This window comes from Rhodococcus sp. P3_B8 (genome assembly GCF_056402775.1).
Genome location: NZ_JBFUGT010000002.1, coordinates 1 through 112,149 on the forward strand (window position 1 = coordinate 1; position 112,149 = coordinate 112,149).

Below are 112,149 nucleotides of genomic sequence, written 5' to 3' on the forward strand. Positions count from 1 at the left end.
AACGCTGCGGCGCCCTCGGTGCGGAACCTGCCCACCAGGACGTAGAAGGTATTGCGGGAGATGCCCTGCTCTCGGCACAGGCGGGACACGTTCACCCGTGCCCCGCCTGCGACCGCCGAGACCGCGGCCACGATGTCCGGATTCATCGAAAACCCTTTTCCACCCATGCCCGATTGTCACGGGCACGGGTCGTCAGTGTCCTCGATGTCCTGAGACATCAACTGTCCTGCATGTCCTGAACTCAGACAGCGCCCCCGGGCGCACATCGGCACTCACGTGCGGAGCGCAACCGAAGGGTTGCAGAACGTCGAAAAGAGTGCAACCATGGAGTTGCACATCAACCGTTGTCGAAAAAGGTGACCCACCATGGACGCATCGAGCAGCATCACCCGGACCGTCGTCGTGAACGCCCCGAGATCGGCGGTGTGGGCGGCGATCACGGATCCCGACAAGATCAGCCAGTGGTTCGGGCAGCGCACGTCGCTCGACCTCAGCGTCGGCGGTAAGGCCGCCTTCACCTGGGACGAGCACGGCACCGCCCGCGCCGTCGTCACGGAGGTCGACGAACCGAACGCGTTCGGCTTCCGCTGGGCCGCCGACATGGACGCCGACCCGGTGATCGGCAACTCCACCCTGGTGCGGTTCACGCTGTCCGAGCACGCGTCCGGCACCGAACTGACCGTCGTCGAGACCGGATTCGACACCCTCGACCGCGACGTGGCCGACCAGAAGAGGGCCCGCGAGGGCAACGTCCAGGGCTGGCACGCCGAACTCGACGAACTGGTCGCGTACCTGCACGGGGTGAAGGCATGACAGTGGGCACGTACGCCGAACTGGCCTCGGTGTTCGCGGCGCTGTCCGACGAAACCCGCTGGGAGATCCTCACCGAACTCGGGCGGGCCGACCAGTCGGCGTCGTCGCTCGCCACCCGGCTTCCGGTGTCGCGGCAGGCCATCGCGAAGCATTTGAATGCGCTGCAGGCCTGCGGACTGGTGGAGTCGGTGAAGGTGGGCCGCGAGATCCGCTACCGCGCGCTGGGCGCGGAGCTCAACAAGACGGCGCGGACGCTGGAACGGATCGGCGCCGAGTGGGATCGCCGGCTGGCCGCCATCAAGCAGATCGCGGAATCGATGGAGGAGTAAAGACCCCAGACAGGGGTTCGGCCGGGAATGCTTCTGCATTCTCGGCCGGATCTCTGCTTCTCGAGTTTTCTCTGCTCACAGGTACATTTCCTCGATCCGCATCACTGACGATACACGCGAGTGATCTACGTCACAAGAGGCTCTACCGGACTTTTCTTCACCCGATCGTGCCCGGGCAGGGCCAGGGAGACCGCGAACACCAGGACCGCCAGCACGGCGCACACCCCGTAGGCGATCGAGAAACCGGCGGCCGAGGCGACACCGCCCACCATGCTCGCCGCCAGGACCGTCGCGACCACCGCACTGCACATGGTGGTACCCATCGTCCGCAGCAGGACGTTGACGCCGTTGGCCGCGGCCATCTGCGTGGACGGCACGGCCCGGACGATCAGCATCGGCAGCGTGCTGTACACCAGCGCGGTGCCGACGGCCGCGACCCCGAGCGCGGCGATCACCATCCACAACTCCTTGTGCGGCACCGTGTGCAGCGCGTAGCCGAGGACGAGACAGATCGCGCCCGACAGGATCGTCACCTTCGACCCGTAGCGTTCGGACACCCGGGCGCCGACCTGCGCGAAGACGATCATCGACAGACTCGTCGGCAGCTGGCACACCGCGGCCTGGAGAATCGTCAGGCCGTAGCCGGCGTCTCCGCGGGGTGCCTGCAGCAGCTGGGTGGTGATGAGGGCGTTTCCGTAGAACGCGAACCCGACGAGCAGCGCCGTGACATGCGGCAGCAGCACCGACCGTCGCGCCGACACCCGCAGGTCCACCAGTGGGTTCCGGTTTCGCAGCTGCTGATGTCCCCACAGCGCGAACAGGAACACCGCGGACGCGAACATGCCCAGCACCGCGGGGCTACCCCAGCCCCACGAGCTGCCCTGGGTGATCGGGACGAGCAGGCAGACGAGGGCCGCGGTGAGACCGACGGCGCCGACGCCGTCGAACCGCCCACCGGACCGCACCTCGGACTCGCGGATGAACAGCACCGCGGCCGTGGTGACCGCGAGCCCGATTCCCGCGATGACCCAGAAGAGGACGTGCCAGTTGGAGTACTCGGCGACGGACGCCGCGAACGGCAATCCGAGCGCGGTGCCGATCCCGAGGGTCGAGCTCATCATGGCGATGGCGCCGTTGACCTTCTCCCGCGGCAATTCGTCGCGGAGGATCGAGATTCCGACCGGGATGACGGCGGCGCCTGCCCCCTGCAGTCCCCGCGCGAAGATCAGGAACGCGATGTCGGACGTCACGGCGCAGATCAACGCTCCGAGCGTCATGAAGACGAAGGCGACGAGAAGCATCCGCTTCTTGCCGAACATGTCGGCGAGCCTGCCGAAGATGGGGGTGACGACCGCGCCGACCAGGAGGGTGGTGGTGATCAGCCAGGACACCGACGTCTGACTCGCGCCGGTGAACGCCGGCATGCTGGGCAGGAGGGGCACCATGACGGTCTGCAGGACGGCCTGGAACACGCCCGCGAACGCGAGAATCGGGAAGAGGTAACGCGATCCGCCGGCAGAGTCCGGCGGTGCGACCGGCTGATCCGCAAGCGCCGACAGTGGGCGCGGCAACGAGATCGTCAAGCGTCACCCCTTGCACAGCTGGTAAATGGTTGTTCACCAGATTAGGTGAACAACCATTTACCCCGCAAGCCGGACAATCCGCCCTCAGCCGTCGAGCAACTCCTGCACCAGCGGGGCGTAGTGCGCCACCACCTCTTCCGGAGTGCCCGTCGCATGCTCCTGCATCATCTTGCGACGCATGACGGCGAGACCCGTCAGCATCGACATCACCAGTTCGGCGCGCAACCGGGCATCCCGCCCGGGCAGTCGTTCGGCCAGCGCGTCGATCATCTGCGCCGAATAGTTGGCGCGAAGCTTGCGGCTGCTCTCCTCGCTCGGCCCGCTCATGAACAGGATGTTCAGCGACAGCGGCTTGTACGGTTCGAGCGGCCGCGCGAACATCGACACCATCCGCTCACCGAGACCGTCCAGCGGACCGCTGAACACGATCTCCGCGGCGGCACGGAAATCGACGAGCGCGTCGAACAGCTGCTCCTTCGACCCGAAGTACTTGATGATCAGCGGTGCGCTGACCCCGGCGTCCTCGGCGATGTCCTTGAGCGTGATCTCCCGGTACGGACGCGTCGCGAACGCCCGCCCCGCCGCGTCGACGATCAGCGACCGTGACTGCTCGGCCGTCCGCTTCACCGGCGCGGCAGTGCCCGGATCCGACGTCACAGCGTGCGTCTCCCCGACAACGCCCTGCCCAGCGTGAGCTCGTCGGCGAACTCGAGGTCGCCGCCCATCGGCAGACCCGACGCGAGCCGGCTGACCGTCAGCCCGGGGAAGTCCCGCAGCATCCGCACCAGATACGTCGCGGTGGCCTCCCCCTCGGTGTTGGGGTCGGTCGCGATGATCACCTCGGAGACGTCGACGCCGTCCTCCTGATTGCCGATGCGCGCGAGCAACTCCCGGATACGGAGCTGATCGGGGCCCACCCCGGACAGCGGATCCAGCGCACCGCCCAGAACGTGATAGCGGCCCTTGAACTCGCGGGTGCGCTCGACGGCCTGGACGTCCTTCGGCTCCTCGACCACACAGATCACCGTGCGGTCACGGCGCGGATCGGCGCAGATGCGGCAGTGCTCCTTGTCGGAGACCGTGCCGCACACCACGCAGAACTGGACGCCGTCGCGCACCCGCTGCAGCGCATTCTTGAGCCGGTCGATTTCCGGCGGCTCGACGCTGAGCAGGTGGAACGCGATGCGCTGAGCGCTCTTCGGCCCGACGCCGGGCAGCTTGCCGAGCTCGTCGATCAGATCCTGAACCGGACCTTCGTACACGCCGCGCCTCTAGAAACCGGGGAGACCGGGCAGGCCTCCCCCACCGAATCCGCCCGCGAGCGGACCGAGCTTCTGCGCCGCGATCTCCTGCGCCTTGTTCGACGCGTCCTCGATCGCACCGATCACGAGGTCCTGCAGAGTTTCCACGTCGTCGGGATCGACGACCTTCGGATCGATCTTCAGACCGACCACTTCACCTGTCCCCTTGACCGTCGCGGTCACGAGTCCGCCACCGGCCTGCCCGGTGACCTCGGCCTCGGCCATCTCCTGCTGGGCGGCCATCAGCTGCTGCTGCATCTGCTGTGCCTGCGCGAGGAGCGCCGACATGTCGGGTTGTCCACCTGGTTGCACTGACGTGGTCCTTTCTGCTGTTTCCCCTGCCAGAGTAGACCGTGACCGTCAGTGCGGTCCGGCACCGACGCCGTCGTGGGACTCACGCCGACGGCGCCGGAGCGAACCGGCGTCGCGTCAGGCGAGTTCGCGCTCCAGGTTCGCCAGCACCTGCCCCTGAATCTTCTTCAGACCCAGCGGGGCGAACGTCTTCTCGAAGAAGCCCCCGATGCCGCCGGCGCCCTTCCACTCGGTGGTGGTGGTGACCGTGGAACCGCTGCCGCTCGGGGCGACGACCCAGGTGGTGACGAGCGACGAGTTCGCGTCCGTCTCGGTGATCGTGTTGCCCGCCACGGTGACCGTGGCCTTGATGTCGCGGGACCGCTTCTCGGTGGCCTTCAACGTCCACTGCGCGACGGTGCCGCCGCCCTGCCCACCCTCGAGGACGCGGTAGTCCAGGTACTGCTCCGAGAGGATGCGCGGACGCACCGTCTCGTAGTCCGTCAAAGCCGCGAGCGCCTTCTCCGGTGTGGCTGCGACGGTGATCGAACTGCTCGCGCTGACCTGGCCCACTGTTCTGACTCCTCTTGTACGATTTGTACGAAACTGCTTCCTCCTCTCATCCTGCCTTCCGTCGGCGAGTCCGGGCGATGACGTGGCAATCTATTGTGAGGTAGCTCACTTCGACGTGGTCACGACCCGCACATTGATGAGACATTTGTGTGAATCTTCGCTCGACCGCGCCGATATGCGTGGCCTGAACCCGCGGAGAGGGATAGCGTCAAGGTGTGGCTGCCTCTTCGGTTGAACTACTGAAAAGCATGCGGGAGGGTGGACGCCCCTTCCGTGCGCATCGCACTCTGCCCGTCACCGGGATCGACGCTCACCGCGCCGGCGTCGAACGGCTTCTCGCGTCCTACCGCGCGATTCCCACGGACGCCACCGTGCGTCTCGCGAAGAAGACGTCCAACCTGTTCCGGGCACGGGCCCAGACCAGCGCACCCGGCCTCGACGTCTCCGGTCTCGGCGGAGTCATCTCGGTGGACGAGCAGGCCCGCACCGCGGATGTCGCCGGAATGTGCACGTACGAAGACCTGGTGGACGCCACCCTGCCGTACGGGCTGGTGCCGCTGGTGGTTCCACAACTGAAGACCATCACACTCGGCGGCGCGGTCACCGGCCTCGGCATCGAGTCCACGTCGTTCCGCAACGGGCTCCCCCACGAATCGGTCCTCGAGATCGACGTCCTGACCGGCAGCGGCGACATCGTCACCGCGACACCGGAAGGCGAGAACTCCGACCTGTTCTGGGGGTTCCCCAACTCCTACGGAACCCTCGGCTACTCCACACGACTGCGCATTCAGCTCGAGCCCGTCAAACGGTATGTGGCACTGCGACATCTGCGTTTCGACTCCCTGGACGAACTGCAGTCGGCGATGGATCGCATCGTCACCGAGCGCATCCACGACGACATCCCCGTCGACTACCTGGACGGCGTCGTGTTCACCGCATCCGAGAGTTACCTGACGCTGGGCCATCAGACCGACGAGGGCGGCCCCGTCAGCGACTACACCGGGCAGAACATCTTCTACCGGTCCATCCAGCACAGTTCCGTGAACCACCCCAAAACGGACAAACTCACCATTCGAGACTACCTGTGGCGCTGGGACACCGACTGGTTCTGGTGCTCGCGCGCCTTCGGCGCCCAGAACCCCACCATCCGCCGGCTGTGGCCGAAGAACCTCCTGCGCAGCAGCTTCTACTGGAAGCTCATCGCCCTCGACCACAAGTACGACATCGGCGACCGCCTCGAGAAGCGCAAGGGCAACCCGCCGCGCGAACGCGTCGTGCAGGACGTCGAAGTACCCATCGACCGCACCGCGGACTTCGTCCGCTGGTTCCTCGACGAGATCCCGATCGAACCGCTGTGGCTGTGCCCGTTGCGGTTGCGGGAACCCGCCCCCGCCGGCGCGTCCTCGCAACGCCCCTGGCCCCTGTACCCCCTCGAACCGAAACGCACATACGTGAACATCGGATTCTGGTCGTCGGTGCCCATCGTTCCGGGCCGACCCGAGGGGGCGGCGAATCGGCTGATCGAAGACAAGGTCAGCGACTTCGACGGACACAAGTCCCTCTACTCCGATTCGTACTATTCACGGGAAGACTTCGAACGCCTCTACTACGGCGGCGATCGATACACGGAACTGAAAAAACGCTACGACCCGAAATCACGATTACTGGACCTTTTCTCCAAGGCGGTGCAACGTCGATGACAACTCTGAAAGCTTCACGCTCCCAAGATCACAAGCTGACCATCGCAGAGATTCTCGAAACTCTGTCCGACGGCATGCTCCCGCTGCGGTTCTCCGCCTACGACGGCAGCGCCGCCGGCCCGGAGGACGCCCCCTACGGTCTCCACCTCAAGACGACCCGGGGCACCACCTACCTGGCGACCGCCCCCGGCGACCTCGGCATGGCGCGGGCCTACGTGTCCGGCGACCTCGAGGCCCGCGGCGTCCACCCCGGTGACCCCTACGAGATCCTCCGCGTCATGGGCGACGAACTGCACTTCCGTCGTCCGTCCGCGCTCACGCTCGCCGCGATCACGCGCTCGCTCGGCTGGGATCTGCTGCGCCCCATCGCCCCTCCCCCGCAGGAGCATCTCCCGCGCTGGCGTCGAGTCGCGGAAGGGTTGCGGCACTCCAAGTCCCGCGACGCCGAGGTCATCCACCACCACTACGACGTCTCGAACACCTTCTACGAGTACGTCCTCGGCCCGTCCATGACCTACACCTGCGCCTGCTACGAGAACACCGAGCAGACCCTCGAAGAAGCACAGGACAACAAGTACCGCCTCGTCTTCGAGAAGCTCGGCCTCCAGCCCGGCGACCGACTGCTCGACATCGGTTGCGGCTGGGGATCGATGGTCCGGTACGCCGCCCGCCGCGGCGTCAAGGTCATCGGCGCCACCCTGTCCCGCGAACAGGCCGAATGGGCGCAGAAGGCCATCGCCGAAGAAGGACTGTCCGACCTCGCCGAGGTCCGGTTCTCCGACTACCGCGACGTCCCCGAGACCGGATTCGACGCCATCTCCTCGATCGGCCTGACCGAGCACATCGGTGTCGGCAACTACCCCGCCTACTTCGGGCTGCTGCAGAGCAAACTCCGCGAGGGCGGCCGGCTGCTGAACCACTGCATCACCCGGCCCGACAACCAGAGTCAGGCGCGCGCAGGCGGATTCATCGACCGGTACGTCTTCCCCGACGGCGAACTCACCGGCTCCGGACGCATCATCACCGAGATCCAGAACGTCGGACTCGAGGTGCGGCACGAGGAGAACCTGCGCGAACACTACGCACTCACCCTCGCCGGATGGTGCCAGAACCTCGTCGACAACTGGGACGCCTGCGTCGCCGAGGTCGGCGAAGGCACCGCACGCGTGTGGGGCCTCTACATGGCAGGGTCGCGGCTGGGCTTCGAGCGCAACGTCGTTCAGCTGCACCAGGTTCTCGCCGTCAAGCTCGGCCCCAAGGGCGAGGCGCACGTCCCGCTGCGTCCGTGGTGGAAGTAGGCGGCTCCGCCGCCCGTGAGTGGTTAAGGAGTCTCTGCACTCCTTGACCACTCACAGGCCCGGCAGGGGTTTTCGCCGGGCCTCACCCACCCCTCCCGCGCCAGGACGGTCTCCACTTCGCGGGCCACCACACACGGGTTCTTCGTCACCTCGTCGAACCCGTAGACGAGTCGAGGCCGCCTCTGCAGTTCCGCGGCATTGTCGCGTCGGCGGGCCCGGAACGCGACCTCCGCCATGGCATGCGCGCGGCGACCGTCGAGTCGCACGATGAGCGGCACACCGTGGTCGGAGTAGTCGCAGTCCTCGAAGAGGGTCCGCCCGTCCACAACAACGGGTGACTGGCGCCGCGCCCGCGGAAGCCCGTGCGCATCCTCGACGTCGGTGGCGTAGCGGTACTCGAGCACCGACTGGACGCCGTCGGCGAGCAGTCGTACCGCATCCACGAGCGCCTTGCCATACCGACGTGGTCGTCGCTCCTCCATGCGTCGCCGGATGTCGCGCAGGGGGATCCGGGCATTGGTCACGAGGGCGATGAGCCTGGTGTATGCGTCACGGGCCGTGGGCTCGGCAATCGCGAGGTCGAGTGCAGTGTCGGCTCGCGCCGTACGAGGCGGATCCGTGTCGACGGCGATGTAATCGTGGGCCCTCGACCTGTGCACGACAACTCCCGGATGCAACGGCGAGGACGGAGCGATCGGATTGCCCGGCTTACGCGACGGACGCATGCCCGTCGAGCTCTGGCACCGCGACGATTTCCCGTACGGCACGGTGATGTGGATCGGTTCGCCGTCGCGGCGAGGGACCATCCCCCATTCCTCCGCCGCGGTGATGTGGCTGAGCATCGAATGGCCGCCGCCGTAGAGGAGAGCGGCGGACAGGATCATGTTTCGGGTCAACGGGCCGTTGGTGACGGCATAGACGCCTTGGAGGACACGGCGCCACTGCCCCGAGTCGAGGAGATGGCGAACCCTCCCTCTGGAGAAGCCGAACGGCTCGAGTTGGGATTGCGTGACGATCCCGAACTGGGTGTCGACGAGGCGCTGAAAGTCGTGGAGGTCGATGTCGGTCATACGGCGCATCGTGCGATGCGCGTCCGACTCCGATGCCGACAAAAACGCGGTTATCCACGCTGCCTGTGGATAACCGCGAAGTTGTGGATAACCCGCCCCGTGCGCCTTTTTGGTTGTTGCAGCTACCAAAAAGCCGCACGGGCGGCGGAGCCGCCTGCTACTTCAGCGAGGCCGGCGGGGTGAAGCGCTCACCGTACTTGGCGGCGAGTTCTTCGGCACGCTTGACAAAGCCGGCCTGGCCGCCTTCGTAGCCCTGGATGTACTGCGACACACCGCCGGTCCAGGCGGGGAAGCCGATACCCATGATGGAGCCGATGTTGGCGTCGGCGGTGGTGAGGAGCACACCTTCGTCGAAGCACTTCTGCGTCTCGATGGCCTCGATGAACAGCATGCGCTCGATGAGGTCCTGGAACGGCACCTCGAGTTCCTTGGAACCGAAGTTCTCCCGCAGCCCGGACCACAGGCCGGTGCGCTTGCCGTCGGCGTAGTCGTAGAAGCCGGCGCCGCCGAGTTTGCCCTTGCGGTCGAACTTGTCGACCATCGTGTTGATGACGTCGCCTGCCGGATCGGCGGGCAGTTCCTTGCCTTCGGCCTTCGCAGCTTCCGCGGTTTCCTTGCGGATCTTCTGCATCAGCGTGAGGTTCAGCTCGTCGGACAGCTGCAGCGGTGCCGCCGGGTAGCCGGCCTGCATACCTGCCTGCTCGATGGTGGCGGGCTCGATGCCCTCCGCCAGCATGGCGATGGCCTCGTTGATGAACGTGCCGATGACGCGCGAGGTGAAGAAGCCACGCGAGTCGTTGACGACGATCGGCGTCTTGCGGATGGCCTGRACGTAGTCGAAGACGCGCGCGAGGGCCTCGTCGGACGTCTTCTCGCCGCGGATGATCTCGACGAGCGGCATCTTGTCGACGGGGGAGAAGAAGTGGATTCCGATGAAGTCCTCTTGACGCTTCACACCCGTCGCCAGGCCGGTGATCGGCAGGGTCGACGTGTTCGAGCCGAGCAGTGCCGTCGGCTCGACGATGTCCTCGATCTCCTGGAACACCTTGTGCTTCAGGTCCTGCGACTCGAACACGGCCTCGATGACGAAGTCGACACCGGCGAAGTCGGCGGGGTCGGCGGTCGGCGTGATGCGGTCGAGCAGCGTCTTCGACTTCTCCTCGGTGGTCTTGCCACGCGAGAGGGCCTTGGCCTCGATGCCCTCGGAGTACGCCTTGCCCTTGTTGGCGGCCTCGATGGTGACGTCCTTGAGGACGACGTCGAAGCCGGCCTTCGCGGACACGTAGGCGATGCCCGCGCCCATCATTCCGGCACCGAGCACACCGACCTTGGTGATCGGGGTCTTCTCGATGCCCTCGGGGCGGGAGGCGCCGGAGTTGATGGCCTGCAGGTCGAAGAAGAACGCCTGGATCATATTCTTCGCGACCTGGCCGGTGACCAGCGACGTGAAGTAGCGGGCCTCGATGAGGAGCGCGTTGTCGATGTCGACCTGCGAACCCTCGACGGCGGCGGCCATGATGGCGCGCGGTGCCGGCATGGGAGCACCCTTGAGCTGCTTGCGCAGGTTCGCGGGGAACGCGGGCAGGTTGGCTGCGAACGCCGGGGTGGACGGGGTGCCGCCGGGGATCCGGTAGCCCTTCTTGTCCCACGGCTGGACGCCGCCCTCGGGGTTGGCCTTGATCCACGCCTTCGCGGCGGGGACCAGCTCCTCGACCGAGGACACGACCTCGTCGACGAGTCCGACCTCCTTGGCCTGCACCGGTCCACGCTGCTGACCCTGGAGCAGCACCTGCATGAGCGCGTTCTGCAGGCCGAGCATGCGGACGGTGCGCACGACGCCACCGCCGCCGGGCAGCAGGCCGAGGGTGACCTCGGGCAGGCCGATCTTGACGCCCTTCACGTCCGCGGCGACGCGGTGATGCGTGGCCAGGGCGATCTCGAGTCCGCCACCGAGCGCGGCACCGTTGATGGCGGCGACGACAGGCTTGCCGAGCGTCTCGAGGCGGCGCAGGTCCGACTTGATCGCGACGCTGTGGCTGTAGATCTCGTCGGCGTTCTCCGGGCCGACCTTGATCATGTTCTTCAGGTCACCGCCGGCGAAGAACGTCTTCTTGCCGGACGTGATGACGACACCGGTGATGGAGTCCTTCTCGTCGACGAGGCGGTCGACGGTCGCCTTCATCGAGGAGATGTAGGCGTCGTTCATGGTGTTCGCGCCCTGGTTGGGATCGTCGATGGTGAGCACGACGATGCCGTCGGCGTCCTGCTCCCAGTTGATGATGTTCTGCTCGCTCACTGCTTCAAGTCTCCTGATGGTCCGGGCGGTCAGACGCGCTCGATGATGGTGGCGACGCCCATACCGCCGCCGATGCACAGGGTGATGAGGGCGTACCGGGCGTTACGGCGCTCGAGCTCGTCGATCATGGTGCCGGTGATCATGGCGCCGGTGGCTCCGAGCGGGTGTCCCATCGCGATGGCACCGCCGTTGACGTTGAGCTTCTCGTCGGGGATGTTCAGGTCCTTCTGGAACTTGAGCACCACGGACGCGAACGCCTCGTTGATCTCGAACAGGTCGATGTCGTCGACGGTCAGACCGGCGGCGGCGAGGACCTTCTTCGAGGCCGGGGTCGGGCCGGTGAGCATGATCGTGGAGTCGGCACCGCTGGTGGCCGTCGCGACGACGCGGGCGCGCGGGGTCAGGCTCATGTCCTTGCCCGCCTGCTCGGATCCGACGAGGACCAGTGCGGCGCCGTCGACGATGCCGGAGCTGTTGCCGCCGTGGTGGACGTGGTTGATCTTCTCGACCCAGTGGTACTTCTGCAGCGACACGGCGTCGAAGCCGCCCATCTCACCGACGCCGGCGAACGACGGGTTGAGGCCCGCGAGGTTCTCGAGTGTGGTGCCGGGACGCATGTGCTCGTCCTGATCGAGGACGGTGAGGCCGTTGATGTCCTTGACCGGGACGACGGACTTGGCGAAGTAGCCGCCGGTCCACGCCTTCGCGGCGAGGTCCTGCGAGCGGACGGCGTACGCGTCGACGTCCTCGCGGGAGAAGCCCTCGATCGTGGCGATCAGGTCGGCGCCCACACCCTGGGGAACGAAGTAGTTGTCGTAGTTGGTGGCCGGGTCGAGCGCCCACGGTCCACCGTCGGAGCCCATCGGCACGCGGGACATCGACTCGACGCCGCCGGCGATGACCAGTTCGTCCCAGCCGGAGCGCACCTTCTGCGCGGCGGTGTTGACGGCCTCGAGGCCGGACGCGCAGAACCGGTTCAGCTGGACGCCGCCGACGGTGTCGGGCAGCCCGGCGTCGTTGACCGCGACGCGCGCGATGTCCATGCCCTGGTCGCCGACCGGGGTGACGACGCCGAGGATCAGGTCCGAGATGCGATCCTCGTCGAGGTCCGGGAAGCGGGCGCGGAGCTCGTCGATCAGGCCGGTGACCAGCGAGATCGGCTTGACCGAGTGCAGCGAACCGGTCTTCTTTCCGCGGCCACGCGGGGTGCGGATGGCTTCATAAATGAATGCCTCTGTGGTCACTGTGGAGTGTTCCTTCCTTATCTGCGTCGACGCCGACCGTGCACACGGCGCTCTGCACGGGGCATACCCCGGCACGTCCACCTTAGAACGTGTTGCAAAACGGAAGGAAGGACCGAAGCGATCCTGGATCGTGACCCAGGCGATCACGATCGGCCGGTCTGCGCCCTGCCCGGCCCGCCTTTCGTGCTGTAATGACGCGGCGCTCGACCCGACCCGAGCGGAGGAGAACACGCTGTGACCACCCGACTGTCCCGCCGGCAACTGTTCGGCGCCGCGACCGCGGGTGCGGTGACCGTCGTCGGGCTGGGGCGTGCCGCGGCGTCCGCGAATCCGGCTCGTCGGCTGCCGTCGCCTGCCGCGATCACGGCGTCCGATCCGGCTCTCCTCAGCGCGGTCGAGGCCGCGTCGCTGTTGCAGTCCCGGGCGCTGCATCCGCGCGAACTTCTGGACGCATGCCTGTCGCGCAGCGCCGCGCACGACGGCGGCATCGGGGCGTGGATCCGTATCTACCCCGAGCAGGCGTACGAGGCCGCGGAGTCCGCCGCCCGGCGACTCGCGGAAGGGTCCGCGCCGCTGGTGTGCGGATTGCCGATCGCGTTGAAGGACCTGTACGCGGTGGCCGGGCTGCCCGTCACGGCGTCGAGCGGCGTCCTCGAGGGCAACATCGCCGCCGGCGATTCCGGGGTGTGGCGGCAGCTGCGCGACGCGGGCATGGTGCTGATGGGCCACGCGCACACTCACGAGTTCGCCATCGGAACGGCGACACCGCAGGTGGGGAACCCGTGGAACGTCGAGTACTCGCCGGGCGGCTCGTCCGGTGGCAGCGCGGCCGCCCTCGCCGCACGATTCGCGCCCTGTGCGGCGGGTACCGACACCGGCGGGTCGCTGCGCATTCCCGCGAGCGCGTGCGGAATCACGTCGATCAAACCGACGTTCGGCCGGTGCAGCACCAGCGGGGTGATTCCGCTGACCTGGACGCGCGATCACACCGGTCCGATGGGACGCAGTGTCGCCGACGCGTCGCTGCTCCTGAGCCACATGGCGGGCGTCGACGTCGACGATCCCAGCACGTCGGTGGGTCCGGACGTTCCCGCGGAGGGTTACCCGCTGACCGCCGCGGGCGGGTCACGCCCACTGTCCGGCACGCGTTTCGGGTTGCCTCGCAGTGTCGCCGACGACCTGCCCGGCCCGATCGGGACCCTGTTCGCCGGCTTCCTCGACCTCGTCCGCGCACTGGGCGGCGAGATCGTCGACGTGACCGAGCCCGACGTCCCGAAGGGGTTGCTGAGCGGCGACTATGCCGAGTTCGGCTCGTATCACCAGCAGTTCGCGGACCGGCTCCCGGCATACGGCCCGGAGTCGGCGCTCGCCGCGACCGTGGCGATGGCGAGCCTCGCCCTGCCCGTAGCCGACTACTTCGCACTCGAACGCGCACGGCTGCGCTTCCAGCACGACTACAACCGGATGTTCGCCGAGCACCGGCTGGATGCGATTCTGCGTCCCGGCGCACTCACCGACGGCGTGCGGCGCGACGCACTCGCCGATTCGAGCGTGTTCGCCGGTGCGCGGGAGAACTACTTCTGGGCCAACTACACGGGGGCACCGGTCGTCTGCACCCCGGTGGGCCGGTCCGCGGCCACCGGCATTCCGTTCGGCGTGCAACTGGGCGGTCTTCCGTGGTCCGAGGCGTCGCTGATCTGCATCGTCCTGGAACTGCAGGAGGCGCAGCCGGTGTGGCGGGACACGCCGCCGCTCGGCCCGGCGCCGCGGCGGATCCCCGAGGTGCGGGTGGCGGCCCCCGGCGCCGGACCGACGGCGACCAACACGGACGACACGGGCCCGGGCATCCGGTTCGTGCCGACGACGTCGACCGCGGCAGTGTGACCTCGCGAGGTCAGGCGTCGAGGCCGAGACCCGCGTCCCGTGCCCGGACGATCGCGGCGGGACGGTCGGGCACACCGAGTTTGGCCAGCACGTTCGACACGTGGTTGCGCACGGTCTTCGGGCTCAGCACGAGCCGCCGCGAGATGCTCGCGTTGTCGTAGCCGCGGGCAACGAGGTCGAGGACTTCACGCTCCCGGTCGGTCAGCTCGGGAAACACCGTGGGGCCCACCCTGCGTGAGGCGGCCATGAAGCTCATCGCGCGGGCCGCGACCGCGGCGCCGAGGATCACCTCACCGTTGGCGACCGCCCGGACCGCCCGTTCGACCTCCCCCGGGTCGGCCCCCTTCACCAGGTAGCCGCGAGCCCCGGCACGCACCGACGCGACCAGCGATTCGTCATCCTCGTGCATGGTCACCACGAGCACCCGCAGTGCGGGGTGCCGCTCGACGAGCCGCCGGGTGGCATCCACCCCCGAACCGTCCCCGAGTTCGAGGTCCATCAGCACCACGTCGATGTCGCCGTCGACGACGTCGAGCGCCTCCGCGACGGAGCTGGCCTGCGCGGCCACCTCCATGCCGTCCAGGGTCGACAGCAACGCGACCATGCCCAGCCGGAACACGGGGTGGTCGTCGACGACGGCGACCCGGATGGACGAGGTGGTGGAATTCGCGGCGGCGCTCATGATGCGGTCAACGGTAACCGGGCCGTGACCACCGTGCCTGTCGGACGGGCGGATTCGATGTGGAGCGTGCCACCAAGTTCGTGGGCCCGCTCGCGCATCGACCGGGTTCCGACGCCGCCGCCCCCGGCCGGATCGAACCCGCACCCGTCGTCGTGGATGACGACGGTGAGCATCTCCCGAGCGAACGTGGCGTCGACCCGGCAGCCGTCGGCGCCGCTGTGCCTGCGCGCGTTGGTGACGGCCTCGACGACGATCCCGTACGCCGCGGCGCTGATCTCCGCGCCCAGCCTCGGCGGCGGTTCGGCCTGCACTCGCAGCTGGAATCCGCTGCGCGACTGGTTGGCCGCCAGTTCGTGCAGCGCCGGGACCAATCCGAGCTCGTCGAGCACCGGCGGGAACATGCTGCGGGACAGCTGCCGGACGCCCTCCACCTGATGGTCGAGTTGCTCCTGCAGCGCGTCGATGAGTTCCGCGGCGGCGGCGGGATCCGAGCCGAGCAGGTTCCGGGCGCCCTGCAGGCCGAGTCGGATACCCGCCAGCGACGGACCCAGCCCGTCGTGCAGTTCGCGGCGAATCATCTGCCGCTCCTCCAGTCGCACGGACGCGAGCCGCCGCCGCGCCTCCTGCAGATTCTCCGCCGACTGCAGCACGACGAGACCGGCCGTCACCACCGCCGACAGTTCGGTGAGCGACCGGCGGGTGCGCGCCCCCAGCGACTCCCCCGGTGGCGCCGTCACGACCATCGTCCCCAGCACCGCACCGCGGTGGGCCAACTCCACCGACTCGGCGTGCCCCGTCGCCGAACCCCACACCGCGGCAACCCCGTTGGCGCGACGCACGGACACGGATTCGAGCCGCAACGCGACGCCCACCCCGGCAGCGAGACCCTCCAGGAGTTGTTCCGGGGTCTCGGCACTGCCGAACTGCCGGCCCAGGGTCCGGACGGCCCGCGCCGGATCCGCGCCCTCGCCGTAGACGAGGCGGTGCACCCGCCGCTGCAGCCACAACCGGACCGGCTGCACCGCGACGGCGACGACACCCGCCGCGACCACCTGCGCCCCCACCGAATCGCCTTCGGGCAGCAGCGCCGTCACGGCCGTGGCCACCACCACGTAGAGCACCAGCAGCAGCACGGTGAGGGTGCCGGCCACCGTCGCGCGGCTGACGGCGAGGTTCAGCCCCCACATGCGCTGGCGCAGGATGCACACCAGGATCGCGACCGGATAGAACGCCTGAACGGCCAAGTGCGCCAACGGGTTGAGCACCCACAGACCCGGCAGTGACGCGGGCAGCGCCAACGGAACGTACGCGGCGGTCATCAGCGCCGTGCCGAGGCACATCCATCCGAGCCCGACACGCTCGTCGGGTGGGCCGTGACGCCACCGCCACCCGCAGTCCGCGGCCGCCGCAGAGCCGACGACGAGAACGGGCGCGATCACCCAGACCGCGGGGATGTCCGTGAACGTGCGGGACCAGAAGTACCAGGCCGTCGCGGCGATACCCGCGAGGACGCCGAGTTTCGCGCCGACGCCCAGCGGGTGGTCGCGGATCAGCCACGGCACGATCAGGAACAGGCTGAGCGTCCCCGGAATCCACGCGGTGTTCTGCAGCGGCGACAGCACGTCGACCCACGGCAACCCGGGACGCACGAGCGCGAGTTGCGAATAGCTGTAGCTCAGCGCGGCGACACCCACGCCGATCGCGGTGAGCCCCATGATGATCGGCACCGGGTGCACCCGCCGCGCGAGGACGACGCCCGCCACGGTCCCGTAGACCGCCGCCCCGACGACGTCCACCAGGAAGAACAGTTGGTTCGAATCGATGCCCGGATCGGCCCGGACGAACGCCACCACCGAGAGGACGACCAGAATCCACGCGGACACCGCCATGACAGCAGCAGGTACGGGCGCACCGCCCGTACCCGCCGACCCCTCGGTCATTCGAGTGTCCTTCTGCTTCACCATGATGCGAACGAGTATCGCCCCTACTCGCGCACGGTGTCGGCGAAAGCGAATCCGATCGCGCTCACCAGCACCCACAGCGGTCCGGTGAACCCGGCGAGGTACTGCAGCGGCGAGACGCCGATGACGGCCGTCACCAGGCCCAGGACCAGGCTGACCCAGCCGATCCACCGCGGGCCCGCCTGTCCGCGCAGCAGTGCGACGGCCACCGCCAGCGCGCTGACGCCCGCCCCCGCCCACAGCCACGGGATGGTGCCCATCCAGTGACCGCCGACCACCGCGAACGCCGGCACCAACTGGTCCGTGTCACCGAGACCGAACACCAACTCGGTGGTCAGGCCGGTTCCCAACAGGCACGCCGCCGACGTCAGGACCAGACCGAACGCCGCGACCGACGGCAGGATGCTCTCGGCCGGCAACGCTGCCCGCAGCCGCTGGGACAGCCCGGCGGCGAAGACGAGGATCAGCAGCGCCGTGGTCATGATCGACACGTGCATGACGAGGATCCCGGTGCGCTGTCCGGCGAGGCCGTTCATGATGGCGACCGCGTCGCCGGCCGACGCCTCCGCGTAGACGGCGTCGATCGACATGCTCGCCTGGATGCCGACGATTCCGGCCACGCCGGCGAGGACCCCGACGTAGGCCCACCACCGGCTGCCACTTCGCGGTCGTGCCGTCGCCGGGACCTCGTTCTGCACGCCGTCTGGAACGTTCACTGTGCTCATGGGACGAGAATCGGCCACCCGGCGTCCCGGGCACCAGGGGCGGATGTCCCGATGTGGCGGGACCGCCGACGGCCCTTCGGGTCAGCCCTCGAGCTTCTTTGCCCCGAGCATGTCCTTGAGCAGTTCGAACGCCACGTCTTCCGGGTCGCGGCGCGTCGTGGGGTCGGCGGGTTCCGCCGCCTCCGCGAACATCTCTTCCTCGTCCTCGGGTGTGGAGACGGGCGGCGTCGTCGCCGAAGCCTCGTAGTCGATCGGCCCGGGATCGTCCGGGTAATCGGGTGCCTCCGGCGGCGGGATGTCGTCGTCCGGTTCGGACGACGGACGTGCCTGTCCCGCACCCGGGCCCGAGTCGGAGCGCTGCGTGTCGGACTGCTGCTGCGGCGGACGCTGTGCGGTCCGCTCCTGGCTGGGCCGGGAGAACCGCGGTGCGCCTGCCGGTTTCGTCGGCGCTGCGGCGGCCTTCGCGACCGGTGGCGGCGGCGCCGTCGGAGCGCCGGCCTGGTACTCCACTTCCCAGGTGCCGCCGAACATCTCGGCGAGCACCTCGGTGATCACCTGGGCGTTGTGCGGTGACGCGATGCGAGCGCCCAGGTTGGGGACGGGGTGCGCCAGGATCAGGCGGTTGCCCTGAACGTCGTGCACCGTCGCGGCCGACAACATGGCAGGCAGGATCTTGTTCCGCTGACTCACCTTTTCGCGCAGCGAATTCCAGGCTTCCCGCAGCGCGGCAGCATCCGGGCCGGCGGATGCGGCGGGCGCCGCCTCCACCTCGGGGGCGATCGGCGGCTCCGGCTCGGGTTCGGGAGTCGGCTCCGGCGCAGGATTCGGTTCCGGCGCAGGATTCGGTTCCGGCGCAGGGGTCGGCTCGGGTTCCGGGACCGGAGCGGGCGCCGGTGCGGGAGTCGGCTCGGGCTCGGGTGCGGGAACAGGGGCCGGCTCGGGCTGCGGCTCCGGTTCGGGGACAGGGGTCGGTTCGGGCTGCGGCTCCGGAACGGGCGTCGGCGCGGGCTCCGGAACCGGCCGCGGCATCGGTTCGGGTTCCGGCTCGGGCGGCGGGGGCACGGTGGCCGCCGCGGCCTGGCGCATCGACGGTCGCTGGAACTTCGGTTCCGGTTCCGGCTCGGCGGGTTGTTGCGGCGCACGCGCAGGAGCCGCCGCGGGCCGCTCGGCCGCGTCGACGGCCGGCGCCGACCCGGCGGGCGGAAGTCCGCGTTCGACCCGTTCGAGTCGCTGCAGCACGGCGGACTCCGCATCGGACGCCGAGGGCAGCAGCATCCGGGCGCACATCACCTCGAGCAGCAGGCGGGGGGCGGTGGCGCCGCGCATCTCACCGAGGCCCGCGTGCATCACCTCGGCGTAGCGGGTGAGCGTGGCGGGACCGATCCGCTGGACCTGGGCGCGCATGTGCTCGAGCACGTCGCCGGGCGCGTCGACCAGGCCACGTTCGGCGGCGTCGGGCACCGCCTGCATCAGGATGAGGTCGCGCAGACGCTCGAGCAGGTCGACGGCGAACCGGCGCGGATCGTGCCCGGCGTCCATCACGCGGTCGACCGTCCCGAACAGCGCTGCACCGTCGCCGGTGGCGAGCGCGTCCACGGCGTCGTCGATGAGCGCGACGTCGGTGACGCCGAGCAGCGCGAGAGCGCGCGGATAGGTGACACCCTCGTCGCCCGCGCCGGCGAGCAGCTGATCGAGGATGCTCAGCGAGTCACGCGGCGAACCGCCACCCGCGCGGATGACCAGCGGATACACCGGGTCCGCGACCGGCACACTCTCCTGGTGGCAGATCTTCTCCAGCAACCCGCGCATCGTCGCCGGTGCGAGCAACCGGAACGGGTAGTGATGGGTGCGCGAGCGGATGGTCGGCAGCACCTTTTCGGGTTCGGTGGTGGCGAAGATGAAGATGAGGTGCTCCGGCGGCTCCTCGACGATCTTGAGGAGCGCGTTGAAACCGGCCGTGGTGACCATGTGGGCCTCGTCCACGATGAACACCCGGTACCGGGATTCGGCGGGCGCGTAGAACGCGCGGTCGCGCAGCTCACGGGTGTCGTCGACACCACCGTGGCTGGCCGCGTCGAGTTCGGTGACGTCGAGGTTGCCCGATCCGCCGGGGCCGAGGGCCACGCACGAGGGGCACTGGCCGCACGGCGTCGAGGTGGGACCCTCGACGCAGTTCAGCGATCGGGCCAGGATGCGGGCAGACGACGTCTTGCCACAGCCGCGGGGACCGGAGAACAGATACGCGTGGTTGATCCGTCCGGCGTCGAGAGCGGTGCTCAGTGGTTCGGTGACGTGCTCCTGCCCCACCACCTCGGCGAAGGATGCGGGTCGGTACTTCCGGTACAGGGCCACGCGGAAAGACTACCGGCGGTCCCCGACAGTCCGGGCCGGGTGGTCGAAGCACCCGCTCAGCAACCGCTCGGGGCGCTACTCACAGGCGGGAGTCCGAACCTGACCGCATTGCGTAACACGTTCGCAACGCAGCGGCAGCACAGTCGAAACCGCTCACGGTCATCGTGACTTTCCGCGCCGGGTTTCGTCCCGGGGTGTGAGGAGAATGTCGTGCCTGCAATCGACGCCGGAGCAACCGCCTGGCTTCTGATCAGTACCGCGCTGGTCCTTCTGATGACGCCGGGGCTCGCCCTGTTCTACGGCGGCATGGTCCGTTCCACCGGCGTACTGAACATGATCATGATGAGCTTCGTGTCGATCGCGCTGGTCACGGTCGCGTGGCTGGTGGCCGGATACTCCCTCATCTTCGGCGACGACATCGGCGGCGGACTGATCGGCGGGCTGGAGCACCTGGGGATGGTGGGCATCGACCCGACCACCGTCCACGGGCAGGTGCCCGAGATCCTGTTCGCCACGTTCCAGCTGACGTTCGCGATCATCACCGCCGCGCTGATCAGCGGTGCGATCGCCGATCGGGCCAAGTTCTCGGCCTGGATGATCTTCGTGCCCGTCTGGGCCCTCGTCGTCTACGCACCCGTCGCGCACTGGGTGTGGAACCCGCAGGGCTGGATCGCGCAGTTCGGCGCCCTCGACTATGCGGGCGGACTGGTCGTCGAGATCGTGTCCGGAGCGTCGGGCCTGGCGTTGGCGCTGGTGCTGGGCCCGCGTCTCGGTTTCCGGTCCGAGTCGATGCGCCCCCACAACCTTCCGCTGGTGTTGCTGGGCGTCGGCCTGCTGTGGTTCGGCTGGTTCGGTTTCAACGCCGGCTCCGCGCTCGCCGCCGACGGCACCGCCGCCGCGATCTTCCTGAATACCCTCGTCGCCGGGTGCACGGGCCTGCTCGGCTGGCTCCTCGTCGAGCAGAAGCGGGACGGTCACCCCACCACGTTCGGTGCGGCGTCCGGCGTCGTCGCGGGTCTGGTCGCGATCACCCCGTCCTGCGGCACCGTCAGCATGGTCGGGGCGCTCGTCGTCGGCGCCGTCGCCGGTGTGGTCTGCTCGTTCGCCGTCGGCTGGAAGTTCCGCCTCGGGTACGACGACTCGCTCGACGTCGTGGGAGTCCACCTGATGGGCGGCATCGTCGGCACCCTCCTGATCGGACTGCTGGCCACCGAGGTCATGACCGACGGACCGGAAGGCCTCTTCTACGGGGGCGGTTTCGCGCAACTCGGCAAGCAGTTGCTGGCCGTGGTGGTCGTCGCCCTGTACGCGTTCGGAGTGACGTACGCGCTGGGCAAACTGATCGACCGGATCTTCGGGTTCCGGGTGAGCGCGGAGGACGAGTCGTCCGGCATCGACCTTGCGTTGCACGCCGAATCGGCGTACGAACACGGTGTGCTCGGGCACGGTCCGGGCGGCGGCGGTCAGGGCAACAGTGTCTTCCCGTGGATGCACGAGGCCGAACGCCGGCGGCACCTGGACGCCGAGCGGAAGCAGAAGCCGTCGGATCCCGAGTAGCGGCGGCTACTTCTTCTTCGCTGCCGCAGCCTTCTTCGCCTCGGCCTTCGCGGCTTTCTTGAACTCGCGGACCTCGTGGAGGCTCTTGTCGTCCACGACGTCCGCGATCGACCGCCGGGATCCCTCGGTGCCGTAGTCGCCTGCGGCCTCCCGCCAGCCCTTCGGCTCCACACCGATCTGCTTGCCGAGCAGTGCCAGGAAGATGCGCGCCTTCTGATCGCCGTAACCCGGCAGCGCCTTCAGCCGTTTCAGGACCTCTTTGCCGTCGGGGTCGCCGCTGGTCCACAACGCCTCGACGCTGCCGTCGTAGTTCTCGACGAGGAACGCGCACAGCGACTGGATGCGGGTGGCCATCGATCCGGGAAACCGGTGGACCGCCGGTGTCTGTGAGCAGACGGCCGCGAACTCTTCCGGATCCATCTCCGCGATGCGATGCACCTCGAGGCCGCCGATCCGGTCGTCCAGCTTCTTCGGACCCGCGAACGCCGTCTCCATCGGAACCTGCTGATCGAGCAACATCCCGATGAGCAACGCCAGCGGATCACTCGCCAGAAGCGCGTCGGCGTCCGGATCCCCTACCAGATTCAGCGTGCGTGCCATGCTCTGATCCTGCCATCCCACCATCGGGCGGGTGCGCCCTTCACCTCGACGCGCGGTTTATTCACAGAGTTATCCACATCACTGCATTACCGGTCGGTACGCTCCACCATCGAGGCCACGCCGGCGATCAGACCGTCGCGCCAGTGCAGGACGTCGTGGCCCCCGCAGAACTCGCGGTACCGCACGGTGAAGGCCAACAGTTCGCGTACCTCGCGGTTGGGTTCGACGAGCATCCATTCGAGGGTCCCGACCTCCACGCTGAACCGGCTGTTCGACGGGGCAGCGGCGCGGACGCGGTCCTGGAACGGGACTCCCGGCCCCGAGCCGGGCCACCAGAACGATCCGGACAGGCTGACGGCGCAGCCGAACACGTGCGGGGCCGTCAGCGCGAGGTGGCACGCCGTCAGTCCGCCCAGGCTGCAGCCGGCCACGATCGTCGACGCGGGATCGTCGGTGGCACCCCATTCCCGCCGCAGCCACGGAAGCAGTTCGCCGACGAGACCGGACGCGAACGCGGCACTGCAGCCCAGCTCCTCGGATCGCAGTTCGGGTCCGACGCTGTCGACCATCACGACGAGCGGAACCCGGTGCCCGGCACGTCCGAGTGCGTCGACGGCGCCCGCGATCGGCAGGTCGACCGCCCACGTCCGGCCGTCCAGCAACACCACAACCGGACGATTCCGAACAGTGAGTCCGGGCGGTTCGTAGACCCACACCGACCGACGCGTGCCCGACAGCGTGAACGCCGTCTCGTGAAGCGCGCCGCGGCCGGGCCGGTCGGTCCACCAGTGCTGTGCGGGCGCCGCCGGCATCACCGCCTCGGAGCTGTCACCGGTCTGCACCACCCGCGTCGGCAGTGGGTTGAACGGGTCGGGTTGCGCGTCGGCGAGCACCCTCCGCCACCACTGCCAGCCCGGGGTGCCGCCGGGAACTGTCAATGGTTCCGCCCGGGGAATGAAACGGTAAGCACCCCGCCACTTCTCGGGGACCTCGATCGAGAGGGACCACAGGTCGGTGCCGGGTAGCCGGGACAGCGCGGCCTGTCCCAGGCGGGAGCGATCGGTGATTCCGTTGGCGTCGAGGTAGACGTGCCGCGTGCGTGACGTGCGCTCGTCACCGTCCGGATCGCGCCAGCAGAACGTCGCGATCACGCAGCCGGGGCCTGCCCCGTCCGGCTCGATGAGGGGACTGCCCGCGGCGGTGAGACGGTCCCAGAACGCGGGGACGCCGTCACGCGTCAGGTCGTCGATCGACCGTGCGCGCACGACGCGACGCTCGGGTCCCGGCACTCGTTGCAGCATCCACTTCCCCATTCGAATGTAGGTAACGCTAGCCTAAATCAGCTTCCTTACCCGTGCGAAAGAGAGTCTTACCGTGAAACTTCGTCGCTCACTGGCAGCCGTCGCTGTCCTCGCCGTCGGGATCGGCGCTGCCGCGTGCTCATCCGATCCCGATTCCGACGCCGCGACCACCGGCACCACCGCCGCGTCCGACCAGAACTGGCCGCGCACCGTCACCGACGAGACCGGCAGCATCACGATCGAACAGAAGCCCGAGCGGATCGTGTCCACCAGCGTCACCCTCACGGGCTCACTGCTCGCCCTCGACGCCCCACTGATCGGTACCGGCGCGCAGCGAGCCAGCGACGTGACCGACGAGAACGGTCTGTTCACGCAGTGGGCGGACATCGCCGCCGAGCGCGGCGTCGACACGCTGTACCAGGGCGAACCCAACGTCGAGAAGATCACCGCCGCCGATCCGGACCTCATCTTCATGTCCGCCACCGGCGGCGACTCGGCGCTCGATCAGGTGGACACGTTGAAGCAGATCGCGCCCGTCGTGGTGCTGCGATACGACGACAAGTCGTGGCAGGACCTCAGCGGACAGATCGCCGCGGCCATCGGGGCCGAGGCACAGGCCGACGCCCTCGTCGCGAAATTCGACCAGCAACTCGACGACGCCAAAGCGGCGCTGGGCGACACGGTCGCTGCGGCGAACCCGGTGAATGTGCTCGCATACAACTCGCCGGAGGAGTCGCGGATCTTCACTGCCGAATCGGCGCAGGGCATCCTGCTGGAACGCCTCGGATTCTCGCTCGCCGAGCTGCCGTCCGACCTCACCGCCGCCGACAAGGGCATCATGGCCGGCCGCAAGGACGTCGTGCCGGCCGGGCAGGAGAACCTGCCGCGAGCCGTGCCCGGCAACACCACGTTCATCGTGATCGGTGAAGCAGCGGACGCCGACAGGTTCCTTACCGATCCGACGCTGCGGGAGACGCCGTCCGTGGAGAAGGAGCAGGTGATCGGGCTCGGGAAGGACAGCTTCCGCCTCGACTACTACAGCGCGTCCAACCTGATCGACCGGGTCACGAACGCAGTGCGATAGCGCTCACCCCGTGTCGGCGCGGCCCATATCGGGTACCTCTACGTCACAGGGACTCCGGTCCGTTCACACAACCCGAAGGACACCCGATGGCCCAGAACGAAACGAATCGAGCCAACGGGATGAGCCGCGCCGTCGACAGGGCAACCGACAGCAACACTTTCGAGCGGGTCGCGCGCGCCGGCCACGTGATGAGCGGTTTCGTCCACCTGCTGATCGCGTACATCATCGTTCAGCTGGCGTTCGGCACCGGCGGCAACGCCGATCAGTCCGGGGCCCTCGGCGCCCTGGCCGCCAAACCCGGTGGCCGGTTCGTGCTGTGGGTGGCGATGGTCGCGTTCATCGCGATGGCGCTGTGGCGGCTCGCCGAGACCGTTCTCGGCCCCCACGTCACCGAGAATTCCGGGGGCGACGGCGACGACACGTCCCTGCTGGACCGCGCGAAGGCGTTCGGCCTGGCCGTCGTCTACTTCGCGTTCGCCTTCTCGGCGTACCAGTTCGCGAGCGGCGGTGGTAAATCGAGCGGTCAGCAGAACGCCGGAATGAGTGCACGCCTCATGGAATCCGGGGGAGGCAAGATCCTTCTCGTGGTGGTGGGTCTCGTCGCCATCGCGATCGGCGGCTACCACATCTACAAGGGGGCGTCGAAGAACTTCCTGGACGACCTGAAGGGCACCCCGTCGAAGCTCGTCGAGCCCCTCGGAGTGGTCGGCTACGTCGCCAAGGGGCTCGTCATCGCGGGCGCGGGCGTGCTGGTGATCGTGGCGGTCGTCAACGCCGACCCGTCCAAGGCCACCGGCCTCGACGGCGCGGTCAAGACACTGGGCTCGGCGCCGTTCGGGCAGTTCCTCCTGGTCCTCGCGGGACTGGGCATCGCCGCGTACGGGCTGTACAGCTTCGTGATGGCGCGCTACGCCAGGATGTAGAGACACGTCCGGCCGCTCACCCGCCAAGGGGTGAGCGGCCGGACGTCTTCTACTAGGACTTCGGCAGGTCCAGGCGTGACTCGGTGGCCGCGAGCAGCACGCACGTCGCGACACCGTTCATCGACTTGTCCAGATCCTCCATCGAGGGGAAGCTCGGCGCGAGCCGGATGTTCTTGTCCTCGGGGTCGATGCCGTACGGGAAGGCCGATCCGGCGGCGGTGAGCGCGATCCCCGCGTCCTTCGCCAGAGCGATGACGCGCTTCGCGGTGCCCTCGACGACGTCCAGGCTGATGAAATATCCGCCCTTCGGCTCCGTCCACGACGCCACCTTCGACGCCCCGAGACGATCCTCGAGGATCTTCAGGACGAGCGCGAACTTCGGCGCCAGGATCTCGCGGTGCTTCTCCATGTGGGCGCGCACGCCCTCGGCGTCACCGAAGAACCGCAGGTGCCGCAGCTGGTTCAGCTTGTCGGGACCGATGCTCTTCTTGCCGAGGTACTTCTGGTACCAGGCCAGGTTCGCGGTCGAGGAACCGAAGAAGCTGACGCCGGCACCGGCGAACGTGATCTTCGACGTCGACGCGAACACGAGCGGCCGGTTCGGGTTGCCCGCCTCCGCGGCCATCCCGAGGATGTCCAGCGACGGCGCCGTCTCGCCGACGAGCGGGTGGACGGCGTAGGCGTTGTCCCAGAACAGCCGGAAGTCGGGGGCTGCGGCCGGCATCGACGCCAGCGTCCGCGTCACCTCTTCCGAGTACACCGCGCCCGTCGGGTTGGAGTAGTTGGGGACGGCCCACAGACCCTTGATCTGCGGATCGTTCGCCACCAGCTCGGAGATGACGCCCACGTCGGGGCCGTCCGGGCGCATCGGCACCGGGATCATCTCGATGCCGTACGTCTCGGTGATCCCGAAGTGCCGGTCGTAACCGGGTGCCGGGCACAGGAACTTGACCTTCTCCTCCTGCGACCACGGGCGCGGGGAGTCGGGGGTGCCGTGCAGCAGGGCGAACACGACGTTGTCGTGCATGATCTCGAGGCTGGCGTTGTTGCCGGCGAGCAGGTTCTCGACGGGGATGCCGAGCAGTTCACCGAAGATGGCGCGCAGCTCCGGCAGCCCGGTCAGCCCGCCGTAGTTGCGGGTGTCGGTGCCGTTGCCGTCGCGGAAGTCGCCGTCACCGGGCAGTGTCAGCAGCGCCGCCGACAGATCCAGCTGTTCGGGCGAGGGCTTGCCGCGAGTGAGGTCGAGCGTGAGCTTCTCCGTCTTCAGCTGCGCGTAACTCGCAGTCTGGCGCTCGTGCTCCGAAAGTAGTTCCTCATGGCTCATCAACCCGATCTGGGTCTGGTTGGTCATCAGGAGCGGCCTCTCACCGACGTCGTGGGTCGGGTATGCGAAAGATAGGGGACCCCGCGCACCCGGCAGAGCCCGTTGACCCTTGCTGCCTTCCGGCCCTGGGGGAGTTCACAGGATGCGCGCCGCGCGGGATCCACCACAGAGTGTAGACGGCCCCGAGACGTGGTCGGGATCCACCCCGGCCCGGGCCCGACGCCGCACCTCTGACCACGGCCAGTGCTACCGTCGCCCCCGCATTCGGCCACCTTCGGCAAAGGATCGGGATGAAACTCAGAAGGACAGCACACACGGTGACACTCGCCGCCGTCGTGGCAGCACTGTCGGCGTGCGGCGGAGGCAGCGACGACGCAGCCACGTCGGACGCGGTGAGCTGGGACGCGGCCGAGCCGTGCACGCTCGCGGACGATGCGACGCTCGCACCGCTCCTCACGGCAGGCGCCGGCGAGGGCACCGCCACCGACAGTCCCGAACGTCGCGCCTGCACGTGGGGCAAGCCCGAGGCGCTGAACACCGTGACGATCACCACTACGAGCGCGCCGGAACCGGTCGACCCGCTGCGCACGATCGACGTCGGCGGGCTCGAGGGGCGCGCGCTCGCCGAGAGCAAGTACCAGTGCATCCTCGAGGTCACCACCGATGCGGGCACCCTGTCGATCGAGACGAAATTCGGTCTCGACGCCACCGCGAACGCGGACACGTCCTGCGACCGGTCCGTCCCTCTCGCCGAGCATGCCCTCAGCCAGCTGAAGTGGGCCTAGAACGGGCGGCTACCTGGTCGTTTAACGGTGAGCCGCCGTCGTTGGGTATGCTCCTCCACGGAGGATTCGCCTAGTGGCCTATGGCGCTCGCCTGGAACGCGGGTTGGGTTAACGCCCTCAGGGGTTCAAATCCCCTATCCTCCGCCACAGGAACCCCTGTGAACTGCTGAGAAGCGGTTCGCAGGGGTTTCTTTTTTCTGTCTTCGAGCGACGACCGATCGCCTGTCGGAGCCGAAAGTCCTGGCCACAGCGGGCACAACCCGTTATCTTCCTGTTATCGTCTGCGGTGCAGCGTTCGCTGTGCTGTGTGTCGATTCGAGATAAAAGGACATTCGTATGGCGATTCGTCGCACCCGCGCACTGATCGTGGGCCTGGTCGCAGTGTTGGCATCGGGCCTCGTGTCCGTATTGGCCGGAACCGGCGTCGCCCACGCCGACTCGGCCCTGATCTCGGTGTATTCACCGTCGATGGACAAGGACATTCCCGTCAAGGTGCTCAAGGCCGCGGGCGGTGGTCCCGCGCCGACCCTGTACCTGCTCGACGGTCTGCGGGCACCGGACGACAACAACGGCTGGCTGATCGAGACCGACGTGGAGAGTTTCTTCGCCGGCAAGCACGTCAACGTGGTCATCCCGTTCGGCGGCGGCGGCACCTTCTACTCCGACTGGCAGCGCGACGACCCGAAGCTCGGCCGCGTCAAGTGGGAGACGTTCCTGACCAATGAGCTGCCCCCGGTGATGGCTTCCCAGTTCGGCAGCGACGGGGTGAACAACGCGGTCGCGGGTCTGTCGATGAGCGGCACCTCCGCGTTGAACCTCGCCACTCACCGTCCCGACTTCTACAAGGCGGTCGCGTCGTACAGCGGTTACCCGACGGCCAGCTCGCCCGGCTTCGCGCAGGGCATCCAGGTTTCCGTCGCTCAGATGGGCGGCAACGCGCTGAACATGTGGGGCTTCTGGCCGTCGGGTGCGTGGCTTCGCAACGACCCGCTGCTCAACGTCGGCGCGCTGCGCGGCAAGTCCGTCTACATCTCGTCCGGCGCAGGCTCGGCGGCGGGCGATCCGACGGTCGACCCGGACAGCGCCTCGTTCGACCCGGTGAAGTTCTCGCAGACGGTCCCCCTCGAGACCGCCTCCGGTCTGAGCAGCAAGGTGTTCGTGCCCGCGGCGCAGCGCGCAGGCGCCAAGCTGCAGACCCACATCACCGACGACGGCCTCCACACGTGGAACTACTGGCAGGACCGCTTGCACGAGTCCTGGGCCAACACGCTGGCACCCGCCCTCGGGACCTCCTGAGCCAGGCGTCGTGATCGCCTGACCTACGCCTCAGTGGCCCCCGATCTCCGGATCGGGGGCCACTGTCGTCGGCTGCGGTGTTTGATGTGGGGTGTGCCGATCGACGACAGCAGGCGGATACTCGCGCTGGCGGTGGTGTTGTCCACGCTGGCCGGTTACGTCGACGCGCTGGGATTCATCACGCTCGGCGGGTTCTTCGTCGCGTTCATGAGCGGCAACCTCACCCGGTTCAGTGTCGGGTTCGCAGACGCCGCGTGGGCGCACGCGGCGACGGCTGCCGCGGTGATCGGCATGTTCGTTCTCGGCTGCGCCCTCGGCGCCGTGGTCGTGCACCTGTCCGATCGTCGGCGCCTGCCCGTCCGGACGACGGTGCTCGCTGTCGTGTCGGGACTGCTGATCGTCGGCGCGGTGGCCGCGACTGTCGGGGCGAGCACGGTGGCCGTCGGCGCGATGCTGCTCGCGATGGGCGCCGAGAACTCCTTCTTCCAGCGCGACGGCGAGGTGACCATCGGTCTCACCTACATGACGGGCGCGCTCGTGAAGATGGGACATCGGCTGGCCGGGGCACTGTTCGGCGGGCCGCGGTGGGCGTGGCTACGGCACTTCGCGCTGTGGGCCGGTCTGGTGGTGGGAGCGGTGACGGGCGCCCTCGCGCACCACTGGATCGGGCTCGACGCCCTCTGGTTCGCTGCCGTCCTGTCGGCAGCGCTGACCGTCACCGTCCACCTGAGGATCGACCGCGCTACTCGCCGCCCGCAGTTGTCGTGACCGGGTTGCCTGCGGAGTCGAGGGTCCACCACACGCTGCCGACCGCCTGCCCGAATGCGTCGCCGGGTTCGTTGTCGTCCTTGTAGCGGTACACGGGGCGTCCGTTGACGGTGAGCTGATGGGTGCCGTCCGGCGCCGGGATGGTGTCGATGACGACTTCCTGCAACCCCTGGACCGTCGGGTTCTCGGTGACGGAGGTGACCGGCGGCCACGACTGCAGGCACGTGTCCCGGCACGAACTGGCGCCGGAGCCGACCTCGTCGTTGTCGTACACGTAGACCGTCATGCCACCGTCGTCGACCATCACCTCGCCGAGCGTCGTCGGTCCCATCTTCAGTACGGGTGTGCCGGGCGCGGCTGGCGGGGACGTCGGCGTCGGCGACACCGGGGCGTTGCCGCCCGTGTCGCCGGAATCGGTGCTGTCGTAGGCGCAACTCGAGAAGGTCAGGCTGACGGCGGCGATCGCTGCCAGCGCCCATGTTCGTCTCATGGAGTCCTCGTTCTCTGTGACGGCGAAGTGGCGGGCCTCCGGGGAACCTCTGCGGACCCGTGCATACAGTTCACCTCGAGTTGCGTGCCGGTGCGGGCACTTCGGGCGATGTGACGGGCCCGCACGTGTCGGTATCCGTGATTAGGCTCCTGTGCATGGGCTGGTACACGCCGACCGCACCGTCGCCCGATCTCACCGGCACCCTGGTGTGCGGGTGGTCCGCGCGCACGCAGGGCGAGCATCTGCTGGTGCCGGATGCGTGCATGGACATCCTGTGGATCCGGGGTGTGGGAATCCGCGTGTGCGGTCCCGAAACCACGGCGTGGTCGTTCACGCTGCCGCCGGGCACCGAATCCGTCGGCGTCCGTTTCCGTCCCGGCGCCGCCTCGCATCTGCTGCGGACGTCGGCGGCCGAGGTCCGCAACATCCGGGTCGGTCTCGGGGACGTGCTCGGATCCACGTGGGAACGGACGCTGACCGACCGGCTCGACAATGCGCCCGGTTACGCGGAACGAATCGCCCTGTTCGAGAACGCCGTGCGCGCGTGGCGAAATCGCGGACCGGACGCGGACCCGCTGATCGGCACCGTCCGGCAGGCCCTGGCCCGGCACTCGTGGAACGTGGGCGCGCTCGCCGACGCCGCCTCCGTCACGGAGCGGCAACTGCAGCGGCGATGCAACGACGCGTTCGGATACGGGCCCGCGACCCTCCGCGGCATCCTGCGGCTGCAGCGGTTCATGGCGCTGGCGCAGTCGGGGACGCGGGCCGGGCTCGCCGACCTCGCCGCCACCGCCGGCTACAGCGACCAGGCGCACCTGTCGCGGGAATGCCGGCGGATCTCCTCGCTCACCCCGTCCGACCTCCTCGCCAGTGAGGCCCCCGACTGGCACGGGACGGAATCCGTCGTCGATGTCGGAAATGTTCAAGCCCTCGGGCCCCGGGCGGGAGAAGAATCGGCAGCATGACCTCGACAACCGAAACCCCCGCAGCCCACTACCGAGACCTCGCCGCGAAGTTCACGAAGCGCGTCGAATCCGTGCCCGCCGAACGCTGGGACGACGCGTCCCCGTGTGACGGCTGGACGGCCCGCGACGTCGTGCGGCACGTGATCGACACGCAGCGCTACATCGTCACCGTCGTCGATCTGGAACTGCCGGAACCGCCGTCCGTCGACGACGACCCGGTTGCCGCATGGGCGGCCACGCGCGACGGCATGCAGGAGATCCTGAACGACCCGGCTCTGGTGAGCCGCGAGTACGACGGGCACTTCGGCCGCACCGACCTCGGAAAGACCATCGACAGCTTCTACTGCTTCGACCTGGTCATCCACGGCTGGGACCTCGCCCGGGCCACCGGCCTCGACGAGACCATCCCGGCCGACGACCTGACCTGGGTGGGTGGCGTCGCGGAGCAGATGGGCGAGAGCATCCGCACGGCCGGGGTGTGCGGTCCAGCCGTGGATGTTTCCGCGGACGCCGACGAGCAGACCCGGGTCCTGGCCTTCCTAGGCCGCAAGGCCTGACCCGAGCGCCTGCCCGGTCGCGCTTGTAACCTCGGGTCATGAGCGTGCCGGGCAGGATTGCCGCGCTGACGGCGGTGTCACTGGCCGCGGCGCTGCTGGGCGGTGACGTGGTCGCGGTGGCCGATCCCGAACCCCGGGGCGCGTCCGGTCTGCCGGCGCGTGGCCTCGTCACCTCGGCGCCGCTCGCGTCCGCGGTCATGTTCGCCGGGACCACCGGCGACGCCGCTCCCTCACAGCGGGTTCCGGGTGACGAGTCGAACGGTATGTCGGCCACCAGCCACCGCTTCGACGAGTACCCGTACATGCGGTACGAGGTCCGGTTCGGTCCGGAGCCCGCCGGCACGGACGTGACCTGGCACGGACGTTCGGTGAATCTCGACGACCTCGCGATGCACGTGTGGGACGAGGAGGCGCAGAGCTGGGGTGAGCCGGTCGCGACGGCGCAGGCGTCCGAACCGGGCGGTCCGGTCACCCTGACCACCCGGATCGAGGGCGAGGACTCCGCGCAGATCCTCGTCATCGACGGTCCGCGACGCGACCGGAGTTTCCGCGAGGCCAACGCGACGGCCGATCAGCAGTTCGCCGACCCGAACGCGTACGACTTCGCGCTGCAGCACATCTCCGACACCCAGTACGTCTCGCGGGACCGGCCGGAGGTGTACTTCGACATGACCCGCTGGACCGCCGAGAACGCCGCCGAACGCAAGATCGCCTATTCCATGCACACCGGCGACCTCGTCCAGAGCTGGATTCGCCCGGGCGCACCCGAGTCCCGCGCCCGGCCCGAGTTCGAAGTCGCGGACAAGGCGATGGCGACGCTCGAAGAGGCAGGCATTCCCTACGGCGTCCTGCCCGGCAACCACGACAACCTGTGGAACGTCGGCGGACGACTCATTCCCGGCGAGCACGAGAAGAACCACGCCCTCTACAACGAGTTCTTCGGGCCGTGGCGGTACCGCGACCGGCCGTACTGGGGCGAATCCGTCACGGACACGGACAATTCGGCGCACTACGACCTGCTCGACATCGCCGGCGCGAAATTCCTGATGCTATACATCGGCTACAACCCGCCCGAGCACGTACTGCAGTGGGCCGAGGACGTGCTCGCCGACCACCCGGACCGCAACGTGATGATCGGCAGCCACTACTACCTGGACGAGGACGGCTCGCTGCGCATGAGCGGGTTCGGCGACATCGGTAGCAGTGCGGGACAGCAGATCTGGAACCGGCTCGTCGTTCCCTTCGACACGGTGTTCCTGGTCCTCGCAGGACATGTCGACGGGCAGACGACGGTCACCGACCGGAAGGTGGGCGACACGGACCGGAAGGTCGTGGAGTTGCTCGCCGACTACCAGTACTTCACCGTCGACAGCCGCCGCGAGACCGGGTTCCAGCGACTCCTGCAGTTCGATCTCGACGGCGGAACCCTCGCCGTCACGACGCACTCCCCCACGCTGGACAGCTTCCGGGTGGAGGACTTCGATCCGCAGCGGCGCTACCAGCCGGATGACGGAGACTTCGTCACCGATGTGGAGTTGCGGGCCGACCTGCCGCGCGCCGTCATGCCTACGCCCTGAGATGTAGGCCGATCAGCTGCGCGACGAAGCTGTCCACGTGGAAGTCGCCGGCGATCAGTTCGATGCTGCGGGTGGCGCGGAGGGTCGCCACCCCGTGCAGCTGGGTCCACAGGTTCAACGCGACCACGCGCGGCTCGTCGGAGCCGGTGTCCGCGACGAGTGCGACGACCGTCTCGAACAGAGGTTTCGAGTGTTGCCGCAGGTCCTCGCCCGACCCTTCGAGCAGGTCGTGCCGGAACATCAACTCGAACAGGGTGCGGTGGGCGTCGGCGAAAGAGAGGTACTGCCGTGCCGTCCGCCGCACGCGTGCGAGGGGGTCCGACTCGGACGCGATCGCCGACCGGAGCTCGTCGGCCAGTTCGGCGAATCCCGAGGCGGCGATCGCGGCGAGCAATGCTTTGTGGGTGGGAAAGTACCGTCGCGGCGCGCCGTGCGAGACACCCGCGTGCCGGGCGACGGCGCGCAGCCCGACGGCGTCGATGCCGCCCTGGTCCAGCAATTCGCGGCCACTGTCGATCAGCCGCACGCGCAGGGGTTGCACTTCTCCACTCATGTAGACAGTGTCTATCATTGCGCGAGTAGACAATGTCTACTCGCGCAATGGCGCCCGAGTGAGGAGTTCACCGTGTGGTACTGGATCTTCAAGTACGTGCTGATCGGACCGGTGCTGCGCATGTTCGGGCGGCCCGCGATCGACGGTGCACACCACATCCCGGCGTCGGGTCCGGTGATCCTGGCGAGCAATCACCTCACCGTCGTCGACTCGTTCTTCCTCGTCCTGATGGTGCGCAGGCGCATCACGTTCGTGGCAAAGAGCGAGTACTTCACCGAAAGCGGCACGAAAGGCAGGGCGAAACGCTGGTTCTTCACCGCGGCCGGCCAGGTGCCGATCGACCGATCCGGGGCCTCCGCGGCGGAATCCGCACTGAACACCGCGCGGAAGATCCTGGACGACGGCAAGGTCTGGGGAATCTACCCCGAGGGCACCCGGTCTCCCGACGGCCGACTCCACAAGGGCAAGACCGGAATCGCCCGGGTCGCGCTCGCGACGGGCGCCCCGGTCGTGCCCGTCGCCATGCACGGCACCCGGCAGGTCAACCCCGCCGGATCGCGGATGTGGCGGTTCGGCAAGGTGACGGTGACCGTCGGCGAACCGCTCGACTTCACCCGATTCGCCGAGCTACGCGACAACCGGCACGTCGTCCGGGCCGCGACGGACGAGCTGATGCACGCCCTCATGACACTGTCGGGGCAGGAGTACGTGGACGACTACGCGCTCAGGCGTCCGGCGTAGCGACGGCACGCGTCACGAGATCGGCGACGAGCCGCTCCGTGTCGACCCCCTCGAGCACGCCGGGCAGCGTCAGGTGCTCGACGATGAGCGCATTCATCGCGAGGTAGAGCATCAGCACGGTGCTGCGATCACCGGGCAGTCCCGAGTCGAGGTGAAAACCGATGTCGCGTTCCAGATTCTCGGAGATCGTGCGCGTCAGCGTGGTCCGCAACTCGGGACGCCGGACCGCTTCGAGTCGCAATTCCTGCAACGCGAGATAGCCCGTGCGGTCGCGGGTGATCCTGCCGAACAGCCCCTGCATGTACTCGATCGCGAGCTCGAGATTCTGCGGCTTGCGCCCGCTTTCTTCGACGACCGAGGGGTCGGGACCCATCCGCTCGTGAATCCGCTTGCCGACCTGGTCGAACAGGTCGTCGCGGCTGGCGAAGTAGTTGGATGCCGTCCCCTTGGGGACGTTCGCCTCGACGTCGACGGCGCGGAAGGTGAGGCCGCGCGCACCCTCGCGCGCAAGCACTTCGATCGCGGCGTTCACGAGAGCCGCACGTCGTTCCGGATTCTGCGCCATCGACACTCCTCGACGAAAAGGACTTGCAACCACTTCAGTCATAGTACTACAAATGGAGTTGTTACCGACCACGGGAGGACTCACATGCGAAAGCTCGTCTACTACGCCGCCGCCACCATCGACGGCTTCATCGCCGGCGCCGACGGCTCGGACCCCACCGGCACCATCTTCGAGATCGACGGCGATCACATGCCCGTGATGATCGCCGAGTACCCCGAGACGGTCCCCACCCACATGCGGGCACCGCTGGGAATCGACGCCCCCAACAAACATTTCGACACACTGCTCATGGGCCGCGCCAGTTACCAGCCCGGCCTCGACCTCGGCATGACCAGCCCGTACGCGCATCTGCGGCAGTACGTCTTCTCGACCACGATCACCGAGTCGCCCGACCCGGACGTCGAGATCGTCTCGGGCGATCCGATCGAGAAGGTCCGCGAACTCAAGCGGGAGGACGGCAAGGACATCTGGCTGTGCGGCGGCGGCAAGCTCGCCGCCGCGGTGCAACCCGAGATCGACGAGCTCCGGATCAAGCTCAACCCCGTGGCGATCGGCACCGGCATTCCGTTGTTCGACGGCGAATTCGGCCCTCAGCGGTTCCGGCTGGCCGCGAGCCGCGCCTTCGAGAGCGGGATGATTTTCCTGACGTACGTCCGCCGATAACCGAAGTCACACCCGCCACTCGCGGCAACACGGGCACCTGACGCATGTATTGATTCAATACGTCAGTAATGTTCGAGGCATGCGCGAACGCCGATACTCGTCCACCAGCCCCGAACGCCTGGCCGCAGCCCTGTTCGACGTCGCGGCCGAGTCGGGGCTCGAGGGCGCCAGCGTGCGCGAGGTCGCCAAGAGGGCGGGTGTGTCCATCGGAGCCGTGCAGCACCACTTCTCCACGAAGGACGAGATGTTCGCGTTCGCCCTGCGGACCCTCGTCGACAAACTCCTCGCCCGACTGTCGGAGGTCGAGCGCGGCGGGGATCCCGCCCGGGCCCTGTTCGCCGCGATGTCCCAGTTGCTGCCGCTCGACGAGGCGCGGTCGCGGGAGGCGCACGTCATGGCGGCATTCGCCGTCCGGGCCGCGACCTCCCCGTCGCTCGCCGAGATCCGGCGCAAGACCCTGTTCACCATCCGCACCGGACTGTCCGCCGTGCTCATCGGGATCGGCACCCCGGAGGCGGAAACCCGTGCGGCGCTTCTCCTCGCCACCGTCGACGGCCTTGCCCTCGATGCGATCGGCAGTCCGGCGCTGTACCCGCCGGAGTACCTCGAGCACGCCCTCGACATTCAGATCGGCATGATTCTGCAGGGCGCCGACGTCGTGCCGTCGTCGTCGATCGAACTGGCCAGCTGACCCCTCGGCCGATGTCACATCCGTCTCGTCAGAGTGAACCGCTGTCACATCGGGCGGGGGGCGCGGGGCGGTTCGCGCCCAGCCCGTCCGGCGACCTGCACCTCGGCAACCTGCGGACCGCCGTGCTGGCGTGGCTGTTCGCCCGGTCCACCGGCCGGAAGTTCCTCCTGCGCGTCGAAGACCTCGACCGCGTCCGCGAGGGCGCCCGCGACCGGCAACTGGCCGACCTCGCGGAACTCGGCCTCGACTGGGACGGCGACGTCGTGTCGCAGTCGCACCGACTGTCGCGGTACGACGCTGCCATCGCCGAACTCCACGCCGCCGGCCTCACGTACGAGTGCTTCTGCACGAGAAGAGAAATCCTCAAAGCCGCGTCGGCGCCGCACGCACCGCAGGGCGCGTACCCGGGGACCTGCCGCAACCTGACACCGGACGAACGCGCAGACCGGCTCGCCGGCGGCCGACCCCCCGCGCTGCGGCTGCGCGCCGGCGTCACGTCGTTCACCATCGACGACGTCCTGCACGGCAGCTATTCCGGCATGGTGGACGATCTCGTGCTGCGGCGCGGCGACGGGACACCCGCCTACAACCTCGCCGTGGTCGTCGACGACGCCGCCCAGGGAATCGATCAGGTGGTGCGCGGCGACGACCTGCTCTCGTCCGCGCCCCGCCAGGCCTACCTAGCCGGGCTGCTCGGGTTGACCGCCCCCACCTACGCGCACGTGGCCCTCGCACTCAACGAGGACGGCAAACGGCTCGCGAAACGCGACGGCGCCGTCACGCTCGCCGACCAGAAAGCGTTGGGACGCACCCCGAGCGACGTCCTCGGAGTGCTGGCGACGTCACTCGCGCTCGCGGAACCGGGCGAGGTCGTGGATCTCGGGATACTCCTCGACCGGTTCGACCCGGCCCGCCTGCACCGCGAACCGTGGGTGGTCAGGCTCCCGACGCCGCAGCAATCACCATGATCAGGAAGAACAGGATCCAGCCGACGACGTAGGCGCCGCCGATGGCGATTCCGGCGATCGCAAGTCCGCGGCCCTCCTGCCCGGATTGCTTGATCTGGCCCAGCGCAATGATGCCGAGGATGATGCCGACGATGGAGCCGAGGCCGTAGAAGCATCCGCCGACGATCGACGTGATCAGCGACGCGATCGCGAGACCGTTCGTCCCCAGCGGCCGCGGGTAGGGCGCGCCGTACGGGTTCGGTGCGCCGTACTGCGGGGCGGGACCGCCGTATTGGCCCGAAGCCCCGTACTGGTTGGGCGCGCCGCCGTACTGGTTGGGGGCGCTGTACTGATTCGGGGCGGCATACGGGTTGGGCGTCCCGTACTGCTGGTTCGGCGCCCCGTACTGGTCGCCGCCGTACTGATTCTGATTCGGCGCGGCATACGGATTCGGAGAAGTCCCGTACGCGCCCGGCTGCTGATAGTCGGGGTACTTCTCGGTGGGCGCCGAATAGGTGGGATAACCGGATTCGTCGACCCCGTATCCGTCGCGCGGCAAGCCGGGAACCTCGCCATAAGTGGGTGGTGTTTGCCCGTTGTACGGATTCGAATCGTCCGATCCCCCAGAATTAGTCACGATAACCAGCGTAAAGCATCAAAACCGCAGGAGAAGAAGCAGACCAAAGGGAGGCGAGTAAAGGATTGTCCACGTAGTGTTTATTCGCACTGTCACGCGCGAGCATTCAACTCTTGCTGAGGGGATCACATGACGACTGGTGGATACGACCCTAACGACAAACCTGAAGGTGGTGACCAGGGCGGATACCCCCCGCGGGGCAATCCTCCACCGCCGCCCGGTGGTTATCCGCCGCCCCCGGGGAATTACCCTCCGCCGCCGCAGGGACCGCCGCCCGGCGGATATCCGCCACCGCCGCCCGGCGGAAACTACCCGCCCCCGCCCGGCGGAAACTATCCACCACCTCCCGGCGGAAACTATCCGCCGCCTCCCGGTAATTACCCGCCGCCGCAGGGCAATTACCCGCCGCCCCAGGGACCGCCGCCCGGTGGATATCCGCCGCCTCCGCCGATGTCGGATTACGGCACGCCCGGGCAGACGCCGGGGCAGTTCTCCGTGGGCGACGCGATCGGCTACGGCTGGAACAAATTCAAGGACAACGCGCTCATCTGGATCGGCATCCTGCTGATCGCCGCCATCATCCAGGTGGTGCTGAACCTCGTCTTCGGCGGCTTCAGCACGTCGTCCGACATGAGCGCGGCGTTCTCGGTGTGGCGCATCATCGGCACGATCGTCACGACCATCGTCGGCTATCTGATCAATGCGGCTCTCGTGCGGGGCGCACTGCACGAGGTGGACGGGAACAAGCCGGCGTTCGGTTCGTTCTTCCAGTTCACCAATGTCGGGGCGATCATCATCGCCAGCGTGATCATCGGTGTGGCCGCCACCATCGGTTTCGTCCTGCTCATCATCCCGGGTCTCATCGTCATCTTCCTGACCTGGTGGACGCTGCAGTTCGTCATCGATCAGAACGAGGACGCGATCACCGGCATCAAGTCGAGTTTCCGCGTGATCTCGCAGAACGTCGGCCCGGTGCTGCTGCTGGCCCTCGCTCTCGTCGGCATCAACATCGTCGGTGCACTCCTCTGCGGCGTCGGACTTCTCGTCTCGATCCCGATCACGATCATCGCGTCGACCTACGCGTACCGCGTGCTCACCGGCCGTTACGTCGCGGCCTGACCGCTCGCTCCCACGGGTGAGTGTGCTTCCTGTCCTTCGCGGACGGAAAGTACGCTCACCCGTTTTGCCACTCCCGTCACTCGAGTCACTTCCACCCCTTGCGTAAGGTGCTCAGGCGTCATCCGAGACATTCAGGACTCGAGATTCGAGGGGGAACACATGACTACCGGTGGATTCGATCCAGGCCAGGGACAACAGCCGTTCGGCGGGCAGCAGTACGGGCAACCGCACTACAACGGGGCGGGGCAGCAGCAGTACGGACAGCAGTTCGGCGCACCGCCGCAGTTCGATTCGGCGCAGCAGTTCGGCACCCAGCCGTTCGCGCAGCCGGATCTCGGGTTCGACCCGTCCCGTCCCGGTGAACTTCTTCCCCGCCTCGGCGCACGGGTGATCGACGGCCTGATCGTCGGCATCCCGATGGCCGTGGTCAGCACCGTCCTCGCGCTGGTGCTGGGCAACTTCCTGGGCAGCGTCCTCGGCGCGATCCTCACCGCGGCCGCCGCCGTCGGCTACTTCGTCTTCCTCGAGACGACGAGGGGGCAGACCCTGGGCAAGCAGCTCCTGGGTCTGCGCGTCGAGGGCCCGACCGGCGGACTCCCCACCCAGCAGCAGTCGCTGACCAGGAACGGTTTCTACGTCCTGTCCGCGCTCGGCGGGTTCCCCCTCCTCGGGTTCCTGTTCGGTCTGCTCGGCGTCGTTGCCGCGATCGTCATCGGGGTGACGATCAACGGCAGCCCCACCAAGCAGGGCAAGCACGACGAACTGGCCGGCGGCACGCGCGTCGTTCAGGGCTAGTCCGAACCCGTCCTACCGTGCGGGTGAACGTATCTTTCGTCGCGTCAGATCGGACAAAAGGTACGTTCACCCGTTCCTGATTCGCGCCCTTCCACCTGCAGGTGCTTGGATTGCGGCGTGACAGCCTCAGATCAGCAGACCAAACCAGACGACCACGCGACGTTCGCGCACGTCAGCCGGGGGTACTACCCCACGTTCGTCGCCCTCTTCACCGCGACGCTGCTGATCTCGAATATCTGCGCGACGAAGGGCGTCGCGTTCTTCGCCGATTCGTCGCTGACCATCGGGCCGCTGCAGATCCTGCCCGTCATCACCGACGGCGGCTTCTTCCTGTTCCCGCTCGCCTACATTCTCGGCGACGTCCTCAGCGAGGTGTACGGGTTCAAGTCGACGCGTCGAGCGATCTACCTGGGCTTCGGCGCCCTGATCCTGGCGGCGTTCTGCTTCTGGCTCCTCATCGAGCTGCCGTCCGCCGACTTCTACGAGAACCAGGAGGCGCTGCGGTCCGTCGTCGGCGTCTACCCGCGACTGCTGCTCGCCGGGCTGGCCGGTTACCTCGTCGGGCAGATGCTGAACTCGGTGACGCTGGTCCTGATCAAGGAGCGCACCAAGGAGAAGCACCTGTGGGCGCGGCTCATCGGGTCCACCATCGTCGGTGAGTTCGCCGACACCCTGATCTTCTGCTCCATCGCCGCAGGCGCGATCGGCATCAGCACGTGGAGCGATTTCGTCAACTACGTGATCGTCGGATTCCTGTGGAAGACCCTCGTCGAGGTACTGGTCATGCCGATCACGTACCGCGTCATCGCGTACGTGAAGAAGCGCGAACCCACCTACCAGCTCTGACCCCCACGTGAGTGGGAAAGTGTGCCCGAGGACGCTTTCCCACTCACGTGCTGTAGAAGCGGCCCAGGGTTTCGGCTTTGAACTCGTCGAAGTAGCCGCCCTCGATGCTGGCGCGTATCTGATCGACCAACCGCACGGTGAAGCGTTCGTTGTGGATGGTGCACAACGTGGACGCCAGCATTTCCTTCGCCTTGAACAAATGGTGAATGTAGGCGCTGGTGTAATTCGCGCAGGTGTAGCAATCGCAGTTCTCGTCGATGGGCGTGAAGTCACGACGGAAGCGGCTGGTGTTGATGTTGAACCGGCCGTCCGGGTGGTAGATCGCGGCGTTGCGCGCGACCCGTGACGGATTCACGCAGTCGAACGTGTCCGCGCCGTTCTCGATGGCCACGAAGAAGTCGTCCGGCTCGCTGATGCCGAGCATGTGCCGCGGCTTGTGCTCGGGAAGCTCCTCGTTGCACCAGCGGACGATGGTGCCGAGGTTCTGCTTCTCGAGCGCACCGCCGATGCCGTATCCGTCGAACCCGCGGCCGCTCTCCCCCGTGATCGACTCCAGCCCCCGGCACGCCTGCCTGCGCAGGTCCTCGTACTGCGCGCCCTGCACAACCCCGAACAGCGCCTGGTACGGGCGATGGGCGCGCTCAGCGGTGAGCTTCTCGTGCTCGGCGATGCAGCGCACCGCCCACGCCTGCGTCCGCTCCACCGACTGCTCCTGGTACCCGCGGGTGTTCAGCAGCGTGGTGAGCTCGTCGAACGCGAACATGATGTCGGCGCCGAGCTGGTGCTGGATCTGCATCGACACCTCAGGGGTGAACCGGTGCCGCGACCCGTCCAGGTGCGATTTGAACGTCACACCGTCGTCGTCGACGGTCGCGAGGCGTTCCTTGCCCTTCGCGATGACGTCGTCGGAGCGCACCCCGACCGCTTCCATCGCGAGGACCTTCTTGAACCCGACGCCCAGCGACATGACCTGGAATCCGCCGCTGTCGGTGAACGTCGGGCCGTCCCAGTTCATGAACTTGCCCAGACCGCCGGCCTCGTCGACGATGTCCGGCCCGGGCTGCAGGTACAGGTGGTACGCGTTGGCGAGCAGCGACTGCGCGCCCAGTTCCTTCATGCTCTCCGGCAGCACCGCCTTGACGGTGGCCTTGGTGCCGACGGCCACGAACGACGGCGTCGCGATGTCACCGTGCGGGGTGTGAATGGTTCCGGTACGACCCAGCTGCCCGTCGAGTCGGGTGCCGACGGTGAAGAACGGATCGGGCGGGGTCGGGACTACGGCATTCACGGGGCTATCCAATCACGGGCGACATTTCCGGCGACACATCACTACTTCGTTCGATAGTGGGTACAGAGAGTGAGACGATCCCATCCCTTCGACCGGAGGAACCGCCATGAGCGACGAGCAGGCCGGCCACCGGATCGACAGGCGAACCTTTCTCTCGGGTGCGGCGGTCGCCGGCGGGGTGACCGTGATGTCGGGCCTCTTCGACCGTCGGGCGGACGCGTCGGAGAAGCCGCTGCACCGGCAGCCCAGCAACTACGTGCAGCCCAACATCGTGTTCATCGTCGTCGACGAGATGCGGTTTCCCCAGGTCTTTCCCGCGGGGATCACCACTGCCGACCAGTTTCTGCAGCGGTTCATGCCCAACCTCTACACGCTGTGGGCGCCCGGGGTGAAGTTCACGCAGCACTACACGGCCGGGGTGGCGTGCAGCCCCGGCCGTGCGTGTTTCGTCACCGGGCTGTATCCGCTGCAGAACTGGATGCTGCAGACACGGACCGGTAATCGGGCCTCCCCCGTCCCGTCGCCCGCGATGGGACGGGACTTTCCGACGTACGGCAAGCTGCTGCGGCAGGCGGGGTACGTCACGCCGTACGTCGGCAAGTGGCATCTGTCGCCGTCCCCCGACGAGGACTCCGGGCTCGCCCCCGGCTACCTCGAGGAGTACGGGTTCGACGGACTGACCATGCCCGACATCATCGGAATGAACGGTGAGGGATTCGAATTCGACGGGCACATCGCCGACCAGGCCGCGGCGTGGTTGTCGACACGGAAGCCCGGGGACGGCCCGTTCTGTCTCACTGCGAGCTTCGTCAATCCCCACGACCAGCAGTTCTTCTGGGCCGGAACGGAAGCGGAACGGTATCAGTCGCTGTACGCGAACAACGTTCCCCCGCTCAGTCCCGCGCGGGCCTGGTCGGTGACCACCGGCGAGAGCGACCCTCCGCGCCTGGGTTATCCGTCGGTGCCGCCGAACTGGGAACCCGAGAAGGCATTGCAGTCGAAACCGAGCACCCAGGTGTTCGCCCGGGAGTTCCAGGCCCTGGTGTGGGGCGGCGTCACCGACGACATCCAGAATCTGTCGAACTACTACCTCCAGCCCTACGGTCAGGGCACCGATCCCGACCGCCACATCGCGTTCGCGCCGTACACGTACTGGGAGCGGGCCCTGGACAGTTACACCAACGTGCTGTCGATGGTCGATCACCACATCGGCACGGTGATCAACTCGCTGCCGGAGGATGTCGCGGCGAACACCGTCTTCGTCATGACGTCCGATCACGGCGAATATGCCGGGGCGCACGGCTTCGTCGCGGGCAAGTTGTCCACCGCCTACGACGAGGCATTCCACATCCCGCTGATCGTCGCCGACCCGACCGGGCGATTCACCGGCGATACCGACACCCCGCGCGGCCAGCTCACGTCGAGCGTCGACGTGGTGCCGCTGCTCGCGACGCTCGGGCACGGCGACCGGAACTGGATGTCCGGGGACCTGTTCGCCACCTATGCCGAACGCGCCGACCTCATGCCGCTGCTGCGGAGCAACACCGCGGCCGGTCGCGACCACGTCGTCCTCGCCACCAACGAGCACGCACCGCAGGGGGTCAACTGGAACAATTCCCCCACCCACATCTACGTGCTGCGCACCCCCGAGGCGAAGGTCGCGGTGTATTCGAAGTGGTTGGGGCCCACCGCCTACGTCGACCCGGCGTCGTTCCAGTACGAGTTCTACGACTACGCCACCGAACGCGGTCGGGCGGAACTCGACAACACCTTCGATCACGACCCGCGCGGTCCGGCCATGGCTGCGCAGCTGATGACCCAGTACCTGCCGACTCAGCTCGCCGCGCCGCTCCCCCCGGCGTTCGCTCAGCAGGGTGCCGACGCGATGGCCCGCTACCTCGCCTACATCCAGCTGATCAACCGGTACACGCCCGGCGAGATCGACCGCGAGGGCATCGACAAGCTGACCGCGTTCGGGGAGGTGTTCTGACGGTTATGGCCGGGAAAGTCGTTGCCGCCGTGCTGGTTCTGCTGCTGTGGTCCGGCGGCACCTCCCTCGCGTCCGCGGCGCCCCCACCGACCGCGCAGTGCGCGTGGCAATTCATGTCCGACTCGACCGTGCTCGACGTCGCCTTCCCCGACGCCAACGCGACGTACTGGGTGCTGCCCTACGCGTTGGGGCCGGATGACACCATCGAACTGAGCGGCACCTACCCGGCCGCCCGGTACTTCTCGCTCAATACGTACGGGACGAACTTCGACACCGTCGACACGTTGCGCGACAACCAGATCGGACCCGACCCCGGCAGCGAAAACCCGTTCGCCGACGCCGCCGCCGGTGCCCTGCCCGCCACGCAGAAGCGCTGGCACGCGACGGTCGTGACCGGTCCGGCCGACCACTCCCGCAACCAGATTCAGGCCCTGCCCGCCGGAGCCGACACGCAGTCGGTACCCGTCGGCTTCCTCATCATCCGGGTGTACGTGCCCGACGACCCGGCATCTCCGACGGGCGGTGTTCCACTACCCGACGTGACGCTGACGTTCGGGGGCCGGACGTCGCCGGTGCCGACATGCGGATCCGAATTCGATCCCGCCGCCAACGACAACGGACCACTCGGACAGATCGCGGAGGCCGCATTCGACCAGATCATCGCCGGCGCAGCGTCCGGCGCGTTCCCCGGCAACGTGCCCGAGGCGACGTTCGTGAACCCCGCGAGCACGTCGGGCCTGTTCCCCAACGGCGACAACAAATATGTCGGGGCCGGCCTGACGTACCAGCCCGGACGCATCGTCGTCGTGCAGGGCCGGGCACCGACGTTCCCCGACACCCGTGCCGGCCAACCCGTCACCGCACCCGGCCGCCAGGTGCGGTACTGGTCGATGTGCCAGAACGATCAGGCGACGCCGTACCCCGTCGTCGCGTGCGCCGCCGACTTCCAGACACGCACCGACGGTGACGGCAACTACACGTACGTCGTCGCCGCACCGCAGGACGTCCCCGCCCGCGCCGCGTCCGACCCGGCCGTCACCGTCATCCCCTGGGGCTCCACCGACGTCGCGAAAAAGGTCCTGTTCCTGCGGTACATGCTGCCGTCCGACGCCTTCTACCCCCAGTCGGTGCAGGCTTCGCAGAACGATCACACCGACCCGGCCGCCACGATGGGTCCGTACTATCCGCGCGCCGCCTATTGCGACACCGCCACCTTCGAAGCGGGGGGAAGCACTGCGTGCCTGTGAGTACTTATCAACCGCCCGTGGTTGACAAGTACTCACGGGTGGTCAGACCTCGGCGCCGACGAACTGGCTGTTGTAGAGGCGGTAGTACGCGCCGCGTGTGAGGAGCAGGTCGACGTGGCTGCCCTGCTCGACGATGCGACCGTCCTCCATGACGACGATGAGGTCGGCGTCGCGGATGGTCGACAACCGGTGTGCGATCACGAAACTCGTGCGATCGCTGCGCAGAACCGCCGTCGCGTGCTGCACGAGCAACTCGGTGCGGGTGTCGACGGAACTGGTTGCCTCGTCGAGGATCAGGATCGACGGCTGCGAGATGAACGCGCGGGCGATGGTGATCAGCTGCTTCTCACCGGCACTGATGTTGCTGCCCTCTTCGTCGATGACGGTGTCGTAGCCGTCGGGCAGCGAGTGGACGAACCGGTCGACGTAGCTGATCCGTGCGGCTGCCTGGATCTCGTCCTCGGTGGCGTCGGGACGTCCGTACGCGATGTTGTCGCGGATGGTGCCGCCGAACAACCACGCGTCCTGCAGCACCATGCCGATGCGGGACCGCAGGTCGTCGCGCGACATCTCGGCGATGTCGACGCCGTCGAGGAGGATCTTGCCGCCGTCGAGTTCGTAGAACCGCAGGATCAGGTTGACGAGTGTGGTCTTGCCGGCGCCGGTGGGTCCGACGATGGCGACCATCTGACCGGGTTCCGCCACCAGCGACAGGTTCTCGATCAGCGGCTTCTCCGGCGAGTAACTGAACGACACGTCCGAGAACTCCACCCGGCCGAACGTATGGACGCGACCCGCATCACGGGGCTCCGCCGGTGTGGGCGCTTCGGTGAGGTCGGGCTCCTCCTCGTCCTCGTCGAGGATGGCGAACACCCGCTCGGCCGACGCCACACCCGACTGCATGAGGTTGACCATCGCCCCGATCTGGGTGAGGGGCTGGGTGAACTGGCGCGAGTACTGGATGAACGCCTGCACGTCGCCGAGGCTCATCGTGCCGGACGCCACCCGCATGCCACCCAGCACGGCGATGGCCACGAAGTTGAGGTTTCCGAGGAACATGATGGCGGGCATGATCAGGCCCGAGATGAACTGGGCCCGGTAACTGGCCTGGTAGAGCGCCTCGTTCTGCTCCTCGAAGCGGGCCTCCACCTCACGGCTGCGACCGAACACGGTGACCAGTTCGTGGCCCGTGTACGCCTCCTCCACGTGAGAGTTGAGCGCTCCCGTCGACTTCCACTGCGACACGAAGTGGGTCTTGGACCGTTTCGCGATCTGCGCGGTCACCAGGATCGACAACGGCACCGTCAGCACCGCGATCAACGCGAGCAGCGGCGAGATGACGATCATCATCACGAGGATGCCGATCACCGTCATCGCCGACACGATCAGCTGACTCATCGTCTGCTGCAACGACTGCGAGACGTTGTCGATGTCGTTGGTGACCCGGCTCAGCAGGTCGCCGCGGGAGTGGGAGTCGAAGTAGCGCAGCGGAAGTCGATGGATCTTCCGTTCGACCTCGGCGCGCAGATTCTTCACGACACCCTGCACGATGATGTTCAGCAGGAAACCCGACAGCCACATGAACACCGCCGACCCCAGGTACAGGGCCAGCACGATCGCCAGCACCCGGCCGAGCGCGCTGAAGTCGATACCGACACCGGGCACGACGGCCATGCCGGACACCATGTCGGCGAATGTGTTCTGCCCGTCGGCCCGCAGTGCGGCGACGGCCTGATCCTTCGACATCCCGGCGGGCAACTGCGCGCCGATGATGCCGTCGAAGATCAGGTTCGTGCCCTGACCGAGCATCCGCGGCGCGATCGAGGTGAGCACCACCGACACGGCAGCGACCAGGAAAACGATGCCGACGGCGATCCGGTGGGGACCCAGCCGCCTCAGCAACCGCTTGGTGGACGGCCACAGGTCGTTCGGCTTGGACCCCGGGGCACCCGGAGCGACCGGTCCCGGAATACGGGGGCCGGCGGGCCTTTCGGCGGTGGTGGTGGTTGCGCGATCGCTCATAGTGCTTCCTGGACCGATCGTTGGGATTCGACGATCTCGACGTAACACGGACACGTCTCGAGCAGTTGGTCGTGCGTGCCGATTCCGACCACCGCGCCGTCCTCGAGGACCACGATCTGCTCGGCCTCCACGATCGTCGAGACCCGTTGGGCGACGACGATGACGCACGCGTCCGAGGTCTCGGGTTTGAGCGCCGCACGCAGGCGGGCGTCGGTGGTGAGGTCGAGGGCGGAGAAGGAGTCGTCGAACAGGTAGATCGACGGACGACGGACCAGCGCCCGCGCGATGGCGAGTCGCTGTCGCTGACCGCCGGAGACAGTCGTTCCGCCCTGCGCGATCGGAGTGTCGAGACCCTCGGGCATCGCGCGGACGAAATCGGCGGCCTGCGCGATCTCCAGTGCCCGCCACAGTTCGTCGTCGGTGGCATCGGGTTTGCCGTACCGGAGGTTGGTGGCGACGGTGCCCGAGAACAGGTACGGCCGCTGCGGAACGAGTCCGATGCCGGACCGCAGGACGTCGAGGTCGATGCGGCGCACATCCGTGTCGGACACGGTGACCGAACCCGACGTGGCGTCGATGAGGCGAGGGATCAGCGACAGCAGCGTCGTCTTACCGGAACCGGTGCCGCCGATGATCGCGGTGGTCTTGCCCGGCTCGGCGCGGAAGCTGATGTCGCGCAACACCGGTTCGTCGGCACCAGGGAACTTGAACTGGGCGTCGCGCAGTTCCACCACACCGGGGTTCTCCAGCACGGTGACTGCGTCGACCGGCGGCACGACGGTGGAATCGGTGGCGAGCACCTCGCCGATGCGTTCGGCGCAGACGGTGGCACGGGGGGCCATCATCGCGATGAACGACGCCATCATCACCGACATCAGGATCTGCATGATGTAGCTGAGCATCGCGGTCAGCGAGCCGACCTGCATGGTGCCGCTGTTGATCTCGTGTCCGCCGAACCAGATGACGGCGACACTGGTGATGTTCGCGATGACCATCACGAGGGGGAACATCACCGCCGTCAGCCTGCCCACCCGCAGGGCGGTCTGGGTGAGCTGCTCGTTCGCGTCGCCGAACCGCGCCACCTCGGAGCGCTCACGGACGAACGCCCGCACCACGCGGATACCGGTGATCTGCTCACGCAGCACCCGGTTGACCCCGTCGATCCGGGTCTGCATCTCCCGGAACGCGGGCACCATCCGCGAAATCACGAAACCCATGGACAGCGCGAGTACCGGCACGGTGACCGCCAGTATCCAGGCGAGCCCGGCGTCCTCGCGGATCGACATCACGACGCCACCGACGCACATGATCGGCGCCATCACCAGGATCGTGCAGCTCATCACGACGAGCATCTGCACCTGCTGCACGTCGTTGGTGTTGCGGGTGATCAGGGACGGCGCGCCGAAGCGGCCGAATTCGCGGGACGAGAAGCTCCCGACCTGATGCATCACGGCGCGGCGCACGTCGCGCCCGAAACCCATTGCGGCGCGGGCGCCGAAGAACACCGAACCGATCGAGCAGATGATCTGCACGACGGTGACGAGCAGCATCATGACGCCCGTGGACAGGATGTACCCGGTGTCGCCCTTGGTGACGCCGTTGTCGATGAGATCGGCGTTCAGACTGGGCAGGTACAGGGCTGCCGCGGTCGCGACGAGTTGGAACAGGACGACCGCCGTGAGGTCCCGCTTGTACGGGCGGAGGTACGTGGTGAGCAGGGCATTCAACATGGGCAGCGATCCTGGCGGGTCATCATTATGTCCGAAGGTTACCAACAGAAACGACCGCAGGCCCGCGGATTTTCGGGGCCTCCGGCCCCGTGCGCCTTTCTGGTAGCACGCACTACCAGAAAGGCGCACGGGCGCGAAGCGCCTACCGGACGGGCTGCAGCGGCTCGTCCGCGTCGTGCAGAACCTTCTTCAGCTTCTCGCCCTCGATGTCGACGTTGGGCAGGATCTTGTCCAGCCACTTCGGCAGCCACCACGCCTTGTCGCCGAGCAATGCCATCACGGACGGGATGATCACCATGCGCACGACGAAGGCGTCGAAGAACACGGCCGCCGCCAGGGCGAAACCGATCGACTTGATGAACGAGTTCGGCTCGGCGATGAACGCCGCGAACACCGAGATCATGATGACCGCGGCGGCGCTGACCACCCGGGCACCGTGGTTGAAACCGACGGTGACGGCCTGCTTCGCGGTCGCGCCGTGGACGTATTCCTCCCGCATCCGGGTCACCAGGAACACCTGGTAGTCCATCGCGAGACCGAACACGACGCCGATCAGGAAGATCGGCATGAAGCTGACGATCGGCTGCGGGTTGGAGATGATGCCGCCCCAGCCCTCCTGGAACACCGCGACGGTGGCACCGAACGTGGCCGCGACGCTGAGCAGGAAGCCGAGTGTGGCCGTCAGCGGCACGAGGACCGAGCGGAACACCAGCAGCAGCAGGAGGAAGGCGAGGCCCACGACCACCGCGAGATACGGGATCAGCGCGTCCTGCAGCGTCTCGGACACATCGCCTTCGAGCGCGGTCTGCCCGGTGACGCCGTAGTTGACGCCGATCGAGTCGTGCAGCTCTGCCTCCGCACCGCGGATGTTGTTCACCAGGTCCATCGTCGCCGGATCGCTGGGGGCGCTGCTCGGCGTCACCAGGATCTGCGCGGTGTCGCCGGCCTTGTTCACGCCGACGACCTGAGCGTTGGACACGTCGTCCTGCGCGGTGATGGTCTTCACGACCTCCCCGAACGCCGCCGACGGCGTGCCGGTGGTGACGTCCTTGGCGTCGACGACGACGAGCAGCGGACCGTTCTTGCCGGGTCCGAAGCCTTCGCTCACGAGGTCGTAGGCCTGCCGGGAGCTGGTGGCGGGGTCGCCGGTGCCCTCACTGGGGAGGGCCAGGCTCAGGCCGGTCGCCGGGATGGCGAGCGCCCCGAGCACCACGACTCCGGCGATCAGCGGAATCGCGGGCCTGCGGACCACGGCACTGATGTACCGCAGGGCGAGGCTCGGCTTGCCCTCGTCGTCCTCGAGGTCACGACTGCTGAGGAACGGGATCTTGCCTGCGAACGCCTTCTTCCCGAACAGCCCGAGGATCGCGGGCAGGAGCGTCAAGGCGATCGAGACGGCGATGAACACCGTGAACGCGGCGGCCGCACCCATGTCGGAGAGGAACGGGATCCCGACGACGCGGAGCGCGATCAGGGCGATGATCACCGTGAGACCGGCGAACACCACGGCGGAACCGGCGGTGCCGACGGCACGTCCGGCCGCTTCCGAGCGGTCGTCGGTGAGCGAAAGCTCGTGTCGGAACCGGGACACGATGAACAGCGAGTAGTCGATGGCGACGGCCAGGCCGATCATGATGGCCAGCGTGGGGGTCATCGAGCTGAGGTCGGTGAAGCCGGTGGCGACGGTGATTCCGAGGCTGCCGATCATGATGCCGATGATCGCGGTGATCAACGGCAGACCCGCGGCGACCAGCGAACCGAACGTCAGCGCGAGCACGACAGCGGCCACGCCGATACCGACGAGTTCGGTGGCGCCGCCGGGCGGCTCGGCTTCGTTGGCGGCGGAGCCACTGATCTCGACGGTCAGTCCGGCGTTGCGGCCGGCGTCGGCCGCGGCCGAGATCTGGTCGCGCAGAGCCTGGTCGACGTCGCCCATGCCGCCCTCGAACGGCACCTCGACGTAGCCGACGGTCTTGTCGGCGTTGAGCGGAGACAGCGCCTGCGCGTTCGCGACGGCGGCGTCTTCACTGATTCCCTTGTCGGCCGCGGTCGACTTCGCCATCTCGACGAGCTGCTCGTTCGCGGTGACGGGGTTGACCAGTGCCTTCGCGGCGTCGGCGCCCGAGGCGGTGGCGGGATCGACCTTGGCGGCGTCCTGGACCTGGTCGATGCCGCGCACCTTGGCGAGCACCGCGTCCATCGCCTGACGGCTCTGCTCGCTCTCGAGGGTCTGCCCCTCGGGAGCGGCGAACACGTACCGCGCGCTGACGGCGTTCATCGGGTCGCTGCCCGCGGCCTCGGGGAACCGTTCGGCCATCAGGTCCTGCGCCTGCTGCGCGGGGGTGCCCGGGATGGAGAACGAGTCCTTCGTGGGCCCGGACAGCGTTGCCGCCCCGACGCCCATGAGGACCAGGATCACCAACCAGACGCTGAGGACCGCACCTTTTCGCCGGTAGGCGAATCTGCCGATCCGATAGAGATAGGTGGCCACGAGAGGCTCCTTCTGAGTCGGTGGAACGAAGAGTGATTCGGGGCAGCCGGCTACGGCTGCGGGATTCCCTGACGGAGTTGGCGCATGGCGTCGCGGACGAGTTCTTCGGGTCCGCTCGCACCGGACTTGCCGCTCATCCACAGGTCGAGCGACGCCTTGCACGCCGATCCGACCGCCAGGTGCAGCAGGTTGGGGTAGAGGTCGGTGTCGATGTTCGTGCCCGTGCGTTCGGCGATCACCTCACCGACCAGACGGGTGACGCGCAGGTGCACTTCGAGTTTCTTCGCGAGCAGTGCGGGGCTGGTCTCGACGAGTTCCATCATCACCGCGGTCTCTTCGAGCGGTTTCGCCGGATCGGTGACGATCTGGACCACCACGTGCTCGAGGGAATCCCAGATCGGCTCGTCCTCGGGGCGGGCGCGGAGCAGGTCCACCCAGTCGTGGACGGACTGCTCGAAGTGCGCGAGTACCGCCTCCTCCTTGCTGGAGAAGTAGTTGTGGAACGTCCGAGTCGAGACTCCCGCCTCGGACGCGATGGCGTCGGCAGTGACGCATTCGATGCCCAGCGCGCGGGCCAGGCGTGCGGCGGCGCCGCTGAGGGCTGCGCGCGTGGCGGCCTTCTTGCGGTCCCGCAGTCCGATTTCCGAAATCACTACACCGACGGTACAGAACTTGCAGAGCTCTGCAAATTTGCGCGACAGTGCAACTTTTATGTTCTTGCCCACAGTCCGCGCAGCACTGTGTCGGGAGTCACCGCGGCATTACGGTGGATTCATGTCCGATCCGACGGCGCCGCTGTCGTTCCGGGCGGACGAGATCGACCGCGCCGCCCTGGACCAACTCGCCGCAGTCCTCGACCTGCAGGCCGCGCGCCCGGGAATCCGGCGACTGCGCGAGTGGTCGTTTGCCGCCCTGCACGTGCGGCCGGGCGAGAGCGCCCTCGACCTCGGATCGGGCACGGGGTCGGAGACGCGGGCCCTCGCCGCCGCGGTCACCCCGTCGGGTCGCGCGATCGGACTCGATCCCAATCCCGGCATGGCCCTCCTCGCCCGGGAGCGGGCCGGGGTGGAGGGCTCGACGGCGCAGTTCGTGATCGGCGACGCCTATTCGCTGCCGTTCCCCGACGACCGCCTCGACATCGTGCGGAGCGAGCGGGTGTTCCAGCACCTGAGCGATCCGGACCGCGCGGCGGCGGAAGTGGCCCGAGTTCTGCGACCGGGCGGGCGAGGTGTCATCGTCGACAGTGACTGGGGCACGGCGATCATGCACCCCGGCGATCCCCTGGTCCTGCAGAAGATCATGGACGTGATGCTCTCGCACACCGCGAACCCGCACTCCGGACGGCGGCTCCCGGGGCAGCTCACCTCCGCCGGGCTCGTCGTCGAGGACATCGGCACGGAGGCGTTGATCCAGGATCCGGGCGATGTGACCGGCCCACTCGTCCAGATGATGACGGCCGCCGCGATCGCCGAGGGGGCGATCACCGAGGCGCAGAGCGCCGAGCTGCTGGAGCAGCTGAACGCCGCCGCCCGCAGCGGCGACTTCCACATGTCGGTGACGATGTTCGCCTACCTCGTCCGCAAGCCCTGACGAAACCCTTCCGACATTCGGAAACCGAGTGTGGTGGATCACCTCCGGTGCCGCACAGTGGTGGAGACGACGCTGACGCCCCACCGAGTCCGGCGTCACGAATAACGCAGCAGCCCAGCATATTCCGGAGGCCCCATGTCCACGATCGCCCGCAACCAGTGGTACGTCGCAGCCTACGGCCGTGAGGTCGGACGCGAACTGTTCTCCCGCACCATCTGCGAGGAGCCGATCCTGTTCTGGCGGACCGAGGCCGGCGAGGCCGTTGCGATGAGCGACCGGTGCGTGCACCGCCGGTACCCGCTGTCCGAGGCGCCGAGCCGGCTCGACGGCGACAAGGTGGTCTGCGGCTATCACGGTTTCACCTACGGCAGCGACGGCGGSTGCGTGTTCGTGCCCGGCCAGGCGCGCGTTCCCCGCACSGCCCGGCTGCGCTCGTACCAGGTGGTCGAGCAGGACTCGTTCGTGTGGGTCTGGATCGCCGACCCGCAGAACCCCCAGCAGGGCGACCCCRCCCGCATCCCCCGCGCACCGTGGATGGATTCCCCCGACTACACCGTGGTCAGCGGCATGGAACCGATCGACTGCAACTACGGCCTGCTCGTCGACAACCTGATGGACCTGTCGCACGAGACGTACCTGCACGGCGGCTACATCGGCACCCCCGAGGTAGCGGAAACCCCGATCACCACGGAGATCGACGAGGACCGAAACGTCATCTACGTGTCCCGGCACATGGACGACGCCGAGTGCCCGCCGTTCTACTCCAAGTCCACCGGCATCGAGGGACGCATCACCCGCTGGCARGACATCGAGTACACGCCGCCGTGCCTGTACCTGCTGCACAGCCGCATCGCCCCGATCGGCGCACCGCTGCCCGGCGACGACGGCTCCGACCCGCACGCGTTCCACAGCGAGATCGTGTACGCGATCACCCCGTCGACGGAGAATTCCACCCTCGACTTCTGGGCCGTGGCCCGCGACTTCGCGGTCGGCGACGACRCCGTCACGACGTTCCTGGCCGAGAACAACCGGACCGTCGTGATGCAGGACGTCGTRGCGCTGAACATCCTGCAGAAGGCGCTCGACACGGAAAAGGACGGCTACCAGGAGCTGTCGATCAACATCGACGCCGGCGGCCTCGGCGCACGCCGGATCCTGAAGAAGCTGGTCGACGCGCCGCAGGCCGTGACCGCCGCGGCGGTGGGCTGAACCGTGGAACCGACCAGGATGCTCCGCGGCGCCAACGTCATGCGCATCGTCTGGCTTCCGGGSTCGGACCTGCTCGAGGGCGAGTGCCACTGCGGCGCGCGCCACGTCGCGGAAGAACCCGCCRCCCTCTGGGAGTGGTTGCTCGCCCACCCCGAGGGACACCACCCCGCCGATCCGCCGGTGCCCGCCACGCCGCCGCCCGCGGCGCCGGAATCCGCTCCCGTTCCCGTCTGATCCCGGAGAAACCGCCATGCCTACCCCACCCGAACCCGTGCTCGAGCTGGAGCTGACCACCAAGACCACCGGCGCCGACGGCGTCGTCGTCCTGGAGTTCCGCGACCCTTCCGGAGCCGACCTGCCCGCCTGGACGCCGGGTGCGCACATCGATCTGGTGCTGACGCCGGAGCTCACCCGCCAGTACTCGCTGTGCGGCGACCCGGCCGAGACCGGGACGTGGCGCGTCGCCGTGCTGCGGGAGGCGATGGGGCGCGGCGGTTCGCAGTTCGTGCACGACAAGCTGAGCGAGGGCGACCGCGTCACGGTCCGGGGACCGCGCAACCATTTCGAGCTCGAGCCGTCACCGCGGTACGTGTTCGTCGCGGGCGGCATCGGGATCACGCCGATCCTCACCATGGCGCACGCCGCGGAGAACGCCGGCACCGACTGGACCCTCGTCTACGGCGGACGCAGCCGCAGTTCGATGGCGTTCGCCGACGCACTCGCCGAGCGGTTCGGAGACCGGGTGGTGGTGCACCCCGAGGACGAGCACGGCCTCATCGACCTACCGGGGCTGCTCGGCGACGTTCGGGAGAACACCCTCGTCTACTGCTGCGGGCCGGCGCCGCTGCTCGACGCCGTCACCGGTCACTGCGACAGCTGGCCGTCCGGCGCGCTGCACATCGAGCGCTTCGCGGCCAAGGATCTCGAGGAACCGGTTCGGGCCGAGGGGTTCGAGGTGGAGCTGACACTGAGCGGCAAGACCGTGACGGTTGCACCCGAGCAGTCGATCCTGCAGGCCGTCACCGCCGCCGGCGTCCAGGTGCTGTCGTCCTGCGAGGAAGGGACCTGCGGAACCTGCGAGACGGCCGTGCTCGGCGGTACTGTCGATCACCGGGATTCCCTGCTCACCGCGGACGAGCAGGCTGCCAACGACACCATGATGATCTGCGTCTCGCGTGCGAGCTGTCCACGCCTGACGCTGGAACTGTGAGACGGAGAACGAGCAATGGCGATCACCGGATCGGTGACCATTCGCTCGTTGCGGCTCCTCGAGCTCTTCACCCCGTCCACACCGCGGCTGACCCTCAGCGATCTGTCGCGGAAGTCCGGATATCCGCTGAGCACCGTGCACCGGCTGACCAGCGACCTCATCGAATGGGGCGCCCTCGAACGTGACAGCAGCGGCCGCTTCACGGTCGGGCTCAAGCTGTGGGAGATCGCGTCGCTCGCCCCGCGCGGCACGATGCTGCGCGAACTGGCGATGCCGGTGATGGAGGACCTGTCGCAGATCACGCGGGAGAACGTCCAGCTCGGCATCGCCGAGGGCACCGAGGTCGTGTTCGTCGAACGCATCGCCGGACAGAAGGCCGTGCCCGTCCAGACCCGCGTCGGCGGCAGGTTCCCGCTGACGGCGTCCGGTATCGGCCTTGCCCTGCTCGCGTACATGCCCGCCGACGTGCAGGAGCAGGTGCTGAGCGGGCCGATCGAGAAGTTCACCGAGCGGACCGTCACCGACCCCGTCGTCCTGCGGCGGACGCTCGCCGAGATCCGCCGATCCGAGGTCGCGATCAGTGATCGTCAGGTGACCATGGACGCGGTCTCCGTCGCGGCACCGATCTTCGAGCGTCCCGGAGCGGCGGTCGCGGCCGTGTCGCTGGTGGTGCCGGCGGAGAACGCGTCGCTGAACGCGCTGGTCCCGCTGGTGCGTGCGGCCGGCCGGACGATCAGCCGCGCGCTGCGCCCTCGTCAGCCGTCGTAGCCGGCCGGGTGCGACGCTCCCAGGCCCCCGGATCGGACGTCAGCGTGGTGAGGAAACCCGGCAACTGCTCGTTCGCCACGTCCGCGAGGCTCACGTTCTCGAGGACGGCCCGCAGGTTCACCCGCACGGCGATCCACACGTCCTGCAGTTTGGCGGCCGGCCCGCAGTAGTCGACGTCCTCGGGGCGCTCCCCCCGCACCGAGGCGAGCGGACCCTCGACGGTCCGGATGACGTCGGCGATCGTGATGTCCTCGGCGGGCCGGGCCAGCCAGTAGCCGCCGTCGGGTCCGCGTCTGCTGTTGACCAGTCCCCCACGCCGAAGGTCGGCGAGGACGGCCTCGAGGAACTTGTGCGGAATGGTCTGCGACTGTGCCAGGAACTCGGCCTTGGACGGGGACGGCCCGGCAGCGGCCAGTTCGATCAGCGTCCGCACGGCGTAGTCCACCTTTGCGGTGATGTGCACACCGAATTCCTACCATCCAAGTATGAAAACGGGCAACTCACGCTTCGCCGCGCGAACCCAGGACGTCGAGGTAGTGCGGGTTGTACATGACGCCGAGGATGTTGCCGAACGGGTCGACGACCGAGGCGGTGACGAATCCCGACTCACGTTCGGTGCGCGGCTCGTTCTCTTTCGCCCCCATCGACAGCAGCTTCTCGACGGCGGCGGTCACGTCGTCGACGTGCCAGAACACCACCACGCCGGACGGGCTGTCCGCGGCTGCGTGCGGGGCGTATCGACGGTCGATGATGCCGAGTTCGTGCTGGTAGTCGCCGATCCGGTATTCGATGTACGCCGGGTTCTCGGAGTCGGGGCGTTGGAAGTAGGGGGCGATACCGAGCAGCGCGCTGTACCAATCGCGGGCCGCCGCGATGTCGTCGGCGAAGAGGCTGACGGTGGTGAGTCCTCGCAACATGATGAATCCCTTCGACTGATCCGTTCTTGCTGACGGAATTCATTCTCCGCGGCAAAGTGCGCATCCAATGAGCACTTTGTTTCCCTCTCCGGATCAGGGCGGATAGTGATGCGTGTCACTCCGAGGTACATTGAACTGGACGATCGTCTTGTGTGGAGGAAGCAGCATGTGGGAGACCGTGACGTCGGCGTGGAACTCGGCGCTGCTGACGCCCCTGCACGAGCCGGTGACGCTGGCCATCCCGGCGTTCGTGCTGTTCCTCGCCATCGAATGGTTCGCAGCCCGGCACCTCGAGGATGCGACGTTCGACCCCGACGGACGGTCCCGCCCGGTGCGCGGCGGTTACGAGCGCCGCGACGCGCGGGCGAGCATGTCGATGGGCGCCGTGTCCATCCTGACGACCACGTTCTGGAAGCTACTGGCCCTGATCGGGTACTCCGCCATCTGGGTGTACCTCGCGCCGTGGCACCTACCCGCGGACGCCTGGTACACCTGGGCGATCCTCATCCTCGGCGTCGACGCGCTGTTCTACGCGTATCACCGGATGGCGCACCGCATCCGCCTGATCTGGGCCACCCACCAGGCGCACCATTCGAGTGAGTACTTCAACTTCTCCACCGCGCTCCGCCAGAAGTGGAACAACAGCGCCGAAATCCTGATGTGGATTCCGTTGCCGCTGATCGGCATTCCGCCGTGGATGGTGTTCATCGGATTTTCCGTGAACCTCGTCTACCAGTTCTTCGTCCACACCGAGCGCATCGACAAGCTGCCCCGGCCCGTCGAGTTCGTGTTCAACACTCCCTCGCACCACCGCGTTCACCACGGCTGCGACCCCGAATACCTCGACCGCAACTACGCAGGCATCCTCATCGTGTGGGACCGGATGTTCGGCACGTTCCAACCCGAAACCCACCGCCCCACCTACGGACTCACGACACCGGTGGGCACCTACAACATCTGGAAGCTGCAGACCCGCGAATACGGTGCCATCGTCCGGGACTGGCGCCGGGCGTCGTCGTGGCGCGACAAGCTGGGCTACGTGTTCGGGCCGCCCGGGTGGGCGCCGTCAGGAACGCGCGAAGCTGACCAGGAAGTCGACCGTGCCGTTGCCGTCCACGGTCACGAAGCCCAGTGACGGCGGCGTCACACCGAAGTCCGTCCAGGTGACCGGGATGCTGCCCGAGGCGATGAGGTCGTCGCCGGAACGCAGCACGTCGATGTCGACGGTCACCGGACGCGACTGCCCCTTGAGGGTCAGCGTTCCCTGGGCCGTGACCGTTCCCACGGAACCGTCCGCAGGCAGCCCCGACAGATCGACCGGGGAATCGACGGTGAACGTGGCGGTCGGGAACGTGCCCGTGTCCATGACGTTGCCGCGGAACTGGTTGTCGCGGCGGGACTGATCGGTCGCGATGGTCGCCACCTGCACGGTCACCTCGCCCGCGGTGAGTTTCTCACCCTCGACGGTCGCGTTGCCGGTCACGTCGCCCGTCGACCCGACCACGGTGACGCTGGCGCCGTTGAGGATCTCGTGGACGGTGTACCCCGCGGCCGTCTGATTGGAACCCTGCCCCGGCGTGACGGTCCACTGCCCGTCGACCACTCCGGTGGCCGCCTCCGCGCCCTCGGTCGACACCGAGGCCGCCGGTGCGTCGTCCTCTGCGATGAATTGACCGTAGAACCACGGGCCCACCAGCACCGCGATCACGACGATGACGACTGCGCCGACCAACCACCACAGCTTTTTCATGAGATCAGGCTAGTTGCAGCTTCAATGGATGTCACTCGGTACGACCTGGGAGAGGGCTGTGAACGTCGGTCACGGGACGATGGAATCGATGTAGCCGCCGTCGACCCGCACCGCGGCGCCGGTTGTCGCCGACGCCTGCGCCGAACTGAGGTACACGACCATGTTCGCGATCTCCTCCGGCTCGATGAGGCGCTGCAGCAACGACTGCGGCCGGTACTTCCTCATGAACTCGCGCTGCGCCTCGTCCCACGGCAGGTCCGTGTCGACCAGGCTGTAGACGAAATCCTCCACGCCGCCGGTGTGGGTGGGGCCGGCCAGCACCGAATTGACCGTGACCCCCGTCCCCGCCGCCTCTTTCGCGAAGCCCCGCGAGACCGCCAGCAGCGCCGTCTTCGACATCCCGTAGTGGATCATCTCGGCGGGAATGACGATCGCGGAGTCACTGGCGATGTCGAGGACCCGGCCCCAGGACCGTTCGACCATGCCGGGCAGGACCAGGCGGGTCAGCCGGATCGCCGACAGCACGTTCACCTCGAAGTAACGCCGCCACTCGGCGTCGTCGATCTCCAGGGCCGGCTGGGAGCCGAAGATCCCGAGATTGTTGACGAGGATGTCGACGCCCGGAACGATCTCCAGGACCCGCCGCGCGCCCTCGTCCGTCGTGACGTCGGCGGCCGCCGGAACGAATTCGCCGTCCGGGACCTCGGCCCGCAGTCGTTCGATCGCCTTGCCCACGGATTTCTCGGTGCGGCCGTTGATCGCCACCCGCGCGCCGGAGCGGGCGAGGCCCGCTGCGATCGCGGCGCCGATGCCCTGCGTCGATCCGGTGACCAGCGCCGTTCTGCCCGTCGAGTCGATGCGCATGTCGCCTGCCCCTTCCCTCCAGGACACGCTAACGAATATCCCCGGCCCGGATACACAAAAAAGCTCCCCACCTGCGTGTGCAGGTGGGGAGCCTTGGCGGTGGCGGAGGGATTTGAACCCTCGGACGGGGGTTACCCGTCACACGCTTTCGAGGCGTGCTCCTTAGGCCGCTCGGACACGCCACCGCCGGTGACTTTACCGGATGTGACGCCCGAGCCCGAAATCGCCAGGTGAAGCCGTTTAACTCAGCTTGTCCTTGAGGTTCTTGGCGGCGTCCTTGACCTTCTCGCCGGCATCCTTCACCGCCGAGGACGCCTGGTCGGCCTTGCCCTCGTCGCGCAGGTCCGGATCGCCAGTGGCTTTGCCGGTGGCTTCCTTCGCCTGGCCCTTGAGGTCTTCCGCCTTGTTCGAAGCTTTGTCTGCGATTCCCACGAGATACCTCCGTGAATCCGATTTCGAACCCGGGGACGGGTCCGGCGGCGCCTCGTCGGCGCCTGTCTCCAGAGAAGCACGGGTCATGCGGACCCGGCCACATAGTGTCGAGTACCCCACGAAAGAGTTTGAAACCGGTCAGCGCCGTTCACGAAAGAAGTCCTCGAGGATGCCGGCGCATTCGTCCTCGAGAATACCGCCCCTGACCTGCGGTCGGTGGGTGAGACGGCGGTCGCGGACCACATCCCACAGTGAGCCGACGGCACCGGTTTTCGGCTCCCATGCCCCGAACACGACCCGGGAGATCCGGGCCAGGACGAGCGCACCCGCGCACATGGTGCACGGCTCCAGCGTCACCGCGAGCGTCGCCCCCTCGAGGCGCCACCCGTCGCCGTACACCCGCGCTGCGGCCCGCAACGCGATGATCTCCGCGTGCGCCGTCGGATCCGACATCGCCTCCCGCGAGTTCACGGCCCGCGACACCTCCACACCGTCGGCGTCGAACACCACCGCACCCACGGGCACGTCGGCGTCGGTGGCGGCCCGGGCCGCCTCGATCGCCGCGCGGATCATCCGCTCGTCGTCCTGAAGAGTCACGGCGCGTGGAACTACCGGGGAAGCTTGTCGAGAACCCCGGCCAGCTCCGTGGTGAACCCGAGCCGCTGCGCGATCATCCCGAGCTGCTCGTCGGGATACAGGTCCGTCTCGGACGTGATGACAGCCAGAACGGGTTCGGGCAGACCGAGGTCGGCGAGCAGCGACAGGTCGCCTTCCTCCCACGGCTCGATGTCGTCGAGTTCGTCCGGGTCGATGTCCGGGACCTCGACGTTGAGCGCCTCGAGGACGTCGGCGGCGATGTCGTAGTCGATGGCCGCGGTGGCGTCGGACAGCAGCAGACGCGTTCCCGACGGCGCAGGCCGGAGCACGACGAAGAATTCGTCGTCCACGTCCAGCAGACCGAAGAACGCGCCCGCGCTACGGAGGGCCCGAAGCTCCTCCTCCGCGACGCTGAGACTGGTCAGAGCAGCCGAAGTGAGGGCCTTGACCTTCCACCGGCCTTCCTCGTGTACTACCGCGACACCGAAGCCCTCCAGATCCTCTGCCCGATCCGAGGAGGCGCTGTTGTTTTCCGCGCGCTGTGCACCCATGAGCGCAACGGTAGCCCGCGGGGTGCCGGTAAATGAAGTCCGCACTCGAATGTGCCAACCTGTTCGGGTGTCTGATACCCCTTCCGCACCTCCGGTGTGCGTGCTCGGCCTGGGCTTGATCGGCGGTTCACTGCTGCGTGCGGCGGTCCGGGCCGGCCGCGAAGCGTGGGGTCACAACCGATCCGCGCCGTCCGTCGACGCCGCCCGGGCGGACGGTTTCGACGCCGACACCGATCTGGTCGCGGTGCTCCAGCGCGCGTCGGCCGAGTCGGCGCTGATCGTGATCGCGGTCCCCGTGCCCGCCGTCGCCGCCACCCTCACCGCGATCGCCCTGTACGCCCCGAACTGCTCGATCACCGACGTCGTCAGCGTCAAGGCGGAGGTCGCAGCGGCGGCAGCCCGTCAGGGACTCGCCGACCGCTACGTGGGCGGTCACCCGATGGCGGGAACGTCGGCGTCCGGGTGGAGCGTCGGCAGCGCCGACCTGTTCCGGGAGGCCGTGTGGGTGGTCGGCACCGACGACGGCGTCGACCCCGCCATCTGGACACAGGTCGCGCAACTCGCGTTGGACTGCGGTTCCGTCGTCGTACCCGCCGAGTCCGCCGAACACGACCGGGCGGTCGCACGCATCTCGCACCTGCCGCACCTACTGGCCGAAACCCTCGCGATCACCGGTGCCCGCGGCGGACCGCTAGCCCTCGGCCTGGCGGCCGGCTCGTTCCGCGACGGCACCCGCGTGGCCGGCAGCGCTCCCGGACTCGTCCGGGCCATGTGCGAAGGCAACCGGGACGCCCTGCTGATCGCCCTGGACGAGGCGCTGGTACTGCTGCAGGACGCGCGGACCGAACTGGCGGAACAGTCGTCGACGGCGACGCTCGTCGAGGCCGGCCACACCGCTCGCCTGACGTACGACAACCAGGAGACGTGGGAGATCACCGGCATCGTTCCCGGCCGCGAAGGCTGGATCGACGACATGCGTGATGCGGGTCGGCGGGGAGGGCGGCTCCGCCGCCTGTGAGCCTTTCTGGTTGCCGGAGCTACCAAAAAGGCGCACGGGCGGCTGCGCCGCCTAGATCCGTTCGGCCAGGCCCGGGTAGTCGATGATGAACCCGTCACGGTCGACGGTCACCGAGGAACTCGACACCGGCGACAGCACGTGGATGCCGTCCGGACCGCTGCTGTAGGTGAGGATCGCGCCCTCGACCCGCAGGTCCAGGAGGTTCACGTAGACGACGGGGACCTCGACGTCCTCGGACCCGAGGTGCAGTCCGTACCGCCGGATGGGCAGGGCGTTGAAGAACGGGCTGAGCACCATGTCGACGTCGAGGGCGCCGTCGAACGTGGACCGCTGGTGGTTGGCGCCGTGCTCCACCATCCACGTGCCCTCTTCGTCGCGGCTGATCGACATCTGCCGTTCACCGGCCGCGACGGACGTCCGCAGCGACAGCCGGCGGGTGACGCCGCTTTCGTCGGTGACGAGGTCGTAGGACGCGCTGAACGCCGGATGCTCGGGGCACTCGCCGCCGATGATCCGGCCTGCTGCCTTGATGCGGTCGCCGTTGAGCTGGACGCGCACCGATTCCATTCGGGGTGCGTTGTCCGCCCGCCACGTCAGTACTGCGGGCCAGGTCGAGGCACCGGAGGCTTGGATGCTCACCTGTCTACGGTAAGCGACGACGGCTCCCGGGGTGGCAACGGGCCGAGTTTCGTTGCAGCAGAGTTGTCGAGAGCCAATGCCCGGGCTCGTTCCGTGACCGCGATGCGCGACGAGAAGACGACGAGGGCGCCGAGTCCGACCGCCACGTTCAGCAATGCCCCGAACTCCTGGGCGACGAAGTTGAACACCTCGGTGAGCAACACCGTGACCAGGGCCGCGGCCCGCAGGAACTGCAACGGCCACAGCTTCCCGTTCCGCAGTCGCACGATCGCCGACCAGCACAGGACGAACGCGATCGCGGACCCGGTGAGCTGGCCGACCGTCGTGATGTCCGTTCCTTCGTCGCCGCGGAGGTCCTCGTCGAGCGTGACCACGGCGCTGAGCAGTCCCAAGGTGGAGAACAGGGTGAGGAGTACGGCCGCGGTCCACAGCATGCCGGGCCCCTTGGCGAAGGCGGGGGTAGCGCGCCGGGCCAGCTCCCGGGCCGTGGGCACGGTCCGGCCGTTCCGGTCCGGGCAGTGGGCGAGCAGATCCCGAACCGATGCCAGCGTCGCCTCGTCCGCGCCGGCGGCGGCCGCCCGGCGCAGTTGCGCCAGCGCCTGCTCCCGGCGCACGCGGTCCAGACCACGGTCCAGGCCGCCGAGCGCGATGGCGGCAGCGTTGGCGACGTCCTCCGTCGGGGTCGGCGGCCGGACGTCGTGCAGCGACCGGTTGACCAGCAGCAACACGACGACCACCACGTACATGATCGCGACGGACGGCCGGTAGAAGTAGTCGTTGGTCTTGGTGACGAACTTGCCGATCTCGTCGAGGAACAACCCGAACCCGATGCCGCCGATCACCACGCCCAGGACGCGCGGTTTCATCCCGAGGAACGAGAACACGGTCACCAGAGCCACGACCATGCCGAGCCCGCCCCACAGGACGTGCGCGATGTGCAGCGACGAACCCCCGACCTGCGGGTAACCGGTGAGGTGCAGGTAGGCGCGGGTGAGCAGGATCGTGACGATCCCGATGATGACGAACGCTTCGACGAGGCCGCTTCCCTGGGCGTCGCGCAGGAGGTGCGACCGGTTCCGGAAACCCGAGATCCGGAAACCCGAGATCATGGCGCCTCCCTGTGCTCCCACCTACTGGAAGTCTATGTGGCTTCGCCACCCGTGAGTACTTATTAACCCCCCGCGGTTAACAAGTACTCACGGGTCGTTGGTCAAAGCAGGCACAGTTCTCGAGTAACGTTCTCGGGTGACTGGTTCGTGAGGAAGGGTGCCGTGACGTCAACCGGGAGCATGGTGGGCCTGTTCGCCGGTATCGGCGGGCTCGAGTTGGGTCTGAGAGAGCACGGCTGGAACACCGAACTGCTCTGTGAGATCGACCCGGGCGCCCAGGCGGTTCTGCGTACCCGATTCACGGACGTCCCTGTGCATTCCGACGTCACCAAGCTACGTTCCCTCCCCCAGGACATCGAACTCGTCGCCGCCGGTTTCCCGTGCCAGGACCTCTCGCAGGCCGGCCGGACCGCCGGCATCACGGGTTCGCGTTCCGGCCTCGTCGACGAGGTGTTCCGGTTGGTGAAGCGGAAGAAGGGTCCGCGCTGGCTCCTGATCGAGAACGTGCCGTTCATGCTGCAGCTGGGGCGCGGGGCGGCTATGAGGCATATCACGGACGCCCTCGAGGACCTCGGCTACACGTGGGCGTACCGGGTGGTCGATGCGCGCGCGTTCGGACTCCCCCAGCGCCGTCAGCGGGTCCTGATGCTCGCCTCGCGCACCGAGGACCCCCGCGCGGTGCTGTTCGGTGAGGACGCCGGGGAACGCCCCGTCGACGACCATGCCGACTTCCCGTGCGGTTTCTATTGGACCGAGGGCACCCGCGGTCTCGGCTGGGCGGTCAACGCGGTCCCCACGCTGAAGGGCGGTTCGTCCGTCGGTATTGCGAGCCCACCCGCCGTGCGACTGCCGTCGGGCGAGATCGTGACGCCCGGGCTCGTGGACGCCGAACGCCTGCAGGGCTTCGACCCGGACTGGACGGCGCCCGCCGCATTGGTCCCCGGGCTTCGCAACAGTCATCGGTGGAAGCTCGTCGGCAACGCGGTGAGTGTGCGGATGGCGTCGTGGGTCGGTCGGCGTCTGCTCGAGCCGGCGGACTACGAGCGGGGTATCGAGACGCCGATGAAGCCCGGCGACGCGTGGCCGGTGGCAGCGTGGGGTAGCAATCGTCAGGCGTTCCGGGTGCACACCTCGACGTGGCCGGTGCAGGAGCCGTACGAGGATCTCAGCGGATTCCTGGAGGACACCCGGCTGCTGTCGGCCCGCGCGACCGCCGGCTTCCTGAAGCGGGCGCGGATGGGCAATCTGCGTTTCGTTCCCGGGTTCATCGACGACGTCGAGAGCCACCTCGACCGTATGGGCGGCTTCCCCGAGGCCGCCGCGTAGCGGACGGACCCACGATGCCCGCCACCGATCCCGCGACCAGCGCCCGGATGCGGGCGCAGCGGCGTCGCGATACCGCACCCGAACTCGCACTCCGCAGGGAACTGCATCGGCGCGGGGTCCGGTATTACGTGGACCGGGCGCCGGTGAAGGGCGTCCGGCGGCGCGCCGACCTGGTGTTTCCGCGGCGGAAGGTGGCCGTGTACGTGGACGGGTGCTTCTGGCACAGCTGCCCGCAGCACGCCACGTTCCCGAAGAACAACGCGCAGTGGTGGGCCGAGAAACTCGCCGGGAACGTCACCCGCGATCGTGACACCGACACGAGGCTGACCGACGCCGGGTGGACGGTGGTGCGGGTCTGGGAGCACGAGAATCCGGTGGTCGCGGCGAACAGGGTCCAGGAAGCCCTGGACGACGCGTGACCCCCACTTCGCAGGCGGTGGCAGGTCGAGGTGTTGAATTTTCCACCCCTAGGGGTCTGGTCGCCGACGACGGATCGGTGCAGGATGGTCTCAACAGCAACCATTCGGACCCCTTCGGAGGAGCATGATGATCCGCCGAATCGTCGCGGCGGCCTCCATTGCCTTTGCAGCAGCGGCCGTCCCACTCGTCGGTCCGGCACCCTTTGCGGTGGCTGCACCAGGCGACACCTACATCAGCAATCCCCCAGCCAACCCGACGGACCAGAGTTTCTGCGACGATCAGGCCGCCCTCGCGAACAACCTTGCCTCCAAGGGCGACTACGCGCGTGCCGACGGGGTCGTGTCGGCGGCGAACATGAGCGGTTGCCGCATCTACACGTTCTCCAGCCCGTAATCGGTTGCCGCTCCGGCAACGGGATTCCCTGTTCGGCGGGCCCGGCGGCCACAGTGGGAGCATGACCCAACCCGCACCTCGTCGAGCAGGTCGCGGATGTAGCCCCGGGCAGCGCCCTGGACGTGGGCAGCGGCGAGGGCGCGGACGCGATCTGGCTGGCGGCCCGCGGATGGAACGTCACCGGAGTGGACGTGTCCACGGTGGCGTTGGAACGTGCCGCCGACCGGGCCGCCGCAGCCGGCGCCGACATCGCGGACCGGACGACGTGGGAGCAGGCCGACATCCTGGAGTGGGCGCCGCCGACCCACCGATTCGACCTGGTGTCGGCACATTTCATGCACCTGCCTGGGCCTGCCCGCGAGACCCTGCACCGTCGCCTCGCCGGAGCGGTCCGACGAGGCGGGCGACTTCTCGTCGTCGGACATCACCCTTCCGATCTGGAGACGTCCGTCGGGCGGCCCGATGTTCCCGACATGCTGTTCGCACCGGAACAGGTCGCTGCCGTGCTGGACCCCGCGGAGTGGGACATCCTGGTGTCGGCGGCACCCTCGCGTGAGGCGCACGACCCCGAGGGACAACCCGTCACCGTTCACGACACCGTTCTGCACGCAGTTCGCCGGGCCTGACGACGGTCTACTGTGTGGGCACGATCTGTTCCGAGTGCCGAGACGAGGACGCCGTGGCCGACTTGTTCGTGAAAGCCCTTCAGCTGCATCAGTTCGTCTACGAACGCAGCGGCGGATGGGTGGGGTATCGGTTGCTGTTCGGGATGCCGACCCTGCTGCTGCACAGTGTCGGCCGGAAGTCCGGGCAACCGCGCACGTCCGCGTTGACGTACGGCCGCGACGGCGCGCGCTTTCTGGTCGTCGCGTCGAAGGGCGGTGCGCCCACGTCGCCCGCGTGGATGCACAACGTGCTGGCCGCGCCGACCTGCGAGATCTAGGTAGGCCGCGACCACATCACCGTGGCGGCGCGGAAGGTTCTGCCGGGCGACCCGGATTACGACCGGATGTGGGCGACGATGAACGCGATCAACCACGGCCGGTACAGCGACTATCAGAAGAAGACGGATCGGCCGATCCCCGTCATCGCGCTCACCCCGACCCGCTGAGGCCTCAGCGGAACTCGTCGACGTGCGCCGACGCCCACTGCGCGAAGGTGGTCGCGGGGCGTCCGGTGAGTTGTTCGACGAGCCAGTTCGCCTGCTGGGGAGCGTCGACCAGGCTCGCCATCCCTTCCAGGTACCAGCGTGCGTACTCCCCCATCGCCGGCGTCAGGACGTCGACGGCCTCGTCCAGCGACACCTGCCGGTACTCGATGTTCCGGCCGAGGGCGGCGCCGAGTTGTCGGACGATCTCGGCGCGGGTGATCGTCTCGGGGCCGGTGAGTTCGTACGACGCGCCGACGTGCCCGGACTCGAGGAGAGCGACGGCCGCGACCTCGGCGATGTCGTTCATGGCGATCGGCGCGTTCGCCGCCGTCGGGTACGGCTCACGCACGGTGTCTCCTGCGGCGATCTGCGGTGCCAGGATTCCCGCGTTTTCCATGAACTCGCCGGGCCACAGGTGCGTCCACTCGATGCCGGACGCCTCGACGGCCCGTGCGACGTCACCCCAATGGCCGTCGTGAGGACCGGACAGGTCGACGACGTGCCGGACCCCGGCCTGCTTCGCCAGGGCGAGCGCGTCCGGGGCGGTGTCGGGAGTCGGTGCGAGGTAGAGGGAATCGACACCCTCGAACGCCGCGGGCAGGCTGTCGAGCCTGCGGAGGTATCCCTCGACGACGGTGACCGAGCCCGGAAGTTGCGCCTTGTCAGGATGATTCGTGAGGGCCCGGACGTCCGTCGCACCCCGCGCGAGCAGGTGGTCGACGAGCATTCTGCCGATGTTCCCGGTTGCCCCCGTCACGAGAATCGTCATGCCCAGCACGCTACCGCCGCGGGAGGGCATGTGAGTGGCAAAGTGTGCTCGCGCACGCTTTGCCACTCACATGGGGTCAGCTGGTCGGCGGGGCGGAGGTCGAGGATGTCGCCGGGGCCTCCGAGGGCGTCGGCGTGGCCGGGGTCGACGCGTCCGGATTCTGCACTCCGGCGCTGAGCTTGTAGATGTGTTCCGGCGAGATGATCTCCGTGACGGCCCCCGCCAGCGCGGTGCTCGGTTCGCTGCCCTGGTAGGGGACGTCGGTGTTGATCATGATCGCGAGGGTGGTCTCCTGCTCCGGAAGGTAGACGCAGACCGTCTGATACCCGGGGAGGCTGCCGTTGTGCCCGATCCAGCCGGCGACGTCGAAGATGCCCAGCCCGTAGCCGACGTCCGACGCCAGACCCGGCGCGTTGACCGTCTCGAGCCGTTGCGCCTGTGTGGCCGGCTGCAGCAGTGTGCCGGTGGCCAGCGCGGGCGCCCAGATGTGCAGGTCGTCGAGGGTCGAGATCATCGCGCCCGCCGCCCATCCCCAGGACGGATTCCAGTCGGTGGCCACGGCTTCCTTGTCGTCCAAGGTCTGCTCGGTGTAACCCTGCGCGTGCGGTTCGGGGAACGCGTTGGTGGTCGGGAAGCTCGTGTCCGCCATCTTCAGCGGCTGAACGATCTTCTGCGTCACGTACTCCGGGAGCGGCAGCCCGCTGACCTTCTCGATGACAAGTCCCAGCAGGGTCGTGTTCGTGTTGGAGTATTCGAATCCCTGCCCGGGTGGGAACGTCGCGGGTTGCGCAAACGCGTACCCCAGCAGTTGCTGCGGGGTGAACGCGGCCTGCGGGTCGCTGAGCAACGCCTTCTGGAAGTCCTCGTTCGCCGAGTAGTTCGCCAGCCCGCTCTGCATCCGGGCAAGCTGGCGCAGCGTGATCTGATCACCCAGCGGCACGCCCTCCACGTACTTCGAGATGGGGTCGTCGAGCGCAACCTTGTCTTCGTCGACCAGCTGCAACAGACCCGTGACCGTGAACGTCTTTGTCACACTGCCGATTCGGTGGAAGAAATCGGTCTCCATCGGCGCGCCCGTCGTCTTGTCGGCGACGCCGAACGCCTTCACGTAGTCGCCATCGGGCCCCCACACGCCCACAATCGCGCCGGGAATCGACGCCATCGACATCGTCTTCTCGATCGCCTCGTCGAGTCGGTCCGCGACACCGGGGTCGATCTGCGCGTCGGCCCCGGCGTTCGGTGATCCCGTCTGCGTCGTCGTGGAGGTAGCGGAGGTGCCCGTGGAGGAGGAGTCGTCGGAGCACGCCGCGGGCACTATCAGCAGCAGGGCCGCTGCGGCCGCCGCGAGGCCGCGTCGCCGATTCGTCCTGGTCACGACCTGAGCTGTCATCGTGCGTCCCGTCGTCGAGGTGCCCCTCCCGGGAACTTACTCCGCGACCGCCGGGTGAATGTACCTTTCGGCGCTTCTGAGGCGACCGGCGATACATTCGCCCTACTGTGCTCTGTCGGTCGCGTATTCGGCCAGCAGCCGCTTCTCCTTCTCCCGGTGCGGGTAGAAGAAGAACACCACCACGGCCCCCGCGCACACCACCAGGATCGCGGCGAGGTACGCCCGATCGTCGCCGTCGAGGAAGGCGTTGCGGGCGGCCGCGATGATCTGCTCGGCGTACTGCGGATAACGTTCCGCGAGCACTTCGGCGCTGGAATACGACTTCGTGAGCGCCGCTTGGGTTTCCGGGGTGATCTGGCTCGAGTCCGGCGACGAGGCGATCGTGGCCGACAGCGACTTCGCGTAGCCGGCGGTGAGCACCGCTCCGAGGATCGACTGCATGATCGCGCCGCCGAGGTCGCGTTGCAGGTCGGAGGTGCCGGACGCCATGCCCGCCCGCGACACCGGCACCGAACCGGTGAGCGACCGCGACGCCGGGGTGCCGGCGAACCCGACCCCGATGCCCACGAACGCGTACGCGAGAGCCACCCACCAGAAGGTTGCGTCCTCGTCCCACCACACCAGCGCGACAACCAGTCCGAGGACGACGAACAGGTAGCCGAGCAGCAGTGTGAACCGGGCGCCGTGCGATTCGACGAGTTTCGCGGAGCGGGGTGCGACGACGACCATCGCGACGGCCGCCGGAATGATCGCCGATCCGGCGGCGAGCGTGGAGTACCCGAGCACGTTCTGGAGGAACTGCTGCCCGATGAACATCGCACCCATCAACGCGCCGAACACGATCACCCCGCCGACGGCGGCCACCCAGAACGTCGGTCGGGCGGCGACGTGCAGATCGAACAGTGGGTGCGCCGCCCGTCGTTGCTGCAGGAAGAACGCGGCTCCCGCGGCGAGTGCGATCAACCCGAGACCGACGGCGAGCGCCCCGGCACCGTCCACCGGCGCGAAATTGATCGCGAGGATGAGGGCGGCGATGAAGACGACGGAGATGATGCCGCCGAGATTGTCGACGGGATCGGTCGTCTCGTTGACGTGGGCGGGCACCCACAGGATGGCGGCGACGAGGGCGAGAGCGGCGAGCGGAAGGGTCACGAGGAACACCGAGCCCCAATGGAAGTGCTCGAGCAGCGCGCCCGACACGATCGGCCCGAGCGAGGAGATCGCACCACCGAGCGCCGACCACAGTGCGATCGCCTTGGTCCGGGGCGGTCCCGACCACAGCGCGGTGATGATCGCGAGCGTGGTGGGGAACGCGAGCCCGGCGGAGACACCGCCGAGAACACGTGCGAGGAACAGTATTTCGAAGTTCCCGGCGAAGCCCGCGATCGCCGACGCCGGCAGCGACAGCGACATGCCGAGCACCAGCATCTGTTTACGCCCGTAGCGGTCGCCGAGCGCCCCCAGATAGAGAACCGACGCGGCGAGCCCGAGGGAGTACGCCACGGCGACGAGGTTCAGCTGCGTCTGACTCGCGTCGAAAGCGCGGCCGATGTCTGGGAGCGCGACGTTCGCGACCGACAAATTCAGGTTGGCGACGGCGGCGACGAGGATCAGGGTCGCGAGGATCAGCGTCGCGCGGGCCGGCGCCTGCGTCGTCTCGGTTCGAGTCACTGTCTGCTCCCGGGGTTCTGGTCTCCTCGTGGACCCGCCGAATCGGCTGCCGGTTCGGGGCTCGACGCGAGCAGCGACGCGGCGAGCGGGAAGAGGAGGACGGTGATCGCGCCGGCCGCGACGAGCACGGAGGCGTTGGCGGACGTCATGTCACCGGAGTCGACGGCCACTCCGGTGACGGCCACGATCAGCGGCAGGCCGGTTCCCGCGTACAGCGCCAGCTGGGTGCGTTCGCGGGCGGTGAAGGGTGGATCCGTGCCGTCGGCACCCCGGTCGAATCTCCCGGCGAAATAGACCGGGCCTGCCCGCACCAGCAGGATCAGCAGGACGAACGCGATGAGGACGCCGGGTTCGGACGCCACCGCGGCGACGTCGATGGCCATGCCGGACGTCACGAAGAAGATCGGGATCAGGAACCCGAACGCCAGGCCGTCGAGCTTCGTTTCGAGCGTTTCGTCGCCTTCGGGCGTGGCCCGCCGCAGGATGAACCCCGCCGCGAAGGCACCGAGGATCGTGTCGAGCCCGAACGACGCCGCGAGCACGGTGAGTGCGACGAGGAGCAGCATGGTCAGTCGCACCGTGGTCTGCGACGTCGTCTCCGATCCCGACCGGATGATCGCGGTGATCCGGGAACCCTCCCGCCGCACTCGGGCGGGGATGAACGCGACCAGCACCGCCGCGGCCGTGAACAGTCCGAGGACCACGATGGACGCCACGGACCCTCGGGAGCCGAGCAGAACCGCCATGGCGACGACGGGTCCGAGTTCGCCGAACGCGCCGTGATTGAGGATCGTCCGGCCCAGCCGGGTGTCGAGGGCGCCCGCGTCACGAAGGATCGGGAGCAGCGTGCCGAGCGCCGTCGACGTCAGGGCAATGGCCACCGCGGTTCCGGCGTCGACCACGTGGACGAGGCTCAGCAGCGACACCACCGCGAACGCCAGGGCCAGCGAGACCAGCCACGTCAGCAGGGCCCTCCTGCCGCCGCGACCGGTGATCTCGGCCGTGTCGATCTCGTACCCGGCCAGCAGGAAGAGCAGACCCAGCCCCAGGTCGCGCAGCAGCTCGATCTCACTGCCCTCGACCGCAATGTCGAACACGTGGGGGCCGATGACGATCCCGGCGACGAGCAGAAGTACCACCTCGGGCACCAGCTTCCGGGGAAACAACCCGGCGAGCAGCGGGGCGATCACGGCGCATGCCACGATCCAGAACAGCGACGCTCCCACGGAAGGCATGCATCACCCCGTCTCTCGAACCGCCGGACACAGCACTGCGTTCGAGCCTCACAGAGCCCGGACGACGAGACATCATCCGTGAGGGATGAACGCCGCCGCGCCGCCGACATGCACCGGAATCGTCAGTAGAACTCGACGGTGTCGACGCGGTTGATCAGCTCCTCGCCGTCGAGGAACCGGGTGGCGTTGCGCGCGAACAGTTCCGCGATGAGGCGGTCCTCCGCGGGGTTCAACGCCGCGGTGTGCGGGCTGACCAGCACGTTCGGATGAGCCCACAGCGGACTGTCCGATGCCAGGGGCTCGGACGCGAACACGTCCAGCGCGGCGAACCCGACCCGCCCGTCCCCGATCGCGGCGGTCATGGCGACCTCGTCGACGACGGTGCCCCGGCCCACGCTCACCACCGTGACTCCGGGCTTGACCGCGCCGAATACCTTTGCGCTGACGAGGCCTTCGGTGGCGCTGGTTCCGGGAAGCGTCACGACGATGCCGTCGGCGTCCCCGACCACATCGGCCAGCCGGTCGGGGTGGACGATCTCGTCGACGCCCTCGACCGCGGTGTCGCGCCTGCTCGTTCCCACGACGGTGGCGCCGAGGGCCTTCAGCTTCAGTGCCGTCGCACGGCCGATGCTGCCCAGTCCGACGACGACGATGCGCTGCCCGGACACGGTTCCCATCGCCCAGCGGCCGCTCCACACCTTGTCGCGCTGCTGGGCGAGGAGACGCGGGAGGGTCTTGGCGCCGGCCAGCAGGCCGAAGACGGCGAACTCGGCCAACGGTTCCGCGTGCACACCGGCGGAGGTGCTGAATGCGATGCGGTCGAGTTGCTCGTCGGTGAGCCCGGCCGCCTTCACCTGGGCCCCGCCGCCGGCGGGCATCGTGTGCACCCAGCGGAGGTCGGGGTTGGCGCCTGCCGTCCTCGTCAGTGCCGCGGGATTCTCGTCGGGCACGCCGTACAGGGCGTGCGCCGAATCGACCAGGTCGTCGAAGGCCTTCTGCTGCTCCGCGGTCCGGGAGAACGACGGATCGCCGGAGTGATCACCCGGGAATCGGGAGGGCGGCAGCAGATCCTGCTCGCGGATGAAGTCGATGCGCGGTTCCGCCCGGGTGACGAGACTGATGAGCTCTTCGCTCACGGGGGTCGCGGCGACGACGCGGAGTCGCCCGTCGAGTGGCTTCGGGTCGTGTGCGCTCACTGCAGATTCCTCCGGTACGGGCCGTTGCTGACCATATGTTCAGATCAAAAAACTTTGCACTAATCATGTGATTCAGTCAACACTTTCAGTTATGTATGACAAATAGCCGTCCGCGCGGTATCGTCCTCGACACGCCAGTGACCTGGGTCACTACACCGACCTGTTTGTGACCGCGCTCGACGTGGTCCCGTCCCACAACGGAGCAGAAGATGTCCCCAGAATCGAAGATTCAAGTAGGCGCAGACTCGAAGATGCCGGAAGGCAGCAGCCACTCCACCCCACCGGTGCGCGCCTCCGACGACCCGGAGTACGCCGCAAACCTCAAACGCGCGACGCTCGCCAGTTCCATCGGCAGCGCGCTCGAGTACTACGACTTCGCCCTGTACGGCCTGGCGTCGGCACTGATCTTCGGCCAGCTGTTCTTCCCCGCCATGGGTGCGTCGGCCGCGTTGATGGCCAGTTTCGGCACGTACGCCGTCGGCTTCCTCGCCCGGCCCGTCGGCGGCCTGTTCTTCGGCGCCCTCGGGGACCGCCTCGGACGCAAGGCCGTCCTGATGATCACGATCGCGATCATGGGCGGTGCGAGCACGCTGATCGGGGTCCTGCCGACCGGCGCGCAGGTGGGCATCTGGGCCCCGATCCTGCTGGTCGCGCTGCGACTGCTGCAGGGCTTCGGCGCGGGCGCCGAACAGGCCGGTGCCACCACGCTGATGGCGGAGTACTCGCCCACCGAGCGCCGCGGATTCTTCTCCGCACTCCCGTTCGTCGGGATCATGGTGGGCACCCTGATGGCGTCCGGGGTCTTCGCGATCCTCGGCCAGATCGATCGCGAACTCCTCCTCGCCTGGGTGTGGCGGGTGCCGTTCCTGGCGTCGGTCTTCCTCATCGCGGTCGCCGTGTTCATCCGGCTCCGCATGCAGGAGAGCCCCACGTTCATCAAGCTGGAGAAGCAGGATCAGATCAGCGAGAGCCCGTTCCGGGAACTGATCGGCAGCTCGATGCCCAGCGTGCTCCGCGGCATCGGCCTGCGGATGGCCGAGAACGGCGGCTCGTACATCTTCCAGACCCTCGGCATCAGCTACGTCACGACCGTGGTGGGTGTCAGCAAGTCGATCGGACCGCTCGCCATCGCCTGCGGCGCCGCCATCGGCATGCTCGTCATACCGTTCTCGGGTGCGCTGTCGGACCGCTTCGGCCGGATGCGGGTGTACCGGTTCGGTGCGGCGCTGCAGCTCGTCCTCGCGGTCCCGTCGTGGTGGCTGCTCTCGCTCGGCAATCCGTACCTCGTGGTGGCGACGCTCGCGGTCAGCTACGGGATCGGTGTCAACGTGATGCTCGGCGCGCAGTGCGCGGCCCTGCCCGAACTGTTCGGAAATCGCCACCGCTACATCGGCGTCGCCGTCGCCCGGGAGACGAGCGCCATCCTCGCCGGCGGCATCGCCCCCTTCGTCGGCGCACTGCTGCTGTCGCTGCTGAACAACTCGTGGGTGCCGCTCGCGATCTACGTTCTGGTCCTCAGCGTCATCACGTTCGCCACCACGTTCGTGACACCCGAAACCCGTGGTCGCGACCTCGGGCTGGCCTGGGATGCGATGGCCGACCCGGTCCACGGACCGGATGTCGCGACCGCCGAGTCGAAGGCGCGGGTCGACGCATGAGGCTGGCCCGCATCGCCACCGACACGGGACCGCGGCCGGTGTGCCTGCGCGACGGTCGCTGGCACGAGGTGGCGGATCCGTACGCGGACACTCCGGCATTCACCGGACCCGCACACGACCTCGCCGGCGCACGGCTGCTCGCGCCCGCCGAACCGCGGGTCCTGCTCGGGATGGCCCACAACGGCGCACCCGGAGATCGCGACCTGCCGTTGCAGGCGTTCATGAAGTCGACGCGCACGGTGATCGGCCCCGACGATCCGATCGTCGTCGACGAAGGGCTGGGGCAGGTCAACGTGGAGGGCGAACTGGCCGTCGTCATCCGCCGCACGTGCCGCAGGCTTCGCCCGGAGGACGTCCCGTCCGCGATCCTCGGGTACACGATCGGCAACGACGTCACCGCCGTCGAGCAGATAGCGCTGGACGACAAGCTCACCCAGGCGAAGCACGGCGACGGTTTCACCCCGCTGGGACCGTGGATCGAGACGGATCTCGACTCCGGGGACGTTCCGATCACCGTGCGCGTCAACGGCGTGACCGTGGCGGAGGCGTCCACGCGGCAGCTCGCATGGAACGTGTCCGAGCAACTGGTCCATCTCACCCGGTATCTGACCCTCGGGCCGGGAGACGTCGTGCTCACGGGTTGCCCGTTCACGCTCGGCCCGGTCAAACCGGGTGACCGTGCCGAGATCACGCTCGGCGGTATCGGCACGCTGGCCAACTCGGTGCGTGCGCTGTGAACCTCTTCGATCTGTCCGGGCGCATCGCCCTGGTCACCGGTTCGAGCCGGGGAATCGGCTACGCACTCGCACGCGGCCTGGCCGAGGCGGGCGCCACGATCGTCCTCAACGGGGTGTCGGGTGAGCGTCTCGCACAGGCACGTGAGCGCCTCCGCGAGCAGTTCGGCGAGACACGCGTCCACGCGTACGCGTTCGACGTCACGGATCCCGAGCGGGTGACCGACGCTGTCGAACGGATCGAATCGGAGGTCGGGCCGATCGAGATTCTGGTGAACAACGCTGCGCTGCAACACCGTCAGCCGCTGCTCGACATCACCCTCGAGGACTGGAACAGGGTGCTCACCACCGACCTCACCAGCGCCTTCCTTGTCGGGCGGGCCGTCGCACGGTGCCAGATCGCCCGAGGGAGCGGCAAGATCATCAACGTCTGCTCGGTGCAGAGCGACCTGGCCCGGCCCACCATCGCGCCGTACACCGCCGCGAAGGGCGGACTGCGGAATCTGACCCGCGCGATGACGGCCGAATGGGCGGCGTCCGGGTTGCAGATCAACGGCCTCGCGCCCGGCTACATTCACACCGAGATGACGCAGGCCCTCGTCGACGACCCCGAGTTCGACGCGTGGCTCCGCGGCCGCGCGCCGGCAGGCCGGTGGGGCACCCCGGACGATCTCGTCGGTCCGGCGGTGTGGCTGGCGTCGGACGGTTCCCGGTACGTCAACGGTCAGGTGATCTTCATCGACGGCGGGATGACGTCGGTGGTGTGAGGATTTACCGGCCGACCGCGGTCGGCACTTCCCCGAAGGAGCGGCGGGTGTGCAGGACGAGTTCACGGAGCGCCGGACCAGCGAGACTCTTCCACACCAGCGCGAGCACGGCCGGGATGTCGACGTCGTCCAGTGCGACCGCCGTCAACCGCCCCCGGTAGTCCGTCGCCATCGACTCACTGAGGATCGCAACCCCCAGCCCGCGGATCGCGAGGTCGGCGACGGCGTCGGGCGCACTCGCCTGCAAGGCGATGTCGGGGCGGAGGCGGGCGGCCGCACACGCCTGGTCGAAGACCGTTCGGATCCCCGTTCCGGTCGGCATACATACGATCGCGTGGTCGCCGAGTTCGGCCAGGGTGACGCGCGAACGCCCGGCCAGCGGGTGCCCGGGCGGCACGGCCGCGACCAGCCCCTCGCTGATGATCGGGAAGGCGTCCAACCCGTCCGGCGGGGCGGTCGCGGTGCCCACGAGAGCGAGATCGATCGCACCGGCGCGGACCCGTTCGACGAGGCGGTCGGAACTGTCCTCGGTCAGCGTGATCTCGATCCCGGGGTGCGCGACGTGGAACGCGGACAGCGCGTCGAACAGCGGCTTCACCGTGCAGGCGGTGACCATCCCGACGACGAGCCGGCCCCGGATCAGCTGGTTCACGTCGTCCACGGCCTGCCGCATCGCGTCGGCCGAGGCGAGGGCCGCGCGGGCATGCACGAGCGCCGCTTCTCCCGCGGACGTGAGCGTCGCCGTCCGGCTCGACCGGTCGATCAGCGTGGCGCCGAGGTCGTGCTCGAGCTGCCGGATCTGCGCGCTGATCCCCGACTGGCTGATGTGGACGCGTTCCGCGGCACGGGTGAAGTTCGCTTCCTCGGCGACCGCGACGAAGTACTCCAGCTGCCTCAGTTCCATAAGCAGTAATTCTAGTATTCAGCAGAACTATCGGTTGGACTTCCGGTTGCGGCGACACCACTCTGGGATGTGACAGCAGTTCACCCACGAAAGGATCCCCGTGTCCGACCACGAGAAGGCCCTGAACCCCGAAGATCTCACCCGACTGTTCGTCGAGCGCAGCAACGCCGGCGACGCGGCCGGAGTGGCCGCCCTCTACGAGGAGAACGCCGTCATGGCGTATCCGCCCGGGAGCCGGACGGTCGGCCGGGCAGCCATCCAGAAACTGTGGGAGTCGGTGCTCGCGAACGCGCCGCACTTCGAACCGGAGACGCCACTCCCCACGCTGATCAGTGACGACATCGCACTCACGTCCACCCCACCCAAGGACGGATCCGGCGCGCGGGCGCAGGTCGTCCGCAGGCAACCGGACGGAAGCTGGCTCCGACTGCTCGACCAGCCGGAGTTCGTCCCGCCCACCCGCTGAGGTCGCGGCTGCGCCGACCCCTACACGGCATGAACTTCGTTGTCCACCATTGCATCTGCATTCGGATCGGTGGGACTATAGGGGTCATGCGCAGACCGCGTTGGCCGGCAGTAGCACCACCCACCACCGGAGGACACCAGGTGCACGGCCCCCTGCTGCTCACGGCCGAAGACCACCTCACGCTCGAGCTGTTCGAGGTGGTGGCGTTCCCGGACGGCCTCCACCTCCGGATGGCCCTGACCGCGACGGGCAGGCCCGCGGAGCTGGCGCAATACGAGACCCGCCCGCTGTCCGACCCCGACGATCCCTCGACGCGCTGGTCCTATCTGTCGGTGCGGGCGCGCGTCGACGACATCGAAGGCGAGGCCGATCCCTACCATCCGGCGGCGGCGTCGAAACCGTGCCGGAGCGGGCCGCCCGAGTACCGCACCRAACCGCACTACTGGCTGGACGCGATACCCGCGTCGGGATTCATCGCGGTCACCGCAGGCTGGCCACGGATCGGTCTCGGTTCGACCACCACCACGATCGGTCTCGAATCGAGCACGCGAACGTCGTGACCGATCCCGGCCGGCGTCAGGTGCAGCAGTTGGGGTCGAGGACCACCCGCAGTGCGTCGAGGGCGTCCGCCCGCGCACTGTAGAAGACGTTCATTCCGCGGCGGACGGGCTGGACCATTCCCGCCTTCTTCAGCTGGCCGAGATGGTGACTGACGGTCGACTCGGACAGGCCCACGCCGGTCGCGAGATCGCACGTGCACACCTCGCCGTCGCTCGCGGTCAGCAAAATCGACATCAGCTTGATGCGGACCGGGTCGGCCAGCGCCTTCAGGCGCAGCGCGAGGTGCAGGGCGGCCTCGTCGGTCATCGGGGCGGCCGAGACGGGCGCGCAGCAGATCGGCGCGGAGACATCTACGACCGGCAACGTCTTGGGCATGGCTCCATCGTCCCACCTTCTTGACATATGTCAAAAAGGTGGGACTCTATGGGTGCAAGCAATTCGACATATGTCACACAGGTGGAGGTTGTCATGTCCCGCGCCCAACTCGCCCTCAATGTCGACAATCTGGAGGAAGCAGTCACGTTCTACTCGAAACTGTTCGATACACAACCGGCGAAACTGAAGCCGGGCTACGCGAACTTCGCCATCGCGCAGCCACCCCTCAAGCTGGTGCTGATCGAGAACCCCGGCGAGGGCGGCACCATCAACCACCTCGGCGTCGAGGTCGAATCGAGCGCCCGGGTGCACGAGGAGATCACACGGCTGTCCGGGGAAGGCCTGTTCACCGACGAGGAGATCGGCACCACCTGTTGCTTCGCGACCCAGGACAAGGTGTGGGTCACCGGCCCCGCCGGCGAGAAGTGGGAGGTCTACACCGTGCTCGCCGACTCCGACACGTTCGGGTCGAGCCCCCGGCACCTCGACCCCGACGCCGAGGGGGCCACCTGCTGCGGCACCGCGGACGGGGCGAAAGCCTCCGCGGGCACGTCCTGCTGCTAGGCGGCGACGGCCCGGATCGGCGACAAAGAGAAACCCCGCCACCTGCATCACTGCAGCTGACGGGGTTTCTTTGTGCGCCCGAAGGGATTCGAACCCCTAACCTCTTGATCCGTAGTCAAGTGCTCTATCCGTTGAGCTACGGGCGCATGTTCTTCAGTTGTCTAGCTTGCACCGGCCGACTAGGCCCGGTGTGGCGGAGGCGAGAGGATTTGAACCTCCGGTCCCTCGTAAAAGGGACAACTCATTAGCAGTGAGTCCCATTCGGCCGCTCTGGCACGCCTCCCTGGGGTGGTTCCGATCCCTTCGGACCGCCGGTGCGAAAGATTACACACCTTTCCACCACAAAGGCAAAACGGCTGGTCAGAGCGCATGGATGGCCGCTTTATCGCAGGTGGCTGTCGAACCAGTCGAAGATCCGCCGCTGTGCGTCGACGATGGCCTGGGCACCCGGGTCGTCGTCCCTGCCGTCGGGCACCTGGGGCGGTTCGTCGGCCCGGTGCGCGAGGCCGGCATAACTCACGACGAGCCCCGCGACGTCCGACTTGGCGGTGGCGTCGCGCAGCCGCTCGACCTGATCGGGCGGCGTGGACGGATCGTCTTCCCCGTACAGACCGAGCCAGGGGGCCTTCAGGTCGGGGGCGGCGTGCACCAGCGCAGGCGCGTCCTCCGACAGCGGCTCGACGATCCCGCGGGCGGCGACACTCACGGCTGCGCCGACCGGACGCGTCGTCGCGACGAGCAGGGCGGCGGTCCCGGCGTCGTCGAAACCCAGCACGCCCACGCAGTCGGCGTAGATGCCCCGCGCGATCAGCCAGTCGAAGGTGGCGTCGAAGTCGGCGAACAGGGCGTCGCCGAACACCTCGACATCGCTCGGCGCCGGTTCCCGGTGGAAGAGGTGCGGCGCCACCGCCACCCACCCCTCCATCGCGAGCGAGCGCATCAGATCGAGGAGAGGTTCGCTGAAGGTACGCGACTCGTGCAGGACCACGATCCCGCCCCGCGCCGGACCGTCCGGTTCGACCGCGGTGAGCGGAACACGCACCTGAGGGCTTTCCGGCGCGTCTCCGGACGTCCGCAGGGCTGCACTGTCCCTGAAGAATCCCGACATGCCCCTACCTTGGCACGAAGGGGGCGTCGGCGCAGTGGATCGGGAGGCGCATAATCGCCTGGTGACTCCGCGAACCAGGGCAGACCTCGAGACGATTCCGGCCTACATCCCCGGCAAGAACTTTCCGGGCGCCATCAAGCTGGCGAGCAACGAGACCACACTGGGGCCGTTGCCGAGCGTGCGGGACGCCATCGCGGACGCCGCCGCCAATGCCAACCGGTACCCGGACAACGGTCACGTCGCCCTGATCGCGGCGCTCGCCGACCACCTCGGGGTGGCCACCGAGAACATCGCCGCGGGTTGCGGTTCGGTGAGCCTGTGCCAGGAGTTGGTGCAGGCCACCTGCAACGACGGTGACGAGGTCATCTTCGCGTGGCGGTCGTTCGAGGCCTACCCCGTGGTCACGCAGGTGGCCGGGGCGACGCCCGTCAAGGTTCCGCTCACCGCCGACCACGGTCACGACCTCGACGCGATGCTGGCCGCGATCACCGACCGCACCCGGCTGATCTTCGTCTGCAACCCGAACAACCCCACCGGCACCGCGCTGACGAATGCCGAACTCGAGCGGTTCCTCGACGCCGTCCCCGCCGACGTCCTGGTGGCCCTCGACGAGGCCTACTTCGAGTACAACCGGTCCGACGCCGACGGCATCGAACTGTTCCGCGGGCGCCCCAACGTGGTGGTGCTGCGCACGTTCTCCAAGGCCTACGGTCTCGCCGGCATCCGCGTGGGGTACGCGGTCGCCGATCCCGCGGTCGTCACCGCGCTGACCAAGGTGCACATCGCGTTCGCGGTCAATGCCGTCGCGCAGGCCGCCGCCATCGCGTCGCTGGCCGCGTCCGGAGAACTGCTGGCACGCACGGACGGGGTCGTCGCCGAGCGGAACCGGGTGCGCGACGCCCTGCTCGCCGCCGGGTACGAGGTGCCCGAATCGGCCGCCAACTTCGTCTACCTCCCGTTGGGCACCCACTCCGGGGCGTTCGCCGCCGCCAGCGCCGAGGCCGGTGTGCTGCTGCGCCCGTACGGCGACGACGGGGTGCGGATCACGATCGGCGATCCCGCGGAGAACGACGCGTTCCTCGCCTTCGCGACGAGCACCGAGGCCCGCTCGATCGCGAACGTCGCGGTCCGGGCGTAACGCTCGAGACGTAAACGTTACCCACGGGTATAACGCTCGTGACTCCTTGTTGGCAGACTCAGTGAGGTTTTGCCGAAGGGAGCCCCCACATGCGTCGCCGCGCCGCGCTCCGCACTGCCGTGCCGGCTGCCGGACTGGCGATGGCGCTGGCGATCTCGGTGACGGCGGGGCTGTCCGTGGCGCAGGCGCAGGACACCGCGGTCTCCGTCCGGCTCCTCGCCTTCAACGACCTCCACGGCAGCCTCGAACCGCCGCCCGGCATCCGCAGTCAGGTGAAGCACGCCGACGGCTCGCTGGTCCCGGCCGGCGGTGCCGCCTACCTGGCCGCGTACGTCGATCAGCTGCGCGGCCAGGCGACGCATTCACTGCTGTATTCGGTGGGCGACAGCTGGGGATCGTCGGCGCTCGAATCCGCGATGTTCCACGACGAACCGACCGTGCAGCTGCTCAACAGGATGGGCGTCGACGCGTCCGCGATCGGCAATCACGAACTCGACGAGGGATACACGGAGTTCCGGCGTATGCAGACCGGAGGCTGCCACCCCACCGACGGCTGCCGCTTCGGAAACACGTTCGAGGGCGCGAACTTTCCGCTCCTCGCAGCGAACATGGAGTTCGACGACGGCGCGCCCGCGACCCTGCCGTTCACCGTCGACTACGTCGAGGGAATCCCGGTCGGGGTCATCGCGACCATGCCCGCCGACACCGCGACGATGGTGACCCCGGAGGGGGTGGGAGGGCTGCGTTTCACGGACGAACTCGCGGCCGTCGACCGGACCGCGGATCTCCTCGACTTCTTCGGTGTGCGGGCCATCGTGCTGCTGATGCACAAGGGAGCCGAACCCATCGCCGACAACGGTCCCAATTCGTGCGAGGTGACATCCGGCCCCGCTCGCGACCTCGCACTGCGGGCGTCCCCGAAGGTCGACGTCATCTTCACCGCCGACAACCACCAGCAGTACAACTGCTCGTTTCCCGACCCGATGGGGAACCCGCGCGTCATGATGCAGGGCGCGTCGCACGGGCGCATCGTGTCGGTGGTCGACGTGTCGGTCGACCGCACCACCCGCGACGTCCTGCGCGACCGCGCGTCGGCGTTCAATCAGGTGGTCACCCACGACATCCCGTCGGACCCCGACATCCAGGCGCTCGCCGACGGTGCCGCCGCCCAGGCCTCCGAGATCGGTGCGGCGCGCGTGGCGTCGTTGTCGGGCGACCTCACCCGCGACGAGACCGGCAGCGGCGAGTCCACCCTCGGTAACGTCGTCGCCGACGCCCAGCTCGCGGCGGGGTCCGGGCACGGCGCCCAGGTGGCACTCACCAACCCGGGTGGACTCCGCGAGGATCTGCTGCGCGGCCCGGACGGCGCTGTCACCTACGGGCAGGCCTACGCCGCCCAGCCCTTCGGCAATACCCTCGAGGTCCTGGCAGTCACCGGCACGACCCTGAAAACTGCCCTGGAGCAGCAGTTCCAGCCGCGCGGAGACGGCACGATCACGGAGCGGATCCTCGCCCCGTCGAGTTCGCTGGCGTACACCATGAATCGTTCGGCGACTGTCGGCGAACGCATCTCGGACATCCGGGTGAACGGCGACGCCGTCGTCCCCGAGGGCACCTACCGGGTGGCCGTCAACAAGTTCCTCGCCGACGGCGGTGACGGTTTCGACGCTTTCCGCACCCGCGCCGAGGCCGTGCACGCGGGCTGCGACCTCGACGCGTTCACGGCGTATCTGGGGACGAATTCACCGGTGACGACACCGAACACCGACCGGATCACCGTGGTCGGCTAGAGACGCCGGTCAGACGCCGAGCGCGCTCTTCAGGACGGGCCACGACGTGCGCAGTTCGTCCTGCCAGTACGGCCACGAATGCGTGCCGAAGTGGCGGTAGATGAACGTCGCGGGGATCGCGAGGTGGGTCAGGCGCTGCTGGAACGTCTGCGTGCAGAGGTTCGCCGCCGCCTCGAGGGGGCCGCCCACCGCGATCGTGGACGCGATGTCTCCGCTGATCTCGTACGGTCCGGGGAGCCCGTTGCCCGTCGAGATGTAGATCTGCTTGCCGCGCAGGGCTTCGGCGTTCACCGAGGGGTCGTGCGCGGTCCAGGCCGGATCGGTGTCGGGACCCCACATGTTGGCCGGGTTGCCGCCCTTGAACGCCACCGTGCCCCGCACCGAGTCCCGCGAGCTGGGCTGGGTGTTGTCGAGGCATCCGCTGTAGGCGGCGAGCCCGCGGTAGAGCTGCGGGTGCCGGGTGACGAGGTTGGCGGCTCCCATCGCGCCCATCGACACACCCGCGACGGCATTGACGCCGTTGCCGCTGAAGTTCTTGTCGATGATCGGCGGGAGTTCGTTGGCCAGGAATGTCTCCCACTTGTTGACCCCCAGCGTGGGGTCGGGCTGCTGCCAGTCGGTGTAGTAGCTGGCGGTGCCGCCGACCGGGAGCACCACGTTGACCTTCTTGTCGGCGAAGAACTGGACCACGTCCGTCTTCTGCGTCCAGGTGCTTTCCCGGAAGTCCGACTCGGCGCCTGCGCTGACCCCGTCGAGCAGGTACAGCGACGGCCTGGATCCGCCACCGGCGGGGTGCAGCACCTGCACCTGCACGACGCGGCCCATGGCGGGGGAATTGATGAAGACGGCACTACGGGTGTCGGTGAGCGGCACGATCTTGTCGACGCTCGCGACGCCATTCAACGGAGGCGCGACCGGAGCAGGCGCCGGATCGGCCACTGCAGTGAACGCCGGCCCCATGAGGGTCAGTGACACTGCCAGACCGACGGCAGCCAATGCTTCGCGACGCATAAAGAAATCCCTCTTCCCCGGACTGTGTGGACCCCGATTGCACAGTACAAACTGCGTCCGGTCAACAAGAGCTTAGAGGTTTTGTGACAGCTGTGTGCTCCAGCGTGATCGGGTTGTAGTCATCACGGTCCGCGGCCGGTCGTCCGGGCTCATCCGCCTCGGCAGACGCACCCGTTTCACGCAGCCGAACCCCTTCCGGGGCCCTGACGGGTGCGGCTACTCAGAAGGGGTGCGTGTGGATGACTTGCCGTTACTTGGGCAGGGCGGACTTCAGCTGGTCGAGACCGTCGCCGCCGAGTTCGTCGAGCGCGGCGCGGCGACCCGTCATCGCCAGCACGAGCGCCAGCATCGGCCCGGAGACCTCGGGCCCCGATCCGGTGGACCAGTCGGTGTCGGTTGCCCGCAGCGTCAGTCCCGCGACCCGGGACTTCGACCCGATCAGCAGGTTCGAGTTCTTGTAGAAGTCGGCGACGCGGACGACCGCGTCCATCGGGTACTCGTGTGCGATCCCGAGCGGTCTGCGGATGTCCTCGGCGTGGACGATGATCTCGCCCAGCATGGCGTCGATCGGGCCGGGCGGGCGCGTGGAGTCACTCATGTGCGCCCGGAACTCGTCGAGCGACTCCGCCGGTGTTCCTTCCTCTTCGTGTGCGATGTCCTTCTCGAACATGGTGTTGATCCGGAATCCCGACCCGACGAGTTTTCCGACGAACTTCGGCGGCGTCATCTTCTCCGTCGCCGTGATGTGCGCGAACACGTCCCGCACGGTCCACCGTTCGCAGAGCGACGGCGTCGACCACTGGATATCGGTCAGCGGTTCGAGGTCGTCCACCAGGGCGCGGCGTTCGTCGTGAATCGTGGGCCAGGGGCTTGACGTTGTCATTTCTCACTCCCTCGTCGCCATGAATTCTCCCACCTCACGACCGCTGCGGCGAGACCCATTGCACAACGTGTTAGTCACGACTAACGTATTGGTCGTGCTCGATCAGTTGGAAGTCGCAGCTGAGCCCACCCGGAGACGCCTCATGCAACTGCTGACGTCAGGTGAACAGACCGTCAACAACCTCGCCGCACACTTCCCCGCGAGCCGGTCGGCGATATCGCAACATCTCCGGGTGCTCACCGAGGCCGGGCTGGTTACTGCGCGCAAGGACGGACGCTTCAGGTACTACCGGCTCGACCCACAGGGACTCGCGCAACTGCGCGCGTTGTTCGACTCCTTCTGGATCGACGAACTCGACCGCCTCGTCGCGGACGCCACCGAGGAAGCAGCTTCCAAAGGAGACAGCTGATGCCATTCGACAAGACCGTCGTCGTCCCGCTGGACCCGGACGCCACGTTCGACCTCGTCACCCGACCGGAACGCTTGCGGCGATGGCAGACCGTCGCGGCCCGCGTCGACCTGCAGGCAGGTGGCGAGTACCGGTGGACCGTCGTTCCCGGACATTCGGCCGCGGGCACGTTCCGCGAGGTCGTGCCCGGCAAGCGGGTGGTGTACACGTGGGGCTGGGAAGGTGACGACGAACTCCCACCGGGAGCGTCCACCGTGACGGTGACACTCACCCCCACCGCCGGCGGGACCGAGGTGCGACTCGTGCACGACGGACTCACCGACGAACAGGCCGTCCGCCACGCGGAGGGCTGGAACCATTACCTCGACCGTCTCGTCGCCGCCGCGCAGAAGAGCGACGCCGGACCCGACGACTGGGCGGCCGCGCCCGATCCACTCGACGAACTGTCCAGTGCCGAGGCGACACTGGCCGTCGTCCAACGCGTTCTGCGCGACGTCACGGCCGACGACATGTCCAAGCAGACGGCGTGCACCGAGTTCACCGTCTCGCAGCTCGCCGACCATCTCGTCGGTTCGATCACGGCCCTCGGAGGCGCGGCGGGCGCGACGTTCGACGACGACCCCGGCAAACCTGTCGAGGCCAGAATCGCCGACCTCGCGCAACCCGCGCTGGAGGCGTGGCGCACTCGCGGGCTGGACGGCACGGTGACGATCGGGACGAACCACCCTCCCGCCACCGTCGCCGCGGGAATCCTCTCGATCGAATTCCTCGTCCACGCCTGGGATTTCGCCGCAGCAATCGGCGGCGACGTGGCCGTATCCGAGCCTCTCGCCGAATACGTGCTGTCGCTGACCCACAAGATCATCACGCCCGAAGGCAGGAAGGCCGTCGGGTTCGATGACCCCGTACCCGCCCCGCACACCAGCGACGCGGTCACCCGGCTCATCGCCTACACCGGTCGCCGCCCCGTCCCGGCGGCCTGACACCTCACACGGAAAGGGTCCAGTCATGCCCATCAAGTCGGAATACGCCCAGGGAACACCGGACTGGGTAGACCTGCAAACCAGCGATCAGGACGCCGCCAAGAAGTTCTATGCGGAACTGCTCGGCTGGGAATACGACGACCGGCCGATGCCCGAAGGCCCCGTCTACTCGATGGCCACCGTGCGCGGCGAGAACGTCGCCGCCATCGCGCCACTACAACCCGATGCGGCCGCAGCCGGGGCGCCGGCGAATTGGAACACCTACATCGCCGTCGACGACGTCGACGCGACGGTCGCGAAGGTCCCCGGCGCAGGCGGCCAGGTCCTGATGCCCGCGTTCGACGTGGGGGAAGCGGGCCGCATGTCCTTCGTCACCGACCCCACCGGGGCGGCCGTCGGATTGTGGCAGGCGAACAAGCACATCGGCGCCACCCTCGTCGGCGACCCGGGCGCCTGCCTGTGGAACGAACTGAACACCGACGACGTCGACACGGCGCTCGCGTTCTACAACAGCGTCTTCGGGATCACGTCGTCGAAGATGCCGATGGGACCGGAGTACACCTACACGCTGCTGGAGGTGGGCGACGACCAGGTCGGTGGATGCGGTGAGCCGATGAAGCCCGGCACCCCGAACCACTGGCGGGTGTACTTCGCCGTCGAGGACGTCGACGCCAGCGCCGCGAAGGCCGTCGAACTCGGCGGCACGATCGTCGAAGAAGCGATGGACATCCCCACCGTCGGTCGCATGGCCGCGGTCACCGACCCGCAGGGCGCGATCTTCAGCATCATGACGCCCGAGGAACGTCAGGATCAGTAGACCGTGAAGATGCCCAGACCCTCCGAGGAGGACAAACAGTTCTTCCGGTCGCTGATCCCCGACACCCCCGGCATCGAGGTGAAGCCGATGTTCGGCAACCTGGGCGCGTTCGTCAACGGCAACATGTTCGCCGGACTCCTCGGACCGAAAGTCGGGGTGCGATTCCTGACCGAGCAGGCGAGGGACGAGCTGGCGTCGTCCGACGGCGTCGGCCCGTTCGGTCCGGGAGAAAAGCCGCTACGCGAGTACCTGGCCCTGCCGGACCGGTGGCGCGACACCCCGAACCGCGCCGCACCGTGGGTGGAACGCGCGATCGCCGAGATCGGCGCACTGCCGCCGAAGCAGCCGAAACCCCGGAAGAGGTAGAGATACGACAACAGCCCTGACCTGGAAGAAACCAGATCAGGGCTGCCGGTCGTTGGCGGAAGCGGAGGGATTTGAACCCCCGGTCGCTTTCACGACGCTCGCTTTCAAGGCGAGTGCATTCGGCCGCTCTGCCACGCTTCCGTGGGCGATCTTATCGGTAGGGAGGCGTCGGCGGGCAACCGGTCAGCGGTCGCCGATGGCCTTGTCGACGCGTTCGAACACCTCGGCGAGAACCTTCAGCTGAGACTTGGTGAGCAGATCGACGAGGTTGCTGCGCACCCCGGCCACATGGGTGGGGGCCGCCTCGGCCAGCCGGGCGCGACCTTCGTCGGTGATGACGGCGAGCACTCCGCGGCCATCTTCGAGGCACGTGTCGCGGGTGACCATGCCCTGCGCTTCCATCCGCCGGATCTGGTGGGTGAGTCGGCTGCGGGAGGACAGGACGCCGTCCGCGAGATCGCTCATGCGCAGCGAACCGTCCGGCGACTCGGACAGCAGCACCAGAATGCGGTAATCCGCCAGCGACAGATCGTGTTTCTCCTGCAGATCCCGGTTGAGGACGTCCATCAGCCGCTGATTGCCGTCCATGTACCCGCGCCAGGCGCGCATCTCGGCCGGGGTCAACCAATTGGTCGCGGCTTCGGCGTCGGAGGTTTCTGCTGTCACAGGTTCACAGTCTAGTAGTGCGACATTACTTTCCAGTAGCGTGCGGTCCCCGGGAACGCCGAGGGACCGCTGTGATCGGTCACATCCACCGGGCGCCGACGCATTTCGCTAGCGTCGTCCCCATGTATGCGATCACGATCGATCAACCGGGCGGCCCCGAAGTCATGAAGTGGGCGGAGCAGCCCGACCCGGAACTTCCACCCGGCCACGTCCTCCTCGACGTGGCCGCGACGGCCGTCAACCGCGCCGACCTGTTGCAGCGTCAGGGGTTCTATCCCCCGCCGCCCGGAGCCAGCGACATCCTCGGGCTCGAATGTTCCGGCACGATCGCCGAACTCGGCGAGGGAGTGTCGGGGTGGTCCGTCGGCGACCAGGTGTGTGCGCTGCTGGCCGGCGGCGGATACGCGGAGAAGGTGGCCGTCCCCGCGTCGCAGCTGCTCCCGCTGCCCGAAGGGGTGGACCTGCTCGTCGCCGCGTCGCTGCCGGAGGTCGCGTGCACGGTGTGGTCGAACGTCGTGATGGGCGCCGGACTGTCCCGCGGCGACGTGCTGCTGGTACACGGCGGTGGCGGCGGCATCGGCACCCACGCCATCCAGGTGGGCGTCGCACTGGGGGCGCGCGTGGCCGTCACCGCCGGCTCCGAGGAGAAGCTGGCGCGCTGCCGCGAACTCGGCGCCGACATCCTCGTCAACTACCGCGAAGCCGATTTCGTCGACGAGGTCCGCAAGGCGACCGACGGTCACGGCGCCGATGTGATCCTCGACAACATGGGTGGCTCGTACCTCGACCGCAACGTCGACGTGCTTGCCGCCGACGGCCGGCTGGTCGTCATCGGCATGCAGGGCGGCCGCAAGGGCGAACTGGACCTCGGCAAGTTGCTGTCCAAGCGCGGCCACGTGACGGCGGCCGGACTGCGGGGGCGGGCCGAGTCGGGACACGAGGGCAAGGCCGAGATCGTCGCCGACGTCCGCAAGCGGCTGTGGCCGCTGATCGCAGAGGGCGCGGTCCAGCCCATCGTCTCGGCGGAACTGCCCATCACCGAGGCTCCGCGCGGGCATGAACTGCTGGACTCGGCGGACACCGTCGGCAAGGTGATCCTGACGATCCCGCGGAACTGACGGTCTGCCTGCTTCCGTCGCCCGATGTGACATTCGTCCACTCGACCGGAACGAATGTCACATTGGGCGCACCGGGCAGCGGGCAAAGCGGGCGGCGGGGTCAGCCCAGGGTGGCGAGCTCGTTCACGAGCTGGTCGATCTCGTAGCGGGTGGTGTACGGCGCGAGACCGATGGTGACGGCGCCGCCCTCGTCGTTGACGCCGAGTGCGTCGAGCAGCCGGGAGCCGCCGTGGACGCCGCTGACGGTGGCGATGCGCTTGTCGGCGAGGTGCGACGCGACCTTGTCGGCCGAGACTCCGGCGACGGTGAAGCTGAGCGTCGGGACCCGGCTGGGCGAGCGCCCGATGACCATGACCTGCGGCAGCCGCTTCAGCGACGACATGAGGTGGTCGAACAGGGTGTCCTGGTAATTCTGCAGCGAGCTGATGGACGTCTCGAGTTTCTGACGCCGGGAACCGGTGGCCGATTCGTCGAGGTTCGCGAGGAAGTCGATCGACGTGGTGAGGCCGGCGAGGAGCGCGAACTGGTGCACCCCGACCTCGAGACGTTCGACACCCCGCGCATACGGGTTGAGCGACACGGCGGGGATGCGGTCGAGGAGGGTGGGGTCGCGGAAGACGAGCGCCCCGACCTGCGGCCCGCCCCAGGAGGTGGCGCCGACGGCGACGACGTCCGCTCCGAGTTCGTTGATGTCGACGTGCGCGTACGGTGCGGCGCCGATCGCGTCGACGACCATCAGTCCCCCGACTTCGTGGACGCGGTCCGAGGCGACGCGGACGTCGGGCGCCGATCCGACGATCGGGGATGCGGCGGTGAGTGCGACGAGACGCGTCGTGGTGGTGATGAGGTCCTGGAACTGCCAACTGGGGAGTTCGCACGTCTCGATCTCGACCTCCGCCCACCGCACCTGGGCGCCGTAGCGGCTGGCGACTCGGAGCCAGGGCGCGACGTTCGCTTCCTCGTCGAGGCGGGAGAGCACCAGCCCGGTTCCGAGGCCGAGTCGCGTGCTCAGCGACTCCGCCAGCCAGGCGAGAAGAACGGATCGGTCGGGTCCGAGTACGACCCCGGCGGGATCACCTCCGACCAGGTCGGCGACGGCTGCTCGGGCCGCGTCGAGTACCGCCGCACTGCGCCGACTGGACACATGTCGCCCGGTCGACGAAGAGGCAGACGCCCGGAAGGCCGTGGAGACAGTGCGCGACACCGCGTCCGGAATCTGCATGCCGGCCTGCGGATCGAGATGGATCCAACCGTCGCCGAGTGAGGGGATGAGTCCCCGAACGCGGGCAACGTCGTAAGCCATGCCCGACACTCTAAGACCCCAAGTCAATACGGTCGAAGCCAGCCATCGATTGTTGTGGAGTGCAACAAAGGTGGAATGGGCCCAAATCGGACGCACCTTCGCACTGCCGAGCGGGAACAGCCAAGATGGAGGCATGACGAACTCGGAGAATGAACACGTCGTCGTGATCGGCCCCGACGGTCAGCCCATGGCCATCCCCGTCGCCGAGGCCGCGACCAAGCCCGAGGGCTCCGAATCCGCCGCGGACGCGAACGGCAACGGCACGGAGTCGGTGGCCGACATGGTGGAGCAGCCGGCCAAGGTCATGCGCATCGGCACGATGATCAAACAGCTCCTCGAGGAAGTGCGCGCCGCACCGCTCGACGACGCCAGCCGCAACCGGTTGAAGGAGATCCACAAGTCGTCGATCCACGAGCTCGAGCAGGGCCTCGCCCCCGAGCTGCGCGACGAGCTCGAACGTCTCACCCTGCCCTTCACCGACGACACCACCCCCACCGACGCCGAACTCCGCATCGCGCAGGCGCAGCTGGTGGGGTGGCTCGAAGGACTGTTCCACGGCATCCAGACGGCCCTGTTCGCCCAGCAGATGGCGGCCCGCTCCCAGCTCGAACAGATGCGTCAGGGAGCACTGCCTCCGGGCATCAGCATGGGCAACCCGCACGGGGCGCACAATCACGATCCGGGGTCGCAGTCGAGCGGTACCGGCCAGTACCTGTAGCAACGGGCGAAACAGCATGGAACTCGACTCCCGGTAGGCTCGGTGCCCGTGTCAGCATCCGCTATCGAAACCGAGGCCGCAGGCGGCCCGCTCCCGGCGTCCGACTCGCAGACCTTCCGTCGCGCGTTCAAGGACCTCAGGGACGGCTTCGCTCAGCGCGAGCTGTGGCTGAGCCTCGGCTGGCAGGACATCAAGCAGCGCTACCGCCGGTCGGTGATCGGCCCGTTCTGGATCACGATCGCGACCGGCGTGCAGGCCGCGGCGATGGGCATCCTGTACTCCGCCCTGCTGGACATCCCGCTGGACGAGTTCCTGCCGTACGTCACCGTGGGTCTGATCGTCTGGAACCTGATCAGCGCGAGCATCCTCGAAGGATCCGAGGTGTTCATCGCCAACGAGGGGCTGATCAAACAGTTGCCGTCGGCGCTGAGCGTCCACGTCTACCGGCTGGTGTGGCGGCAGCTGCTGCTGTTCGCCCACAACCTGGTGATCTACGTGGTCATGTTGTTCGCGTTCGGCGTGTGGCGGCACCTGACCTGGATGTCGCTGGCCGCGATCCCGGCGATCGCGCTGATCGTCGTCAACGCGGCGTGGGTGTCGATCATGTTCGGCATCTTCTCCACCCGGTACCGGGACATCGCGCCGATCCTCGGCAGCATGACGCTGCTGCTGTTCGTGCTGACACCGATCATGTGGACGACGCAGAGCCTCGAAGCCCAGGGCGGGCAGGCTGCCGAGCGCGTCAAGCTCGCCGAGCTGAACCCGCTGTTCCACTACCTCGACATCGTGCGCGCGCCGATGATCGGTCAGGACCAGCAGGCGTACCACTGGTACATCGTGCTGGCCATCACCGTCGTCGGGTGGGCCGCCGCCATCCTCGCGCTTCGCAAGTACCGGGCCCGTGTGCCCTACTGGGTTTAGGGGTCTGAAGCAATGACAGAGCATGTGAGTATCGAGACGCGGGACGCCTGCGTCGACTTCCCGATCTTCGACGCCAAGTCCCGGTCGCTGAAGAAGGCGTTCCTCGGCAAGGCCGGCGGGTCGATCGGGCGCAACAACTCGGACGTCGTGGTGGTCGAGGCCCTGCGCGACATCAACCTGTCGCTGAAGGAAGGCGACCGGATCGGCCTGGTCGGCCACAACGGCGCCGGCAAGTCGACGCTGTTGAGGCTGCTGTCCGGCATCTACGAACCCACCCGCGGCAGCGCGAGCATCCGCGGCCGGGTGGCCCCGGTCTTCGACCTCGGTGTGGGCATGGACCCCGAGATCTCCGGCTACGAGAACATCATCATCCGCGGACTGTTCCTCGGGCAGACCCGCAAGCAGATGCTCGCGAAGATGGACGAGATCGCCGAGTTCACCGAGCTGGGCGAGTACCTGTCGATGCCGCTGCGCACGTATTCCACCGGTATGCGCGTGCGCGTCGCGATGGGTGTGGTCACCAGCATCGACCCGGAGATCCTGCTGCTCGACGAGGGCATCGGCGCCGTCGACGCGGAGTTCATGAAGAAGGCACGCGTGCGTCTGCAGGCGCTGGTGGAGCGCTCCGGCATCCTGGTGTTCGCCAGCCACTCCAACGAATTCCTCGCCCAGCTCTGCGACAGGGCGATGTGGATCGACCACGGTCAGATCCGGCAGCAGGGCGGCATCGAGGACGTCGTCCGCGCGTACGAGGGCGACGACGCCGCCGACCACGTCCGCCACGTCATCTACGAGATGGACCGGGAGAAGTCCGGGCTCACCGCTTCGGCCGAACGGGACGCCCGTAGCGACAGATCGAACGAGCGACCCGTTCGTACGGCCGCGGAAGCCGAGGCGGAGTCCGCGTGAGCGCTGCTGCCGAGCGGATCGTCGGTGTCGTCGTCACCCACAAGCGCCGCGAACTGCTGGCGGAGTCGCTGAAGGTCCTCGGCTCGCAGACGCGTCCGCTGGACCATCTGGTGGTCGTGGACAACGCCGCCGAGGACGACGTGCGTGAGCTCGTCGAATCGTCCGGGATCCCCGTCAGCTACCTCGGTTCGCAGCACAACCTGGGCGGGGCGGGCGGCTTCGCGCTCGGCATCCTGTACGCCCTCTCGCTCGGCGCCGACTGGGTGTGGCTCGCCGACGACGACGGACGGCCCGAGGGGCCGAAGGTCCTGGAGACGCTGCTCGACTGCGCGCAACGGCACGGGCTGGCCGAGGTCTCCCCCGTGGTCTGCGACATCGACGACCCCGACCGTCTCGCGTTCCCGCTGCGCCGCGGGGTGGAGTGGCGACGGCTGCGTTCCGAACTGTTCGCCGACGGCGACGACTCCGCCGACCTGCTGCCGGGCATCGCGTCGCTGTTCAACGGCGCCCTGTTCCGCGCGTCGGCGATCGACACGGTCGGCGTTCCCGACCTGCGTCTGTTCGTCCGCGGCGACGAGGTGGAGGTGCATCGCCGGCTGGTGCGGTCGGGGCTGCCGTTCGGCACCTGCCTGCAGACGGCGTACGTGCACCCGAACGGCGCGGAGGAGTTCAAGCCGATCCTCGGCGGCCGGATGCACACGCAGTACCCGGACAACGAGACGAAGCGGTTCTTCACCTACCGCAACCGCGGCTATCTGCTGTCCCAGCCGGGCATGCGGAAGCTGCTGCCGCAGGAATGGGTGCGGTTCGGGTGGTACTTCCTCGTCACGCGGCGTGATCCGCAGGGTCTGCGGGAGTGGATGCGGTTGCGGAAGCTGGGCCGTCAGGAGCGGTTCGAGCGCCCGTAATTCGGTTGCGCCCGGGTTCCGCCGGGTGGGAGCATCGTGGGGTTCCGGTCTGAGAATCTCGATGTGTTGCGAAGGAGTGAGTGTCCGATGACTGTCTCGTCGGTCGACGCCGTGTGCGTCCACTCCCCCTTCCCCCTCGCCTGACCGAACCCGCGCAGTGGTCCGGTCGGCGCTCATCGACCCGAGGATCACACCCACCATGTTCGACCCTGGACAACTCCTGCCCTACGGCTGGAACGACACACTTTCCGACACCTTCGACAACTACCCGGCCGACGGTCGCGAGCCCGGTCGGGTGATCCGCGTGGACCGCGGTCGCTGCGACGTCGCGACGCCCGCGGGCGTCGTCCGCGCGCTCGCGGGCGAGCACCCGCTCTGCACCGGCGACTGGGTGACGCTCCACCCTCACGGTGACGAGATTGCCGTCGCCGACCTGCTCCCCCGGCGCAGCGCGATCGTCCGGTCGTCCGCGTCCGGCCGGTCGGAGGGCCAGCTCCTCGCGGCCAACGTCGACACGGTGGTGATCGCCGCCGCACTCGACACCGCCCTCGATCTCGGACGCATCGAACGCCTGCTCGCCCTGGCGTGGGAGAGCGGCGCCCAACCGGTGGTCGCGCTCACCAAATCCGATACCGTGCAGGATGTTTCCCTCGCGACCGCGGAGGTGGCGGCAGTGGCACCGGGTGCGACGGTGCTCGCGGTGAGCGCCGACACCGGCGACGGCATCGACGTCCTCACCGCCGTCATCGACGGAACGGTCGCGCTCATCGGACCGTCCGGCGCGGGCAAGTCGACGCTCGCGAACGCGTTGCTCGGCGAGGACGTGCTCGCCACCGGTCGTGTCCGCGAGGGCGACCACAAGGGACGTCACACGACGGCGCACCGCGAACTCCTGCCGCTGMCCTCCGGGGGTGCCCTGATCGACACGCCGGGACTGCGGGGTGTCGGCATGTGGGACACCGCCGACGGCATCGACAAGACGTTTCCCGAGATCGAGGAGTTCGCGGCGCAGTGCCGGTTCGCGGACTGCTCCCACACGGCCGAACCCGGCTGCGCGGTGCTCGACGCATTGGAGCGCGGCGCACTGCCCGAGCGCAGGCTTGCCAGCTACCGCAAGCTGATTCGGGAGAACGGGTGGATCGCGTCACGCACCGACGCGAGGCTCCGAGCCGAGCGTGAACGCGAGTGGAAGAGCATCGCCCGCAGGCAGCGCCAGATGTACCGCAGTCGCGGTCACTGACACGGGCGCCGACCCGCATCCCGGTTCGAGCGGTGAGCCGGGATGCGGACTGGCAACATGGGTATATGTTCGATCTTCGGAGAAAGGCCCGTCTCAAGCTTCAACGTGCCATGTCCGAGGTGGTGGCCGAATCGGATCGGCGGTCCCGCGAGCTCACCGAGAACCAGCACGACCAGACCCTGGCCGAGCTGAGCGCGACCAACCAGGAACTCGCGCGGGTGCTGTCCGAGCTGTCCGATGCCCGCATGGAGATCTCCGACGTCCAGCAGCGGCTCGGCGAACTCGAGCAGCAGGCCCGCCGCGACATCACGCAGGCGCTGGACGTGCGGGCCACGAACGAGGCCGCGGCGTTCGTGCTCGAGCACATGCCGAAGGCGCCCGTGTTCTGGAATCCGCAGGACACCCTGCGCTACGGACTGTCGCAGGTGGAGGTCGAGGGACTGGCCCTCGAGTTCGGGGTGGCGTCGGGCACCACGCTCCGGATCATCGTCGAACAGTTGAAGGACGCCGAGCACGAGGTGTTCGGGTTCGACGTGTTCTCCGGTCTGCCGCAGACCTGGCGCACCGGATTTCCCGCCGGGGAGTTCGCGCAGCAGAAACTGCCGCACGTGCGGGGCGCGCAGCTGGTGCCCGGACTGTTCGAGGACACGCTGGCGGGCTTCCTCGAGAAGCACCCTGGACCGGTGTCGTTCGTGCATCTCGACGCCGACCTGTACTCGTCCACGAAGTCGGTGCTCGACCGGCTCGAACGGCGGCTGGTCGCGGGCACGGTGATCGTGTTCGACGAGTTCTTCAACTTCCCGGGCTGGCAGGAGCACGAGTACCGGGCGTGGACGGAGTTCGTCGACCGCACCGGCGTCCGCTTCGAGTACCTGAGTTACACCGCGAACCACGAGCAGGTGGTCGTGCGGATCACCGCACCAGCTTCACCGCCTGCGTGACGTTGAACGTCGCGCGTTCGTCGATCCGCAGCCCGGACCGCGCGAGCACGGCGAACGCCTCGGTCTCCTCGAAGTGGTACGGCGGCAGCGTCCACACCTCGTTGGACGTGTGCCGGATGACGCGCTCGGTGTCGCGGTCGTAGTCGGTGAAGAACCAGACCACGGAGCAGGAGTCGATCGGGCCCGCGAGGTCCGGGACGGCGAGTTCGTCGTCCCACAGCGACCCCCGGCTCGCGGCCGTGGTCCCGAGCCCGATGTCGCGGGTGCCGTCGAATGCCTCCGGCCGCACGTTCTTCACGAGCCGCAGCGACGTGGGATTCCAGGCCGGCTTGTCGAACAGCACGCAGTCGCCGGGGCGGAGGTGTTCCCCGGCGAAACCGTTGACGGTGCTGAAGTCCATGCCGCTGGGTTTCGCCCACTGCTCGCGCTGGTCGAGGTAACTCGGCGATGCGGCCACCGCGAACACCGCGATCACCGCGGCGGACTGCCACCACTTCCGGGTCAGGGCGGCCAGGCAGAGTCCGCCGACAAGGGCCACCGCGGGCGTCGTGAATGTGAAGTACCGCGGGAGATACACCGGGCTGCGCAGAAGCGAATACGCGAGCAGCGTCGCCATCGGCACCGCGATCCACGGCAGCGCGACGGACAGCACCGGGGGCAGACGGCGACCGCGCACCAGCGCCACCGACCCGGCCACCACCAGGACGGCGAACAGCACCGCGAACCACGGTGCGCCAACGAACCACTGGTACTCGGCGACGGCCCGCGGCAGGTGCCCGTCGAGCGGCGGGATCCACGCCACCTGGACGGATTCGCGGCGCACCAGCACCACGAACGGCGCCGCGACCAGCGCCCCCGCTGCCGTGGCGGACGTCCATCCGAGCCAGGACCGCCGGGCCTCGCGCAGCAGCAGGATCGTCAGCAGGTGCGCGGGAACGAGGGTGATCAGGTAGACGAACAACACGATCGACACCGCCAGGCCGGCGGCGTACAGCGCCCACAGCCACCACCGCCGGAGCCTCAGTGCCGCAAGGAGAATCACGGTCAGCCAGACCGCGGCCGCCGCCGTGGCCGCGTAGCCGCGAGCCTCCGCGGCCGCCCACGTGACGCTGGGCAGGATCACGAACAGGATCCCGGACGGCACCGCCACCCGCCTGGTCGAGATCAGCGCACCGAGCACCACCACCCCTGCGCCCGCCGCGCCCGCGGCCAGGGCGCTCGGGAACCGGGCCGAGAACTCGGAGGCACCGAACGTCGCGAACCAGTAGCGCATCCCGACGTAGTACAGCCCGTGCACGGCATCGATGTGGCCGAGCAGATTCGACAGGTCGGGGCGGGACCGCTGACTCGAGTACAGCGTCGCGACCTCGTCGTACCAGAACGACGGACGCCAACTCCACGCCGCGCCGAGCACCACACCGACAGCGAAGACGAGGAACGAATCCCGGAGCAGCCCCCGCACATCGCGGGCCTGCAACGGTCCGGCCGACGTCACTGACCGTAGAGGCGAGCCCAGTTCTCCCGGCTGGTGAGCTGCGGCAACGCATCCCGGTACTGGCGCTGCGTCGACGCCGCATCCTCGCGGAACCGCTTCATCAGCTTCGCCGTCCGGGCCGTGAGCTCCCGGGCCGTCTCCTTGTCGCGGCGGCGCACCCGCACCCCGGACTGGGAGGCGTCGGTGATGACCGCGGTGTCGAACAACGACACGTGCCACCAGTGTGCCTCGGCCACAGGGATACTCGCGACACCGTGCTGGGTGCGGCCGAGCCACTGGTACGCGGCCCGCTTGGCGAGGACGAGGTCGATCTTGCTCTTGTCCGGCTCGAAACCGGCGTACCGGGTGACGAGGTCGGAGTTGCGGACACCGGGAATGTTCGACGCGGGGTGCTTGACGGTTTCGGGGAACCGCTTGCGCTCCTCACGGATCGACGCCAGCACGGCCTGACCGCCGTCCTCGAGCACCTTCGGGCCCTCGAGGAAGTCCTCGATACCGCGAATCATGGTGTACGCCAACCCATACTGCATCGACACGAGGTACTGGGTGATCTCCCGCGTCATCCTCTTGCTCAGCGACTTGGCGTCGAAGTCACTGTGCAGCGCGGCCGCGATCAGCGAGTTGCGGATGCTGAAGTACTTGGCCCAGTCATCGCGGTCCTTCCAGTGGAAGTCCGCGTGCCACACACCGGCGTTGGGCAGGGTGACCGTGACGAATCCGGCGGCGCGGGCGCGGATGCCGTACTCGATGTCGTCCCACTGGAAGAACATCGGCAGCGGGAGCCCGACCTGCGCGACCACCTCGGCGGGGATCAGACACGACCACCACGCGTTGTAGCCGGCGTCGACGCGCTTGTGCTGCTTCTTCTTGATCAGGTTGATGTCGTGCCGCGACCCGGCCGCCCAGCGGCCCGCCTTCAGCTTCGACAGGTCCGCTTCCTCGGCGCTGACGTGCAGGTGCTCCGGGTTCATCAGGTACAGCATCTGCGCGCCGACGAGCGTCGGCTCCGTGGTGACGTTGGCGAATGCGTTCATCCGCAGGATCGACTCCGGCTCGCACAGGATGTCGTCGTCCATCAGGATCAGGTTGGCGTGCTCGTTGATGCCCGACACCTCGTACATGCCGCGGGTGAATCCGCCGGCCCCGCCGAGATTCGGCTGCCGCAGGTAGACGAGCTTGTCGCCCAGGATCTCGGCGACCTCGGTGAACTTCTCCCGGTCCGAGACGTGGTCGCTGCCCTGGTCGACCACGTACACGGCGTCGATGCCGGACGCCATCGTCGAGTCGTTCGCGATGGCGGCGACGGTCTCGGCGCAGTCGTCGGCGCGGTTGAACGTGCAGATCGCGATCGCGGCGGGCCGGATCACCGACGGCGCGGCGACGGTCCACTCCAGTTCGCTCACCGCGAGGGGGCCGTCGACGGCGGTGAACTCCACCCACAGGGAGCCGCCGTCGAGGTACGCGTCCAGCTTCGCCGACAGCGTCGCCGTGCCCGAGCCGTCGATCTGCGTCGTCGCGAGGATGCGCGAGTTTCCGCCCGAATCGGAGCCGCGCAGCGCCACCACGGCGCGTCCGTCGGCCTCGTGGTGGAACCCGACGGTCACGTCGGTGACCGTGGTCCAGCGCTGGTAGTAGCTGGCCGCGAACCGGCCGAAGTAGGTGTCGGTGTCGACCGTCGCACCCTTCTCGAGGTTCACGACGTGGCGCTCGCGGTGGGCGCGGCCCTTGACGATCCTGGCGTACAGGTCGTCCTTGACCCGGGTGGTCGGTCCCGTGAAGAGACCTCGCGCCACCACGAGGCGGTCGGGTGCGCGATGCTCGGTGAGAGCACTCCGTACCGCGGCCGTGCTCCCGTCCACAGGTGCTACCGACGCAGACTCGTTCATAGTGCTCCTACTGTTCCCCGCGAGAGGTGGGCTGGACCGCGCCACGGCGACGGCACGATCCTCTTCTCGGTTCGCAGGGTATCAACCCCGCGACGCGCTCCCCGACCATGCGAGGCGCCCTCCGTCCCGGTGACGGGCCCGCAGCCGGAACAGCCCCACCCCCATCGCGAGCACATCGGCCCTGGATATGCGGGTTTCGTGGCTGTCGTGATCGGCGCTCAGACGCACCGGGACCTCGACCGGCACGATGCCCGCCCGCTCCGCGAGGTAGACGAGTTCGGTGGTGAACAGGAACCCGGGCTCGACGAGGTCGGGAACCAGTCTGCGCATGAGGTCGCCGTCCATCAGGACGGTGCCCTGGGGGTCGCCCGTGCGCATCCCGAGAACCACGCGGCGCAGCGCCGCGAAACCCCACGTCAGGGTTCCCCGGAGCGCGCCGCGTCGCACCTGCGAGTCGGGGTGGGCCTTGGAACCGATCACGACTTCGGGCAGCCGGCCGTCGTGGCCGGCGGCGAGCGTCTCGGCGCCGTCGAGGTCGTCGAACCCGAACGGCAGGTCGTCGGCGGTCAGCAGCACGTGCGCGCCGCGACTCGCCTCCGCTCCCGTCCGCAACGCGTTGCCCATGCCCTTCTCGCTCCGCAGGACGGTCAGCGACACGGGTCCGGGTGCCCAGTCGGCGGTCAGGCGGCCGCAGATGTCCACGGTGTCGTCGGTGGAGCCGTTCTCCACCACGATGATCTCGACGTCGTGACCGGCCAGTCGTTCGGCCAGCCGGTGGACGGTCTGCTCGATGACGGCGGCGGAATTGTAGGCGGGGACGACGACCGACAGCGCCTTCGGCGCACGTGCGCCTTTCTGGTCGTGGGAACAACCGAAAAGGCGCACGGGCGCAGCCTAACTCGTAGGCTCGGAGTCCGTGGCACCCTCCGCATTCGTGTCCTCGACGTTCACCCGATCGATACACCGCATGCCCGAGTGGATGGTGGCACTGGCGGTCGCGGTGGCTGCCGCGGCAATCGCAACGATTCCCCGGATCGTGTACGACCGCTTCTACTACGGCGGCGACATGCTGGAATCGTTCGTGCCGTCGTGGCACCGGATCGGCACGGAACTCCTCGCCGGGCGGTGGCTCACCGTCAATCCCGACGCCTGGATCGGCGGAAATTACGCGGGCGAGGCCGCGTACGGCCTCTACAACCCGGTCAACCTGGCCAACTACATCCTGGCCGCGAAATTCGAGAACCTGTCCGTCGCGGCGTTCGTGATCATGGCCGAGTTCCTCGCGCTGTTCGCCCTCTCGACGTATCTGCTGTGCCGCGAATACGGCGCCCGCCGCGGTCCCGCGATCCTCGCCGGACTGACCATTCCGTTCAGCGGTTTCACCCTGTTCTACGAGGCGGCGGGCTGGCCGTCCGGGATGATGGCCGTCGCGTGGGTGACGCTGTTCTGGTGGTCGGCGCTCCGCCTCTCCCACGGTCGCACGAACCCGCTGGTCACCTTCGTGATCGGCGCACTGACGGTGAGCATGGGCAACCCGTACGCCGCGCTGGGCGCCGTCGTCGTTCTCCTCGGCATCGGGATCGGCCTCCTCGCGCAGCGGCAGTTCTTCCGGTTGCTCGTGCTGGTGATCACCGGCGCGTGCGCGGGCACCGCCGCGCTGGTGACGTACCTGCCGCTGTTCCTCAGCGTCGACGTCACCACCCGCGCAGGCAGCACAGGCATCTTCAACGACACGTTCCTGCAGCCGCAGATCGGTGGCCTCGCGGGACTGAGCAGCCCGTCGTATCTCCCCGTCATCATGACGTTCGGCGGGCCGGTCGAGGTGATCCCGTCGCTGTACCTCGCGTGGTTCGTGCTGCCGCTGCTGCCGTGGCTGCCGTGGGGCCGGATCCGCGCGCTGTTCGCGTCCGCGGAGTTCCGTCGCGCGCACGGGCGACCACTGATCAGCCTGCTCGTGATCGCGGTCGTCTACTTCCTCTTCACGTTCGGACCGTCGAACGTCGGGATGTTCCGGTGGCCGATCCGGCTCGTCGAATACCTGTACCTGTGCGTGGTGATCGGCCTGGCGCTCGCGCTGTCGCTGGGCATCGTTCGCGACTGGGTGCGTCACCGGGCGACGGCGTCGGCGGTGCTGATCGCGCTGGGCTTCTACCTGGCGTTCTCGTCCTCACCCGCCCTGACGCTGCGGCACACCCTGTTCGCGCTGCTCGTCGCGGCGCTGTGCGTGCTCGCGTACACCGGCTGGCGCACGCGGGGCCCGAATGCTCTCGTCGCCGCCCTGGTCCTGGGCACCGTGGTGGTGGCCGCCGCGCAGGTCTGGTCCCTCACCCACGACGTCGAGCGCGGCAGCCGCGTCGACCCGGCGAGCACGTCGGTGCTGTCCGAGCAGACGGACCGCTACCAGGGCACCGTGCTGCAACTCGCCGACCTGGACGACACGTCCCACGAGGACGTCACCGCCGGCCGGATCCTGTTCGGCAACGAGATCATGGCCTCGTCCGTCGAGGGCAGCATCAACGCCTACACCGGCATCGGGTTCACCGAGTTCCAGGAAGCCCTGTGCATGGACTACCGCGGCGCCGTCTGCCCCGGGGTGTACGCGGCGCTGTGGCAGCCGGTGAACGCGGACATCCCGATCCCGCTGATCGACTATCTGAGGGTGTCGACGCTCGTCGTGGAGCACGGGCTCGTGCCCGAGGTCACGACGGCACCGCCCCCACCCGGCTGGCACGTCACCGAACGCAGCGACTCCCGGACGGTGTTGCAGCGTGACCGGCCGCTGCCCCTGCCCGGACGCGTGGCGTTCGCGTCCGACGGCGTCCGGGTGCTCTCGTCCGACACGAGCGCGGCGACGGAGACCGTGCGGGTGGCAGGCAGCGGCGGCACCGTCTGGTTCGCGCGCCTCGCGTGGCCCGGCTACTCGGCCACCGTCGACGGCGAACCGGTGGACGCGACCGCGGGGTGGCACGGTCTGCTCGAGGTGCCGGTTCCGCCGGGTGACCACGAACTGGTCGTCACGTTCCGGCCGCCGCGGCAGAACCTGTCCGTGGCGGCGTTCGGCGCCGCGACGGTCGTGGTGCTGATCCTGTCCGTCGTCGATGCGGTGGTGCGCAGGCGCAGGCTCAGCGCGGAGACCACTCGGACGACGTGAACGCCGACGCCTCGGTGGAACCGGATCCCGCGACCGCCGCGGACGACAACGCGTCGGCGATCAGCTGGTGTCCGATCTGGTTCGGGTGGTCGCCGTCGTCGGCGAGCAGTCCGGTGGGGTCGCCGTCGCCCCACGTCCCCTTGAACGTGCTGAACAGGTCGACGTAGGTGGCGCCCTCGGCACCCGCGACCTCCGAGATGACGTCGTTGGCGCGCAACGTCAGCACGGCGCTGTCCCGGAGGAACTGCGGGCCGTACAACTCGCGGGCCACGTCGCCGTCGGGGAAGACGTCCCAGTACCCGGTGACAAGCACCGCGGTCGGCTGCCCGGCCCGCAGTTCGGCGATGCGGTCGAGCACGGACGTCAGCGTGGTCTGCAGCTGCGGGAGAACGGGTTCGAAGCAGCCGAGACCGTCATCGCCACCGCAGTCGCCGTCCAGGTAGTCGTCGAGTTCGGCGTAGAAGTCGTTGGCGCCGATCGTGACGGTGACGAGGTCGGCGTCACGGACGGCGTCGGCGTCGTATTCGCCGGGTTCGAGGGAGTCGAGCAGGTCGGTGCTCGTCCAGCCCCCGACGCCCAGGTTGGCGACCTGCACCGGCAGCGCGTCGTCGCCGGACAGCTGATCGCCGAACAGTTCCACGAACGGCGTGCAGCCGGGGCATCCGTCACCGGCCGGGATGGAATCCCCCAGGCCCACGAGGGTCGCACCTGCGGGCGGCGATTGTGGCTGCGGCTGCGCCACGGGCGGTGCCACAGTCGTGGAACAGCCGGCGAGGAACGGAATCAGGACCGCTACGGGAACACCGAGAATCCAGCGTCGCACGGGGCCTCCCCATCACGTCCTGCGCCTCGGAGGGAGCGCTCGTCACCGGTCCGGACGAATTCTACCGACGGTCGCGCTCGGCTGCCGTTCCCCGCGGGACCGTGCGGACGTGCGCCCGCTCGCCCTGGGGACCGAACAGGCTGAGGATCTCCGCCGGTTGCGGCCCGGGGTTGCCGAACCAGTGCGGGACGTGGGTGTCGAACTCCGCGACCTCCCCCGGCGTCAGGATCACGTCGTGTTCGCCGAGCAGCAGTCGCAGCCGGCCGGACAGGACGTACAGCCATTCGTAGCCCTCGTGGACCTGCAGGTTCGGGACGCCGTTCGGGTCACCCGGCGGGATCACGTGCTTGAACGCCTGGATCCCGCCGGGCCTGCGGGTCAGCGGGATGATCGTCGAGCCGTTCCGCTCCAGGGGCCGCAGATGAACGCGGGGGTCGCCGGTGGCGGGTGCGTCGACGAGTTCGTCCAGGGGCAGCTGATGGGCGCGGGCCAGCAGGAGCATCAGCTCGAGAGCGGGTTTCCGCTGGCCGGACTCGAGCCGCGACAGGGTGCTCACCGAGATCCCGGTGGATTCGGACAGCTGGGCGAGGGTCGCGCCGCGCTGCTGGCGGAGGGCTTTCAGCCGCGGTCCCACGGCGTCGAGGACGCCGTCCAGATCGGGTACGTCGTCGTTCACACCCACCATGTTGCCACAGCGGCAAACTTGCTTGCCAGTTTCGCTGGCTCCCCGGACAGTGGACGTCACGAGGTCGACGAACGAAGGAGAACGCGATGGAAGATAGTTACGACGTAGTGGTCGTCGGTGGCGGAGCGGCCGGACTCGGCGGGGCACTGACCCTGTCGCGGGCACGCCGCTCGGTGCTCGTGATCGACGCCGGCGCCCCCCGCAACGCACCGGCCGGGCACATTCACAACTACCTCGGCCGAGAGGGCACACCGCCCGGCGAACTACTGGCCATCGGACGCGAGGAGGTCGCCGGGTACGGCGGCGAGATCGTGACCGGCACCGTCACGTCCGCCGACAAGGTCGGGGACGGCCAGTTCCGGGTGACGCTCGCCGACGGCGCGACCGTGCGGGCGCGCAGACTGCTCGTGACCACCGGCCTCGTCGACGTGCTCCCCGACGTCCCCGGGGTGGCCGAGCGCTGGGGACGCGATGTCCTGCACTGCCCGTACTGCCACGGCTGGGAGGTCCGGGACCAGCCGGTCGGCGTCCTGGCCGGCAGTCCGCTGGCGGTGCACCAGGCGCTGATGTGGCGGCAGTGGACAGAGAACGTGACGCTGTTCCTGAACGACGCGAACGAACCCACCGGCGAGGAGTACGAGCAACTCGCCGCACGCGGTATCGCCGTGATCGACGGCGGTGTGGCCGGGCTCGACGTGCAGGACGACGGGCTGACCGGGGTCCGGCTGCGCACGGGTCAGGTCTTCCCCGTGACCGCCGTGGTGGTCGCACCCCTGTTCCGGGCCCGCGCCGACTTCCTCACCAGCCTGGGCCTGGACACGACCGAGATGGAGATGGCCGGACACGTGATCGGCACCGCCGTCGCCGCCGACGCGACCGGCGCCACCGAGGTTCCGGGGGTGTGGGTGGCCGGCAACGTCGCAGACCCGAAGGCGCAGGTGATCGTCGCCGCCGGAGCCGGCCTGAGTGCCGCGGCTGCACTCAACGCCGACCTGATCGCGGAAGACACCCGCCTGGCGGTCGCCGGAGCGCTCAGCCGGTAGCCGACACCGTCGCCTCGTGGACCACGCGATGCGCGGGCAGGATCGAGTCGCGCTCCGCGTCGGCGTCCCCCTCGCCGCCGATCAGACCGACGTAATGCGCGAGCTGGGCGGCGAGGGGTTCGTCGCTGTAGCGGAGGGTCGGGATCTCGATCACCGTCTGCTGCTTGTAGCCGTCGCGGTCGGCGGGCAGGTCGTCGTCGATGTGCCGGTAGATGGTGATGTCGCGGCGCAGAAGGTCGATCTCGATCAGGCGGTCCGGCTCCAACAGCGACAACTGCCGGACCTTCCGCTGACTCACCCGGCTGGCCGAGATGGTGGCCACCGCACCGGATTCGAAACGCAGCACCGCCTCCGCGCAGTCCTCGGCCTCGTTGCGCCGCGAACTGTCGTGGAAGTACCCGAACTCGGCCTTCACGCCGACGGGCGGTGACCCGACGAAACCGATCGCGAGGTCGACGTCGTGGATCAGCAGGTCGGTCGCGACGCCGGTGGGGATGCGGGAGACGAACGGCGAGTGCCGGATTCCGTTGACCTGCCACACGTCACCGGCGAATTCGCGGGCCGTCCGGACCGCCGGGTTGTATCGCTCGAGCAGGCCGCACATCAGCGGGACACCGGTCGCGGCCGCGCGCTTCACCAGATCCGTGCTCTCCTCGTACGTTGCGGCGAGCGGCTTTTCGACGAGCACCGGCTTGCCGAGGTCGAGGACGCGGCCCGCCAACTCGTAGTGGGCGGGTGTCGCCGCCGCGACGACGGCGGCATCGATCCCGTCCAGTTCGTCGAAATCCGCGGCCCACGTGGTGTCGAACCGTGCGGCGACCTCCCGCCCGTGTTCCTCCCGCGGTTCCACGAGCAGGGCGAGGTCACACAGCGGGGACTGCGCGAGAACGCGGGCGTGCAGCGAACCCATCTTGCCGGATCCGACGAGCGCGATCCGCGGTCGCGTGGACGTCATCACGCCTCCATCGCCTCGCGCACCGCGGCGACGATCCGGTCGACGTCGTCGGTGGAAAGTGCGGCGTGAACGGGGATGCTGAGGCACCGGCGGGCCACGGACGTCGCGACCGGCGTCGGTGAGGCGATCACCCGGGGATGCTCGCGGTAGCAGTCGTAGTCGTAGACGGTTTTCGGGTAATAGACGCCGCTGCCGACGTCCCGATCGCTCAGGCGCTGCGCGAGGGTGTCGCGGTCGATCGGCGCATCGGGTGCGAGGATCACGGTGAACTGGTGCCACACGTGCCCGCGGCCCGCGAGTTCCGAAGGCAGAACGAGACCTTCGACGTCCTTCAGACCGGTCCGCAGCGCTTCGGCGTTGCGGCGGCGCGACTCCACCTGTCGCAGATAGGAACCCAGCTGCGGCAACCCGAGACTGGCCTGCAGATCCGTCATCCGGAAGTTCTGGCCCGCCATCTCGTATTCGTAGCGCCGGCGCATGCCCTGATTCCGCAGCACCCGCAACCGGTCGGCCACCGCGTCGTCGTCCGTCGTGACCATGCCGCCCTCGGCGGTGGTGAGATTCTTGGTGGCGTAGAACGAGAAGCAGCCGAGCCCGAAACTGCCCGCGCCCTTGCCGTCGAACGTGGCACCGTGCGCCTGCGCGGCGTCCTCGACGACGGCGAGCCCCTCGGTCTCGGCCAGCGGCATCAGCGCACCCATGTCCGCGGTCTGCCCGTAGAGATGCACCGGCATCAGCACCCGGGTGCGCTCGTTCACGCACTGCGCCGCGACGTCGGGGTCGAGCGCGAAATCGGCCTCCCCGATGTCGGCGAACCGGGCCGTCGCGCCGGAATCGAGAATCGCGTTGAGCGTGGCCACGAACGTGAACGGGGTGGTGAGCACCTCGTCGCCCGGTTGGAGATCCAGCACCCGCAGTGCCGCGATCAGCGCGGTGGTGCCGCTGTTGACGGCCACGGCGTGCCGGGTGCCGACGAGTTCGGCGAACCCCTCCTCGAACCTCGCGACCTTCGGTCCCTGCGCGACCATCCCGGATCGCAGGGTGTCGAGAACCTCGCGCTCGACGTCCTCTCCGAAAGAGATACTCGAGATCGCGATCACGGTTCCTCCGATAGATTGACGTGCGTTCACACCGTCTTCACAGATTGCACCCTCTTGAAGGTTCCCACGGTCTGCACGGCTCCTGGAAGGAATCGCCAACTTTCATGACCATCGGTGAAAACTGCGAGATCCACCCGACCGTCGTGATGGGCGACGGCGTCACGATCGGGGACCGCGTGAGCATCGGACCGTATGCCGTCCTCACCGGCCCTCTCGACATCGGCGACGACTGCTGGATCGGCGCCCACGCGACGCTCGGGGCGCCGCCGGAGTGGATCGGGAAGACGCATCCCCGCACGTGGACGGAGGTCAGCCCGCACCAGGGGGTCGTGATCGGCGCGGGCACCGTGATCCGGGAGATGAGCGCCGTCCAGCAGGGCGCCGAGCGGCCGACGACCATCGGGCGCGGCGGATTCGTCATGAACCACACGTCCGTCGAGCACGACGTCCGGATCGGCGAAGACTGCGTCCTCTCGCCGTCCAGCACCCTCGGCGGTCACGTGACCCTCGGCGACGGCGTCAATCTCGGCATGAGCGCGGTGGTGCATCAGCGGCGGGTGATCGGTGCGCGCGCGATGGTGGGAATGGGATCGGTCGTCGCCAAGGACATTCCGCCGTTCGCCACGGTGTTCGGCAATCCGGCCGCCCTGCGCGGCACCAACCGGGTGGGCATGAGCCGCGCCGGGATCGCCGACCGGGACATCGCGGCCGTGGCGGCGCTGTACGCCTCGGGGCGGCTCGACGCCGACGCGGAACTCCCCCAGTCGCTCGCCGGCGCGTTCGCCTGGTGGCGGGAGCTGGCGGTGAAACCGCTCGTTTCCTGATCCGGCGCCCGCCGATTGCTATCGTCGGAAACGAACGCTGCACCGTCGCAGCGCACTGCCGGTGAGGGGGTGGTCCTCGTGGACGCCGATCCCGAGATCGTCCCGGACCGCGGCGGTCGCGCCGTCCTGATGAACGCGCTGCGGATCCTCGTCACCCTCGCGATCGTCGTCGCCGTCGCGTTCGCCGTGAAATCGCAGTGGGCCGAGGTCAGGGACACGATCACCCAGCTGGACTGGTGGGCGCTCGCCGTCTCCGCGGTGTTCGTCTTCCTCGGCATGGGCGCGGCGGTGCGCGCGTGGCAGCACGCGCTCGGCGCCCTCGAACACCCGATCCCCGCCTTCGACGCCGCCCGCTGCTACCTGGTCGGTCAGCTCGGCAAGTATCTGCCGGGCAGCGTGTGGGCGTTCGTGCTCCAGACCGAGCTCGTGCGCCGGGCCGGGGTGTCGCGGGCCAACGGATTCGTCGCCGTCCTCGTCACCGTCGGGCTGAGCATCACGTCGGCGCTGGTCGTCGGGCTGCTGGCGCTGCCCGCCCTGTTCCATATCAGCACCGTCGCGGCGGTCGCGGTGATCGTTCTCGTCCCGATCGCCCTCGTCTGCTGCTATCCACCGGTGCTCACCCGGCTGGTGAACCTCGCCCTGCGGATCCTGCGGCGCGCCCCGCTGCAGCGGCAGCTGACGATGCACAAGATCGCGCGGGCCCTCGGCTGGTGCGCCGTCAGCTGGGTCCTCTACGGCGTGCACCTCTGGTTCCTCGCGTCGAGTTCGGTGGGATTCGCGGCGGGCACCCTGGTCCAGTGCATCGGCGCGATCGCCCTCGGCATGTGCGCCGGCGTGCTGGTGGTGGTCGCGCCGTCCGGCATCGGGGTCCGCGAGGCCGTCGTCGTCGCGGCGCTGTCCCCGTTCATGGACAGCGGGGTCGCGCTCGGGCTGGCCCTCGCATCACGCCTGGTGTTCACGCTGTGCGAGGTGCTCGCCGGGTTCGTCGCCGCGATCGCCGGTTCCCGTTCGCTGCGCAACGCCCTCGTCCACGAGGATTCCCGGGTACCGCAGCCGTCCTGAGGAGATCGCGATGACGGACGCCTGGGAGATCGATCCCGCGTACGAGCGCTACATCGGCCGCTGGAGCCGGCCGGTCGCAACGCAGTTCCTGCGGTGGCTGGCCGCGGGCCCGGACGAGATGTGGTGCGACGTGGGTTGCGGAACGGGCGCCCTCGCCCACACCGTTCTCCGCACGGCGGAACCGGCCCGGGTGGTCGGCGTCGAACCGTCGCGGCCCTTCGCGGCGGCGGCTCGGGCCGGCACGGACGATCCCCGGTTCGACGTCCGGTCGGGCACCGCCGAATCCATCCCCGCCGACGACGGCGAGTTCGACCGCGTGGTGTCCGGGCTGGTCCTCAATTTCGTTCCCCACCCGATCGACGGGCTCGCCGAGATGCGCCGAGTCACGCGAACCGGCGGGACGGTCGCCGGGTACGTGTGGGACTACGCCGAGGGGATGCAGATGATTCGCGCGTTCTGGGACGCCGCGCGCGAACTCGACGAGGCGGCGGCGAACCTCGACGAGGGCGTCCGTTTCCCGCTCTGCCGGCCGCAGCCGCTCCGCGATGCGCTGTCCGCCGCGGGGCTGGCCGGGGTGGAGGTGCACCCGCTCGACGTTCCGACCGTGTTCGCCGACTTCGACGATTTCTGGCTCCCGTTTCTGGGCGGGCAGGGACCGGCGCCCGGGTACTGCGCGTCCCTGACCGCCGGGCGCCGAGACGCCCTTCGCGACCTGCTCGATGCCCGCTCGAGGCGCGACGACGCAGGCCGCATCGCACTGACCGCGAGAGCGTGGGCGTTCCGCGGAACCGTCAGCCGATGACGGATTCCGTGGCCGCGTACGCCTTCTCCGCGGATTCCTTCTGCGTCCGCCACCACGACTCGTTGTCGCGGTACCACCGCACGGTGGCCTCGAGCCCGGTGCGGAAATCCTTGTATTGCGGCGTCCAGCCCAGTTCGGTGCGCAGCCGCGTCGAATCGATCGCGTAGCGCAGGTCGTGGCCCGGGCGGTCGGTGACGAAGTCGAGGTCGTCGGCGTCGCGGCCGAACAGTTCGAGCAGCGTTCCGACGACGGTCCGGTTGTCGACCTCGCCGTCCGCGCCGATCAGATACGTCTGACCGAGACTCCCCTTCTCCAGGATCGTCCAGACGGCCGCGTTGTGGTCGTCGACGTGGATCCAGTCGCGCACGTTCTTCCCGCTGCCGTACAGGCGGGGGCGCACCCCGTCGATCAGGTTGGTGATCTGGCGCGGAATGAATTTCTCGACGTGCTGGTACGGGCCGTAGTTGTTGGAACAGTTCGACAGGGTGGCCCGCACCCCGAACGACCGCGCCCAGGCCCGCACCAGCAGATCGCTGGATGCCTTGGTGGCCGAGTACGGGCTCGACGGGTTGTACGGGGTCGACTCGGTGAAACGCTCGGGGTCGTCCAGTTCGAGGTCGCCGTACACCTCGTCGGTGGAGATGTGGTGATACCGGACGTCGTGTGCGCGGACGGCCTGCAACAGCGAGAACGTGCCCATCACGTTCGTCTGCACGAACGGCGTCGGATCGGCCAGCGAATTGTCGTTGTGCGATTCCGCGGCGAAGTGGACCACCGCGTCCGAGTCCGCGACCAGACGGTCCACCAGCGCGAAATCCGCCACATCGCCGTGCACGAACTCGATGCGGTCGGCCACCGGGTCGAGCGACCGCCGGTTGCCGGCGTACGTCAGCGCGTCGAGCACCGTCACCTGCGCGTCCGGGCGCTCGGCGACCGTCTGGTGCACGAAATTCGCACCGATGAACCCGGCGCCGCCTGTCACGAGAAGCCTCATGTGCACCCACCCTAGTGGCGCGCCCGAGTTTCTATCCGACGCGAACACTGGAACACTGCGCACATGCGCGGAATCATCCTGGCAGGCGGTACCGGGTCCCGGTTGCACCCGATCACTCTCGGAGTGAGCAAGCAACTGGTCCCGGTCTACGACAAGCCGATGATCTACTACCCGCTCTCCACCCTGATGCTGGCCAACATCCGGGACATCCTC

At 68.2% G+C, this 112,149-nt stretch carries 112 protein-coding genes, 5 tRNA genes, 1 other RNA gene and 2 pseudogenes (1 of these 120 only partly in view); 61 read left to right on the top strand and 59 right to left on the bottom strand.

Translation table 11 applies throughout. The features are described from left to right. A partial coding sequence (locus tag AC1D1G_RS01285) for a helix-turn-helix domain-containing protein (RefSeq protein ID WP_477950852.1) occupies window positions 1-167 on the bottom strand: 167 nt, incomplete at its 3' end. A gap of 199 nt (window positions 168-366) precedes the next feature. On the opposite strand from AC1D1G_RS01285, the gene AC1D1G_RS01290 reads away from it, so the two are divergent. Both AC1D1G_RS01290 and AC1D1G_RS01295 read left to right on the top strand, forming a co-directional pair. Continuing rightward, a complete protein-coding gene (locus AC1D1G_RS01290) occupies window positions 367-813 on the top strand; it encodes an SRPBCC family protein (RefSeq protein WP_105419669.1) in 447 nt (148 codons plus the stop codon). Then, window positions 810-1,142 carry an ArsR/SmtB family transcription factor gene (locus AC1D1G_RS01295; RefSeq protein ID WP_005248640.1) on the top strand — a complete coding sequence of 111 codons (333 nt, stop codon included), beginning with the start codon at window positions 810-812 and terminating at the stop codon, window positions 1,140-1,142. The genes AC1D1G_RS01290 and AC1D1G_RS01295 overlap by 4 nt, the downstream gene beginning before the upstream one ends. Window positions 1,143-1,267: 125 nt before the next feature. Here AC1D1G_RS01295 and AC1D1G_RS01300 read toward each other — a convergent pair whose 3' ends face one another. The 5 genes from AC1D1G_RS01300 to AC1D1G_RS01320 all read right to left on the bottom strand — a co-directional run bounded on the left by AC1D1G_RS01300 (window position 1,268) and on the right by AC1D1G_RS01320 (window position 4,890). Continuing rightward, window positions 1,268-2,725, bottom strand: a complete 1,458-nt coding sequence (locus AC1D1G_RS01300; RefSeq protein ID WP_317571840.1) for an MFS transporter — start codon at window positions 2,723-2,725, stop codon at window positions 1,268-1,270. A gap of 84 nt (window positions 2,726-2,809) precedes the next feature. Next, complete coding sequence (locus tag AC1D1G_RS01305) at window positions 2,810-3,382, bottom strand: TetR/AcrR family transcriptional regulator (RefSeq protein ID WP_011596679.1); 573 nt, start codon at window positions 3,380-3,382, stop codon at window positions 2,810-2,812. Next, entirely contained in the window at window positions 3,379-3,987 is a 609-nt protein-coding gene (recR, locus tag AC1D1G_RS01310) for a recombination mediator RecR (RefSeq protein WP_005248644.1), read from the bottom strand. The genes AC1D1G_RS01305 and recR overlap by 4 nt, the downstream gene beginning before the upstream one ends. A gap of 9 nt (window positions 3,988-3,996) precedes the next feature. Continuing rightward, a complete protein-coding gene (locus AC1D1G_RS01315) occupies window positions 3,997-4,338 on the bottom strand; it encodes a YbaB/EbfC family nucleoid-associated protein (protein WP_009477269.1) in 342 nt (113 codons plus the stop codon). 117 nt (window positions 4,339-4,455) lie between these two features. Further along, window positions 4,456-4,890, bottom strand: coding sequence for an SRPBCC family protein (locus tag AC1D1G_RS01320; RefSeq protein ID WP_005248646.1), 435 nt, complete (start codon window positions 4,888-4,890; stop codon window positions 4,456-4,458). A 248-nt stretch (window positions 4,891-5,138) separates the two neighbouring features. On the opposite strand from AC1D1G_RS01320, the gene AC1D1G_RS01325 reads away from it, so the two are divergent. Both AC1D1G_RS01325 and AC1D1G_RS01330 read left to right on the top strand, forming a co-directional pair. Next, on the top strand, window positions 5,139-6,590 hold the full coding sequence (locus AC1D1G_RS01325) for an FAD-binding oxidoreductase (RefSeq protein ID WP_477950854.1): 1,452 nt from the start codon (window positions 5,139-5,141) through the stop codon (window positions 6,588-6,590). Continuing rightward, window positions 6,587-7,888 (top strand): class I SAM-dependent methyltransferase, encoded by a 1,302-nt coding sequence (locus AC1D1G_RS01330; protein ID WP_280782999.1) that lies wholly within the window; start codon window positions 6,587-6,589, stop codon window positions 7,886-7,888. Before AC1D1G_RS01325 ends, AC1D1G_RS01330 begins: the two co-directional genes overlap by 4 nt. Before the next feature lie 23 nt (window positions 7,889-7,911). Here AC1D1G_RS01330 and AC1D1G_RS01335 read toward each other — a convergent pair whose 3' ends face one another. From AC1D1G_RS01335 to AC1D1G_RS01345, 3 genes are all read right to left on the bottom strand, one after another. Beyond that, the gene (locus AC1D1G_RS01335; protein ID WP_477950685.1) at window positions 7,912-8,958 is read right to left on the bottom strand and encodes a type IV toxin-antitoxin system AbiEi family antitoxin domain-containing protein; all 1,047 of its coding nucleotides are present in this window, start codon (window positions 8,956-8,958) and stop codon (window positions 7,912-7,914) included. A 157-nt stretch (window positions 8,959-9,115) separates the two neighbouring features. Continuing rightward, window positions 9,116-11,254, bottom strand: coding sequence for a 3-hydroxyacyl-CoA dehydrogenase NAD-binding domain-containing protein (locus AC1D1G_RS01340; RefSeq protein WP_025431691.1), 2,139 nt, complete (start codon window positions 11,252-11,254; stop codon window positions 9,116-9,118). A 29-nt stretch (window positions 11,255-11,283) separates the two neighbouring features. Next, window positions 11,284-12,498, bottom strand: a complete 1,215-nt coding sequence (locus AC1D1G_RS01345; RefSeq protein ID WP_005253367.1) for an acetyl-CoA C-acetyltransferase — start codon at window positions 12,496-12,498, stop codon at window positions 11,284-11,286. Window positions 12,499-12,732: 234 nt separating this feature from the next. On the opposite strand from AC1D1G_RS01345, the gene AC1D1G_RS01350 reads away from it, so the two are divergent. After that, the gene (locus tag AC1D1G_RS01350) at window positions 12,733-14,382 is read left to right on the top strand and encodes an amidase (RefSeq protein WP_477950688.1); all 1,650 of its coding nucleotides are present in this window, start codon (window positions 12,733-12,735) and stop codon (window positions 14,380-14,382) included. Window positions 14,383-14,392: 10 nt separating this feature from the next. Here the strand turns inward: AC1D1G_RS01350 and AC1D1G_RS01355 are convergent, their stop codons facing one another. The 4 genes from AC1D1G_RS01355 to AC1D1G_RS01370 all read right to left on the bottom strand — a co-directional run bounded on the left by AC1D1G_RS01355 (window position 14,393) and on the right by AC1D1G_RS01370 (window position 20,102). Further along, window positions 14,393-15,064 carry a response regulator gene (locus AC1D1G_RS01355; protein ID WP_418341083.1) on the bottom strand — a complete coding sequence of 224 codons (672 nt, stop codon included), beginning with the start codon at window positions 15,062-15,064 and terminating at the stop codon, window positions 14,393-14,395. Next, window positions 15,061-17,004 carry a sensor histidine kinase gene (locus AC1D1G_RS01360; protein WP_283332735.1) on the bottom strand — a complete coding sequence of 648 codons (1,944 nt, stop codon included), beginning with the start codon at window positions 17,002-17,004 and terminating at the stop codon, window positions 15,061-15,063. The genes AC1D1G_RS01355 and AC1D1G_RS01360 overlap by 4 nt, the downstream gene beginning before the upstream one ends. Window positions 17,005-17,048: 44 nt before the next feature. Further along, a complete protein-coding gene (locus AC1D1G_RS01365) occupies window positions 17,049-17,750 on the bottom strand; it encodes a hypothetical protein (RefSeq protein WP_283354586.1) in 702 nt (233 codons plus the stop codon). 81 nt (window positions 17,751-17,831) lie between these two features. Then, the gene (locus AC1D1G_RS01370; protein WP_477950691.1) at window positions 17,832-20,102 is read right to left on the bottom strand and encodes a DNA polymerase III subunit gamma and tau; all 2,271 of its coding nucleotides are present in this window, start codon (window positions 20,100-20,102) and stop codon (window positions 17,832-17,834) included. A 210-nt stretch (window positions 20,103-20,312) separates the two neighbouring features. Here AC1D1G_RS01370 and AC1D1G_RS01375 point away from each other — a divergent pair, with 210 nt between their 5' ends. After that, window positions 20,313-21,659, top strand: a complete 1,347-nt coding sequence (locus tag AC1D1G_RS01375; protein WP_005566991.1) for an ammonium transporter — start codon at window positions 20,313-20,315, stop codon at window positions 21,657-21,659. A 6-nt stretch (window positions 21,660-21,665) separates the two neighbouring features. Here AC1D1G_RS01375 and AC1D1G_RS01380 read toward each other — a convergent pair whose 3' ends face one another. Both AC1D1G_RS01380 and fes read right to left on the bottom strand, forming a co-directional pair. Continuing rightward, complete coding sequence (locus AC1D1G_RS01380) at window positions 21,666-22,259, bottom strand: HhH-GPD-type base excision DNA repair protein (RefSeq protein ID WP_283332732.1); 594 nt, start codon at window positions 22,257-22,259, stop codon at window positions 21,666-21,668. 86 nt (window positions 22,260-22,345) lie between these two features. Continuing rightward, window positions 22,346-23,560, bottom strand: a complete 1,215-nt coding sequence (fes, locus tag AC1D1G_RS01385; RefSeq protein ID WP_477950694.1) for an enterochelin esterase — start codon at window positions 23,558-23,560, stop codon at window positions 22,346-22,348. A 73-nt stretch (window positions 23,561-23,633) separates the two neighbouring features. Here fes and fepB point away from each other — a divergent pair, with 73 nt between their 5' ends. Continuing rightward, complete coding sequence (gene fepB / locus AC1D1G_RS01390) at window positions 23,634-24,644, top strand: Fe2+-enterobactin ABC transporter substrate-binding protein (protein WP_283332730.1); 1,011 nt, start codon at window positions 23,634-23,636, stop codon at window positions 24,642-24,644. 86 nt (window positions 24,645-24,730) lie between these two features. Further along, window positions 24,731-25,567 carry a DUF1206 domain-containing protein gene (locus AC1D1G_RS01395; protein WP_280781793.1) on the top strand — a complete coding sequence of 279 codons (837 nt, stop codon included), beginning with the start codon at window positions 24,731-24,733 and terminating at the stop codon, window positions 25,565-25,567. A gap of 52 nt (window positions 25,568-25,619) precedes the next feature. Here the strand turns inward: AC1D1G_RS01395 and AC1D1G_RS01400 are convergent, their stop codons facing one another. Together AC1D1G_RS01400 and ffs are read right to left on the bottom strand one after the other, a co-directional pair. Continuing rightward, a complete protein-coding gene (locus AC1D1G_RS01400; RefSeq protein ID WP_280781794.1) occupies window positions 25,620-26,918 on the bottom strand; it encodes an aspartate aminotransferase type Ic in 1,299 nt (432 codons plus the stop codon). A 43-nt stretch (window positions 26,919-26,961) separates the two neighbouring features. Next, window positions 26,962-27,056: signal recognition particle sRNA small type (gene ffs, locus AC1D1G_RS01405), an RNA gene on the bottom strand. A gap of 125 nt (window positions 27,057-27,181) precedes the next feature. Here ffs and AC1D1G_RS01410 point away from each other — a divergent pair. The 4 genes from AC1D1G_RS01410 to AC1D1G_RS01425 all read left to right on the top strand — a co-directional run bounded on the left by AC1D1G_RS01410 (window position 27,182) and on the right by AC1D1G_RS01425 (window position 29,740). Then, the gene (locus tag AC1D1G_RS01410) at window positions 27,182-27,676 is read left to right on the top strand and encodes a DUF3558 family protein (RefSeq protein ID WP_477950697.1); all 495 of its coding nucleotides are present in this window, start codon (window positions 27,182-27,184) and stop codon (window positions 27,674-27,676) included. 59 nt (window positions 27,677-27,735) lie between these two features. Next, window positions 27,736-27,823 (top strand) — tRNA-Ser (locus AC1D1G_RS01415). 189 nt (window positions 27,824-28,012) lie between these two features. Continuing rightward, a complete protein-coding gene (locus tag AC1D1G_RS01420; RefSeq protein ID WP_105413940.1) occupies window positions 28,013-28,972 on the top strand; it encodes an alpha/beta hydrolase in 960 nt (319 codons plus the stop codon). An 84-nt stretch (window positions 28,973-29,056) separates the two neighbouring features. After that, window positions 29,057-29,740, top strand: a complete 684-nt coding sequence (locus tag AC1D1G_RS01425) for a YoaK family protein (protein ID WP_283332727.1) — start codon at window positions 29,057-29,059, stop codon at window positions 29,738-29,740. Here AC1D1G_RS01425 and AC1D1G_RS01430 read toward each other — a convergent pair. Beyond that, entirely contained in the window at window positions 29,715-30,230 is a 516-nt protein-coding gene (locus AC1D1G_RS01430) for a COG4315 family predicted lipoprotein (protein ID WP_005248698.1), read from the bottom strand. The genes AC1D1G_RS01425 and AC1D1G_RS01430 overlap by 26 nt on opposite strands. 155 nt (window positions 30,231-30,385) lie before the next feature. On the opposite strand from AC1D1G_RS01430, the gene AC1D1G_RS01435 reads away from it, so the two are divergent. The 3 genes from AC1D1G_RS01435 to AC1D1G_RS01445 are packed head-to-tail and all read left to right on the top strand — an operon-like array spanning window position 30,386 to window position 33,329. Next, window positions 30,386-31,195 (top strand): AraC family transcriptional regulator, encoded by an 810-nt coding sequence (locus AC1D1G_RS01435; RefSeq protein WP_283332725.1) that lies wholly within the window; start codon window positions 30,386-30,388, stop codon window positions 31,193-31,195. Further along, window positions 31,192-31,752: a TIGR03086 family metal-binding protein gene (locus AC1D1G_RS01440; RefSeq protein WP_280781798.1), complete on the top strand. Its 561-nt coding sequence runs from the start codon at window positions 31,192-31,194 to the stop codon at window positions 31,750-31,752. Before AC1D1G_RS01435 ends, AC1D1G_RS01440 begins: the two co-directional genes overlap by 4 nt. A 38-nt stretch (window positions 31,753-31,790) precedes the next feature. Further along, window positions 31,791-33,329 carry a metallophosphoesterase gene (locus AC1D1G_RS01445; protein ID WP_317569514.1) on the top strand — a complete coding sequence of 513 codons (1,539 nt, stop codon included), beginning with the start codon at window positions 31,791-31,793 and terminating at the stop codon, window positions 33,327-33,329. Here the strand turns inward: AC1D1G_RS01445 and AC1D1G_RS01450 are convergent. After that, window positions 33,319-33,900: a TetR/AcrR family transcriptional regulator gene (locus AC1D1G_RS01450; protein WP_283354592.1), complete on the bottom strand. Its 582-nt coding sequence runs from the start codon at window positions 33,898-33,900 to the stop codon at window positions 33,319-33,321. The two genes, AC1D1G_RS01445 and AC1D1G_RS01450, sit on opposite strands and share 11 nt — an antisense overlap. Window positions 33,901-33,954: 54 nt before the next feature. Between AC1D1G_RS01450 and AC1D1G_RS01455 the strand changes: the two genes are divergently transcribed. Then, the gene (locus tag AC1D1G_RS01455) at window positions 33,955-34,623 is read left to right on the top strand and encodes a lysophospholipid acyltransferase family protein (protein ID WP_283354593.1); all 669 of its coding nucleotides are present in this window, start codon (window positions 33,955-33,957) and stop codon (window positions 34,621-34,623) included. On the opposite strand, the gene AC1D1G_RS01460 is transcribed toward AC1D1G_RS01455, so the two are convergent. Then, window positions 34,607-35,188, bottom strand: coding sequence for a TetR/AcrR family transcriptional regulator (locus tag AC1D1G_RS01460; RefSeq protein WP_283354594.1), 582 nt, complete (start codon window positions 35,186-35,188; stop codon window positions 34,607-34,609). The genes AC1D1G_RS01455 and AC1D1G_RS01460 overlap by 17 nt on opposite strands. 84 nt (window positions 35,189-35,272) lie before the next feature. On the opposite strand from AC1D1G_RS01460, the gene AC1D1G_RS01465 reads away from it, so the two are divergent. From AC1D1G_RS01465 to gluQRS, 3 genes are all read left to right on the top strand, one after another. Beyond that, window positions 35,273-35,851, top strand: coding sequence for a dihydrofolate reductase family protein (locus tag AC1D1G_RS01465; RefSeq protein ID WP_283354595.1), 579 nt, complete (start codon window positions 35,273-35,275; stop codon window positions 35,849-35,851). Between the two features lie 79 nt (window positions 35,852-35,930). Further along, window positions 35,931-36,542 (top strand): TetR/AcrR family transcriptional regulator, encoded by a 612-nt coding sequence (locus AC1D1G_RS01470; protein WP_011596657.1) that lies wholly within the window; start codon window positions 35,931-35,933, stop codon window positions 36,540-36,542. An 11-nt stretch (window positions 36,543-36,553) separates the two neighbouring features. Beyond that, window positions 36,554-37,510 carry a tRNA glutamyl-Q(34) synthetase GluQRS gene (gene gluQRS / locus AC1D1G_RS01475; protein ID WP_283354596.1) on the top strand — a complete coding sequence of 319 codons (957 nt, stop codon included), beginning with the start codon at window positions 36,554-36,556 and terminating at the stop codon, window positions 37,508-37,510. Here the strand turns inward: gluQRS and AC1D1G_RS01480 are convergent. Then, window positions 37,479-38,048: a DUF4190 domain-containing protein gene (locus AC1D1G_RS01480; protein WP_280781956.1), complete on the bottom strand. Its 570-nt coding sequence runs from the start codon at window positions 38,046-38,048 to the stop codon at window positions 37,479-37,481. The genes gluQRS and AC1D1G_RS01480 overlap by 32 nt on opposite strands. 207 nt (window positions 38,049-38,255) lie before the next feature. Between AC1D1G_RS01480 and AC1D1G_RS01485 the strand changes: the two genes are divergently transcribed. The 3 genes from AC1D1G_RS01485 (at window position 38,256) to AC1D1G_RS01495 (ending at window position 40,886) form a co-directional block, all read left to right on the top strand. Further along, on the top strand, window positions 38,256-39,245 hold the full coding sequence (locus AC1D1G_RS01485; protein ID WP_477950704.1) for a hypothetical protein: 990 nt from the start codon (window positions 38,256-38,258) through the stop codon (window positions 39,243-39,245). Between the two features lie 159 nt (window positions 39,246-39,404). After that, window positions 39,405-40,040 (top strand): RDD family protein, encoded by a 636-nt coding sequence (locus tag AC1D1G_RS01490; RefSeq protein WP_477950706.1) that lies wholly within the window; start codon window positions 39,405-39,407, stop codon window positions 40,038-40,040. A gap of 117 nt (window positions 40,041-40,157) precedes the next feature. After that, entirely contained in the window at window positions 40,158-40,886 is a 729-nt protein-coding gene (locus AC1D1G_RS01495; protein ID WP_005248717.1) for a queuosine precursor transporter, read from the top strand. A gap of 43 nt (window positions 40,887-40,929) precedes the next feature. On the opposite strand, the gene tgt is transcribed toward AC1D1G_RS01495, so the two are convergent. Further along, the gene (tgt, locus tag AC1D1G_RS01500; protein ID WP_477950708.1) at window positions 40,930-42,174 is read right to left on the bottom strand and encodes a tRNA guanosine(34) transglycosylase Tgt; all 1,245 of its coding nucleotides are present in this window, start codon (window positions 42,172-42,174) and stop codon (window positions 40,930-40,932) included. 106 nt (window positions 42,175-42,280) lie between these two features. Between tgt and AC1D1G_RS01505 the strand changes: the two genes are divergently transcribed. Next, window positions 42,281-44,164: a sulfatase-like hydrolase/transferase gene (locus tag AC1D1G_RS01505; RefSeq protein ID WP_418341091.1), complete on the top strand. Its 1,884-nt coding sequence runs from the start codon at window positions 42,281-42,283 to the stop codon at window positions 44,162-44,164. Window positions 44,165-44,169: 5 nt separating this feature from the next. Then, window positions 44,170-45,411, top strand: coding sequence for a hypothetical protein (locus AC1D1G_RS01510; RefSeq protein WP_477950710.1), 1,242 nt, complete (start codon window positions 44,170-44,172; stop codon window positions 45,409-45,411). Window positions 45,412-45,453: 42 nt separating this feature from the next. Here the strand turns inward: AC1D1G_RS01510 and AC1D1G_RS01515 are convergent, their stop codons facing one another. The 4 genes from AC1D1G_RS01515 to AC1D1G_RS01530 all read right to left on the bottom strand — a co-directional run bounded on the left by AC1D1G_RS01515 (window position 45,454) and on the right by AC1D1G_RS01530 (window position 52,307). Continuing rightward, window positions 45,454-47,433 (bottom strand): ABC transporter ATP-binding protein, encoded by a 1,980-nt coding sequence (locus AC1D1G_RS01515; RefSeq protein WP_477950712.1) that lies wholly within the window; start codon window positions 47,431-47,433, stop codon window positions 45,454-45,456. After that, window positions 47,430-49,163 (bottom strand): ABC transporter ATP-binding protein, encoded by a 1,734-nt coding sequence (locus AC1D1G_RS01520; RefSeq protein ID WP_280781808.1) that lies wholly within the window; start codon window positions 49,161-49,163, stop codon window positions 47,430-47,432. Before AC1D1G_RS01520 ends, AC1D1G_RS01515 begins: the two co-directional genes overlap by 4 nt. Window positions 49,164-49,305: 142 nt before the next feature. Beyond that, window positions 49,306-51,654, bottom strand: coding sequence for an MMPL family transporter (locus AC1D1G_RS01525; protein ID WP_477950715.1), 2,349 nt, complete (start codon window positions 51,652-51,654; stop codon window positions 49,306-49,308). A gap of 50 nt (window positions 51,655-51,704) precedes the next feature. Next, complete coding sequence (locus AC1D1G_RS01530) at window positions 51,705-52,307, bottom strand: TetR/AcrR family transcriptional regulator (protein WP_005253325.1); 603 nt, start codon at window positions 52,305-52,307, stop codon at window positions 51,705-51,707. A 121-nt stretch (window positions 52,308-52,428) separates the two neighbouring features. Between AC1D1G_RS01530 and AC1D1G_RS01535 the strand changes: the two genes are divergently transcribed. The 5 genes from AC1D1G_RS01535 (at window position 52,429) to AC1D1G_RS01555 (ending at window position 56,431) form a co-directional block, all read left to right on the top strand. Beyond that, window positions 52,429-53,244 carry a class I SAM-dependent methyltransferase gene (locus tag AC1D1G_RS01535; protein WP_477950717.1) on the top strand — a complete coding sequence of 272 codons (816 nt, stop codon included), beginning with the start codon at window positions 52,429-52,431 and terminating at the stop codon, window positions 53,242-53,244. 135 nt (window positions 53,245-53,379) lie between these two features. Further along, a complete protein-coding gene (locus AC1D1G_RS01540) occupies window positions 53,380-54,453 on the top strand; it encodes an aromatic ring-hydroxylating oxygenase subunit alpha (protein WP_477950719.1) in 1,074 nt (357 codons plus the stop codon). An 18-nt stretch (window positions 54,454-54,471) separates the two neighbouring features. Beyond that, a complete protein-coding gene (locus tag AC1D1G_RS01545) occupies window positions 54,472-54,687 on the top strand; it encodes a hypothetical protein (RefSeq protein WP_477950855.1) in 216 nt (71 codons plus the stop codon). Window positions 54,688-54,703: 16 nt separating this feature from the next. Further along, window positions 54,704-55,663, top strand: a complete 960-nt coding sequence (locus AC1D1G_RS01550; RefSeq protein ID WP_477950721.1) for a PDR/VanB family oxidoreductase — start codon at window positions 54,704-54,706, stop codon at window positions 55,661-55,663. Window positions 55,664-55,678: 15 nt separating this feature from the next. Next, a complete protein-coding gene (locus tag AC1D1G_RS01555; RefSeq protein WP_105413958.1) occupies window positions 55,679-56,431 on the top strand; it encodes an IclR family transcriptional regulator in 753 nt (250 codons plus the stop codon). Here AC1D1G_RS01555 and AC1D1G_RS01560 read toward each other — a convergent pair. Further along, window positions 56,397-56,894 (bottom strand): RrF2 family transcriptional regulator, encoded by a 498-nt coding sequence (locus AC1D1G_RS01560; RefSeq protein WP_005248742.1) that lies wholly within the window; start codon window positions 56,892-56,894, stop codon window positions 56,397-56,399. The genes AC1D1G_RS01555 and AC1D1G_RS01560 overlap by 35 nt on opposite strands. Window positions 56,895-56,931: 37 nt before the next feature. After that, entirely contained in the window at window positions 56,932-57,348 is a 417-nt protein-coding gene (locus AC1D1G_RS01565; RefSeq protein WP_477950724.1) for a VOC family protein, read from the bottom strand. A 166-nt stretch (window positions 57,349-57,514) separates the two neighbouring features. Between AC1D1G_RS01565 and AC1D1G_RS01570 the strand changes: the two genes are divergently transcribed. After that, a complete protein-coding gene (locus tag AC1D1G_RS01570) occupies window positions 57,515-58,483 on the top strand; it encodes a sterol desaturase family protein (protein ID WP_477950726.1) in 969 nt (322 codons plus the stop codon). Here AC1D1G_RS01570 and AC1D1G_RS01575 read toward each other — a convergent pair. The 6 genes from AC1D1G_RS01575 to AC1D1G_RS01600 form a co-directional block, all read right to left on the bottom strand. Further along, entirely contained in the window at window positions 58,415-59,098 is a 684-nt protein-coding gene (locus AC1D1G_RS01575; RefSeq protein ID WP_477950727.1) for a YceI family protein, read from the bottom strand. The two genes, AC1D1G_RS01570 and AC1D1G_RS01575, sit on opposite strands and share 69 nt — an antisense overlap. A gap of 69 nt (window positions 59,099-59,167) precedes the next feature. Further along, window positions 59,168-59,962: an SDR family NAD(P)-dependent oxidoreductase gene (locus tag AC1D1G_RS01580; RefSeq protein WP_477950729.1), complete on the bottom strand. Its 795-nt coding sequence runs from the start codon at window positions 59,960-59,962 to the stop codon at window positions 59,168-59,170. Between the two features lie 94 nt (window positions 59,963-60,056). After that, window positions 60,057-60,147: transfer RNA gene (locus AC1D1G_RS01585), tRNA-Ser, on the bottom strand. 55 nt (window positions 60,148-60,202) lie between these two features. Next, entirely contained in the window at window positions 60,203-60,394 is a 192-nt protein-coding gene (locus tag AC1D1G_RS01590; protein ID WP_280781818.1) for a CsbD family protein, read from the bottom strand. 138 nt (window positions 60,395-60,532) lie between these two features. Beyond that, complete coding sequence (locus AC1D1G_RS01595) at window positions 60,533-60,991, bottom strand: nucleoside deaminase (RefSeq protein WP_280781819.1); 459 nt, start codon at window positions 60,989-60,991, stop codon at window positions 60,533-60,535. 11 nt (window positions 60,992-61,002) lie between these two features. Beyond that, entirely contained in the window at window positions 61,003-61,542 is a 540-nt protein-coding gene (locus tag AC1D1G_RS01600; RefSeq protein ID WP_477950731.1) for a tRNA adenosine deaminase-associated protein, read from the bottom strand. A 49-nt stretch (window positions 61,543-61,591) separates the two neighbouring features. Between AC1D1G_RS01600 and AC1D1G_RS01605 the strand changes: the two genes are divergently transcribed. Beyond that, window positions 61,592-62,560 (top strand): prephenate dehydrogenase, encoded by a 969-nt coding sequence (locus tag AC1D1G_RS01605; protein WP_280781820.1) that lies wholly within the window; start codon window positions 61,592-61,594, stop codon window positions 62,558-62,560. Between the two features lie 51 nt (window positions 62,561-62,611). Here AC1D1G_RS01605 and AC1D1G_RS01610 read toward each other — a convergent pair whose 3' ends face one another. Next, window positions 62,612-63,199 (bottom strand): putative glycolipid-binding domain-containing protein, encoded by a 588-nt coding sequence (locus AC1D1G_RS01610; RefSeq protein WP_005248751.1) that lies wholly within the window; start codon window positions 63,197-63,199, stop codon window positions 62,612-62,614. Next, window positions 63,196-64,308: a hypothetical protein gene (locus tag AC1D1G_RS01615; protein WP_477950732.1), complete on the bottom strand. Its 1,113-nt coding sequence runs from the start codon at window positions 64,306-64,308 to the stop codon at window positions 63,196-63,198. Before AC1D1G_RS01615 ends, AC1D1G_RS01610 begins: the two co-directional genes overlap by 4 nt. Before the next feature lie 180 nt (window positions 64,309-64,488). On the opposite strand from AC1D1G_RS01615, the gene AC1D1G_RS01620 reads away from it, so the two are divergent. The 5 genes and pseudogenes from AC1D1G_RS01620 (at window position 64,489) to AC1D1G_RS01640 (ending at window position 67,558) form a co-directional block, all read left to right on the top strand. After that, window positions 64,489-65,634 (top strand): DNA cytosine methyltransferase, encoded by a 1,146-nt coding sequence (locus tag AC1D1G_RS01620; RefSeq protein ID WP_005561219.1) that lies wholly within the window; start codon window positions 64,489-64,491, stop codon window positions 65,632-65,634. 14 nt (window positions 65,635-65,648) lie between these two features. Then, window positions 65,649-66,053 (top strand): very short patch repair endonuclease, encoded by a 405-nt coding sequence (locus tag AC1D1G_RS01625; protein WP_477950733.1) that lies wholly within the window; start codon window positions 65,649-65,651, stop codon window positions 66,051-66,053. A 127-nt stretch (window positions 66,054-66,180) separates the two neighbouring features. Next, on the top strand, window positions 66,181-66,447 hold the full coding sequence (locus tag AC1D1G_RS01630) for a hypothetical protein (protein WP_280781821.1): 267 nt from the start codon (window positions 66,181-66,183) through the stop codon (window positions 66,445-66,447). Between the two features lie 89 nt (window positions 66,448-66,536). Next, window positions 66,537-67,073: pseudogene (locus AC1D1G_RS01635) on the top strand (class I SAM-dependent methyltransferase); the annotation flags it as partial. 53 nt (window positions 67,074-67,126) lie between these two features. Beyond that, a pseudogene (locus AC1D1G_RS01640) lies at window positions 67,127-67,558 on the top strand (nitroreductase family deazaflavin-dependent oxidoreductase). A gap of 4 nt (window positions 67,559-67,562) precedes the next feature. Here AC1D1G_RS01640 and AC1D1G_RS01645 read toward each other — a convergent pair. The 5 genes from AC1D1G_RS01645 to AC1D1G_RS01665 all read right to left on the bottom strand — a co-directional run bounded on the left by AC1D1G_RS01645 (window position 67,563) and on the right by AC1D1G_RS01665 (window position 73,858). After that, on the bottom strand, window positions 67,563-68,366 hold the full coding sequence (locus AC1D1G_RS01645) for an NmrA family NAD(P)-binding protein (RefSeq protein WP_283353565.1): 804 nt from the start codon (window positions 68,364-68,366) through the stop codon (window positions 67,563-67,565). Between the two features lie 76 nt (window positions 68,367-68,442). Continuing rightward, window positions 68,443-69,756, bottom strand: a complete 1,314-nt coding sequence (locus AC1D1G_RS01650) for a serine hydrolase domain-containing protein (RefSeq protein ID WP_283353566.1) — start codon at window positions 69,754-69,756, stop codon at window positions 68,443-68,445. Between the two features lie 102 nt (window positions 69,757-69,858). Further along, on the bottom strand, window positions 69,859-71,427 hold the full coding sequence (locus AC1D1G_RS01655; protein WP_477950734.1) for an MFS transporter: 1,569 nt from the start codon (window positions 71,425-71,427) through the stop codon (window positions 69,859-69,861). Then, complete coding sequence (locus AC1D1G_RS01660) at window positions 71,424-72,662, bottom strand: cation:proton antiporter (protein WP_477950735.1); 1,239 nt, start codon at window positions 72,660-72,662, stop codon at window positions 71,424-71,426. Before AC1D1G_RS01660 ends, AC1D1G_RS01655 begins: the two co-directional genes overlap by 4 nt. 122 nt (window positions 72,663-72,784) lie before the next feature. Beyond that, window positions 72,785-73,858 carry a D-2-hydroxyacid dehydrogenase gene (locus AC1D1G_RS01665; RefSeq protein WP_283353568.1) on the bottom strand — a complete coding sequence of 358 codons (1,074 nt, stop codon included), beginning with the start codon at window positions 73,856-73,858 and terminating at the stop codon, window positions 72,785-72,787. A 209-nt stretch (window positions 73,859-74,067) separates the two neighbouring features. Here AC1D1G_RS01665 and AC1D1G_RS01670 point away from each other — a divergent pair, with 209 nt between their 5' ends. The 3 genes from AC1D1G_RS01670 to AC1D1G_RS01680 are packed head-to-tail and all read left to right on the top strand — an operon-like array spanning window position 74,068 to window position 77,017. Further along, entirely contained in the window at window positions 74,068-75,516 is a 1,449-nt protein-coding gene (locus tag AC1D1G_RS01670; protein WP_477950736.1) for an MFS transporter, read from the top strand. Beyond that, window positions 75,513-76,253: a fumarylacetoacetate hydrolase family protein gene (locus AC1D1G_RS01675; protein WP_283353569.1), complete on the top strand. Its 741-nt coding sequence runs from the start codon at window positions 75,513-75,515 to the stop codon at window positions 76,251-76,253. Before AC1D1G_RS01670 ends, AC1D1G_RS01675 begins: the two co-directional genes overlap by 4 nt. Beyond that, window positions 76,250-77,017, top strand: coding sequence for an SDR family oxidoreductase (locus AC1D1G_RS01680; RefSeq protein WP_283332686.1), 768 nt, complete (start codon window positions 76,250-76,252; stop codon window positions 77,015-77,017). Before AC1D1G_RS01675 ends, AC1D1G_RS01680 begins: the two co-directional genes overlap by 4 nt. Window positions 77,018-77,021: 4 nt before the next feature. Here AC1D1G_RS01680 and AC1D1G_RS01685 read toward each other — a convergent pair whose 3' ends face one another. Further along, on the bottom strand, window positions 77,022-77,921 hold the full coding sequence (locus AC1D1G_RS01685; protein WP_283332684.1) for a LysR family transcriptional regulator: 900 nt from the start codon (window positions 77,919-77,921) through the stop codon (window positions 77,022-77,024). Window positions 77,922-78,021: 100 nt separating this feature from the next. On the opposite strand from AC1D1G_RS01685, the gene AC1D1G_RS01690 reads away from it, so the two are divergent. Next, on the top strand, window positions 78,022-78,387 hold the full coding sequence (locus tag AC1D1G_RS01690; RefSeq protein WP_283332683.1) for a YybH family protein: 366 nt from the start codon (window positions 78,022-78,024) through the stop codon (window positions 78,385-78,387). 86 nt (window positions 78,388-78,473) lie between these two features. Continuing rightward, window positions 78,474-78,947, top strand: a complete 474-nt coding sequence (locus tag AC1D1G_RS01695) for a hypothetical protein (protein ID WP_477950737.1) — start codon at window positions 78,474-78,476, stop codon at window positions 78,945-78,947. A 16-nt stretch (window positions 78,948-78,963) separates the two neighbouring features. On the opposite strand, the gene AC1D1G_RS01700 is transcribed toward AC1D1G_RS01695, so the two are convergent. Continuing rightward, on the bottom strand, window positions 78,964-79,323 hold the full coding sequence (locus tag AC1D1G_RS01700) for an Rv2640c family ArsR-like transcriptional regulator (protein ID WP_283332681.1): 360 nt from the start codon (window positions 79,321-79,323) through the stop codon (window positions 78,964-78,966). A gap of 93 nt (window positions 79,324-79,416) precedes the next feature. Between AC1D1G_RS01700 and AC1D1G_RS01705 the strand changes: the two genes are divergently transcribed. Then, window positions 79,417-79,887, top strand: coding sequence for an ArsI/CadI family heavy metal resistance metalloenzyme (locus AC1D1G_RS01705; protein ID WP_283353570.1), 471 nt, complete (start codon window positions 79,417-79,419; stop codon window positions 79,885-79,887). Window positions 79,888-79,960: 73 nt separating this feature from the next. Here AC1D1G_RS01705 and AC1D1G_RS01710 read toward each other — a convergent pair. The 3 genes from AC1D1G_RS01710 to AC1D1G_RS01720 all read right to left on the bottom strand — a co-directional run bounded on the left by AC1D1G_RS01710 (window position 79,961) and on the right by AC1D1G_RS01720 (window position 80,995). Continuing rightward, window positions 79,961-80,033: transfer RNA gene (locus AC1D1G_RS01710), tRNA-Arg, on the bottom strand. 45 nt (window positions 80,034-80,078) lie between these two features. Next, window positions 80,079-80,170 (bottom strand) — tRNA-Ser (locus AC1D1G_RS01715). Window positions 80,171-80,269: 99 nt separating this feature from the next. Next, entirely contained in the window at window positions 80,270-80,995 is a 726-nt protein-coding gene (locus AC1D1G_RS01720; RefSeq protein ID WP_283353571.1) for a dienelactone hydrolase family protein, read from the bottom strand. Between the two features lie 61 nt (window positions 80,996-81,056). Between AC1D1G_RS01720 and hisC the strand changes: the two genes are divergently transcribed. Then, complete coding sequence (hisC, locus tag AC1D1G_RS01725; protein WP_280781836.1) at window positions 81,057-82,133, top strand: histidinol-phosphate transaminase; 1,077 nt, start codon at window positions 81,057-81,059, stop codon at window positions 82,131-82,133. A gap of 89 nt (window positions 82,134-82,222) precedes the next feature. Continuing rightward, window positions 82,223-83,923 (top strand): bifunctional metallophosphatase/5'-nucleotidase, encoded by a 1,701-nt coding sequence (locus AC1D1G_RS01730; protein WP_283353573.1) that lies wholly within the window; start codon window positions 82,223-82,225, stop codon window positions 83,921-83,923. A gap of 9 nt (window positions 83,924-83,932) precedes the next feature. Here AC1D1G_RS01730 and AC1D1G_RS01735 read toward each other — a convergent pair whose 3' ends face one another. Continuing rightward, entirely contained in the window at window positions 83,933-84,934 is a 1,002-nt protein-coding gene (locus tag AC1D1G_RS01735; protein WP_105413986.1) for an alpha/beta hydrolase, read from the bottom strand. A gap of 250 nt (window positions 84,935-85,184) precedes the next feature. After that, window positions 85,185-85,817: a maleylpyruvate isomerase family mycothiol-dependent enzyme gene (locus AC1D1G_RS01740; protein ID WP_283353574.1), complete on the bottom strand. Its 633-nt coding sequence runs from the start codon at window positions 85,815-85,817 to the stop codon at window positions 85,185-85,187. A gap of 142 nt (window positions 85,818-85,959) precedes the next feature. On the opposite strand from AC1D1G_RS01740, the gene AC1D1G_RS01745 reads away from it, so the two are divergent. The 4 genes from AC1D1G_RS01745 to AC1D1G_RS01760 are packed head-to-tail and all read left to right on the top strand — an operon-like array spanning window position 85,960 to window position 88,392. Further along, a complete protein-coding gene (locus AC1D1G_RS01745; protein WP_009477195.1) occupies window positions 85,960-86,226 on the top strand; it encodes an ArsR/SmtB family transcription factor in 267 nt (88 codons plus the stop codon). Beyond that, window positions 86,226-87,209 (top strand): TIGR03086 family metal-binding protein, encoded by a 984-nt coding sequence (locus AC1D1G_RS01750; RefSeq protein ID WP_283353576.1) that lies wholly within the window; start codon window positions 86,226-86,228, stop codon window positions 87,207-87,209. Before AC1D1G_RS01745 ends, AC1D1G_RS01750 begins: the two co-directional genes overlap by 1 nt. A 25-nt stretch (window positions 87,210-87,234) precedes the next feature. Then, the gene (locus tag AC1D1G_RS01755; protein ID WP_280781841.1) at window positions 87,235-88,026 is read left to right on the top strand and encodes a VOC family protein; all 792 of its coding nucleotides are present in this window, start codon (window positions 87,235-87,237) and stop codon (window positions 88,024-88,026) included. A 3-nt stretch (window positions 88,027-88,029) separates the two neighbouring features. After that, the gene (locus AC1D1G_RS01760; RefSeq protein WP_349307518.1) at window positions 88,030-88,392 is read left to right on the top strand and encodes a TfoX/Sxy family protein; all 363 of its coding nucleotides are present in this window, start codon (window positions 88,030-88,032) and stop codon (window positions 88,390-88,392) included. Between the two features lie 53 nt (window positions 88,393-88,445). Here the strand turns inward: AC1D1G_RS01760 and AC1D1G_RS01765 are convergent. Both AC1D1G_RS01765 and AC1D1G_RS01770 read right to left on the bottom strand, forming a co-directional pair. Beyond that, window positions 88,446-88,533: transfer RNA gene (locus AC1D1G_RS01765), tRNA-Ser, on the bottom strand. A 42-nt stretch (window positions 88,534-88,575) separates the two neighbouring features. Beyond that, a complete protein-coding gene (locus tag AC1D1G_RS01770; RefSeq protein WP_005248780.1) occupies window positions 88,576-89,058 on the bottom strand; it encodes a MarR family winged helix-turn-helix transcriptional regulator in 483 nt (160 codons plus the stop codon). A 122-nt stretch (window positions 89,059-89,180) separates the two neighbouring features. Here AC1D1G_RS01770 and AC1D1G_RS01775 point away from each other — a divergent pair, with 122 nt between their 5' ends. Then, a complete protein-coding gene (locus AC1D1G_RS01775) occupies window positions 89,181-90,176 on the top strand; it encodes an NAD(P)H-quinone oxidoreductase (RefSeq protein WP_283332670.1) in 996 nt (331 codons plus the stop codon). Between the two features lie 100 nt (window positions 90,177-90,276). On the opposite strand, the gene AC1D1G_RS01780 is transcribed toward AC1D1G_RS01775, so the two are convergent. Continuing rightward, window positions 90,277-91,479, bottom strand: a complete 1,203-nt coding sequence (locus tag AC1D1G_RS01780) for a cysteine desulfurase-like protein (RefSeq protein ID WP_105413992.1) — start codon at window positions 91,477-91,479, stop codon at window positions 90,277-90,279. 133 nt (window positions 91,480-91,612) lie between these two features. On the opposite strand from AC1D1G_RS01780, the gene AC1D1G_RS01785 reads away from it, so the two are divergent. From AC1D1G_RS01785 to AC1D1G_RS01810, 6 genes are all read left to right on the top strand, one after another. Beyond that, window positions 91,613-92,197: a bacterial proteasome activator family protein gene (locus tag AC1D1G_RS01785; RefSeq protein WP_105413993.1), complete on the top strand. Its 585-nt coding sequence runs from the start codon at window positions 91,613-91,615 to the stop codon at window positions 92,195-92,197. Between the two features lie 48 nt (window positions 92,198-92,245). After that, window positions 92,246-93,118: a galactan export ABC transporter permease subunit Wzm/RfbD gene (gene wzm, locus AC1D1G_RS01790; RefSeq protein ID WP_280781845.1), complete on the top strand. Its 873-nt coding sequence runs from the start codon at window positions 92,246-92,248 to the stop codon at window positions 93,116-93,118. A 12-nt stretch (window positions 93,119-93,130) separates the two neighbouring features. Beyond that, the gene (gene wzt, locus AC1D1G_RS01795; RefSeq protein ID WP_005571489.1) at window positions 93,131-94,027 is read left to right on the top strand and encodes a galactan export ABC transporter ATP-binding subunit Wzt/RfbE; all 897 of its coding nucleotides are present in this window, start codon (window positions 93,131-93,133) and stop codon (window positions 94,025-94,027) included. Continuing rightward, on the top strand, window positions 94,024-94,935 hold the full coding sequence (glfT1, locus tag AC1D1G_RS01800; RefSeq protein WP_007298361.1) for a galactofuranosyltransferase GlfT1: 912 nt from the start codon (window positions 94,024-94,026) through the stop codon (window positions 94,933-94,935). The genes wzt and glfT1 overlap by 4 nt, the downstream gene beginning before the upstream one ends. Before the next feature lie 157 nt (window positions 94,936-95,092). Further along, window positions 95,093-96,175: a ribosome small subunit-dependent GTPase A gene (gene rsgA / locus AC1D1G_RS01805; RefSeq protein WP_477950742.1), complete on the top strand. Its 1,083-nt coding sequence runs from the start codon at window positions 95,093-95,095 to the stop codon at window positions 96,173-96,175. Between the two features lie 65 nt (window positions 96,176-96,240). Further along, entirely contained in the window at window positions 96,241-97,116 is an 876-nt protein-coding gene (locus tag AC1D1G_RS01810; RefSeq protein ID WP_105413996.1) for a class I SAM-dependent methyltransferase, read from the top strand. On the opposite strand, the gene AC1D1G_RS01815 is transcribed toward AC1D1G_RS01810, so the two are convergent. From AC1D1G_RS01815 to AC1D1G_RS01825, 3 genes are all read right to left on the bottom strand, one after another. Beyond that, window positions 97,088-98,611, bottom strand: coding sequence for a glycosyltransferase family 39 protein (locus AC1D1G_RS01815; protein ID WP_477950745.1), 1,524 nt, complete (start codon window positions 98,609-98,611; stop codon window positions 97,088-97,090). The two genes, AC1D1G_RS01810 and AC1D1G_RS01815, sit on opposite strands and share 29 nt — an antisense overlap. After that, on the bottom strand, window positions 98,608-100,497 hold the full coding sequence (locus AC1D1G_RS01820; protein WP_477950747.1) for a glycosyltransferase: 1,890 nt from the start codon (window positions 100,495-100,497) through the stop codon (window positions 98,608-98,610). Before AC1D1G_RS01820 ends, AC1D1G_RS01815 begins: the two co-directional genes overlap by 4 nt. Window positions 100,498-100,578: 81 nt before the next feature. Then, window positions 100,579-101,382, bottom strand: coding sequence for a glycosyltransferase (locus tag AC1D1G_RS01825; RefSeq protein ID WP_317569569.1), 804 nt, complete (start codon window positions 101,380-101,382; stop codon window positions 100,579-100,581). A gap of 82 nt (window positions 101,383-101,464) precedes the next feature. On the opposite strand from AC1D1G_RS01825, the gene AC1D1G_RS01830 reads away from it, so the two are divergent. Beyond that, complete coding sequence (locus tag AC1D1G_RS01830; protein ID WP_477950858.1) at window positions 101,465-103,648, top strand: glycosyltransferase family protein; 2,184 nt, start codon at window positions 101,465-101,467, stop codon at window positions 103,646-103,648. Here the strand turns inward: AC1D1G_RS01830 and AC1D1G_RS01835 are convergent. After that, window positions 103,620-104,471: an SGNH/GDSL hydrolase family protein gene (locus AC1D1G_RS01835; RefSeq protein ID WP_317569570.1), complete on the bottom strand. Its 852-nt coding sequence runs from the start codon at window positions 104,469-104,471 to the stop codon at window positions 103,620-103,622. The genes AC1D1G_RS01830 and AC1D1G_RS01835 overlap by 29 nt on opposite strands. A gap of 61 nt (window positions 104,472-104,532) precedes the next feature. After that, the gene (locus tag AC1D1G_RS01840) at window positions 104,533-105,156 is read right to left on the bottom strand and encodes a helix-turn-helix domain-containing protein (RefSeq protein WP_477950749.1); all 624 of its coding nucleotides are present in this window, start codon (window positions 105,154-105,156) and stop codon (window positions 104,533-104,535) included. An 86-nt stretch (window positions 105,157-105,242) separates the two neighbouring features. On the opposite strand from AC1D1G_RS01840, the gene AC1D1G_RS01845 reads away from it, so the two are divergent. Then, window positions 105,243-106,199, top strand: coding sequence for an NAD(P)/FAD-dependent oxidoreductase (locus AC1D1G_RS01845; RefSeq protein ID WP_477950751.1), 957 nt, complete (start codon window positions 105,243-105,245; stop codon window positions 106,197-106,199). On the opposite strand, the gene AC1D1G_RS01850 is transcribed toward AC1D1G_RS01845, so the two are convergent. Further along, window positions 106,189-107,154, bottom strand: a complete 966-nt coding sequence (locus AC1D1G_RS01850) for a Gfo/Idh/MocA family protein (RefSeq protein ID WP_283353584.1) — start codon at window positions 107,152-107,154, stop codon at window positions 106,189-106,191. The two genes, AC1D1G_RS01845 and AC1D1G_RS01850, sit on opposite strands and share 11 nt — an antisense overlap. Further along, window positions 107,154-108,254, bottom strand: a complete 1,101-nt coding sequence (locus AC1D1G_RS01855) for a DegT/DnrJ/EryC1/StrS family aminotransferase (protein WP_477950754.1) — start codon at window positions 108,252-108,254, stop codon at window positions 107,154-107,156. Before AC1D1G_RS01855 ends, AC1D1G_RS01850 begins: the two co-directional genes overlap by 1 nt. A gap of 104 nt (window positions 108,255-108,358) precedes the next feature. Here AC1D1G_RS01855 and AC1D1G_RS01860 point away from each other — a divergent pair, with 104 nt between their 5' ends. The 3 genes from AC1D1G_RS01860 to AC1D1G_RS01870 all read left to right on the top strand — a co-directional run bounded on the left by AC1D1G_RS01860 (window position 108,359) and on the right by AC1D1G_RS01870 (window position 110,942). Then, complete coding sequence (locus tag AC1D1G_RS01860; RefSeq protein ID WP_477950756.1) at window positions 108,359-109,078, top strand: DapH/DapD/GlmU-related protein; 720 nt, start codon at window positions 108,359-108,361, stop codon at window positions 109,076-109,078. Window positions 109,079-109,147: 69 nt separating this feature from the next. Then, on the top strand, window positions 109,148-110,140 hold the full coding sequence (locus tag AC1D1G_RS01865; RefSeq protein WP_317569577.1) for a lysylphosphatidylglycerol synthase transmembrane domain-containing protein: 993 nt from the start codon (window positions 109,148-109,150) through the stop codon (window positions 110,138-110,140). 10 nt (window positions 110,141-110,150) lie between these two features. Further along, window positions 110,151-110,942 (top strand): class I SAM-dependent methyltransferase, encoded by a 792-nt coding sequence (locus AC1D1G_RS01870; protein WP_283353588.1) that lies wholly within the window; start codon window positions 110,151-110,153, stop codon window positions 110,940-110,942. Here the strand turns inward: AC1D1G_RS01870 and rfbB are convergent. Beyond that, window positions 110,932-111,936, bottom strand: a complete 1,005-nt coding sequence (rfbB, locus tag AC1D1G_RS01875; protein WP_283353589.1) for a dTDP-glucose 4,6-dehydratase — start codon at window positions 111,934-111,936, stop codon at window positions 110,932-110,934. The genes AC1D1G_RS01870 and rfbB overlap by 11 nt on opposite strands. 63 nt (window positions 111,937-111,999) lie before the next feature. Between rfbB and rfbA the strand changes: the two genes are divergently transcribed. After that, window positions 112,000-112,149 carry the beginning of a glucose-1-phosphate thymidylyltransferase RfbA gene (gene rfbA, locus AC1D1G_RS01880; RefSeq protein ID WP_283353590.1) on the top strand. The gene runs 726 nt beyond the window's last position, so 150 of the gene's 876 nt are visible here — the first part of the coding sequence; the start codon lies at window positions 112,000-112,002; its stop codon lies beyond the right edge, outside the window.

Coding starts and splice junctions, on each gene's coding strand:
- AC1D1G_RS01620 (WP_005561219.1), top strand. CDS start 64,489: ATGGTGGGCCTGTTCGCCGGTATCGGCGGGCTCGAGTTGGGTCTGAGA.
- AC1D1G_RS01485 (WP_477950704.1), top strand. CDS start 38,256: ATGACGACTGGTGGATACGACCCTAACGACAAACCTGAAGGTGGTGAC.
- AC1D1G_RS01380 (WP_283332732.1), bottom strand. CDS start 22,259: ATGGCACGCACGCTGAATCTGGTAGGGGATCCGGACGCCGACGCGCTT.
- AC1D1G_RS01820 (WP_477950747.1), bottom strand. CDS start 100,497: ATGAACGAGTCTGCGTCGGTAGCACCTGTGGACGGGAGCACGGCCGCG.
- AC1D1G_RS01785 (WP_105413993.1), top strand. CDS start 91,613: ATGACGAACTCGGAGAATGAACACGTCGTCGTGATCGGCCCCGACGGT.
- AC1D1G_RS01510 (WP_477950710.1), top strand. CDS start 44,170: ATGGCCGGGAAAGTCGTTGCCGCCGTGCTGGTTCTGCTGCTGTGGTCC.
- AC1D1G_RS01325 (WP_477950854.1), top strand. CDS start 5,139: ATGCGGGAGGGTGGACGCCCCTTCCGTGCGCATCGCACTCTGCCCGTC.
- AC1D1G_RS01440 (WP_280781798.1), top strand. CDS start 31,192: ATGACCTCGACAACCGAAACCCCCGCAGCCCACTACCGAGACCTCGCC.
- AC1D1G_RS01460 (WP_283354594.1), bottom strand. CDS start 35,188: ATGGCGCAGAATCCGGAACGACGTGCGGCTCTCGTGAACGCCGCGATC.
- AC1D1G_RS01450 (WP_283354592.1), bottom strand. CDS start 33,900: ATGATAGACACTGTCTACATGAGTGGAGAAGTGCAACCCCTGCGCGTG.
- AC1D1G_RS01670 (WP_477950736.1), top strand. CDS start 74,068: ATGTCCCCAGAATCGAAGATTCAAGTAGGCGCAGACTCGAAGATGCCG.
- AC1D1G_RS01870 (WP_283353588.1), top strand. CDS start 110,151: ATGACGGACGCCTGGGAGATCGATCCCGCGTACGAGCGCTACATCGGC.
- AC1D1G_RS01295 (WP_005248640.1), top strand. CDS start 810: ATGACAGTGGGCACGTACGCCGAACTGGCCTCGGTGTTCGCGGCGCTG.
- AC1D1G_RS01470 (WP_011596657.1), top strand. CDS start 35,931: ATGCGCGAACGCCGATACTCGTCCACCAGCCCCGAACGCCTGGCCGCA.
- AC1D1G_RS01515 (WP_477950712.1), bottom strand. CDS start 47,433: ATGAGCGATCGCGCAACCACCACCACCGCCGAAAGGCCCGCCGGCCCC.
- AC1D1G_RS01845 (WP_477950751.1), top strand. CDS start 105,243: ATGGAAGATAGTTACGACGTAGTGGTCGTCGGTGGCGGAGCGGCCGGA.
- AC1D1G_RS01650 (WP_283353566.1), bottom strand. CDS start 69,756: ATGACAGCTCAGGTCGTGACCAGGACGAATCGGCGACGCGGCCTCGCG.
- AC1D1G_RS01555 (WP_105413958.1), top strand. CDS start 55,679: ATGGCGATCACCGGATCGGTGACCATTCGCTCGTTGCGGCTCCTCGAG.
- AC1D1G_RS01705 (WP_283353570.1), top strand. CDS start 79,417: ATGTCCCGCGCCCAACTCGCCCTCAATGTCGACAATCTGGAGGAAGCA.
- AC1D1G_RS01430 (WP_005248698.1), bottom strand. CDS start 30,230: ATGAGACGAACATGGGCGCTGGCAGCGATCGCCGCCGTCAGCCTGACC.
- AC1D1G_RS01600 (WP_477950731.1), bottom strand. CDS start 61,542: ATGGGTGCACAGCGCGCGGAAAACAACAGCGCCTCCTCGGATCGGGCA.
- AC1D1G_RS01675 (WP_283353569.1), top strand. CDS start 75,513: ATGAGGCTGGCCCGCATCGCCACCGACACGGGACCGCGGCCGGTGTGC.
- AC1D1G_RS01575 (WP_477950727.1), bottom strand. CDS start 59,098: ATGAAAAAGCTGTGGTGGTTGGTCGGCGCAGTCGTCATCGTCGTGATC.
- AC1D1G_RS01290 (WP_105419669.1), top strand. CDS start 367: ATGGACGCATCGAGCAGCATCACCCGGACCGTCGTCGTGAACGCCCCG.
- AC1D1G_RS01400 (WP_280781794.1), bottom strand. CDS start 26,918: ATGACCAACCAGACCCAGATCGGGTTGATGAGCCATGAGGAACTACTT.
- AC1D1G_RS01420 (WP_105413940.1), top strand. CDS start 28,013: ATGGCGATTCGTCGCACCCGCGCACTGATCGTGGGCCTGGTCGCAGTG.
- gluQRS (WP_283354596.1), top strand. CDS start 36,554: ATGTCACATCCGTCTCGTCAGAGTGAACCGCTGTCACATCGGGCGGGG.
- AC1D1G_RS01730 (WP_283353573.1), top strand. CDS start 82,223: ATGCGTCGCCGCGCCGCGCTCCGCACTGCCGTGCCGGCTGCCGGACTG.
- AC1D1G_RS01355 (WP_418341083.1), bottom strand. CDS start 15,064: ATGAGCGCCGCCGCGAATTCCACCACCTCGTCCATCCGGGTCGCCGTC.
- AC1D1G_RS01410 (WP_477950697.1), top strand. CDS start 27,182: ATGAAACTCAGAAGGACAGCACACACGGTGACACTCGCCGCCGTCGTG.
- AC1D1G_RS01550 (WP_477950721.1), top strand. CDS start 54,704: ATGCCTACCCCACCCGAACCCGTGCTCGAGCTGGAGCTGACCACCAAG.
- AC1D1G_RS01810 (WP_105413996.1), top strand. CDS start 96,241: ATGTTCGATCTTCGGAGAAAGGCCCGTCTCAAGCTTCAACGTGCCATG.
- AC1D1G_RS01685 (WP_283332684.1), bottom strand. CDS start 77,921: ATGGAACTGAGGCAGCTGGAGTACTTCGTCGCGGTCGCCGAGGAAGCG.
- AC1D1G_RS01735 (WP_105413986.1), bottom strand. CDS start 84,934: ATGCGTCGCGAAGCATTGGCTGCCGTCGGTCTGGCAGTGTCACTGACC.
- AC1D1G_RS01570 (WP_477950726.1), top strand. CDS start 57,515: ATGTGGGAGACCGTGACGTCGGCGTGGAACTCGGCGCTGCTGACGCCC.
- AC1D1G_RS01605 (WP_280781820.1), top strand. CDS start 61,592: ATGTGCCAACCTGTTCGGGTGTCTGATACCCCTTCCGCACCTCCGGTG.
- AC1D1G_RS01645 (WP_283353565.1), bottom strand. CDS start 68,366: ATGACGATTCTCGTGACGGGGGCAACCGGGAACATCGGCAGAATGCTC.
- wzt (WP_005571489.1), top strand. CDS start 93,131: ATGACAGAGCATGTGAGTATCGAGACGCGGGACGCCTGCGTCGACTTC.
- AC1D1G_RS01745 (WP_009477195.1), top strand. CDS start 85,960: ATGCAACTGCTGACGTCAGGTGAACAGACCGTCAACAACCTCGCCGCA.
- AC1D1G_RS01720 (WP_283353571.1), bottom strand. CDS start 80,995: ATGTCGGGATTCTTCAGGGACAGTGCAGCCCTGCGGACGTCCGGAGAC.
- fes (WP_477950694.1), bottom strand. CDS start 23,560: ATGCTGCAACGAGTGCCGGGACCCGAGCGTCGCGTCGTGCGCGCACGG.
- AC1D1G_RS01365 (WP_283354586.1), bottom strand. CDS start 17,750: ATGAGCACAGTGAACGTTCCAGACGGCGTGCAGAACGAGGTCCCGGCG.
- AC1D1G_RS01465 (WP_283354595.1), top strand. CDS start 35,273: ATGCGAAAGCTCGTCTACTACGCCGCCGCCACCATCGACGGCTTCATC.
- AC1D1G_RS01520 (WP_280781808.1), bottom strand. CDS start 49,163: ATGTTGAATGCCCTGCTCACCACGTACCTCCGCCCGTACAAGCGGGAC.
- AC1D1G_RS01775 (WP_283332670.1), top strand. CDS start 89,181: ATGTATGCGATCACGATCGATCAACCGGGCGGCCCCGAAGTCATGAAG.
- AC1D1G_RS01490 (WP_477950706.1), top strand. CDS start 39,405: ATGACTACCGGTGGATTCGATCCAGGCCAGGGACAACAGCCGTTCGGC.
- AC1D1G_RS01505 (WP_418341091.1), top strand. CDS start 42,281: ATGAGCGACGAGCAGGCCGGCCACCGGATCGACAGGCGAACCTTTCTC.
- AC1D1G_RS01330 (WP_280782999.1), top strand. CDS start 6,587: ATGACAACTCTGAAAGCTTCACGCTCCCAAGATCACAAGCTGACCATC.
- AC1D1G_RS01740 (WP_283353574.1), bottom strand. CDS start 85,817: ATGACAACGTCAAGCCCCTGGCCCACGATTCACGACGAACGCCGCGCC.
- AC1D1G_RS01565 (WP_477950724.1), bottom strand. CDS start 57,348: ATGTTGCGAGGACTCACCACCGTCAGCCTCTTCGCCGACGACATCGCG.
- AC1D1G_RS01850 (WP_283353584.1), bottom strand. CDS start 107,154: ATGACGTCCACGCGACCGCGGATCGCGCTCGTCGGATCCGGCAAGATG.
- AC1D1G_RS01780 (WP_105413992.1), bottom strand. CDS start 91,479: ATGGCTTACGACGTTGCCCGCGTTCGGGGACTCATCCCCTCACTCGGC.
- AC1D1G_RS01360 (WP_283332735.1), bottom strand. CDS start 17,004: ATGACCGAGGGGTCGGCGGGTACGGGCGGTGCGCCCGTACCTGCTGCT.
- AC1D1G_RS01860 (WP_477950756.1), top strand. CDS start 108,359: ATGACCATCGGTGAAAACTGCGAGATCCACCCGACCGTCGTGATGGGC.
- rfbB (WP_283353589.1), bottom strand. CDS start 111,936: ATGAGGCTTCTCGTGACAGGCGGCGCCGGGTTCATCGGTGCGAATTTC.
- AC1D1G_RS01335 (WP_477950685.1), bottom strand. CDS start 8,958: ATGACCGACATCGACCTCCACGACTTTCAGCGCCTCGTCGACACCCAG.
- AC1D1G_RS01660 (WP_477950735.1), bottom strand. CDS start 72,662: ATGCCTTCCGTGGGAGCGTCGCTGTTCTGGATCGTGGCATGCGCCGTG.
- AC1D1G_RS01840 (WP_477950749.1), bottom strand. CDS start 105,156: ATGGTGGGTGTGAACGACGACGTACCCGATCTGGACGGCGTCCTCGAC.
- AC1D1G_RS01630 (WP_280781821.1), top strand. CDS start 66,181: ATGATCCGCCGAATCGTCGCGGCGGCCTCCATTGCCTTTGCAGCAGCG.
- AC1D1G_RS01535 (WP_477950717.1), top strand. CDS start 52,429: ATGTCCGATCCGACGGCGCCGCTGTCGTTCCGGGCGGACGAGATCGAC.
- AC1D1G_RS01830 (WP_477950858.1), top strand. CDS start 101,465: ATGCCCGAGTGGATGGTGGCACTGGCGGTCGCGGTGGCTGCCGCGGCA.
- AC1D1G_RS01425 (WP_283332727.1), top strand. CDS start 29,057: ATGTGGGGTGTGCCGATCGACGACAGCAGGCGGATACTCGCGCTGGCG.
- AC1D1G_RS01625 (WP_477950733.1), top strand. CDS start 65,649: ATGCCCGCCACCGATCCCGCGACCAGCGCCCGGATGCGGGCGCAGCGG.
- AC1D1G_RS01755 (WP_280781841.1), top strand. CDS start 87,235: ATGCCCATCAAGTCGGAATACGCCCAGGGAACACCGGACTGGGTAGAC.
- AC1D1G_RS01750 (WP_283353576.1), top strand. CDS start 86,226: ATGCCATTCGACAAGACCGTCGTCGTCCCGCTGGACCCGGACGCCACG.
- AC1D1G_RS01445 (WP_317569514.1), top strand. CDS start 31,791: ATGAGCGTGCCGGGCAGGATTGCCGCGCTGACGGCGGTGTCACTGGCC.
- AC1D1G_RS01580 (WP_477950729.1), bottom strand. CDS start 59,962: ATGCGCATCGACTCGACGGGCAGAACGGCGCTGGTCACCGGATCGACG.
- AC1D1G_RS01435 (WP_283332725.1), top strand. CDS start 30,386: ATGGGCTGGTACACGCCGACCGCACCGTCGCCCGATCTCACCGGCACC.
- AC1D1G_RS01700 (WP_283332681.1), bottom strand. CDS start 79,323: ATGCCCAAGACGTTGCCGGTCGTAGATGTCTCCGCGCCGATCTGCTGC.
- AC1D1G_RS01395 (WP_280781793.1), top strand. CDS start 24,731: ATGGCCCAGAACGAAACGAATCGAGCCAACGGGATGAGCCGCGCCGTC.
- AC1D1G_RS01615 (WP_477950732.1), bottom strand. CDS start 64,308: ATGATCTCGGGTTTCCGGATCTCGGGTTTCCGGAACCGGTCGCACCTC.